Source organism: Marinoscillum sp. HNIBRBA16962 (assembly GCF_057801515.1).
The window spans coordinates 6,077,181-6,192,523 of the sequence record NZ_CM173603.1 but is presented as its reverse complement, the minus strand read 5'-3'; the positions used below and the strand labels follow the sequence as shown (position 1 = coordinate 6,192,523).

Genomic DNA, 115,343 nt, shown 5'->3' with positions numbered 1-115,343 from the left:
TTCCGAGATAATGTCCGAAGACCATTTCTCAGATTTATTGACCTTTTCTACAAGGTCTGTCAATTCCAGTTTATACTCGTTATATTTATTAAGGTCTACACCCGGAGCTGTGGCAAACAGGATTTTGTCAAGCTCAAAGGATGAAAAAGAAGATTGCTCGAATTCAGAATGAAACAGACTACCCTCATTCTGGCTAAATGAGGGGTATAGAGCCAGCAAAAGAGAAAGCAATATGGCCGCAGTTTTTTTCATTCCGTTTAAAATGAGTGAGATACACTTGTGGTCCGCTTGTTAGATTTGCTTTATTCCAATGTTACGCTAAAGTTAGCAAATGGTTCTAGTGTTAACAAATTATTAATTTGAAGGTTCGATGATATGACAGAGGTAATCGATAAGGCTCAGGTTCATGATGTTTTTCAGCGTCAGAGGAATAAGGTACAGGAATTGAGAAAAGAGCCTGTAAGTGCCAGAAAGAGGAGGTTAAGAACCATTAAGCGATGGATCTTTGACCATCAGCACCAGATCAGGGAGGCTGTTTATGAGGACATGAATAAGCCTGCCCGGGAAGTTGACCTATCTGAAGTATATCCTGTACTCACCGAAATACGTCATGCGATCAGTCATTTGAAGGAATGGACAGACAGGCAGCATTACCCTTCCAGCCTTACTTACATGGGGACCTCTGCCTACGTCCGGCCCGAGCCTAAAGGGGTTTGCCTGATCATCTCTCCCTGGAACTACCCCTTTAACCTTGCTATAGGTCCACTGGTATCTGCCTTAGCGGCAGGAAACACTGTGATCATGAAGCCATCGGAGTTTACCCCAGCCATTAATCAGGTAATCGTCCGCATGATTCGGGAGCTGTTTGAGCCTGAGGTCGTTTCTGTTTTTGAGGGAGAAGCGGATGTGGCTTCCATATTACTGGAGCTTCCTTTTGATCATATCTTTTTTACGGGTAGCCCGGCAGTTGGAAAAATAGTAATGGGGGCGGCTGCTAAAAACTTAACCTCAATTACTCTGGAGCTGGGGGGTAAATCACCAACTATAGTAGATGTAACCGCAAGTATCGGGGATGCCGCAGAGAAGATCGCGTGGGGCAAGTGGCTCAATGCCGGCCAAACCTGTGTAGCCCCGGATTACCTGTACTTGCACGAGTCGAGGCTTGAGCCTTTCCTGGAAGCGCTTGAGAAAAATGCGAATAAGCTTTACGGAAAAGAGGAGCATTATACAAGTATCGTTAACAAGGGCCATTTCGAACGACTAACAGGATACATGGATGATGCGCTTAGTAAAGACGGAGTTTTGGTTTTTGGTGGAAAGGTGGATAATACAAGAAACCGGATGAGCCCGACGGTGATCTTAAACCCTAAGGAGGACATGAAGCTGATGCAGGAGGAGATCTTTGGCCCTATCCTTCCGGTCATTACCTATAAAAATCCGGATGAGGTTATAGATTATATCAATGCCCGGCCTAAACCACTTGCTCTATATCTTTTCTCAGGGAATAAGAGTGTACAAAGGCGGATAACCAGGGAAATATCCGCTGGCACTATGGTGATCAATGATAATGTGCTTCAATTTGCCCATGCAAGCCTGCCTTTTGGTGGTGTGAATAACAGCGGGATTGGTAAATCCCATGGTAAAGCCGGATTTCTGGCTTTTTCTAATGAAAAGTCTGTTCTCAAACAACGCCGAGGACTGACCATGGCAAAGACGGTGTACCCTCCTTATACCAGGTTTAAAGAACGGATGATCCGGTTTATGTTGAAGTATTTTTAGGAATTTAAATCTCCAATCAGGGTTTTGGGCCTTTTTTCACTACCAAAGATAAAATCCCGGACTGGGACTTACGATTATAATCCGTTGTACGGTACCATAAAAAGGCATGTGATCTTCATTTCAAAAGGGTAGGAAGTAAGATTAAGGTTCAAGTTTCCTATTTGTCAGGCATTCCTCCTTGAACTCTGGATAAGACCAGTTATTAGAGTAAGTTTTAAGAGGATACCGGCTTCCATTATTCATGATTAAAAGAAAAAAATACCCGAAAATTAAGGTGACAAATACCCTATTTTAGGGATACCAATTGAGGTATATGTTTTTTAAATTGAATCTTCCAGTTTGTTTATGGCCGCCATTTATCGGGGGGCTGATCATTTAAGAATACTTACCGCTATGAAAACCGCTTTGCTAACAAAATTTTTCGATGACGAAATCTCAAAAGAATTGGACCGTCAGATCAATTGGTCCGTTACAGGCTGTCAATTGGTCTTTTTTCTTTATGACATCCAATTGAGGAAGTTTCTTTACCTAAGTGAACGTGTAAAATCTATTTTGGGATATCCCCACCAGAAATTGCTGGAAATGGGGCAATACTCAAGTCTCATTCACCCTTGTGATCTGGAAATGGTAAAAACCACTTACCAAAAACTTTATCATGATGCTACTTTACAAAAGTACAACCTACAATCCACCGTCTCTGAATTTAGAATGAAAAATATAGAAGAAAAATGGATGTGGCTGGAACTGACCGCAATTATCATTTCCAGATCAAAAAGGTTATTTGGTATCATAAAGGACGTCACCCAGAGAAAGAATCGCGAACAGCTTTATTATTATCAGTTGGCCCATTCAGAGAAGCCGTTGAAACAGCACTCAGAGGTTTCGCGAAGAATCTCAGCACGTGAGCAAGAAGTACTTTATTATATAGCGGATGGTTTTTCCGCCAAAATGATTGCCGACAAACTTCATATCAGCACCCATACCGCCATCAATCATCGCAAAAATCTGATCACCAAGTTTGAGGTGAAGAACACTGCCGAACTGATCAAGAAAGCCTCGCGCTATTTTTGGCTTTGACCACCACCAAAATAGCCATAAATGGGGATTGATTTTGCGTCGATCAATTCAGTTCTTTGATATTCTCCAATAAAATCAGGAACATTGATCGATAAGGCACTCATTTTTGTCAGGAACAGTCTGAATACCTACCTAAAAAACACTACAAATAGTGAGGAGGATAAGGTAGTGCTGTCCAATATTTTGACCCAGGAGGGCAGCGCTGATCACCTGCCCGACAGTACGGTGGTCATCACACTGATCAATGTGGAGGAAGAACGGGTCCATAAAGCGCAGGTCCCTTATGTGAAAGAGAGCAACGGATCATTTCTCAAAGTAAACCCGGAGATCAAACTAAACCTCCACTTGCTTTTCACCACCAACTTCACCAGCAAAAATTACGATCAGTCGCTCAAATTTCTTGGCCATGTGTTCAGGTTCTTCCAGGCCCGCAACACCTTCGATCACCGCAACTCCCCAGCATTGGACGAAGAAATTGAAAAGCTGATTTTCGAGCTGTCAACCCTGCCGTTTGAACAACTCAACCATATCTGGGGATACCTTGGGGCAAAGTACACGCCCTCCGCAATCTATAAAATGAGGATGCTAACGGTGCAACAGCGTCAGGTACTGGAGGAGGTCGAAGCCTCACAAACGATCGGATCGGAAGTTTCAAACAACTAGTTATGAGCGGTTTTAAAAATTTACTCACTATCCGGTTCAGGCACGAATACTTCAATAATGGCCTGTGCAAACAACTTCGGATAGCACCTACTCCGGAGACAAAAAAATCACTGAAGGGTCATCATCATCTCTTCAAGGATTCCGAAACAGGAGGCTCGATCGGATACGAACGCTCAGAGGAGGGCGGCCCCTTTATCAAACTCGCCCCCGGCACGGTACTGGTCTTTCAGCTCTGGTTGATTGACCCTTCGTTTCTCAGCATCACCGGCCTGCCGGAGAAATCTGCTAAAGAAATCTATCAATTCCTGAGTACGGGTGCCTCAAAAACCGGGGAATCAGAGGAAGATCTTCAATATGAGGTCCCGGGAGGCTCCGCCACGGTCATTGCCTCGCAGAATAAGTCAAAGCGGCCATTCGGAATGCTTAAGGTGACCATTGACGAATCGATCCACTATACAAAACCAGTCATCCTCGACCTTTCATTTGTGCCAAGAAAGACTGTCTGGAAATACAAGATCATCCTGACGAAAGACTATACCAACTGTCACTTTCACCTGCAGGATCAGGAGAATTACCAAAGTAACAATACCAATACAAAATATGAGCAGATCAGCTTTGCCGAAACAAGCGAGCAAGACTATTCGAAAGGAGCCGTTGTGATCTTTCAAACCGGGAAGCTGGTCGATGAAGTCTTTGAACCACAAGAGGTGCCTTATTACGAACGACCTAAAAAAGATCTTGAATTGACAATTAACGGACCGGAAAAAGTGAAGATCAATCACTTGCCGGTGCCTTCGCCAAATCATCTGAAATCTGAAGTCTATATCAATGTATAACCCTGTAACCAACAATCCTTATGGCAACATCTTATAAAACACCGGGAGTGTATGTGGAAGAGATCACGACTCTGCCGGCTTCCATTGCCCAGGTAGAAACCGCAATCCCGGCTTTTATCGGGTATACGGAAAAAGCAGAAAAACTGAACGGCGACCCGATCACTGAACCGAAACGGATCAGCTCCCTGCTGGAGTATGAAACGTTTTTCGGCAAGGCGAAAAACGAAACAACCATCGAAGTGACCGTTTCGGAAAAAGATAAGGTCCGGACAGTCAAAGCCAAAGAACCGTCTTCCAAATCCATCTTCCTGATGTACTACAGCATGAAGATGTATTTCAAAAACGGTGGTGGGCCGTGCTACATCATTTCCGTAGGTGATTATACAGCACCTTCCATCGATAAGGAAAAACTGGGAGGCGGTCTGAAAGATCTGGAAAAAGAAGACGAACCAACACTGATCGTATTTCCTGACGCTACCAACCTTGATAGTGTGGATAATTTCAACGGACTTTACGCCGACGCATTAGCCCAGTGCCATAAGCTCAAGGACCGGTTTGTGATCGCCGATATCTACAAAACCGAAAAGCCGATTGAAGACTTCCGGTCCCTCTCCTCCGATTACCTGAAATACGGTGCAGCCTACTATCCGTGGTTGAAAACGACATTGAATTATGCTTTTAAGGAAAGTGAAGTGAACGTTTCCTTAGGAACCGCGGAAGTATTCAAACTCACCACCACAATCCTCAATCAGTTTCATCCGGCAACAGGTTCGGGACCAGTGAAACTGACTCAAACTCAATTTGATAACCTGACCGGCTCCGATATACTTGGCACTGAATACTCCACTCAGGCTGAATTTGAAACCGCCGTGAAATCAAAAGCTTCCACTCTGGGTGATGGATCTCAAAACAACAATGATCGACTGGCAGCTCTTTCCAATGCATCAAAAAGCACTTCATCCAGCCCTAATAAGCTTGATAAGATCAAAGAAGACGACAATGAGCTGTACAACCAGATCAAAGCGGAGCTGAATAAACTCACCCTGACACTACCTCCCTCCAGCACCATCGCCGGAGTATATGCCCGGGTAGACAATGACCGGGGAGTCTGGAAAGCCCCTGCCAATGTGACCATAACCGGCGTGATCGAACCGTCAATCAAGATCACCCACGAGGACCAGATGAACCTCAACGTAGACCCAACCAGTGGTAAATCCATCAATGCCATCCGGAGCTTTACCGGCCGGGGCATCCTCGTATGGGGCGCACGCACCCTTGCCGGAAATGACAATGAATGGCGGTATGTGCCCGTACGCAGGCTATTCAACATGGTGGAAGAATCCGTGAAAAAAGCAACCGAATTTGTGGTATTCGAACCCAATGATGCCAACACCTGGGTGCGCGTAAAAGCCATGATCGAAAACTACCTGACCGGACTCTGGCGGGCGGGCGCCCTGGCAGGCGCCAAACCGGACCAGGCCTTTTTTGTCAACGTGGGACTTGGTGTTACCATGACCGCCCAGGACATCCTGAACGGGATTATGAACATCGAGATCGGGATGGCCGCGGTACGACCGGCAGAATTTATCATCCTGAAATTCTCCCACAAACTGCAGGAAGCCTGATCCCTGATAAATTGAACTGAATCCAAAAACATTAAACCTTATAAGTTATGGCAGAATATCCAATTCCCGTGTTTCACTTCCAGGTAGAATGGGGTGGAGCAAAACTGGAGTTTTCGGAAGTATCCGGGCTCAACACCGAAACCCAAGTCATCGAATACCGGCATGGCGTAGCCCCTGAGCACACCATGAAAATGCCCGGCATCCAGAAAGACAGCAACATCACCCTGAAAAGAGGGGTGTACAAAGGCGATGGCGACTACTACAAATGGTGGGACTCCGTGAGCCTCAATACCATCGAACGCCGCGACCTGATCATCAGCCTCCTGAACGAAAGCCACGAGCCGGTGGTCACCTGGAAGATCAAAAACGCCTGGCCTACAAAAATTGAAAATCCAACGCTGAAGGCCGATGGTAATGAAGTGGCCATCGAGTCGATGGAACTGGTCCATGAAGGACTCACGATGGAACATGCATAAAAATGAATGAAAAATGAGTGTACTTCAACCTGCAGTTGGATTTCATTTCATGGCGGTGTTTGACATTTTTCCTCAAACGCCTAACGACATCATGTTCCAGGAGGTTTCCGGGCTGACCGCTACGGTGGAGACGGAATCATTTGCCGAAGGTGGCGAAAACCGTTACGTACACCAACTCCCTAAAAGCGTTAAATTCGGAGACCTCACCTTCAAGCGCGGCAAGATCATGGGGTCCGGGCTGGTACTCTGGTGCAGGCAGGCTGTCAACGAGTTCATATTCCAGCCAGCTAACGTGACCATCACGCTACTCAATGAATTCCATCTGCCGGTGGCTGCCTGGTATGTCGTGAATGCCTACCCGGTTGAGTGGTCCGTCTCAGGGTTTAATGCCAATGAAAACTCAGTAGTCATGGAAACCATCAAGCTGAAGTACAACTATTTCCACGCCCTGTCAATCTAATGTGCGATGCCCATTGAAATCAAAGAGTTGATCATCAGAACGACGGTAACTAACCAGGAAAGCCCTCATAATGGTATCCCTCCTGACCCTAAGGAATGGTCCGGGGAAATAGTGGCCGAATGTGTTGACCAGGTCATGCAACTATTGAAAGATAAAGAAAAACGGTAATGTTGGGATTTAGCGAAGGTAAACTTGAGAAGCTGACTATTTATTCGTACTCGGATCAGAAGTATGAAAAAAAGGAAGGCTCATATGAAGCACTGATCAATCCTGCAGAGTATTCTGAAAAATACAGTGTGAAATATGGAGACACTACTCCTTCCGGCACGAAGATCGGTGAAAAAAAATTCTACCGGGTGGACCCGCAAAAGATGGACCTGCAGTTCGTCTTTGATTCCACCGGTGTAGTCTCCAACAACATCAGCTTCGGTACTAACATCCTTTCACAAAAAAAAGAAGACCCCGTTCCAAAACAGATCGAAGAATTTTTGAAGACCGTCTATCTCTATGACGGCACCATTCACCAACCCCGCTTTGTAAGTATCATTTGGGGTGAAGAAAAAAAGGGAATTGGGATCTTTAAAGGAAGGCTCGAGTCGGTGGAGATCAAGTACACCCTGTTCAAACCGGACGGTACCCCGATCCGGGCGGTAGCCAATGCCACCTTTGCCGCATCCCTCGACAAGGAAACGGAAGCTAAAGAGAAAAACGATAATTCACCTGATCTCAGTCACATCCGGATAGTGGGTGAGGGCGATACCCTCCCTTTGATGGCCTACCGGATATACGGAGATCCTGCTTACTATCTGGAAGTAGCCCGGGTCAATAACCTGCGCAACTTCAGGAACCTGAAAGTCGGAATGAAAATTTATTTTCCACCGGTAACAAAGAAAAGCGCATGAGTACCGACCTGCTCAAGACATCCGGATTAGTTACGCATACTATTTTGATAGATGGCTCAGAGCCTGCTCAGTCAATTAGGATACTTTCTATCCTTGTGAACAAAGAAGTAAACAAAATCCCGTTTGCACGCATTGTGCTGGATGACGGAGACGTGACCAAAGGTGAATTTGAGGTGAGCAGCTCCGATGACTTTGTTCCTGGCAAGGAGCTAACCATTCAGGCCGGCTATGATTCGGAAAATGAAGACATTTTTAAAGGGATTATTATCAAACACGCCCTCAAGATCCGTAACAACGGCCATTCGGTGCTGATCCTGGAATGCCGGGACCCTGCCATCAAAATGACCATCGACCGGAAAAGTGATTACTTCTACGAGTCGAAAGACAGCGACATCATCGAAGAGATCGCCGGTACCTATGGGCTGACTACCGATGTGGAAGCAACGGACGTGGAGCACAAGGAAATGGTCCAGTTTCAATGTACGGACTGGGATTTTATCATGAACCGCGCCGAAGTAAATGGAAAGATCCTGATAGCCAGTGACGGAGAACTGAAAGTACTGAAACCGGATCTTTCAGGCAGTCCGGTGACAACCATCACCTATGGCCAGAGCCTCATCGAATTTGAAGCCGAAATAGATGCAAGCCTGCAGTTGGCGGGAACAAAGGGCATCTCCTGGGATCCGGCAGGTCAGGCCCTATTGGAAGAAGAAGGTGAAGACCCGGGAATCTCCGGTCTGGGAAATCTTTCGCCTTCCACCCTTGCTGAAGTCACTGCGCCTGAATCCCTGGAGCTGCGGCACGGCGGTAAGATCCCCGATACTGAACTCAAAGCCTGGGCGGATGCCCGGTATCTCCGGTCTGGTCTGAGTCAGGCCAGAGGCCGCATCAAAACACACGGTTTGTCAGGTATCAAACAGGGTGATATCATCACGCTGGAAGGATTGGGAGATCGCTTCAACGGAGATGCTTTTGTCTCCTCTGTGCGCCATGAGCTTTCGGGAGGCAACTGGACGATGGACCTGGAGTTGGGGGTCTCCCCGGAGTGGTTTACGGAAATGTACGGGGTGTCCTCACCGCCGGCAGCAGGCATCATCCCTGGTATCACGGGCCTGCAAATCGGCATTGTAAAGCAGGTTGGAGAAGACCCGGATGGCGAACACCGCATCCTTGTAGCCTGCCCGGCCATCTCCGCTGAAAAAGAGGGCATCTGGGCACGGATCGCACTGGCAGATGCCGGGTCAGAGCGGGGTATTTTCTTCCTGCCGGAAATAGACGATGAGGTAGTGGTCGGTTTTCTGAACGAGGACCCACGCCATGCAGTCATCCTTGGGATGCTTCACAGCAGCGCCAAAGCAGCTCCCCTGGAAGCAACCGACGATAACATCGAAAAAGGGATCATCACAAAAAGCGGGATCAAAGTCCTTTTCAACGATGAGGACCCCAGCCTGCTCATCGAGACTCCGGGTGGAAACAAGCTGACGATAAGTGACAAAGATGAAGGTATTGAACTCGCTGATCAGAATGATAACAAGATCCTGATGAATGCAGATGGTATTACTTTGGAATCAGCCGCAGACCTCATTTTCAAAGCCTCCGGAGATATAAAAACCGAAGGGACCAATGTGGAAACAACCGCTTCCGGCGATGCAAAGTTGGAAGGAACGAATATCGAATTTGCCGCTTCGGCGGAATTTAAAGCGGATGGTGGGGCCGGGGCCGAACTGACCACCGGTGCCATCGCTGTAGTGAAAGGGTCAATGGTACAGATAAATTGATGGTTTATGGGAATGGCAGCAGCCAGAGCAGGCGACATGCACGTATGCCCGATGATCACTCCACCGGCTACCCCACACGTAGGTGGGCCGGTCTTGCCTCCGGGCGAACCCACGGTGATGATCGGGGGGATGCCAGCGGCAAGGGCAGGTGACATGGCCACCTGTACCGGTCCGCCGGATACGATCGCCAATGGCTCCGCCACGGTGATGATCGGGGGGATGCCCGCAGCCAGAATGGGAGACCCTACGGCGCACGGTGGCAGCATTGTCGCCGGCTGTCCGACTGTTTTAATCGGTTAATTAAAATTGATCAGAATGGAAGAAGAAAAACTACCCGAAAAATTTGCAACTTCCTTTTTAGGGAAAGGCTGGAGCTTTCCGCCTGCTTTCTCTCCTGGCACGGGGTTGGTGGAAATGAGCAAGGAGGAGCAAGACATCCAGGAGAGTCTGACCATCCTGCTTGGTACACGCCCCGGGGAACGCATCATGCAGCCGAATTTCGGATGCGATCTGACCGACCTCTTTTTTGAGCCGATTTCTACCCGATTGATCACCTATATCAAAGACCGGATCAAAACAGCGATTCTCTACTTTGAACCACGAATCACTGTATTTGATATTCAAATCACAGCAGATGACACATTAGAAGGTAAGGTGAATATCCTGGTCGAGTATACCATCCGGACCACCAATACCCGGAGCAACTTTGTTTACCCGTTTTATACCACTGAAGCAACAGGCAAAATGGCATGAACGACGAGCAACCGAAAAACCCCTTGCAACGAGACGGAAGCACCCGATCCAAACGGATGCCGGATCAACTGCGGCCGGAGACACCCTATGTAGATGACCGTAAGGAAGCCGACCTGAAAGCCTTTGCTGCCGGGTTTTCCAAACTGATCCACTTTTACCCGAAAGACAGACCCTCCTCAGACTGGAGTCGTTTCTTCGATACCGATGGGGTGAGTGAATCCGATCCGCATTATGCCCTTTTTCTCACGTTCCTGAAACTCTTTGGCCATGCTCAGCGCCACATTAATTCTTTAACCAAAAAGCACCTTGATTTCTATTACAAGGAAGTGCTCCGGCTCTATGAGATGCCCGCTAAGGAGGACCGGGTCCATGTCCTCTTTGAACTCGCGAAAAATGTAAACAAATACCCGCTCGAAGCATCGAAAACCTTCTTTAAAGCAGGAAAAGATGGCCTCGAAAAAGAGCTCATCTACCAACTCGAAAAGGACATTGTAGTCAATCGGGGCCGGATCGGACGTATTTGTTCGGTGTATGTGGACCAGGCACATAACCGCAAAGTCTTCGATGCACCCGTGGCCAACTCCGCTGACGGCTTTGGAGCAAAGCTGGAAGGAAGCGAACCCAAGTGGTCCGGTTTCGGAAGCAGCCAATATGAAAATAATCCTTCTCTGGAAGAAGGAAAACCTGCAAAATTGCTCCCCAAAGAACAGCGTACCATGCAGGAATCCGCACTGGGGTTTGCCTTTAGCTCCCCGCTCCTGTTTCTTCGCGAAGGTGTACGCACCATCACGCTGACACTGGAAACGGAGGGAAAAGACGGCCGGGACACCGGTACTCTTTTTAAGGAGGTAGAACTGCTTCAACTCTTCAAGATTCAATTGAGCGGAGCGGAGGCCTGGATCTCTCTTGATCCCTCGGAAGTTCGGATAATCAGCGGCAAATACCTTCAAATCAAAGTTTTGGCTGATGCAATGGTGCCACCCATTGCAGCCTATAATAAAGCGCTTTTACTGGAGGAATTTAATACCCAGTATCCGGTCATGAAAGTACTCGTGCATCCCGGATTTTATGGTCAGCTATTCCAGCTTAACCTCATCAATGCCGTCCTCAAAGTAAATGTGGAGGGAATTTACAACAATCTGCTCCACACCAGCCGTTCAGCTCTGGATCCCGGGAAGGCATTCCTCCCTTTCGGCCCAATGCCGGAAAAGGGGAACGAACTATTTATCGGAAACCAGGAGATCTTTCAGAAACGGCTGGATTCACTCAGCATCGGGATCGATTGGGCTGATGTACCCGATTTTGAAAAGCACTATGCTGTTTACGAAAAGATCACACCAAATGAAGACAACCTGACGGCCGATATTTCCATCCTCAACCGGAAAAGATGGATGGATCAGGGCACAGTAAAGCTGTTTAAGAGTTCAAAACTTGGTGAATCCAGGAAGGTAGAAACAAAGCCGGAAGGAAATCGCTTCGAGCTGTTTACCGGAAAGGGAGAACATCCTTATTTCTTCCGGCTGGTGGATGCCTCAGACCGGATTATGCTGAGAAGCGAAGGTTACAAGCAGGAAAAAGGCCGGCTTCATGGTGTGGGGTCGGTCCGGGAAAATGCATTGTATGACAGTCAGTTTGAACGCAAAGTCGCGTCGGATGGCACCCATTTTTTCACCATTTTCGCCACCAACCGGGAGATCGTTGGGGTGAGTCAGTTCTTCAAGACCCCTGGAGAAATGGAAGCGGTCATCAAAATCATTAAGGAGATCGCACCGGATGCCCCCATTGAAAACATCGAAAGCGGAGAGTCCGTCGGCGATCAGGGAATCATTCGCTTCAGTCTTGGGGCCATCCGTGAATTTGACCGGGACCCGGATTTCCCCTGGTCAGAGACTTATACCCAGGGTGTGCCCAGGGGATTTTTGAAATTGCGCCTCAACTATCCTTTCGGTCATAGTGAATTCCCTACCCTCAATTCGAGAATCGCCATTGAAAATGCCCTCGCTGATTCGGATAATCAACAGGATCCCCCCAACGAACCCTACACGCCCACCATCAACAGCCTTTTTCTGAATTACAGTTCGTCGGAAACACTGGACCTGCACCTGGTGGAAGATCAGGATTCCATTCGTCAGGACTATGAAAAGCGGATTGAGCGATTCTTTCACTTAGGAGCTTTTGGGCTGGCTGAGAAGCATCCTTATACCTCTACGGACCTGAAGAATTTCACTTTACTCCCACAGTACGAAGACCAGGGCTACCTGTACATTGGCCTGGAAGGCCTGGAATTGCCTGCTTCTTTGAGTATACTCTTCCAGGTAGCGGAGGGCACGGCCGATCCGGACCTGGAGACCAGCGGGAAAGGCATACAGTGGAATTACCTGTCCGAAAATCATTGGATCCCGTTTCACGAACTGCAGATCCTGGCTGATGAAACCAACAACTTCCAGACCTCTGGCATCATTAAATTTGACATCCCGAAAGAGGCAACAAAAGACAACACCCTGATGCCCGCGGGGATGTTCTGGCTACGCGGGAGCATTGCCGAACCACCTGAAAGCCTGTGCCAACTTATCAATCTGCATACCCAGGCCGCAGTGGCGGTTTTCAGGGATAATGGCAATGATCCTGATCACCTGAAGGCACCCTTAAAGGAGGGTAAAATCGCCAAAATGAGAGAGAAGCTGGCCGCCATAAAAACAGTCAGTCAGCCTTATGCCTCTTTTGAAGGCGCCCCAAAAGAACAGGACCACACTTTTTATGCACGGGTGAGTGAACGTCTGAGGCATAAAAACCGGGTGGTCACTGTCTGGGATTATGAACGCCTGGTTCTCGATAAGTTTCCCTCCATCTACAAGGTTCGCTGCCTGAACCATACCAGCAAGGGTTCGGAGTTGGACCCCGGCAAGGTTACCCTGATCGTCATTCCCAACCTGAGAAATAAAAATGCGGTGAACCCCTTACAGCCGAAGACCAGCAGGAATCAGTTAATAAGCATCCAGGATTATTTAAAAAAATACTGTTCCCCATTTGTACAACTACAAGTTCAGAACCCGATCTACGAAGAGATCCTGGCTGATTTTTCCGTCGGGTTTAAGCCCGAATATGACCGTGGATTTTATGGACAGGAACTCAATAAAGAAATCAAAAGATTTCTTTCTCCATGGGCTTATGATGAAGGAGAGGATATTCTGCTGACCGGTAAAGTCTACAAATCGGTCCTCCTCAAATTCATTGAAAGTAGGGAATATGTGGATTATGTGAACCAGTTCAGGCTTTACCACATCAAGAAAGGGATCAAGCATATCGGGGCCGGTATCGGATTGATGGCCATCAGTGAAGACCTGGAATTTATTGTCAGTATGGAGGAAACAGAGGAGGTGGTGGAGCCTACCTCCTCCAGGGCCGTACTGGTTTCCGCTGAAAATCACCACATATCGGTAGTGCGCCCCGGAGAGAGCTCCTGCAGAGGTGGCGAACTGGGTATCGGATACATGATGATCGATGTGAATTTTGAAGTCAACTAATTAAAAACACCATAAACTCATGAAAGAGCAAGACCGCAGCAGCCTGAAAAAATACTTCGAGACCGGTGACCGGCCTACCGAAGATCACTTTGTGCAACTGATCGACTCCTTTGTGAATAAAAAGGAAGACCAGGTGACCGTCGGTGAAGCGAACAATATCGGGATCGGAACCACAACACCCAAGAATAAGCTCGATGTAGCCGGAGCCGGTGCCATCGGATCCGCCTATGCCGGCTCGAAGGTCGCTCCGGCCGATAGTCTTATTGTAGAGGGCAGGCTGGGTATAGGCCTGATCTCACCAACGAATAAACTTGATGTACATGGCGCTGCAACTATCGGCAAAGGGTATACGGACAAAAAAGCTCCTGATGATGGCCTGATCGTGCAGGGGCCGGTGGGTCTTGGGCTGGCCACCCCGGAAGCCCCCCTTGATGTAAACGGTGACGTGAAAGCACGCGGAAATCTGAATGTGGACTCAAACCTGACCGTGGGCGGCAACCTAACCGTACAGGGAGAAATGGTGGTGAAACAGGTGGAGTATCACGAAGGAAACGTCCAGTTGGGCGACCAGCCGGAAGATACGATTTCCATTTTCGGTACCCTGCAGGGAAAGAATCCATCCACTGCATTAGTCGTAAACTCACCCATCCAGGCAAACGAAGGGGTCACCACTAACAAAGACCTCAATGTAAAAGGTAAACTGAAAGTAGATGGAAATACCGAGCTGGGATTGGCCGGCGCTTCGGAAACACCACGTGTCGATCTGAATGCCGTGATCCATTCCGGTCTGAATGCTGTCACCCTTCGTTCAAAAGGAAAAGATTCAAACTCCTTCGGCCTCAAAGTGCAAAACAGTGAGGGTGCCGACCAACTGGCTGTAAGAAGTGACGGCAAGGTAGGTATCGGTACCACCACTCCGGCATATACGCTGGATGTAAACGGCAGTCTGAACGCTACCGAATTGCATGGTAATGGGTCAAAACTCACAAATATTAATGCCTCGGCCATTAATACCGGTCAACTTGATACCGATCAAATAAAAGCCGATCAGATTACTGCGAGATCGGAACGTGGTCTGAAGCTCACAAATACTCGTGAAAATGGATTGTTGATCCACGAAACAGGCAGGATCGGAATTGGAACGGAAGACCCTGCAGCAAAACTCCATATATATGATCTCTCTGTGAAAGCCACTGATAAAGTGAATGATATAGCAAGCTATCATCTATTCATTCAGGGAAGCTCTGAGGACAAAAAGGGTTTCGGTATTGCAATGGGTAGTGCCGGGTACGTGGGTTCTTCCATCCTTCACATAGAAAGGGGAACCGCTTCCATGGGTGATCTGGCTCTTTACACGAAACAGAATGAGGAAGGTGATGGCCTTCTGGAAGTGATGAGGCTTAACTATCGAGGGAATGTCGGGATCGGACTTATCGCACCGGAAGAAAAGCTGGAGGTAGACGGAAATATTAAGGCCAAAAATTTTATGGGAAATGGTGCCAGTCTGGATGAATTGGATGGCTCCAAAATCACCTCGGGAACGATCGATCCTAAAAGACTTCCTGATACCTTTTCTGTAAAAACGATTCAGGCGCCGGATAGAAATGGTCTCAAATTAAGCGACCAAAACGAGAAAGGGATCTTTATCAAAGACGGCGGAAACGTTGGCATTGGAGTCACGAATCCAAATGAACTACTCGAAGTCTCCGGTAAAGTACTGGCCAAATCATTTGAAGGTGCAGGGAGCGACCTCAAAAAACTGAATGCGTCGGAATTGCAGTCCGGTACCGTACCGGCAGACCGGTTGCCGGATATAGAGGCCACCAAAATAACCGGTGTGCTACCGCCAAAACTTTTACCGGATTCGATCCAGGCTCAGCAACTGATAGCCAAAGACAGCAATGGGCTGAAAGTATCCGGAGAGGTTGGTGAAGGCATTTTTCTGGATAGTCGTGGGTTGGTCGGCATCCATACGGAAAGTCCCGAAACGCCCCTCCATGTAAAGGGAGAAGTGAAAGCAACAAAATTTTTGCTGGAAGATGGGACAGAGTTAAGGGCCGGAGGTGGAGAAAACGTTTGGGTAAAGGATTCGAATAAGGATATTTCGTATGCTGATGGAAAAGTTAAAATAAATAGTGACTCAAACCTTTACAGACTTGAAGTTGGAGATACAAAGAACGGTATCAGAACACTCCTTTACCCGACTGATGGGAATAATTATGGATATTTTGGGGTAGTTTCAGGTCCGGCAAATTCGAACCGGGCCATTTATGTAAATGCCAATTCTGCAACCACCAATTATGGCGTTCTTGCATCATCAAACAGCACTGAATACAACTATGCCGTTTATGGACAATCGAATGGAGGAAAAGAAAATTATGGGCTCTATGGATACGCATCCGGAAACGAAACCAATTTTGGCGTATATGGAAGGGCTCTGGGTGGCGTAAACAATTACGCCATCTTTGCTGATGGAGATATCTCCTATACTGGCGCCCTAAAAAGCGCCTCCGATAAGCGCCTGAAAAAAGAGATCAAAGCCCTGCAGCCTTCGCTGGAAAAAGTCCTGCAACTACAAGGGAAATCTTATCTGTATAAGGACGGTACCAAACCAAACCGGGAAATCGGGCTGATCGCCCAGGATGTGGAAAAACTTTTCCCCGAGTTGGTTGACACCATTGTAAGCCCGCCGGTAATCGACCCGGAAAACCCGGATAAGGCACTAAAAAAATCGACTGAATACAAGTCCGTCAAGTATATCTCCCTAATCCCGCTTCTGATTGAAAGCATTAAGGAACAAAATCAATTGATCGGAGAACTCTCAAACCGACTTAAAAAACTTGAATCAACCAAATAACAATGCCATGAAAGAAGTAAACCTAAAACTCACCCTTGAAGAAACGAATGTCATCCTGAGCGCCCTGGGGAACCTCCCCTATATCCAGGTACAGAGCCTCATCCCAAAAATCCAGGCACAAGCAGAACAACAACTGAACGGATCGCACCTGGAAACATCTGCTAAAGCTATAACCAAAAAATAGCATGGCCGGTGAATCCATCACCATATCGAAGCAAAAACCAACCCATGCCAGCATGGATTATGCCCGGCTTCATGAAGAAGCCCTGGAGCATATCCGTCAGCTGGCCGGGGATACCTGGACCGATCACAACCTCCATGACCCGGGGATCACCATCCTGGAGGTCCTTTGCTATGCCATCACAGAACTGGGCTATCGCACTAGCTTCAATATTCGCGATATCCTGGCCAGCAGCTCAGAAGACGTGGCCTCCAATTTCTTCACCCCAGCGCAGGTCCTGCCCTCCAACCCGCTGACTGCCGATGACTTTCGGAAACTGGTGATCGACTGTGAAGGTATCCGTAATGCCTGGTTGGAAAAACCCATTAAGCTGGAACAGGACATCTATTTCCATCCGGATCATGGGCTCAATTACGATCAGGGCGAACGGGTAAGGCCGACCGGATTGTACGATGTGCAACTGGAATTTGAGGAAGGTGCAGTGGAAACCGAAACGGATTACTACTGCCAAGACCGGGAGGAAGACTTCAACAGCAACATCATCCGGTGGAGACTTTGCGTTGATGAAAAGGAATATGAACTGCTCGCGGAGTTTCCTTATTGGGATCAATTACCCCCTTTCTGGAACCAAAAGATCTCCCTTGATTCCATTGATGTAATTGATCATACCGTGTATGACCCCGGCGAACGCTATCACTATTTTTTCAGGCTGCGGATCAAAACAACTACCCGGGAAACAACCCTCGACCTAAGAATTAAACTGCTGAATGGTAGCCATTACACTGGAGATCAGTTAGACACATTGAAACCTTTGGTAGAGAAAGAGGTCAGCTCGATCGAATCCGGGTCACTTTTGAATTACTTCAATGAAAAAATTGTCGTCACACAAAAAAGGGTCTCCGGGGCCAGAAGCAGGCTCAATCAATACCGCAACCTTGGAGAAGATTTTCTCAAATTCAAGGCCGTTCGGGTACAGGAGATCGGAATTAAGGCTTCTGTAAACCTGACCCCGGAAGCCAGCCCTAAAGAAGTCTTTAATGCGATCTATGAGGATATTCACAACTTCCTTAACCCATCCATCCGGTTTTACTCGTTGCAGGAACTCCTGGATGACGGCAGGCACACCACCGAGATCTTTGACGGACCCATGTTGGAGAATGGCTTCATTTTGGAGGAGGAGATGTCCGCGCTGAAGCGAAGAAATGTCATCTATGTATCCAGCATCATTGAGATCCTGATGAAAATCGAAGGGGTCAGCTCCGTAAAGCACTGTGAAATCTCCAATTCCATTTATGGGCAGATCATCAATGAAGGGATCACCACCTGCCTGAAACTCACTGCTCCCGAAACCTACCAGCCGAAATTAAGCACCGAAAATTCTGAGATCCGATTATTCCTGGACGAAGTGCCGGTTCAAACTGATATCGAGCTGGAAGATTTCAGCCCTGCCAAGATCGCCGTGCCAAAAGCCACGAAAAATGATCTGGAAATACCTGGAGGTGACGAATTTGACATTACCTCTTACGACTCCATACAAAACCATTTCCCGCTCATCTATGGTATCGGGGAGCAGGGACTTCCAGACCCAACCTCAGAAAGCCAACTCCTGCATTCCCGGCAGTTGAAAGGCTATCTGCTGGTCTTTGAGCAACTGCTGGCCAATTATTTTTCACAACTCGGACACCTTACTGACCTGTTCTCTATCAACGAGTCTGTCGATAAGACCTATTTTAGCCAACCTCTCCGGATGGTGCCCAAAGTGACCGACCTGCTGAAGGAACAATATGAAGAAAGCCTGCAGGAAAACCTGGAAAGACCTGAGCTGTTTCTCAAACGCAGAAATGACCTGCTGGAACATCTCATCGCTCGACATGGCGAAAGCTTTGTGGATTATGCGGCCTATAGTGAACCTGGCAGTGACCAAGAAGAGCAACTGGAAAACCTCCGTGAACTTGTAAAACACCGCATTGCTTTTCTGACGACCTACCCGGATGCCAGCAAGCGCCGATCGCAGGGGGTCAATTACCTAAACCATGCGGATCCTGACAGATCCCTGATGTCTGGCTTTGAAAAACGACTCGCTCACTTATGCGGGTTCGACGAAACCAGTCCGCTGGTCATCGAACACATCCTGTTACGCCCCCGGACCCGGCAGGATAAGCTCCTCGAAATCGTAAAAAACGGGGATAAGATCCTGCTTCATGATCCCTACTCATTCCAGGTAAGCATTTTTATCCCGAACCTGGAGCGATTCCGGGAAGAGCCCGAAGACGCCCAGCTGAACAAGCTGGGCCGGTATGTAGAAAAGATGGTCCGTCAGGAAACACCGGCACACCTCCTGGCTTCCATCACCTGGTTGAAGCCGGAAATCCTGGAAGATCTGAAAAATGTTTATCGCGAATGGCTCCAGGCAGCAGCCACTTCCGATGACCCGGCAGAGATCTCCGCAAAACTGAATTCCCTGATCGAAGAACTCTATTCCCATGCCGATGAGCAATGACCGCTATATCATTAAATCCCAGCGTTGGGAACTCGAAGTTCCGGATGAACACCTTGCGTTAAACATTCGGCAAAATTTCGGAGAGCTGGTCACCCGGAAAATAACCCCAATGCTCGAAGCTATCTGCCGGGAAAGTGTACCTCGAGACCAGGTAATCCGGATCGACCGGTTGGAGTTGGACATCGGGAACATCGCATACGCCAAAATGGAGGATGAACTGGCGAAAATCGTAAAAGATGTCTTCAGGAAAGCGTTGACTCACGAAATTTCCAAAGCAGCGAAAGGTGACGAGAACCCCTATGACCGGGATTCCCCAGATGGTTCTGACCTGGAACTCATCCGGTTTTACCTCTATTACGGATCGCTCCCCTGGTGGGCGAGCCTCCCAGAGAGCTCCCCGGACAAAGCAGTGGACAGGTTATTCCATTCCGGGTCCTTCAAAAAACTCATTCCGGTCATCCAAAAAGGGATCAGTGTCCCTTCATTCCGGAAACGGATCAGTCACCTTTTCACCGATACGCATCACGCCATGGTCCTCGGTGTCCTGCAAAAAGACATCCATGAAGGAATCCGGAAAGAAGTAAATGACTTCTCCCAACTCAATAAAATGCAATGGGCCGAACTCTACCGGATCCTCCATATTCTGAAAGACTCGCCGGAGGAAGACATGAGGTCCTCTATGGAGCAGTTGCGGACCACCCTTGAGTCCAAATCACACGGGGATCTTACAGAGCAGCTCTTCAGAAACCTCAGTGCCCTCCTGGAACCCGGATCAACACTTCCCGAACCGGAGTTCAACATCCGGGAAGCCCTGGAAACCCTGGAGAAAAAGTACCTGGGATTTAGTATTTACCTGCGGCGCAAACTCCAAAATCCGGGGTCTAGGCGGCAGGTTACCACCTATTTTGATGAATCGGCCATACTTATCGTGATCCGGATCATTCTGGAGAAAGCTCAGCAGACCATCGACAAGCTCAGGAAGCAAATCTTTAACAAATGGCAGGAGCCTGATCCGGTACTTCTGGCGTTATGGCTGGAAATGGCCGCGTCCCAAAAAGCCCAGGCATCCGACTTCAAAGCCATTGACGGATGGTTCCGTACCAAGATCGGCAAACAATCCCAAAATACAGCGTTCACAGACCCGTTCACGATTTTTAGAAACTACCTGGAGTATGGATGGTTGCCCTCCCCACTCCATGGCCCTGTTGAAAATATTTTCTCTGCAATTTTCACCGAATTAGTGGATCACCGCCCCGCGGAGTTGCAGGACTACCTGCTTTCCTCCATACAGAACCTGTCCTTTCGGGAAAACCTCATCCGCCTGGTTTCCCGGAAACAGGGGAATGAATTGCTTCAACTGCTCCTTGGAAGTCCGGGCACAGCAAAGCTTTCAAAAACCTTTCAGGTCATTCAAAAAACCCTCCAATCTACTTCAAAGGGGAACCCGGCAATTGAATCCATCCAATTCGACCTGCTACATTATATTTCGATATTTAAGAAAAAAGCCGGGCTCATGGATTGGCTGGCCCGATACACATTCACCCTGTCTTCTGGTTTCCGTGAACCGGAAAAGTACCTGGAAGATCTTGCGGAAAAACTGGTAAAGGCCAAGCTGATCACCAAAAAAGAGGGGGACCGGCTAACCCATTTAGTTCCCAAAAAATTGGCAGATACCCAAAGTCTTCGGGAGGAACTAACCGGTCCGGAAACAACCGCAACAACTTCTCCATCACCAAAAACCATACTCTGGTGGGTCCGGGAACACGCTTATAAATCAAAAACCCAACGGAAGGAAGGGCTTCTTATGCTTCTCCGGGAAGCCGCGTACAGAGCCCGCCTCGACCTGAAAACAACGGTAAAAAACACCCGGAAAGTCCTTGAAGAGTTGCAACGCACCATCCGGCAATTTCCTCCGGCGATTGAAAAATTATTGCGGGAAGTAAAGGAGCAACAGGAGACTCCCCAACCTCCTCCGATCACCCCGGACCAACTGAGTGAGCTGCGCTTGTTACTCGATTCCGAAGATTTTACAGAGGTTCCAACACCAGGTGAACTCAAAACCAGACCGAAAGAATTATCCAAAAAAGAACCCCGGGACGAGCCCGTGGAAGAACTCCCGGACTTCTACATCCGGAACGCGGGCCTGGTCATCCTCTGGCCTTTCCTGGCAAAACTTTTTGAAAGCCTCCAACTCACGGTCAACAACGAGTTCAGGGACTTCCATTCAATTGAGCGGGCTACGCATCTCTTGCAATACCTGGGCTCCGGTGACCCAAATCTGCCTGAATATCATTTTCTGCTCAGCAAAGTGCTTTGCGGGCTTTCTCCAGAAGAATTTGTAGACCCGGAGATCACACTCACTGATGAAGAACGGAAAGCTTGTGAGGAGTTGCTGACTGCAACAATTGCTCATTGGCCACCGCTAAAAAGCACTTCCAACGAAGGATTCCGGGAAGCTTTTTTACAACGTGAAGGCAAACTCATCCGAAAAGATAAAGACTGGTTGCTTCAGGTGGAGCAAAAAGCCTATGATGTGCTTTTCGAAAAACTCCCCTGGGGGATCAGTACGATCAAATTACCCTGGAACGATTACTTAATTCATACGGAATGGTAAACGATCAATTGCACCATAATGCCACCGAACTGGAGCTCGAACTCGACTGGTTTGTCCGCATCCTGCAGGCCCGGCTCGACCAGTATTTTGAGAAAGAGACAGCTATAGCAGATGTTTTTGACATAGAGCCACCTGACCTGTCTTCCGGCCAGTCACTGTATGCGAGTTTCTTACGACACTACCGCCTGGGGCTGTGGGAACGGCTGGCCATATTACTGGCCCTCATTCCGCACATCCGTCCGCAACTGCTGGATGTATTTTTCCTGAGCAACAAGAACTACGACCGGGGATTTACCGAATTCGGCGGGATCACCGGAAGCAGCCATGGCGGCTTCCTGCCTACAGGTGAAACGCTTCGTTTCCTGCTTTCAGGAGGTAAACTGGAAGATGGTTTTACGGCCTACACCATGTTTGACCGGGATCATGTGTTTGCCAAACACGATATTCTGAAACTGGATGTTCCCCGGGAAAATGAACCCCGGATGTGTGGCCAGCTTGTTCTCTCGCAGGAAATCATCGACTACTTTACCACCGGAGAGATCCGGAAGCCTACCCTCAGCTTCGACTTCCCTGCCCAGCACATTTCCACTGAGCTGGATTGGGAGGACCTGGTGCTGGAAGAGTCTACACTCAGCCAGGTGAAGGAGATCCAAATGTGGATCGATCATGGACAGACACTTCTTCAGGAGTGGCAACTGGCCAAAAAACTACGGCCCGGGTACCGCTGCCTGTTTTATGGTCCGCCGGGCACCGGCAAGTCCATGACGGCCTGTCTTTTGGGAAAATACACCAACCGGGATGTGTACAAGATCGACCTGTCATCGGTAGTTTCCAAGTACATCGGTGAAACCGAGAAAAACCTCTCGCGGATCTTTGATCAGGCGGAGTACAAAAACTGGATCCTTTTTTTCGATGAAGCCGATGCCCTGTTTGGGAAAAGGACAAGCGTCAGTGATTCAAGAGACCGGTTTGCCAACCAGGAGGTCTCCTACCTCCTCCAGCGGATTGAAGTTTTTGATGGGGTGATCATCCTGGCCTCCAACATGAAAAATAACCTGGATGATGCGTTTGTACGCAGGTTTGAATCCATCATCAATTTCCCGATGCCGGGTGAATCACAGCGCTTCAAACTCTGGCAAAAAGGCTTCTCACCAAAATGCAAACTGGAGGAAAGCATCAACCTGCGGGACCTGGCCCGCACCTATGAACTCTCCGGGGGAGCTACTATGAACATTGTGCGCTACAGCTCCCTGATGGCGCTCAACCGGGGAAGCAATATCATTCTCCTCCATGACCTAGAGGAAGGGATCAAAAAGGAATTTCAAAAAGAAGGCCGGATCAAGTAATGGTGACCACTGCAACCAAATCGGAAAAGAAATCAACCGCCATCGCACCCCCGAAACAGGTAAAGCGAAGCCAGCCACCAGCTAAAACACCCGACACACCGGAAGTAGCAGGAGAAGCTGAGAAAGAAACGCTGCCCGGTGACCAGGAGATTTCCGTAGGTGCCAGAGGTACCCCATCAGCACCGCCGGTCGTTTCATCCAAGCCTGCCGAACCAGTGAAACCAGTTGCCAAGTCCAGTAAAAATGCTGAAACCAAAGCACCGGAACCGGAGCCTTTGGTGGAAGAGGGAGAAGAGCAGAAGGAACTGGGTCCGGAAGAAAAAAAAGACCAGGCTACAAGTGCGGCACCGCCACCCGAGGAAGGCTCGTCTGAAGAAGGAAAAAAGGCCGAACTCGGGCCACTGGCTAAAAAGAAATTTCCGGATGTAAAAAAAGACCTGGAAAAGACCAGTAAAAATGTCTGTGGAAATGCCGCGGAAAAGACCCAACAACTCGCCGTAAACGAAAAAGACCATGATACCGCGGGCGAAAAAGTTATTCAAACAGAAGAAGCGGTAGAACCACCCGCCAATGAAGGCCAATCCGAGAGCAATTCGGCTCAAATTGATACGCTGGAAGGAAAACAAGAACCTAAACCATCCGAAGATAGCGCACGCAACAGCCTGAATGAAGCCATCGACCGGTCAGTGCCCAAAACGTTGGAGGATCTGGATAACTTCAAGAAAAAAGGGATGGCTAAAGGCATCGGCGATCAGGTGACCGGCGTGGTGACACAGGATGTAAAAGCAGTGGATGCCACGTACAGTGAGATCGAAAGCACACCAGAACCAAAACCTTCTAAGAAAACACCAAAGCCCATTCCGGCGGTAAAAGGTGCCCCGGAAACGCCAAAGCTGGACCTTGGGAAAGAAGCTGTGCCCGGTCTTGAATCCGCCCACACGGATTTTAAAGTCTTTGAAGAAGAATCGGACCACCAGTTGAAGCAGGAAGGGATCTCCGATGAGGAACTGAGCATGGTGGATAGTGGTGACTTGCTGGAGGCCCGGAAGGAGCGAAAAGGCATCAAAAATAGTGTGAATGCCGAGCCTAAAGCAGCCAGGCAGTATGCCCAGAGTGAAAAAAGGTCAGTGGACGTCAGCATGCAGCAGGAAGAGCAGGGAGTGCGCAAGCAGATGACTGACAAACGCAAAAAGCAGCTCAACGACGTAAAGGCCACCCAGCAGGGCACCAAAACCGGGATGGAGAAGAAGCGGGAAGGGGTGGTCAAACACATCAACACGATCTATGAAAATGCCCGGAAAAAGATCAAAACCAAACTGGATAGCCTGGAAAAGGACTCCATGCGGAAATTTGACAAAGCCCAGGAGAAATTTTCCGAACAGTTTGAAGATGAAGTGAATGCCGACATCAACGCGTTCAAGGAAAAACGCTATTCCGGGGCATTTGGGTGGGCTGCAGCGGCTAAAGACTGGCTGATGGGTATTGATGATTTTCCTGAAGTTGAAAAAGCCTTCTCTGATGCAAAGGAACGCTACGTAAATCGGATCGACGGACTCATTGTCACCATCACCAAAGAAAACGAAGCAGTCATCAGGGAATGCAAAACCGAGCTTTCAAATGCCCGGAAGGAGATCAAAAAATATGTTTCCACACTCGGCCCCGACCTGAAAAAGGCCGGTGAGAAAGCGATGCAGGACACGCAGAAAAAGCTGGATGAACTGGATGAGTTCATTGATCAAAAAGAACAGGAGCTACAGAAAAAGCTATGCGATAAAAAAGAAGCGGCCATCAAAAAGATCGATCAGAAGATCGAGAAAATGAAGGAGTCCCTGTCGGGTGCGCTCTCCAAACTGGCGAACCTGCTGCTCAATGCCATGCTGAAGTTCTTCAAGTGGGTGCTCGGAAAGTTTGGGATGGATGAGGGAGCCCTCATGAACGTGATCAACAAAGGGGCACGGATCATCAAAAAAATTGTCCTTCATCCGATTGATTTTATCATGAACCTGGTGCGGGGAGTCGGACAGGGAATTACGAATTTCGGCCTCAACATCAAAAAACACCTGATCTCCGGGGTGGTGGAGTGGCTTACGGGCCCACTCGGCAGCATCGGACTGCAGCTCCCGGAAAAATGGGATCTGAAAGGGATCATGCACCTGGTGCTGCAAATTCTGGGGTTGACCTGGAGCAACATCCGGGCTCGCCTGGTGAAACAATTAGGAGAAGAAACCGTGAGCCGGGTGGAAAAAACAGTGGATATCGTGAAGCGGGTCATCACCGAAGGCCCCATTGCCCTGTGGGAAATGCTCAAGGAAAAAGCCGCCGAGATCAAACAGACGGTCATGGAAGGCATTCGTAACTGGGTGATCACCAACATCGTGAAGCAGGGGATCATCATGCTGGCCAGTTTTCTGAGTCCGGCCGGAGCCATCATTCAGGCCATCAAAACCATCTACAATGTGGTCATGTGGTTGATCGACAATTTTGAGCGGATCGTCACTTTCGTGAAAACGGTCTTTGGGGCCATCGCAGATATTGCTTTCGGCAGATTGGGCAAAGTAGCGGCCGCCGTGGAGCGCGGCCTGGCGATGATCATTCCGATCATCCTCGACTTCATGGCCAAACTCCTCAACCTCGGCGGGATCACCAAAGCCGTTAAAAAGGTGATTGCCAAAGTGCGTAAGCCGATCAACAAGGTCATCGACAAGGTGATCCGGTTTGTGGTAAAAAAAGCCAAAAAACTTTTTAAAGCAGCTAAGAAATTTGTCAAAGCGGGTGTGAAAAAAGGCAAGAAGGTGGCTGGAAAAATTGTGAAGTGGTGGCGCAACCGTAAAAAGTTCAAAGCTGAAGATGGAGAAACCCACCAGGTCTATTTCAAAGGCTCCCAGTCCAAACCTCATCTGATGATCGCCAGCACGGAGCAGAACTACGAAACCTTTATCCGCAATGTGGATGTGAAAGGAGATGGTAAAAAGGCTACAGCCAAAAAACAGGCTCTTGCCATCGCCCGGGAGATCGATGAGGTTTCATCCAACAACAAACTCAAGGATGAACAAAAAGAATCCAAGCTGAATGATCTGTTTGCCCAGCTTGTGGTCCCAACAGGAAAACTCTTTGGCGGGAGTATGACCACCGGGGAGGTAAAGTATGGCGGCTTGCGTAATGGGTTCGGCACTTCCATGAGTGTCATACCACTCGCGAAAGCAGGCCCTTCAGGGTCCTCCCCCACACAAGCACAGCATGGCGAGTATGATAAGCTGAACAAACGAAGGACTAGCTCCGGGGCAAGCTACTACATCCGCGGGCACCTGCTCAATGAAAACCTTCACGGCCCGGGCGAATGGAAAAACATGACGCCCCTGTCGAGAACCGGTAACTCCCAACACGAAAGCCAGGTCGAATCTAAAGTGAAATCAGCGGTAGGAAGTGGTCTAAATGTGTCCTATAAAGTGATACCCGATTACGGCAGCCAGCCCGGTAAAAGCGGTTTGCTAAAAGCGGTGGATAACTCCACAGAAGACAATAAGAACGAAAAACAGGCCAAGCGGGAAATCATTGAGGCTGAAGATAATGTGCCATTGGGCCTGAAGTGCTGGGCAGTTTCCATCAACCAAAGCAAAAAGGAAGAGCCCAAACTCGGGCTTAAAGTGGATAAATGGGTGCAGAACCCGATCGAGCGGAATTACAAAGATTATCACCTCTCAGGTGTGCCAAAACCCCCTCCGGTCAACCTGAATGAAGACAATTCAGTCGAAAAACTTAAAGAACTGCCTGGAATCGGTGATTCCCGGGCAAACAGCATTCGTACAAGTGTGCGGAAACGAAAGCAGGAAAATAAAACATATGTGACCTATACCAACCTGGCAACGGATTCAGAAATACCGATTTCTGTCTTTCAGAAACTAAGAGAAAAAGAATTGATTATCTTAAAGTAGCGTAAAACTGAAGCAATATGTATAAAGTGGCTGAAACGAAAACCAAAACCAGCTCTGTTCGTCCGGTAGCCATTTACCGGCATGGGATCCAACGCAAGATCAAAGTTGGAAAAGCCAATGATAGCTACGAACAGGAAGCAAACCGGGTGGCTGACCGGGTAGTATCTATGCCGGCCGCTGCTGTACAGCGAAAATGTGCCGCCTGCGATGCGGAAGAAAAAGTACAGCAAAAGCCAATCGCTGCGGGCATCACTCCCCTGGTACAGCGGCAAGAGGGTGAAGAGGAGGAAGTCCAAGCCAGTCGTCTCCAACGTCAGGAGGAGGAAAAAGAAGAGGTGCAGCCGATGCGGCTTCAGCGTCAGGAAGAGGAGGAAGAAGAAGTTCAACCCAAATTACAACGCCAGGTCGAAGAAGAGGAGGTACAGCCAAAACTGCAGCGTCAGCCGGAAGAAGAGGAGGAAGTACAGACCAAACGTTTTTCCGGCGCTCCATCAGTCAGCAGATCTGTGGAAAGTACCCTGAAAGGGAGCAAATCGGGCGGGCAGGCTATGGACCCGAACACCCGGAACTTTATGGAAAGCCGGTTCGGGACAGACTTTTCGGGCGTTAAGATCCACACGGATGGGCAGGCCGTGCAGATGAATAAACAGCTCAATGCCCAGGCCTTTACTCATGGCAATCATGTTTACTTCAATGCCGGAAAATACAGCCCGGAGAGCAGCTCGGGCAAGCATCTATTAGCCCACGAACTGACCCATACGGTGCAGCAGGGACCAACAAATATGGTGCAAATGGAAAGATATCGGTATTCCAGAAAATGCGGGGTCATCGACTGGGGTCACGCCAACCCTTCACTAGCCTCAGACTATATAGATGCAATCTCTGTTGCATCAAACTATCTGAAACTGACCGGACATAGATACATAGATATCCCTTTGCGAACCATGGAGTCAGCGGCACTTGGTATTCCAGTCTCATCTGTAAAATTTACCATACGAATCTTAAAACCACTCAGGCGGGATGAAATAGAAGGGATAGCGCTTGCCATTTACGAACTTACTTCTTTGCAATTTGAAAAAGTCCAGGAGTGGACAGATTTCATTAGCGGATCGGCCTGGTCAGAAGAAGACCTGACTTCCAACCTCATCGGTTTTTACCGCGCAGCAAAGGGGTATTCAAAAAGTGATATTGTTACCATTTGCAATGCACTTTCCGAACATGATTCGGAAGAAAAGATGGATGACTATGACTTTGGAAAAAGTCGCGACTTTACCACATCAAACTGGCCTAGCGAACTTAACTCCATCTATTTATATAAGCCGGATGGTGTAATATGGGACCTTGTGTCCATGACCTACCAGGGTGGTGGGATGCCCGTCACTATCAAGTTTAAACGGGATTTTGGAATGTGCATGATCCCTGATAAAGAGCACTACAGCGGTAAAGGCTGGTAGCATCAATATTAACTAATACTAAACCATCGCTCACCTAAAACCACTCCCATGCAAACCTATCACATCGCCTGGTGGAACCTCGAAAACCTCTTTGAGGTAGAAAACTCACTCAACCGCACCGAATGGCTGCACAGTTATCTTTGCGGCGAATTGGAAGGCTGGACCCAGGCCGTACTTGACACGAAGCTGGACCAGCTCGCCCGGGTCATCCTGAGGATGAATGAAGGCTCCGGACCGGAAATCCTGGGTGTATGCGAAGTGGAAAATAAAAATGTGCTACGCCAGCTTATTGGCAAACTCGCCCCGCTCAACCGCACCTATGATATTGCCCTGGATGAAAATGAGGATAAACGGGGCATTGATGTAGCGTTCCTGTATGACACGGCAAAATTCACGAAACACGAACAGTTCTCCTACCGGGTGACCAAACGGACACCCACCCGTGATATCTTCCAGGTGAATTTCAAAACCAAACAGGGACGTGACCTGATCCTGGTGGCCAACCACTGGCCTGCCCGCATGCCCTCCCAACTGGAGACTGAGCCTTACCGCATCATCGCCGCGGAAACGCTCAGCTACTGGATCACCCGCATCCACGAGATCAAGGGGGAAGAGGTACCCATCCTCATCATGGGTGATTTCAATGACGATCCTTTCAACCTGGCATTTACGGATTACCTGCTGAGCTCGCATAACCGTGAAAAGATCATGAACGCCCGCTCGCTGCCCTGGGTATTCAACCTGATGGGCCTGGAATTTGGCAAAGGCATCGGGAGTGTCTATTACAGCGGGCCATACATGTTTGACCAGATGCTGGCCAATAAAGCCCTGATCAAAAAGACCGCCGACATCCAGGTGCTCCCCGAAACCACGCAGGTCAATAATTTTGACATCATGGCCGAAGGCAGCTACCAGTCGCCACGAAGGTTCGGCCGGCCTTCATCCTCCAGCACCTACGATCCGCGAGGCTTTAGCGATCATTTTCCAATCTCTGTAATGATCAAGGAAAAATGACAGCTTAAGCCATTTCCCATTTCCGCACCGTTATTGTAAAACGGCTTATGTGTTGAAGTGAACGGATTTTCACTCAATTTGAGTGTTGCAAGCCTGCTTTTAACCCGCAACCTCGCAACCCAACCTCAATACTCCCAAATATCCGTCAGCTTGTAAGGAGAGCCGTGGGTGGTGAAGACGGTACCATCGAAATAACGGAACTTAGGAAGGACGATTAGCTGGCGAAGGTCTTCACGGTCCAGCTTGAAGTTGATGGCTTCCAGGTTTTCTTTCAGTCGCTCAGGACTGCTTGCTTTGGGCAGGACTGCTGTTTTCCGTGTCAAAGACCAGGCGAGCAATGCCTGGGCAGGAGTACAACCATGTTTTTTGGCAATCTCTACGATAGCAGGCTCATTCAGTAGCGATGGTTCGTTGGAACGCTTTTCATTTGCCGGTCGTCCTGGAGAGCCAAGGGGCGCATATGCGGAGAGCAGCACATCATTCATCCGGCAAAAGTCATAAAGGGTCTGCTGAGGTAAAAAGGGATGCATTTCTACCTGGTTAAGTTCCACCTCCAGGGTGCCTTCAGTCAGCAGTTGACGGATCTTATCGATGTTGAAGTTGCTCACTCCGATGTGGCGTGTTAGCTCCTCGTCCATGCAGTCTTCCATCCCGGTCCATGTATCTATGAGCGGAGCTTCGTTCTGTGTGAGGAAGTCTTCCTGCTTCTCGGGGTAGAGCACTCCGGGCTTCAGGGGTACCGGCCAGTGAACCAGGTAGAGGTCCAGGTAATCCAGTTGCAGGTCCTCTAGTGTCCTTTCCAGAGTGGGTACTACCTCATCCTCTATCATGGACGAACCCCAAAGCTTGGAGGTGACCCACAGGTCTTCTCGCTCCACGTCTCCGTCATCCATAGCATCTGCAAATGCCCGACCGATCTCTTTTTCATTTCCATAGCTTGCCGCACAGTCAAAGTGGCGGTATCCTACTTCTATGGCGGAGCGGATGACATCATAGATTTTGTTGGGATCGATTGCATGGGTGCCTAAACCGATTATCGGCATTTTGTCACCGTTGGAGAACTTCAGATACTTCACAATATGTTTTAGTTGGTGATCATTGTGAAGTTAGCGAAAAGTTCAATTTTTCAATAACGTGCTTCGACCGGTATGCCCAGAAATTCTTTGATTGCTTTTAAAGCTTCGTCAGGTTTTTCTTCCTGCACGAAATGTCCGCTATCGAAGGTCTGAATTGTAGCTTGTGGGAGGCGATCTTTCCACCTATCGAGATACTCGTCATTAAAAAACGGATCTTTTGTGCCCCACAAGATCAGCCAGTTTTTGTCTTCAAGCTTACCCAGCTGTTGCCATTGCGCCTCGTACCAGTCAGAGGAGCCAACGAGGGATTTAGCAATGCGCAAGAGTCCATACCTGGAATCTTTATTCGGAAATGGTTTCAGATAATGCTGATGGACTGCTTTGGTAAGTAGCTTTTTGTTAGAAAAGGCTTTTTTGAGGAGAACTTTAGGTGAAAAGTTGAGATTAAGGTACATAAACTGACCCGGGAAGCTGCGGATGATCTTATCTGCCTTAAGCATTTCTTTGTTGGTATCGGTTGCGCGGAGCCAGGTGTTGAAGAGCACAATGTTTTGGATACGCTCCGGAACTTCCAGTCCGGCACTCAGTCCAATTGGCCCCCCAAAGTCATGCACGACAAGTGTGATGTCCTTCAGATCCAGCTTCTTGATAAACGCCACAAGATTTTTAGCATGAGCCTGTGGAGTACCTTCAAATGCTTTGCTTTTATCCGAAAGGCCAAATCCCAGGTGGTCAATGGCGATACAGCGGTAATCCTTTGAAAGTGCTTTGATAAAATCGCGGTAAAGAAATGACCAGGTGGGTGTACCGTGTATAAACAGGATGACCGGCCCCTGCCCTTCATCCACATAGTGCATGGTACCGCTTTCAAGCTGAATGTATTGGTCTTCGAATGGATAAAGCGATCGGTCGATCCATTGCTGTGCTTTTGATAGATGCTGCATGGCTAAAAGGATTGAGAGTGTAACTATTCGTTTCATTTTTGAGACAAAGGTCTAACAGCCTCAAACCTTAATTTTTGGTATAAACCAAGATTCAGATGGATAGACGGAAAGCTCGCTAAAGGGGTTGAAGGTTTTGGTGTTTACTTTTTTAAAGGAGCCTTTTGTGTCTTTTACACCTTTGCGTGAGAACGTTAGATACGGACGGTACCCATCAGCTTGCTGAAGTTGGTTGCATCGATGCGGAGATAGGAGGCCAGGTCTTTCTGAGAGACCATATGAAGCAGGTGCGGGCTTCTTTTCACAAAGGTTTTAAAGCGGTCTTCAATGGAAAAGGCCATAAGCTCATAATGTCGCTGGATCATTCCGGCCAGGAACTGCTCAGTGGCTTTTCGAAAAAGGGTTTCGATAGGCCGATACTTTTGCATCAGGGATTGGTGCGTTTCATAAGAAATCCTTAAAAATTTGCTGTCTTGCAGGGTTTCCAGAAAATAATGAGAAGGTACCTGGGTGAAGAAGGATTCCGGGATGCCGGAAAAGGAAGGGGAATAGGTAAAAGCGATAATATGGGCTTTACCGTCTTTGAGGTAGTAGGATTTCTGAATGCCCTCGACCACATAATACATGTATCGTTCCACTTTTCCCGGAGCGGTCATGATTGTTTTCCCCGGAAGTTCATAAGGCTTCCAGTGGCTTAGATATTCTTCAAGGATCTCATCAGGTATTGGGTGTATGGTTTTGAAAAAGGTTTTCATTGATCTATTATACACCCTGATGCAATGCCACTCTGTTTCCTTCCGAGTCTTCAAAATGTCCCACAAATCCGTGTTCGCCAATTTGCATTTTGGGGTTAACAATCTTTCCTCCGGCTTTTTCTACCCGGCCCAGCACATCTTTGATCTCATCTACGCCAAAATAAACCATGGTTCCATCGTATGAGGGCACGTAGGTTTCAGCTTTCATCAGTGTGCCGGTGGCACCTTGTGCCTGGTGGTCTATAGGGAACCAGCCCATGACGAAGTTGTCCATTTCGTGGATCGAAATTTCCACTTCAAAAATGGTTTCATAGAATTTTTTGGCCCGGTCCATATCAGTAACCGGTATCTCAAACCAGGTAACAGGTTTCATAATGTTTAGGTTTTTTGGTGACAGACTAAAGGTAACGAAAATGTAGATGAGGTTTGATAAAACAGGTTGAAGGAAAGATAACATTTCGTGAATGTGATCTTGTTAGACGTGGAGTGACTTGGGTTACAACCCATTAAGGGAGGAATAGGAAGAAATTTTCCTTTCCATCCCCTGGCCGGGCCCCTTAATCCCCCGCCAGCGGGGGAAATCTTAGATCAAGATTATCTAAAATAATCTACATCATGCTCCTTTACTATCTTTAATAACAAAAACCAACCTTATGAAAACCTTAGGCTACACTTTCCTTCTTTTCGTGCTTTTTTCCTGTGGAACTTCCACTCAGCAAAACCCCGAGAGGGAGCCACTTTACAGCTATGATGTGGAAGAAAAGCTTGCCACGCTGGGTATTGAGCTGAAGGCCCCTACTCCTCCGGTGGCTAACTATGTGAATGCTGTTCGCACCGGCAACCTGGTGTTTATGGCCGGTAAAGGTCCTGCCAAACCTGAAGGCGGAAATGTGATTGGCAAGATTGGGAAGGATCTTACAGTAGAAGAAGGTTATGAGGCTGCCCGACTATCTGCTATTGCTCAGCTGGCAGCACTGAAAGCTGAGATCATCGATCTGAATAAGGTGAAACGCATTGTGAAAGTGACGGGGATGGTGAATTGTACCCCGGACTTTACTCAGCAGCCGGAAGTGGTGAATGGTTTTTCTGATCTGATGGTGGAGGTGTTTGGCGAGCGGGGAAAGCATGCCCGTGCTGCTGTAGGGACGGGTTCTTTGCCCAGGAATATCGCGGTGGAAATTGAGATGGTGGTGGAAGTCGAGTGAGGGGATAGAGATTTAGCAACATCGAAATTTGATGTTGACCGCCCGGCCTCCGGTCACCCCCCAAGAAAAGAGGGAAGCAGTTTGTATTCAATATGTAGTGCTCTGAAATTTTTCAGGAGGCTTATAAATTTTTGTAGCGAATGCTGCTCCCCTTGCTCAGGGGAGCTGTCCGCAGGACTGAGGGGTTCCAAGGTGGAGCACCTTACTGCACCAGAACAAACTCGTAGCTATTACAGGGATTGTAAAGCTGAAAGGCTGTGAGACCCTGCACTTCAAGGTTGTAGGCGTAAACTTTGCCACCGTAGAAAATTTCATCGGTGATTTCGGTTAATGCCTGTTCTTCTCCGGGGTTTGGGGTAGTGGTGTAGTAAAACTCATCCAGCAAGTCCACAGAAACAGCGTTTCCAATTGAACCAGCAGGATCAAAGGAACGGAGATAAAAGTCCGTGTTACCTGCTTCATCTTCTACCAGAAAGCCAATCGAATAAGCTGGGATGGTATCAGACTCAAAATCATAGGTCATGAGAAATGCAACGGCATTGGGCAGCTTATCGGCAATGCTCCCATTTTCAGAAAGTGAGTTGAAATCTGCGTCAAAGATAAAGGGGATATTGACTGAATAGAGCTCATTGTCCGCTAAAAAAGGATTGCCATTACTATTGAAAAGGCTTTTTGTGATGGTAACAGGCCCCAGACCACTCACCGACCCGGTATACACGGGTGTATTTTCGGCAGTACTGTCACACAATGAAGGGCCGGTTTGTGAAAAGTCAGCAAGCGAAACCTCCGAAATGGTGATCTCCGTGCCATCCACCGAGGTGGTTAATGGGTTTTCCAGTTGTAAAGTTCCATTTCGGAATGCATACCCGGTGAAATGGTCGATGTTGGTTTGTGTGCCATTGCTAGTTATTTCATTCAGGGAGCTGCCCACGCCCGCCTGATTGATCTGAACTGTACGTGTCACCAGGTCAATAGCCCAGAATACTGAGATGTCGCTATTGGAGAAATACAGCTGTTGCGAGGGAGGAACACCACCAAATAGTCGTGGTGACTGACCGGTAAATGCTTCAAAATTTTCTGCGATCTCTCTTGAAAAGGCACTTAAGTCAGCCTGAGTAGCAGGCTCCATCGTGATGATGGTCTTATCGAGAAAGTCTGATTTACTTTCAAAAACCAGATTTCCATCATCTTCACCGACATATACAAACTCAAACTCAGCTCCAAAGCTTGCCTGCTGTAGCTCAAATAAATAGTGGAATACCCCATAGGTTTCAAGAACCAACTCTAACCCCAATGCTGCGTCGATCCGGTACGGGATGGTATGGTCGTAAAACTCACCGTCATTGGCTGCCACATCAGACAGAATGTTGACCGTGCCGTCCTCGTCAAAGTTGAGGATCATGAAAAATGTCCCTGAAGCATCGATAGGGTGATAATTGATCTTCCATCCGTTGGCGGGTTCTGTAAGCCCATCACGCAGGTCTCCAATTGCTTTAGCAGTCCGCTCTTCTACAGAGGGGAGGTTTTCCTCATCTTCGTTGCACCCAAAGCCAATGAAGATCCAAATGAATAAAAGATATGTGAGCTTCTTCCTCATTCGTTCAGTTTCGTTTGGATCACTTCCCGGAGATTCTCCAGATTGATCCCTGTTACTTTTTCATAATGGTCACTTATTGCAGCCAGTTTAGCTGAAATAAGCGCTTTCCCAGCGTTGACATTTTCACAATCGGCATCTGAGCAATCTTCTTCCTGATTGATAAAGTTGTCGAAAAAGTTTTCATCAAAAAGGTAAAAAGCTACCGTTTCAGCAAAATCTTCATTGGGAGAGCTGGTAGCATAAGGCGATACAAAGCCACGCTCCAGCGCTTCTTCATCAGGCAGATTGAACCAGGAGCCCGCACTGGTGTAGCCATTTGGCGAGATCGATTCAAATGCAGCAGGCAATTTGTAGCGCTGATGCACAATGTGTGCAAACTCATGGTAAACCGTTTGCAACTGGAGGGCTCTCCAATCCACGTCTTCTGGGTCAATGGCGTTTACATTGGTAAAGGTGATCTGAGCACCTGCATCCGCTGTCCCCAGGGTTACTGTACCATCCTCGTTGAAGATAAAACCTCCAAGGAACACAATTTCAGCAGGCACATGATCCCGGAAGAATACTTCGCCATTCCCCACTTCCAGGTACGGATCTATCCAGAAATTTTCTATGAAATCCAGCATAGGTCTGACTACCTCCAGCCGTGGAGGTGTAACCCGTTCGCCCGGGTTGACATATCGGTCCACAAACCGGTAGCGAATAGCCATGCCGTATTCTTGTGTGAAGTTATCCTCAATGTACTGGTCCAGAGCGGTGAGCTCCAGGTCAGTGTCTTGCACAGGGACATTGAGTTTTTCTTCAGGGTAGCAGGAGAGCAACCCAATGAGCACCATGAAAAAAGCACCCATAGCTAAAATCTTATTCGATATGGTGTTTATCTGTTTCATAATTAACGATCGTTGGGCTCTAATCCACCTACCTCCTGTGCAGATTGAGGGATTTGTAACACTTTTCTCAAATCATCAGACTCGAGCGTAATGGTAGAGCCGTCCAGAAGCTGGTGGGTTACCGGGATCTCAAATCTTTTGATATCAAACCAACGCATGCCCTGGATAATAAATTCTTTTCTACGCTCAAAAAAAATAATGTAGTTAAGCAAGGCTAACTGATCAGTGAAATTGGGATCATTTGCAGCCCCAAAGAAAGCCTTTAATTTCTCAAAGGTGAGTTCCGTATCCGGCCCTGTGTATCTTCTGTCTGTCAGGATCTGCAGATCAGCAAGTGATTCTTCCGTGTTTCCAAGGAAGGCATTGGCTTCAGCTCTGTTGATCAATACTTCTTCACCACGGAAAGCCAGTGCAATGTGATAAGGGAAGCCTACATTGGAATTGAGGCTGCTTCGCTCAAACAGGTTTTGATATCGTACGGGGAGCAGTCCGTTATCTCCTTTTACAAAGGCCGGGTTTTCCCGCTCATCCGTTGCTCCGGCAAATGGGTGTGAGGCAAACAGGTCACCATAAAAATCCTGGGTGGGCCCATGACCAAAATCGGGACGTTGTACCAGTGATATTTTGCGGATAAGTAAAATATTGCTGGCCAGATCCGGACTTGAATAAAGCTGTGGGTAGCCCTGTATCGAGGACTTGGCATTTTGAAACTCCTGAGAGGTCAGGTCTCTGACATACGCTGCAGGGTCTGATCCCAGGAGCTCATTGCTGTATTGGAGACATCTTAGAAAATCCTGTTTGTATAGATAATACCGTGAAGCAAATGCCAGAGCAGCGTTTCTTGTGAAATGGTATTTTCCGGAATTGTTGAAGAAATTATCGTTGATCAGTTCCAGCCCATCTAGTAAGTCATCTTCGATATCTGCATAAACGCCACGCACTGATTTCCTGGTGTATTCCTGAATGAATTGTGTCTCAGGGACTTTTACATAAGGAATACCAGGCTCGGAATCTTCTATAGTAACGTGCTGGCCAAACATATTAACGAGCATAAAATGCCCGTAAGCCCGCGCTAACAGCGCCTCTCCCTCGATCGCATTTTTTCTCAGCTGATCTTGCTCATCATCCACTTCGATCTCATCAATAATTGCCAATACTTCATTGGCATGGGCAATGGCACCGTAGGTTTCAAACCAGAAAAAGTCCGGTGTGTCCTGCTCTGTTGGGCCGGTAGTGATGTCTTCCCATTCAAAAGCCTGCTGTTGGCTTTGTCGTATGTTCACTCCCCGTGTGTAGCCGACATTGTCCGTCATCCAGTCTGTGAATGCCGGGCTGGCTATGGAATATGCGTTGGTCACCAGCTGGGCAGCTTTATCCAGATCATTCAGAGCTACCCGGTTGTCAGGAACTTCATCCAGAAAGGTGTCGCAGGAGTTGACCCCAATTCCAACTATAAATAGAATGGAAATGGTTAGTACCCTCTTGATTTTGAAAGGAAACGAATTTGAATGACTTAGGCCCCCCTTCACCCCCGGAGTGTCGGACCATCTGTAGAGGGGAGTAAAGGTGTTTTTCTTCAAGATCGATGTGCGATATGGTTGCTTTCTCATCTTCATTTCAGAAACCAACATTTAGTGAAAAAGTGACCATGCGTGGCTGAGGTAAAGAAACCCCGCCACTGCTGAAAAACTCAGGATCCTGACCGTTTAGACGACTGTCAGAATAGAGTAATGCAAGATTCTGGCCCTCTACGCTTACCGAAACATTATTGAGTCCAATGTTGCCAATCAGTGAGGGCGGTAATGAGTAGGACAATCGCACTGTTCTCAGCCTTACATAGCTACCATCTGCTACTCTTGCCGTACTTTTATTATAAAGCTGATATGCCAATACCACATTTCCATTGGTTTGCGCAACGCCACGATCGAGAATGACCGGTATATCAGTCAGGTCTTCATCCCCGGGAACAGCCCACCGGTTGACAAGGTCTGCCGGCAATGCATCAAAGTCTGTGTAGGTAGCAAAGAAGGAATCATTAAGCCTGATCTTATAATCAAACTTGGCTGAGAGCAGGCACATCAGTGAAAAGCCTTTGTAACTGAACGTATTGGTAAAACCTCCCGCTCCTCTCGGTTCTACGGGGCCTTCATACTTCAATGTTGAAGTTAGGTTTTCACGTTCCTGTAGATCATACTGAAAAACCACTTCTCCATTCTCGTCCAGGAAAGTAGGGATGCCCTGGTTATTCAGACCTGCAAATTTGGTAGAGAAAAGCCCCCGTCGTGGTCCGCCTAAAACAGCAGCTCCTCCCTGACCTATAGCATCAGCAATGCGAGGACCAAAATCCAGTCGCGTAATTCGGTCCCTGGTGTACCCCACATTGGCATTGGTACGCCAGGCGAAATTACCAGTGTTAATTATTTCTGCATTGATTGCCACTTCAAACCCATCTGCAGACATATCTGCGAAGTTTCCGACCTTCAGCCCCTGGCCACCTATGCCGCTGGTTTGCACGATCCCTATCAGATCAAATGCATTCCTCCTGTAGTAGTTAAAGGATCCGGAGATCCGGTTATCCCAAACGGTGATGTCCATGCCCGCATTAAACTCCCGGAGCTTTTCCCAGGTCAGTTCAGTATTGGTCAGGTCCTGAATGTACAGGTAAGGTTCTACATCTGTTGGCCGGACGGTGACATCCGCCTGAAGGTTGAGCAATGCACTGGCATTGGGCGGAAGGTTTCCTGAGATCCCGTAAGTTGTTCGCAGTTTCAACTCATTGATAAAAGGAACATTGAAAAAGGATTCGTTGGTAGCATTCCAGGCTCCGCTGACATTCCATGTGGGGAGATACCTGGCAGCTTTGCTTTCGCCGAGCTGATTTGAGCCGTCGTAGCGTACAGTAAAGTTTGCAATGTATTTGGACTTGTAAGCATAGGCACCATTCAGGAAAAGGCCGATGAAGCGGTCTTTAGTAGAGCTTAGGCGGTAATAGTCAATGTTTTGCAGGTTAAAAAACTCAATGATGTTTGGGTCGGTCACCACGATCCCGCCACTCTCATAGATCACTCCCATTCCGGTAGTGCTGGATTCGGTTCGGTTGGTAAAACGGATCTCCTGACCAGCTAATAGATTCACTTCATGATTTTGAGCGAAAACTTTATTCCAGTCAGCGCTGATACGACTGTAGAAGTTGAGGAGATCGCTTTGGTCTAAATAATTAAATCCTCCCTGCGGCAGAACGACCACAGGATTGAGTCCCGGATTATCCGGGTCACGGAAAAGCAGGTTATTGGCATCCTGGATAAATTGTGTTTGGTTTGCGCGATAAGCCTCGGCCTGATTGGACTTTTCGTGGACCGTATGGTCACGGATGGTATTCGCATAGCGTGCCTGCAGTACACCCTTAATGGACACACCTTTATAAGGTTTGATCTCAAAATCCGTTTGCCCGGAAAAGTCAGCTACCTGGATGTTGATGAAGTTGTACCTCAACTCGTCCAGGATGTTGAAAGGAGCATAATTTCTTCTGAAATATTCCAGCTCTCCATTTTCATCATAGGGGCGGATGGATCTTGCGGTATTGAGTGAATAGCTAAAAGGATTTATGTCAAAGCTTCGGCTAAATCGACCTGTGATCGGATCAAATTCACGATTTCTGGTACCCGGCACTGTCTGGTCACGATAGCTGGCGGTTAGTTTCAAACCAAAGGTGAACTTATCTGAGATGAAGTAGGTATTTCTCGCGGATCCGGTAAATCGCTGTACCTGATCGGCAATGGTCTGGCCCTGGTCATTCAGATAGCTGATGGAGTAATAGCTGTTGGATTTTTCGTTTCCGGCCGTAAAGCTCAGAGAGTGCTGTTGCTGGAGTCCGGCATCACGGAAAAGCACATCAAACCAGTCGGTGTTGGCATTTTCGTACTGATTCAGAAATTCTTCATTGAGTCCACCGCCAGTGCCCCAGGCCAGGTCGTGGTCAGCAATTCGGGCAAACATTTTTCCCATGGCTCCATAGTTTTGAGCACGTACCGAGGTGGAAATGTCAATGAGGCCTTTCTCAAACAGCTCCCGGTAGACGGACATTTCCTCGGCAGAGTTCATCAGGTCAAATTGATTGTAAGTAGGGCGTAACTTGAAGGAATAGTTACTGGAATAGTTGACACGGAGGCGGCCGCTTTTTCCACGCTTGGTAGTAATGACGATTACTCCATTGGCTGCCCGTGCTCCATAGATGGCTGTAGCGGAGGCATCTTTGAGGATCTGAAAGGAAGCGATATCACTGGGGTTCAGGTTTGCAACGGAGGAGCTGATCAGTGTATTAGCATCTCCTGAGATAAAATCATCAGTGCTTACCTCCGCCAGGTCTTCCAGGATTACACCATCCACTACAAAAAGCGGCTGGTTATTTCCATTGATGGAGGCATTTCCCCTGATCCGTATTTTGGGAGTGGTTCCGAAAGTTCCGGAGACATTATCCACATTTACCCCTGCTACCTGTCCTTCCAGGGCACGACTTACGTCAGCCAGACCCTTTACCTCTATGTCTTCCATGGAGACGCTTTCGGATGCTCCGGTAAACAGCTTACGGTCTACTTCCTGGAAACCTGTGACGACTACTTCTCCCAGGATGGAGGTGGCTTCTTTTAGCTGAACGGAAACAGGTTCAAAATTCTCGACTAAAATCTCCTGAGATTCCATGCCCACCATGCTGATGACAAGAATATCTCCCTGAGAAGCTGAGATCCGGAAGTTTCCATCCAGGTCTGTGACCGTACCTGTATTTTCTCCCCTTACCTGAACTGTAGCGCCGATGAGAGGTTCGCCAGTGTCGTCTAATACAGTTCCATTTACTGAGCCAGACTGTCCAAAGCTGTAAATGAAGATAAAGAAAGAAAACAAAATACATCCTACCCGCACAAACGTTAATCTTTTCGATTTCAATATTTATTCCACGTCCAGGTCAAAGTCATAGACAATGTCAAAAGTAACTGGAATCAGGACAGCATTGACCAAAGAATCGTATTGATCATCTGATAATCCATTTAGGTAGTCGTCCAATTCTTGCTGGGTATTAAAATTTTCATCGATGTAATCACGCCAATCATTTGAGGTAAGAAAATCACTTTCCTCAAATGAAATGATAAGGTCAGATTCAGTAATGGTTTCTACTAAATAAACATTAGGTAATGGAGGGACCTCTACTCCAAAAGCAGTACTCAAAATAGCCCCTAAACCACTACCGGTTGGGTCAAGTAGTATCTCATTATCTGAGAAGGTATATTCTCCACTTTCATTAAGCGTAGTGTCACCACCTGCTTGTAGCGCAAAACGTGCCCCTCTTGTGTAACCTGATCCTGTAAAGCTGATTGAAAATTTGTTTTCGCCGAAAACGGTGGTAAACTCACTTTCTCCCCAATAGGACACCTCGGCAGGAAGATTTTCATAGATATATGAATCTAAAACCCAATTCTGTCTTAAAAAATCTTCTTCCGTAGGTTCCGGATCATCTCCCCCGCAACTCATCAAGATCATAACAGGGCTCATCAGTGCCAGTAGTAATAGCTTTTTCATATAAAATATTTAAACTGTAAAATTAAGAATCTCTAACTGATTGTTTTATGCTTTTATAAAAAGCAATGGGAAATACTATTTCCCTTACTTTATCTAAAAATAAATACATCTGTTGAGAATATAAGGTTGCGTTGGCAGAAATTCTACGAAACATGGGAATGGTTATATAAAATTTGGCAATGTTTCTCGCTTTGTATCTACTTTATCAGGGTTGATCTTGTATGATTAGTTTTTCAGTTCCGAATTCCATTCAGTTCCGATATGCAAATCTGTGAGTTGGGAGGTGATATAAAAAAACCCCGTCCCACTTCACAGCAGGACGGGGCATTCACCGCCATAATTGATTAACTATTACCGTAAAACTATAACATTTTTCAGACTTTTACGGTGTAGGTCACGTTTATTTTGGGATCTTTCACGGTCTCTAGTATCAATTTATTGACTATCTTTTTCATCCAGCTAACTTTTTATTCTTAATAAAACATCCCAACCAGGAAGTGACCAACCCTGAAAAAGACCTCTCTCCCTCATCCGAAGGAGAAAGACATGCAAAAGGAATCCCGCAGACGGCTCTTCACGAGCGGATAGTTTCCCTGCTTGAGCACCTGGAAAGCAAATCCCGGACAGAAGAAACCGCTACTTTGAAAGAATTATCCCTACTGGTACGTATGCTGATCACTGAAAACTCAGAGCAAAAAGAAACGATCAGAAAGCTGCGCGAGAAGGAAGCTGAAATCTATGAGGTGCTTAGAACCAAGCTTGGTATAAACCTTTGAATTTGCCGGATTACCTATACAAGGGAATCGTGTTCAATGGCATGCAATCGCTGTGCTATCTCCATCCTGTTTCTGTAGCGCAGGTACAGTATGGCATGACGCCTCGTTCCTTTGTTCTCAATCCATCTAAAATCCTTCAGGCTGACTGAGGCTTTTACCCTTTGCTGTTCAGGTAGTTGATGTCTTCCTGCTCGGTTGGGGAGAGGTACTTCCTGGAGGGGACCTTGAGGTTGCAAAAAAGCGGGTGTAGATGATTTAACAAATGCATTAAAAGCATCTAACGCAAAATACATCTAAACACTATGCCTAAATTTGAGAACCAGGGAAGATTTGCTCTATGTTAAAACTCATTACCACAGAAGACGGCTCGCATAGCCTATATCGCGAAGATCTGCATGAAACGTATCATTCCTTTCACGGTGCAAAGGGGGAGTCGATGCATGTATTTATCCATAACGGATTAAAGCATTTGGCAGAAAAGGAGCTGAAATCAATGGCCGTTTTTGAAGTGGGATTGGGGACTGGTCTGAATGCTTTACTGGCAGCCATATTTGCAAAAGAACATCAGATACAAATTGCTTATCACACCATAGAGCCTGTTCCGGTTCCCCGGGAGATTTACACTCAGCTAAATTACGGTACCAATGAGGAGCAAATGCGGTTGCTCCTGCAGATCCATGAGGCTGATTGGAATGAGGAGAGGCCAATTTCTGATTGGTTTTCATTGGCTAAATATGAGCAACGGCTTGAGGATTTAGAACTGCGCGGCCTGCAAAATAAATTTGATGTGATCTTTTTTGATGCATTTGCACCGAGCAAGCAGGCTGAACTGTGGAGGCTGGAAAACCTGAAGAAATGCTGTAAGCTGCTGAAATCCGGGGGGATATTAACGACGTATTGTGCGCAGGGTCAGTTTAAGAGAAACCTTGCTGCCGCAGGATTTGAGGTACAGACTCTAAAGGGCGCCCTGGGAAAGAAAGAGATGGTGAGGGGGGTGAAAAATTGAGAATGAAGAATGGAGAGTTGAGAATTAGAGTGGAAAATTGTGAATGTGGAGGCTAGAATTTGAAGTTTTTCTCAAGTAAAGTGGAACCGATGGTGCCAATCTCTTCGTGAATTTTTTTGTAGGCTTTGTTCTCAAGTGAATAAACCAGTGCCAGTTTAGTCTCCGGATCCACAATCCAATATTCCTCCACATCAAAACGCTCATACAACTCCTTTTTGCGGATCAGGTCATGATCTTTATTGCCTGGAGATAAGACCTCAACGATCAGGCTGGGGACGCCATGGATATGACCTTCTTCCCGGATAATGGATTTCCGGTCATTTAAAACGACTGTGATGTCCGGCTGTACGGCGTTGCTGTTTTCATCCAGGTAAATGTCAAATGGAGCAATTATAACCTCTCCAAGGTTTTTGTCCACAATTTCAGCACTTAAAATTCTAAAAATTGCCTGCAGGGTTTTCTGGTGCTTGTAAACAGGTGATGGTGACATATAAATAATATTATTGACGAGCTCTGCCAATGTGCCTTCAGGCAGGTTTTTGTAAACCTCCATGATCGTACGTGGTGGTGTGTCTGTAAGCTTATCCATAGAGCTAAAATCTTCGCTATCTAAAAATACAGTAAAATGCGGGGAATAGTTTACTCAAATCTGACTTTTCAAAGGCTAAGCCTTGGTAATTCAAACCACAAACTCGCCAATGACGCAATTATTAAGCATGAGATTCAAGCTTTTAACATACGTTATCGGTAGTATGATATCAGTTCCTTAGTGATGCCCGTTCCAGGGCATTGGCTCTTTTGAAATCGAATATCAGTATTTTATCATCAAGGGGAATTTTGATGCGGTAGTAGTTGAAGATCTCTTTTCTGGGGAAGAAAATTTTCCCCTTGTATATTTCTCCGGGTTGGATCCATTCCCTCATAAAGAGCTCGTCAGGAAGATGCTCCAGCTCTTCGTAGGCACTGATCTTTGAAGCATAATTGATATCCGAAGCGATATCTACAGCGGATAGCCCCACAAAGGTTGCTACATCTCTGGAAGCTGATTTATTAGCCTTTTTCCGGTCCCAGTTCTCATCGCTCGCATCATTGGCATCTTTGACGATATCATTGACAACCAAAGCGGTCCCAATCACAAAAAGTAAAGCTCCGGCAATGTTAGCCGACTGTACTTTGCTTTTGAAATGTTTGTTGATCTGGTGGGGAGATAACAGACCGTCTGCATAGATCGATTGGTTCGGAGTGGGGTCCACTAATGAGTGAAAACTCATGAAGTTTTGGATCTGATCCGTTTGGATCCTTATAGGTTCTTTCCCTTCATTGATGACCTCAAGCCCAAAAATTAGGTGACTCCCTGTTATCTCGAGATTTTCAAGGGATACCACCGCGTCTTCCAGGTCCACAAAAGCCTGGTAATTTTTAGCCTCCGGCTGGTAGTCAATCGGGACCAGAAGCTGCTGGCTACAACCGGTGAGAATAAGGATCTGCATGAAAAGTACGTAGGCGGACCATTTCATGATGTAGATAAAGCAATGATCAGGCCAAATGGGCTCATACCACTAAAAAATCCTCTATTGAGGCTGCTCCCTGATCGCCTCCGGAGTGAGCTTTCTTCCGGCTGAAGAGACAGCCGCTACATTGAAGATCCCCGCCACATTGACGGACTCGTCCTGTGCCTGAATGTTGGTCGGGACATTGGCAGGAGGAGTGGCAAATAGCGCTCCAAACCCACCGGGACGGGCAGTCTCCTGGAAGACCCTCATGAGAAAAAACCAGGCCTCATCAGATACTGCGTGCAGTTCCAGGTAGATAGAGTCTGCCTGCTTTGTGATCAGTGAATCACCAAGGAGCGAATAGGGATTGCCATCCAGTGGAATGCTTTCAACTCCGCCCCTCACTTTTTTACCTTTATCCTTCACCTTGAAAACTAACTCACCGTTTTCAACCATACCCTTGCTTTTATAAAGTTCTACTAATAGTTGTTCATCTTTTTGTTCTATCTGAAAAGTATCAGCGGGCCAGTACGGAGGGATCATATTTTCATTAATATCCACATCAAAAGGATTGGCTGAGGTGCGGATTGGAAAAATGAATGGGATGCCATCACCGTTTCCCTCACTGAAGGAGGCGTCGTAGAACAGGTAGATCTCATCCGGTTTGTTGAGAGGCTTTCCATTTTTCCAGGCCTTTAGCCAGTAGGCATCCCCTTGGCCTTCAGGGTCGGTCGCAAAAAATTCCGCATAGTAGAACGGAACAGGATTGAAACTATTTGCCTCTTCATAAGTATAAGTAATGCTGTCAATAGGTGGTACCCGCTTCAGCTCCGAGGAAGCCGTGTAAGTATTTCCATCCCATTGGATCTCCAGAAAATAAGTCCTGCCGATTTGCCCAAAAGCATCGTTTGATGTCCAGGTATAAGTCCCGTTTTCCGTTTCTACAAACTCAAATACTTCCCCGGTATTATCAGTGACCGTAACCTGGGCGTTACTTACACCGGAGGCAAACTCATTTTTAAAGTATGGTTGAGTGGTAGTCAGCCGGATAGTCTGATCACCGGGAGTGTGTGTAAGCCAGGCATCCACGACGAGGTAGGGCTCCACCTGGTTTACCTTTACATCTACGATGGACTCACAACCAATAATAGTGGCAGCAGCGAAGGAAAAAACGAAGGCTAATTTTCTCATCATTTTAAAATTTGAAATTGTAGGAAATACCGGGAATAACGAATGCAAAAATGGATACCTGGACAGCTTCCGTTTTAATGGGTTCACCTGGCTCTGGTCTGCCTTTTTGCTGCCGGAAATAGATCGTGAACGGATTTGCCCTTGCATATACGTTGTAGAGGGTAAACACCCAGTAGTCCCTCAGCTTTTTAGGAGAGCCATCGGATTTGACAGTTCGCATATTCCAGGTAGCCGACACGTCCAGCCGGTGTGTCAATGGGATCCGGCCGGCATTTCGCAGGTCAACTAGCGGAACCACGTACCCCTGCTGCTCAAACCGCCCGTTTGGGGAGGTAAATGGCGTACCACTCACCACCTTGAAATTAGTAGAAAAGGACCAGCGGTCCGAAAGATCATAAAATGCGGATATGTTTAGGTTATGCAACTGATCAAAGCGGGTGGGGTACCAGTCATCGTCTCCTATCCCGTTCACTTTAAGCTCAGACCAGCCCAGTGTGTAGCTGATCCATCCTGTAAAAATTCCCTTGTTTTTCTTCAGGTAAAACTCCAGGCCATAGGCTCTGCCATCCCCGGAGAGCAGCTCACCCTCCAGGGTTTTGTTAAAAAAGAGGTTAGCTCCGTCTATGTAATCTATCTGATTTTCATTTCGCTTATAGTACGCTTCGATAGAGGCCTCATATGCATTGTTTTGAAAGTTTCTAAAATAGCCAAGTGCTACCTGGTTGCCCAGCTGCGGCTCTATATTATTGGTGGTGGGTGTCCAAAGGTCCAGCGGGTTAGAAGCTGTGGTATTGGACAGCAGGTGGATGTACTGCGCCATTCTCGTATAGCTTCCCTTGATAGAGGAGGTAGTCGTAAGTTGATATTTAAATGAAAACCGAGGTTCAAAATTTCCATAAGAAGCCACTACTTCTCCCTGGTTTGATCCTTCTACGCTTACCACAGGCTTTTTATGACCCGGAATGGTATCACCAAAGGTAAAAACCTCCCCTCCGCCCAGGTAGCTAAAGTGAGAGTAGCGCAGCCCGTATTGCAGGGTCAGACGATCTGTCAGCTTTTGCTCCAGCCCCAGGTAAGCGGCTGATTCTACAGCTCTTTTCTCTTCCAGACTGATGTCCACTTCCTCTCCCAAACTCACACCCCTGGCATCTGCCGGCCTGAACCGGTAAAAATTTAGGTCACCGCCAAAAGTCAGCTCGTTTCTTGTGTCTATGAAATAGCTAAACTCCGGTTTGGCCTGGTACGAAATGATGTTGGAGTCCCATTCGAAGAGGTCCTGGTCGTTTTCACCAAAGGCAAGTGAATAATCATAGTCACTAACTAAAAGCGTTAAATTAGAAAACAGCCGGTCATTAAACAGGTGATTCCACCGTAGTGTGGAGGTCTTATTGCCCCAGGTAAAACCCTGCAGGCCATCAAACAGGAAGACATCACGGCCTAAGTAAGCCGAGAGATAGACCCGGTTTTTTTCATTGAAAGTATAGTTGGTCTTCAGGGTAAGGTCATAAAAATTGAGTTTGGCCCCACCTCGTAAATCCTCCACAAAAGGTTTAAAAAGAAGATCGGCATACGATCTCCGGCCTGCGAGTATAAAGGAGGACTTTTCTTTAACAAGTGGGCCCTCCACTGCAAAACGGCTGAAAATAGTCCCGATACCCCCGGTAGCCTGGTAGTGTTTATTGTTTCCTTCTTTCATGCGCACATCCAGCACAGAGGAAAGTCTGCCGCCGTACCTGGCAGGGATCCCTCCCTTGTACAGCTTCACATCCTTGACCGCATCGGGATTAAACACCGAGAAGAAACCCAGCAGGTGTGAGGAGTTATAAACCGGAGCTTCATCCAGGAGGATGAGGTTTTGGCCTACGCCACCGCCACGTACGTTAAAGCCCGATGCCCCTTCTCCTACAGTGGTTACACCCGGAAGTAGCTGCAAGCTTTTGATCACATCCACTTCACCAAGAAATGCAGGGATTTTTTCTATGGTTTTGATGTCGAGCTCGGCAGTGCTCATTTCTACTTCAGAAACGTTAGCATCTTCTGCTTTTGCCGTAACGACGACCTCTTCCAGTTGCTTATCCTCTAGATCAAGCTCCACGTCCTGTCGTACATTTTCCGTAAGCTTTATTTGCTCGATGACTGATTGATAGCCTACATATCTGTATTGTACGGTGTAAGTGCCAGGAGGAACAGTGATGGAGTAAAACCCATACACGTTGGTAATATTTCCACTGGAGATTTCAGTAATGACGACTGTGGCCCCAATGAGTGTCTCACCGTTACTTTTATCCTTTACGTAACCAGATAGCGTAAATTTTTCCTGAGAGGTGGCTGCAAAAAATACACACAAGCCAGCCAATAAGAGTGTTAGTTTTTTCAAGATTCCGAGTTTTTGAGTATGGAAACCATTAGGCGGTTTACCCCTATTGTCCTTACCAAAAAACGAAAATCATGCCAGGAAGTTCTGCTTTGAGGTTAAAAAATCATTAATAAACTTTGAATATACCTGCAGGGCTGTGTGCTGCAAGAATTTATGATGACAACTGGGTCCATTTGATTGTACTCTGTTGCACCTTACATGAGGTGAATTTTAGGTTTCTTTTCCTGGAGATTAAATCATTCCAATTACAAAAGACCAAAGACTCCTTTATCTGTTATGGTATTAAAAAAATATGTACGCAGTATATCGGGAAACCACATACCCTTCCAACCTTGATATCAGAGACCGTGAGCATCTTTTGTGATATCTGTGGTACCCTGTTATTTCTCCAGTGTCAGAAAAATGTCTTCCAGCAGCTGTAGCTCTATCTTGTCATTTGTCAGGTTTTGGATTCGGTAATCCATACCTGGAGTAGCTTCATCATTTGTCAGGATAAGGGAATCATTTTGCACCTTCCAGAAAAGTGTATGGTCCAGGGTATCCACCCCAAATGCACAACCCTCAAAACCATAAGCTCTTATATTGACTTTATCCTCAGTAAATGTGACTTTGCCGTCCATTTCGTAAGAGGTGATGCCATCAATACCCGCAAAAGATGCCGGGTTGGTAGTCCAGGTGGCTTTCCATTCACCTTGCCAGGAAGACCTGTCCTCTTTGCCGGGAGTGCAGGCAGAGATAGAAATAAGTAGCAAACTAATGCAGAATAGCAAACTGGTTTTCATAGCTTCAAAAAGTTTGATCGCTAATATAAGGGAATAGGAGAAATTTTGAGGGTGGAAATTCCCATAGATTATTCGAATCAGACATGTTTTGCCCCATAATCAGGTATTTCAGGAAGTAGTTTTCCTAAAGGGGTAGGGTTATACTTAACCTGAACGTTTCTTTAATGAATCGTTTAAATGTTAAATCCACCCTTGAAATGATCTATATCTGGCACAATACAACTACAGGGAGATATGAGTTTGGTGATGAAAGCTCCTATACTTTAGAAAAAGCCATGCATGATGTGACACTGCTGTATGATTTTACAGAAAAAGAGTCTGCAATGGCTGAAAAGATTTTGATAAACCTGAACAGAGCGGCCCAAAGCTTTGAAAAGGAGTTTGCTTAATTTCATACACTCACTTTTGGTGATTTTTTCTTCAGGTCATTCAACGATCACTTCAGCATGAAACCCTGGAATTCTCTATAAACCATTCTATTACTCATAAGCCTACGGTATACCAACCTGCCTGCAGTTGCCACTTTACGGCAAAGGCAGGCCGGGGATGCCTGCGCGGCCCGGATCAAAATTTGTCTCTCAATGATTGCCAAAAGCTAAAGGGCCAATTTTTAACCACATGACTAAAATGCTCTTTGTTTTATTCGATCATTCATTTCGAAGGTTATTAGCTGGATTTACAGAAGTAGCTTTGTAAAGCTGACCTACTATCGTGAGTGAAAGAGTAAGCAACATGATCAGGATCGCAAAAACAAAAGGCACAGGGCTTGTCGGTTTCGGGTTCTGATAGATGGTTTGAACCAGTGAGTTGATCAATAAAAACCCAAAAGGCGCACCAAGCCCAAAGCCAATGAGAACGATCCACAGGTACTGACGAGAGGCGACCCGAATGATGGTCAACGGACTGGCTCCAAGGATCTTTCTGATGCTAAATTCTTTCAGTTTGCTTTGGATGTTAAATGACAATAATCCAAATAACCCCAGACACGCCAGGATAATGGCGATAATGGATATGGCGGAAATGATTGAAATGTTGGCGTTCAGTTCATTGTATAGCTCGTCATGAGCATTGGCCTGAATGACCCGTTCAAAGGGATCATTAGGGGCTATTTCCTGCCATTTTGCTTCAAGAGATCCATCTAGCTGGTCCATATGACCACTAGTGGACTGGAAAACCGCGTACTGGTAATCTTCTTCAGGGACGGTACGAATAACTGTTGGTAAAAGCTGGATGTAAGCAAACCATTTTTGATATTTAAAATCTTCTAACACTCCGACTACTTTATATTTTTGACCGGACACTGTTAGTTCCTGCCCCAGGGGTTTTTCCCAGTTCATTTTTCGAACCAACTCTTCATTGACGAGGACTTCACGGCTGGTACCAGCGTCGAGTTTTTCATTCAGGTATTCTCCATCTTTTAGCGATATGTTCATTATCTGAGGGTATTCCGGACTCACACTCATGACCACAGACCTGATTTCTGTCTCCAGGTACTGCACAGGCATGATGTCATAGTCCGTGCAGAGGTGACTTTTTGTTCCCGCAAATGCTTTTACCTGCGGATTCTCGTCAGCGTAAGCTTTTAGCGTGGCAAATTGTGACGGGTCTGAAGTTTTCACAGCTATAATATCTTCTCCATCATAGCCGAGCGTTTGATTTTTGAAGTGGATGGCGTGATCTGTGAACAAGAAACATCCTACCACAGTTGTAAAAGCAAATACCAGCTGGAAGACAAGCAGGATTTTGCTGAAAAGATTTCGAGAGCCGAAGCGTGTGTTGCCCTTGAAGATGCTCACCGGCTGAAATTTGGAAACGTACAACGAAGGGTAAAGGCTGGAAATCAGTCCAACAACCAGGAGAATCCCCAGAAAGAATAAAACCATCATCGGAATGGAGGCAAACCGAAAAGGAACGGTAAATGGTAAAAAGGAATTAAACCCGGGCATGAGAAAGAAATATCCAAGGAGCGTACCCAGCAAAAGGGCTAACACCACTTGAATAATGTTTTCAGTCAGAAACTGCCAAACGATATTTCCCCGATTGCCTCCCACTACTTTCCTCAGCGCAATTTCTTTTAGTCTTTTAGTGGAGGCTGCAACTGAGATATTCATGTAGTTGAAGCATGCCAGAATGGTTAATAAAATGGCAACCACGCCCAAAGCAAATTGGCCGGCAGGATGTGACCCCATCGCTACTGCCCCACTGATGCTGTGTCCATGTTGAGCCAGGACCTCTAATGAGATCAACTCAAAATGATCGATTTTCCATTCAGGATCATAGCTGTTTTGAGTAGCAACATAAGGAGTAAGTTGTTCGGTAAATTGTTGAGGCTTGGCATTGGGCTTCAGCACCACAAAAGTAGCATCAGTAAAATAAGACCAATCCGGATCCGCTACCAGTTTGAGGTCCAGAAATGACTGAATAGGTACAATAAAATCGTAACGAAGACTGGTGTTATACGGATACTTATCCAGCACGGCGCCTACCTCAAATGTTTTGATCTGGCCATTGTTAAACTTCAGCGTGAGCAGCTTACCGATCGGCTCCTCAAAATCGAAGTACTTTTCTGCCATATGGTAAGAGATAACTATTTTGTCACGGCTGTCCAGGACCGAGGCGTTTCCATTTAAAAAGGAATAATCAAGGGATCTTAGAAACCCCGGATCGGTGAAAGCCAAGAGTTCGTTGAATACTTTATTGTTGTATTTAACATGGGCATATTGATGCTCTATCCGAAACATCTCCTCAACCTGACTGTGGTCAGAAATCAGGGCCGGACCTAATTTGATAGGGGAATCACCCCATTTTTCTGTTTGTCCTTCACTTTTTACATGATTGATGACCTGGTAAATGTTGGCTGCATTGGAATGATAATTATCCATGTTTAGCTGCATGTCGATAAAAATGAACAGGGTGATAAGGCATCCGAGAGCTAGTGACAAGCCAAAAATGTTGACTGAAGAAGTGACCCAGTGGCGGGCCATATTTCTAAACCCGACTTTAATGTAATTTCTGAACATGGCTATTGAGTTTGACCTTTTATAATTTGAATTCTTTCCAATATTTGACCACCTGCAAAAGCGCAATACGTCCCATATAAATCTCCTTTTTGCGTGCTTCAATCCTTTCTCGTCTACATGCCTGTCAAATAGCTCATAGATATCTCCCTGAATCTCTTCGAGAAGCTCTGGCTTGCAGTACCATTGCAAAAACCTATCGGCCCATTTGGGAGGTTTTTTTTCCATCAGCTGCTGAAATTGAATCTTACATCAGGGATGCTTTGATAAAGCTTCAGTCTGTATTGCATGGAATGATCCAAAATGCTTTTGCCAGCGGGAGTAAGTGAAAAATATCGTTTTCTTCTACCCCCTCTCTCCTGTGTAGCTCCACCCATCCAGGACTTTAAGTATCCTTTTGCTTCCAGTCGTTTCAGTACGGCGTGTACAGCACTGACATTGAGATCCCGGCCGGACGACTTCTTGATTTCGTCCATGATGGAAACCCCATAAGCCTCATTATAAAGAGACCCTACAGTGAGTAGAACCAGTTCTTCAAGTTCTCCGAGATGCTCTCCTTTACTCATTTTCAATGGATATTTGTTATACAAACGTGAATATAATGTATTAGTTGCATTTTTGTATAAGTAATAATTAAAAACCTTTTATCTCGGAGGTCAAATGATAAAAGTTTAATAAATGGAGGTAGGGTTATATTTTACTTTGAACGTTTCTTTAAATGAATCGTTTAAATATTAAATCCACCATTGAAATGATCTATATCTGGCACAATTCCACTACTGGAAGATATGAGCTTGGTGATAGAAGCTCCTACTCTTTAGAAAGGGCCATGCATGATGTGACACTACTGTATGACTTTACAGAAAAGGAGTCCGCAATGGCTGAAAAAATTTTGATAAACCTGAACAGAGCTGCTCAGAGGGTTGAAAGGGAGCATGCTTGATTTTTCATACACTCACTTTTGCTGATTTTTTCTTCAGGTCATTGATGATCATTTCAGCATGCACCCTGGAATTCTCTATAAACCATGCATTGGTTTTCAATCCACCGCAAATCACACCAGCCAAATAGACATTTTCCACATTTGTCTCCATGGTCTCTTCATTGTAGACCGGTGTTTTATACTCATCCGACCCAATTTTTATTCCTATACTTTCCAAAAAGGCGAAATCAGGCTGATAGCCTGTCATAGCCAGTACAAAATCATTTTCAAGCGTTAGGGCTCCTTCGGGTGTTTCAATATCAATGCTTCGCTCTTCTATTTTGGTGATGGATGAATTGAAGTAAGCTTTGATCGATCCTTCTTTGATCCGGTTTTCGATATCCGGGCGGACCCAGTACTTCACTCTTGAGTTAATCTCAGATTCTCTGATGACCATTACCACTTCCTTTGCACCTTTTCTAAAGGTTTCAAGAGCCACATCCACTGAGGAGTTTGCTGCTCCCACTACAGCTACACGCATGTCGTAGTATGGGTGAGGCTCGTCATAATAGTGCTTTACTTTGGGAAGCTCCTCTCCTGGCACGTGTAGAAGATACGGCAGGTCATAAAAGCCCGTAGCAATGACAATAGCACCTGCTTCGTAGTTGTTTTTGGAAGTTTTTACGTGAAAAAGATCAGCTTTCTTTTCCACACTTTCCACACTCTCATAGAGTCGGGTGTTCAGCTCCCAGGAGGAGGCTACCCTTCTGTAATACTCCAGTGCCTCAGGCCGTGTAGGTTTTGGGTTATGTGATATAAAAGGCACGCCACCTATCTCCAACCGGTCAGAAGTGGAGAAAAAGGTCATATTGTTTGGGTAGTTGTAGATGCTATTGACCAGGGTGCCTTTATCAACAATAGTATGACTAAGTCCGGCCTTTTTAGCCTCTATTCCACATGCCAGCCCGATAGGCCCTGCTCCTATGATTAATATATCTGTTTTTTCAGTCATCGGCATTTTATTACTTCATGAGGTGTAATACAGTAATCAAGGGCCATGTCGTGGGGTTCCACAAAGCTAAAATGATCAAACAAAGGATTCAAGGTTACACCCACTTTCAACAATGAAGCAGGCATTTGTGTTAGCAGACGATCATAATACCCCTTCCCATACCCTACCCGGTTTCCTTTTTTGTCCCCTGCGAGCATGGGAATAAAGATCAATTCCAGTTTGTCCAGATCGGCTAATTCACCTCCCTGTGGTGTGGGAATACCAAAGAGATCTTCTTCAAAAATGAGCTCTTCCGTATAGTTGTAATGGGTCATGGTCTGCTTCTCAAAGTCGGTAGCAGAAACAAAAACCTGCCTCCCCTGACTCACGGCGTTTAGTAGTACAGACCAAAGGTCTACTTCTTTATTACGTTTTATGGGAAGAAATATATGAAAACAGCCGATGTTTTGTTCTGCGATAAACTGTTCTGCAAAGCGACAAACAGCTTTGTTTCGATACTGCCAGATGTCATCTGACAGCATCTGCCGGTTAAACAGGGTTCCTTTCCTAACTACGTATTTTGGTTCAAACATTACGCATCATGCAGGACATGAAATCGATAGTCAAACGGATCGAACAGCTCGATAAGTTCCGTTATGAAATTGGGATTGTTTAGATGGAAATTTAAAAAATTATCATGACGTTCCTGCAGACCATTTTCAGGGAAAAGCTTTTCTTTGATCGTATCTATCTGAGACATGGCCGTTTCATTATTTTTCTCTTCGGCTTTTTTGAGTCGTTTGGAGATATTTTCCAGCGACTTAAAAGATTTGGCGCCTTCAGCGCCAATGAATCCGGTGAGTGATCCGTCAATTTCTTCCGCCTGGGCTTTTATCGATTCAAAGACCTTAGCCAGCTCTTTTCGCTGCTCTTCCAGTCCTATTCCATTTTCTCCGTGTTTTTTCAGGTACTCTGCCTTTAGCTTATGGCCACTTTTGAAAAGGTCTCTGCCTTCCAGATTGAGCTTTTGCACCTTTTTCTCGTTGGCCTTGTTTACTATCAGCGCAAAATTTCTGGGCATAAGTGCCGGAAAGGAGATTTGATAATGGTCAAACACACCTTTGAGCTGTAGCCAGTAGGCTATCTCGGCAGGACCGCCAATATAAGCCAGGTTGGGGAGTATGGCCTCCTGGTACAGCGGTCTTGTGATGACATTGGGGCTGAAGTGCTCCGGGTGATCTTTGATCAGCTTTTTCATTTCCTCTGATGAAAAGACTTTCTCTGTATTGACTACCTTAAACGCGTCTCCTTCCCTGATGATCCGCTCACGCATTCCATTTTCGATGTAGAAGAAATTGATCTCCCGGGAGAATGCCTGGTTTTTATAACCGGCCTCATCCAGCTTTTTAGAGGCATTTTCCACAAACTCGTTAGACTTGTTCTCAAATATCTCTTGCTCAATGATCGGTGCAAATTCAGATTTTAGCTGTGCATCGTCAGCGTCTATGACCACCAGCCCCTGGTCCCCGAAGAGTTCATTGACATAGAAGCGAACAGCCTCAGCCAGTGTATCATGGTCAAGGTATGCTTTTTCAAATAGCGGAACCGGTTCTGATAGCTGGTCTATGATCTGGTTTAGCGAATGCGGCTTAAAACGTCCTACACGACCCGTTTGATCAGTTTCCCATTCGTATTTTTTTCCGAAAAGATGAAAATAAGATATCTCAGCGGCATCATGATCTTCACTGGCCATCCAGTATATGGGTACAAAATGATAATCAGGATATGCTTCCCTGAGCCTTTTGCAGGCATTGATGACCGTGATGATCTTATATGTAAAATAAAGGGGACCGGTAAATATGTTAAGCTGATGTCCGGTGGTGATGGTAAAGGTATTGGGATTTTTCAGGCTATGAATATTAAAATCTACAGCCTCCCCGTGTGGGAGGGGACCGTATTGAGAAGCCAAAACGTCCACCAGTGTTGCCCTTTTACTCTCCTCAAATTGGCGCTTAGCCAAGAGAGCCCTAAAGTTTTCTATCGTTGGGAATGTGTCGTAAAAGGGATTTAAGGTCTCTTTCTGAGTGATATAGTCTAAAAAAATCGGAGAGAAACACTCCGTTTCGTCAAGTTCTATTTTTTCTAATTTCATTATCTAAGAATGAATTATCCTGATACCAAAAAATTTCAGGGGTCTTAATTTACCGGTTTACCGTAAAGATCAAATGCTGTAGCCTGCTCTATTTTTACCTGTACAAAGTCACCGATCCGGACATAGTTTTCTTTGGCATCTATAAGCACCTCATTATCTACCTCCGGGGAATCATGCTCTGTCCGCCCTACAAACTTTCCGCCTTCTTTCCGGTCGATAAGCACTTTGAATACCTGGCCTACTTTCTTAGCGTTGATCTCTTCGGAGATTGTTTCCTGCAATTCCATAACGCGCTCGGCACGCTGAAGTTTGATTTTTTCAGGGACACTATCCTCCATGGAGTGGGAATGGGTTTTTTCTTCGTGTGAATAGGGAAATATCCCGAGTCGTTCGAACCGGGATTTTTCCACAAAATCAAGCATTTCTTCAAACTCTTTTTCTGTTTCTCCCGGATGACCTGCTATAAGTGTCGTCCGTATGGCAATTCCGGGTACTTTTTCACGGATGGTATTCAACAGACGTTCTGTTTTTTCACGAGTAGTCCCCCGACGCATAATTTTTAGCATTTCTGTGCTCCCATGCTGTAGCGGGATATCCAGATAGTTGCATATGTTGGAGCGGCGAGCCATTACCTCCAGTATATCTTCCGGAAATCCCGTGGGGAAAGCATAGTGCAGACGGATCCACTCCAGCCCTTCTACATCTGCCAGACGATCCAGCAACTCTGCTAATACTCGCTTCTTATACAGATCCAGTCCATAATAGGTAGAGTCCTGGGCGATTAGCAGTATTTCTTTAGTCCCGTTTCTCACAAGAGATTCGGCTTCTTTGACTACTTCCTCCATGGGCCTGGAGACGTGTCCGCCACGCATCAGCGGGATGGCACAAAAGCTACATGGGCGGTCACAACCTTCAGAGATTTTTAGATAGGCATAATGCCTGTCGGTAGTAGTGATCCGTTCGCCAAGCAGCTCATGCTTATAATCTGCATTGAATTTTTTCAGCAGCATCGGTAGCTCCATGGTACCAAACCAGGCATCTACTTCAGGAATTTCACTCTGAAGATCATCTCTGTAGCGCTGAGAAAGACAGCCGGTCACATACACTTTTTCTACAATGCCCTCCTGTTTGGCGTCTACATACCGCAAAATGGTGTCTATGGATTCCTGTTTGGCATTATCTATGAACCCACACGTGTTGATGATCACAATATTAGAATCATCCTGGCGGGCTTCATGCTGCACATCAATGTCATTACCCTTCAGCTGTGTCATCATCACCTCAGAGTCTACCAGATTTTTAGAGCAGCCCAGGGTGACAATGTTTACTTTATCCTTCTTCAGTCCTTTTGTCTTCACGTCGCTATCAAATAAACTGCAAAGCTAACTCTATATAAGCAATTAAGAATTGCTACACATTTAATTGATTAAAATGCTCGGGTATTATCCATTTAGTCTGCCTAAAAAGCAAATCATTATGAAGCCTTACTGGAACTAATACAAATTGCAGGCTATAATAAGTTCATCCTGAAAGGGTTATTATAACTTTACGGCTTTTGAAAAAGAAATGAGAATTTGGACGGTCATTTTAGTTTGGCTACTGATCAGCTGTAATGAGATCAGGGATTGTGAGTTGGTTTCCAGCACGGATTATGCAGTGCTGGCTTTTTACGAGGCTGATTCTGCAAAGAAATACAGGAAAAGTACCTTTTACATGATAAATGGAGATGGAGAGCTGGATACGATTGCCCCTTCCGGGCAGTTTAATGCGATCTCCGCACTCTTGAATCCGGCCGATTCTGCTGTTAACTATGGATTCAGGGTGGTAGACAGTACGGTAGTTCCAAACTTCTACGCGGATTACAGGCTTACGATGAGCTACAGTAAGCAGCTGGAGATCTATTATGATGAGTGTGAGCCGGTCTTCAAATATGAACTGGATAGCGTTTACAGTCCGGACTTTGATTCCGTGGCATTGATTGCGAACCCATTAGATAAACAAATCGGAGTGAATGTTGAGATCTATTTTTAGCATATTGATTTTGATCTGCGGGTTTGTGACCCTGGCTCAGAAAAACAATCAGGAAGCCAAAGCATCTATGCCTGAGGAAGAAAAGGACTTCAGGCCTTCTATGCTGCGACTCAGTTATGACTTTATTCCACTTGGTGAATCCATAGTGACCTCCACCAGGAGCGGCCATCATGTGCAGGCTTCCATTGACTTTTACAAGTATTATCTTGTAGCGGAATATGGTACTCAGCAATCAAACCGCGGGCAGAAGTATGGTTATAGCTATCAAAATGAAGGGAAATATTTCAGAGTAGGTCCTGAGGTAAATTTACTTAAGAACAGTGTGGAGAACTCCATGACTTTTGGAATTCGCTACGCGCGTTCTACTTTTGATGATGACTTGTCCTTCACAAAAACCAGCCAGGTCTTTGGTGACGAAAATGATGAAATCTTCATTAGTGAATCCAATAGAGGAGTGGTGACGCAGTGGGCAGAGCTTACGACAGGCTTAAATGTAAACGTCTGGAAAGGACTGTACATGGGCTATACCATACGTTACAAGTTTTTTAAGCGGATGAAAGGAGAAGAAACCCTCATCCCCTATGATATCCCGGGGTTTGGGCTCCATGAAAACCGGCTTGGTGTGGGCTTCAATTATTTCATTGGGTGGGCATTTCGGTTGAGAGAAAAACCCCAACCTGAGCAGACTATTACAGAATAGCTAGCCTAAAAACTGACCAAATTAAACTTTGATCAAGCCCTGAAGGGTGCAAATCACAAAAACCTAAGCTCATTTACCACCCCTTCAAAATCCTCATTAATCAGTTCCATTACTTTTCCCCTGTTGTTGACCAGCTCCTGCTTCATGGGGGCAGAGGACAGCTTCACAAACAGCACTTTGTCTTTGATAAAAAGCTTATCGGTTCGCATGGCAATAGGTTTGCCCATGATAGTTGCCCATGATTCTATAAGCAGCTTCTCTCGATACCTGGCATCCAGGTTTTCGTCTTTGAGAAACTGACGAAATGCGCTGGTAAAAGAATGTGAATTATCGTCGCTCATTTGATGATCCCGTCTTCTATCTCGTAAAAGTGAACGTGTTTTTTGTTTTGAAAAAAATGCCTGGACCGCTCAGACCGGGCATCGGTGATAAATATCTGTGTAAACCTTTTCTGATCCGTCAGCAAGTTAACCAATCGCTCGATCCGCTCATCGTCCAGCTTGTCAAATATGTCATCCAGCAGCAGCATTGGGTCAAACCCTTTCAAGGATTTCAGGTAATCATATTCAGAAAGCTTTAAAGCAATCAAAAATGACTTTTGCTGCCCCTGTGAACCAAATTTTTTAATGGCTTTATTGTTTAGCTTAAATATAAAATCATCTTTATGCGAACCTTTGGTGGTACGCAGCATGATAATATCTTTCTGCAACGCCTCCTGGTACTGTGCAGCAAAGTCATCCGAGAGGCTTTCTGTTTTGTAAACGATAGAGGGCTCTTCTACTCCCTCAAAAATGCGCTTGTAATTTTTATGGAAATACGGACTAAATGACTCGATGAAAGCTTTTCTTTTTTTGGCTATGGATTTGAAAATTGGGATCAGCTGATCGTCATATGTTTCCAGCAGCCGCTTATTCAGCTTTCCGTTTAGCCTGCCTTCATTTTCTTTTAGCAGGCTGTTTCGTTGTTTCAGTATTCGCTGCATCAGCAGAAGCTTATTCAGGTAATCCCGATCATGCTGGGAAATGACGCTATCAAAAAGCTTTCGCCGTATTTCACTTCCTTCCTTGATGATCTCCGTATCGTCCGGCGTAATCAATACACTCGGTATCATCCCGATGTGGTTGCTGAACCTGTCTACCTCTTTGCCATTTACCTTGATAACCTTCTTCTTTCCCTGCTCATAGTAGCAGTTGACTTTTACTTTTTTGTCTTCAAAAGCAAACTCGCTGTTGAGCGCAAAAAAGACTTTTCCATGAAAAATATTTTGCTGGTCTACCGAATTCAGAGCGCTCCTGGTCATAGAAAGGTAATACAGAGCATCGAGAAGATTGGTTTTTCCCATGCCATTTTTACCCAGAAAACAGTTAATTCCATCAGAAAAATCGATTTTCTGCTCCTGATAGTTTTTAAAATGGGTGAGTTTGAGCGTATTGAGCTTCATAGATTTTGCCGCAAGCCCTTTTTCGGTTAATTTCGCAGGGCTTAAGGAACACTGAAAGCACAAAACTAATCATAAGACAGTAAGGTTATCGGACATGGCAGCCAAATCGAAATCAACGAAAGCAAAGAAGGAAGAATTTAATAAAGAGACCTATATGAACTGGTATGAATCCATGCAGTTCATGAGAAGGTTTGAGGAAAAAGCCGGCCAGCTGTATGGTCAGCAGAAGATCAGAGGTTTTTGTCACTTATATATAGGACAGGAAGCATGTGCTGCCGGTGCGGTATCAGCCTTAAAAAAAGGTGATAAGTACATCACTGCTTACAGAGACCATGCACACCCGATTGCTCTGGGGAGTGACCCAAAGGCAATCATGGCTGAGCTTTTCGGTAAGGAAACCGGGATCTCAAAAGGCAAGGGTGGCTCCATGCACATGTTTGACAAGGAAAATGGATTCTTTGGCGGGCACGGTATTGTCGGTGGGCAGATTCCCCTGGGAGCAGGGATTGGGTTTGCTGAAAAATACAATGGCACGGATAACCTTTGCGTCTGCTACATGGGAGATGGCGCTGTAAGGCAGGGAGCTTTTCATGAAGCTCTGAACCTGGCGATGACCATGAAGCTACCGGTTATCTTCTGCATTGAGAACAATGGCTATGCCATGGGAACCTCTGTAAAAAGAACTTCAAACGTTACTGACCTTTATGTACTGGGAGAAGCATACGAGATGCCTTCAAAGCCAGTAGATGCCATGTCAGTGGAAGAGGTGCATAGGGCAATTGCAGAAGCTGCAGAAAGAGCGCGTAAAGGAGATGGACCTACATTACTTGAATTGAGAACTTATCGATATAAGGGCCACTCCATGTCAGATCCTGCCAAGTACCGTACCAAAGAGGAAGTAGAGGAATACAAGAGCAAAGATCCGATTGAACAGGTAAAGGCAGCGATCCTTAAGAAGAAGTATGCTACTGAAGAAGAATTAAAAGAAATAGATAATAAGATCAAGGAGCAGGTACAGGAATGTGTCGACTTTGCAGAGGAATCAGACTTCCCTCCTGCATCTGATGCGTACACAGATGTATATGCTGAAGAAAACTATCCATTTATCATGGATTGATGATCTTTTGATAGAAGGGAGCAAAAACAAATGCGATTTGTACCCACTGGTAGATTTCATCAAAAAGTATATCTTTGCGTCCTTAAATTTTAGAAGCAATGGCTAAAACGAAAACCAAGAAGGAAGAGGGGGTCGATTTCATTGAAGATCCGGATGCACTAGCTGGAAAAGCTGAGGAGTTTTTTAGCAATACAAGGAATAAAAATATTGTCTTTGGCGTAGGCGGTCTGATAGCTGCACTCGTACTTGCCTTTTTTGGGTACAAGTATTATATCAGCAATCTGGACTCGGAAGCCCAGCAGGAGATGTTCCAGGCTGTTTATTACTTTGAGGCAGATAGTCTCGGTCGCGCGCTAAATGGAGACGGTATCAACTACGGTTTTCTACGCATCATTGATGACTACTCTGGTACGGAATCAGCTAACCTCTCCAAGTTTTACGCAGGGGCAACTTACCTGAAGCTGGAAGATTACAACAGCGCGATTCGTTATCTGGAGGATTTTAGTAGCGACGACCTGCTGGTTCAGGCACGGGCCTATGCGCTTATCGGTGATGCCAATATGGAGCTTGGAAGCTTTGCTCAAGCAGCTTTAAGCTACCGTAAAGCAGCAGAATACAAACCAAACAAAGATTTTTCTCCGGTTTACCTGCAAAAGTTAGCCGTTGCTGAAGAGGCCAATGGAAACTATTCTGCAGCAGCTGCAGCATATGAGGAAATTGTTGATAAATATTTTGATTCCTCACTTTTTCAGGAAGCGAAGAAACAGAAAGCCAGATTGCAAGGACTGGCTGCCGAATAATATTTAGAACTTTAAAAAGTCTAAAGGGATAAGGCAGCAAGCTTTGTCCCTTTTTTATTTTATGGCTACATCATTAAAAAACTTAAGTGATATTCAGACCAAGGGACTGAAGGACATGTCCGACAAGAAATTTGGAATTGTCGTTTCCGAGTGGAACACGGAGGTCACAGAGGCTCTGTACTCCGGAGCTGTGGGCACCCTTCTGGAGCTTGGTGTGAAGAGAGAGCACATCGAGCGAATGGATGTGCCAGGCAGTTTTGAGCTTAGCCTGGGTGCTCAGTGGATGGCCAAGCGGGATGATGTAGATGCTGTGATCTGCCTGGGCTGTGTCATCCAGGGTGAGACACGGCATTTTGATTTTATCTGCCAGGCATGTGCAAATGGCGTTACCGAAGTGGGCTTAAAGTATGATAAGCCGGTTATCTTCGGTGTACTCACCCCAAACAATCAAAAACAGGCCCTCGAAAGAGCTGGTGGCAAACATGGCAACAAAGGTGATGAAGCAGCAGCAACGGCTGTGAAGATGTTAAGCATTAAATAATCACAAAATTTATGAAGGTATTGAAGTTTGGAGGGACCTCAGTAGGCTCTCCCGGGCGAATGCGTCAGGTCGCTGAGATTATTGAAGGGGTTTCCGGGAAGAAAATCGTTGTACTCTCTGCCGTGTCAGGTACGACAAATACCCTGGTAAGCATTTCAGATCACTGTAACGTCGATGAGAAAACCAAGGCCCGGAAAGTGGCCAAAGATCTTCACGAAAGGTATCATCAATTCATAGCAGAGCTTTTCGAAGAGGCAGACTACAGGAAAGCTGCAACGAAATTTGTAGATCAGGTATTCAAAAACATTGATCAGCTGATTGCGCAGAACTATTCAGAGCAGGTTGCGAAGATGCTTCTTGCTCAGGGAGAGATCATATCCACTCGTTTTTTCACGGATTACCTGACCATGATCGGCAAAAGCTGCTCAATGATGATGGCTCAGGACTACATGACGCTGGATGAATATGCGGAGCCCGACCTGAAAACAACTAAGAAGAAACTGCAGAACCTCCTGAAGTCGCATACGGAGAATACGATCATTACGCAGGGATACATTGCCCGAAACTTTGCTGGTGGCATTGATAACCTGAGACGGGGAGGTAGCGACTACTCAGCCACCATTATAGGAGCGGTACTTGATGCTGAGGAGGTACAGATCTGGACAGATATTGATGGGATGCATAACAATGACCCTCGTGTGGTTCAGCCTACTCATCCCATTGCCAAGCTTAGCTTTGAGGAGGCCAGCGAGTTGGCGTACTTTGGAGCCAAAGTACTGCACCCCCACTGTATAGTGCCTGCTCAGATGCATGAAGTGCCGGTGCGTATCAAAAACACCATGGACCCGGAAGCTCATGGTACCCTCATCTCTACAGAGAAAGAGCCGGATGCTGTGAAAGCCATTGCAGCTAAAGATTCCATCACAGCGATCAAGATCAAGTCAAGCCGCATGGTAATGGCGTACGGTTTCTTGCGCCGGGTTTTTGAGGTGTTTGAAAAATACCGTACACCGATTGACATGATCACCACCTCGGAGATTGCTGTGTCACTGACGATCGATAACCCGGAGCACCTCAAAAAGATCATTTCAGAGATCTCTTTATATGGTACGGTAGAGGTGGATAAGGATCAAACGATCATTTGCATCGTAGGAGATCTCATTGCCGAGCGAAAAGGAGTAGGTACTGAGATATTCAAGGCGTTGGACGAATTGCCTATCAGGATGATTTCTTACGGAGGTAGCCGAAACAATATATCACTGCTCGTGCCTCAGGAGTTTAAGAATGAGGCTTTGAAGCGGCTACATAAAGCGCTTTTCTAAAGCTTACAGAAAGGCAAAGAAAATCAACCACACCACGATCAATAGCGGAATGAGAATAGGGATGGAAAACCGCAGGATGTAGCCAAAGAAAGAAGGCATCTTGATACCCACTTGTTCGGCTATTGATTTTACCATAAAGTTGGGGCCATTACCAATGTAAGTCATGGCGCCAAAAAATACAGCTGCTATGGATATGGCTTTGAGCTCCAGCACAGAGTCCGGAAATCCCCCTCTTGCGTATTCTATGACCTCAGCTACTTTATTGATGCTTGCTCCATCAGCTGCCATTCCTGCTGTCAGGAAGTTAACGTAAGTTGGTGCATTATCCAGAAAGCCGGATAACAAGCCTGTCCCCCAATACAGCGTATTGTGTGTAATGAATGTCACACCTTCCTCTGATTGGGCAAAATTGCTCACAAGCTCAAGAGCTGGCATCATCGTGCCAAAAATGCCCACAAAAATAAAGGCGACCTCTCGAATGGGTTCAAAACTAAAATCATTACCGCTCAACGCCTGTTTGTCTGCAAACCTGAATGAGAGGAAAGCACAGGCCAACATGATGATTTCTCTCAGATACGAAAATTTCTGGCCTTCATACATGATCCCCGGTACCCAGGAAAAAACGTTGGGGTCAAGGAAGACAGCGCCTACAATGAGCGCCAGCCAAACAAAATTTCTGGAGCCTCTTAATGCTAATTTGCCCGTAGGCTTACTATCATCTTCACCAAATGAGTAATCCGACTTATTTTTTCTGTCAAAAAGAAAAAACACTGCCAGCATTACTATGATCGCAAATAGCCAGGGAAAGAAATTATGTGTTAGCGTCCAGAAAAAAGGAATCCCTTTAAGGAATCCCAAAAACAGTGGAGGATCTCCAATAGGTGTTAGCGAACCGCCGATATTACTGACTATAAAAATGAAAAAGATGATATGGTAGGCCTTGATCCTGTTCTTATTGAGTCGAATGAAAGGTCGGATCAGCAGCATAGATGCACCTGTGGTCCCGATGATGTTGGCAATCACAGCCCCCACTGCCAGGATAATGACATTGGTCACTGGTTTAGCTTCCTTGTCCACGATGATCATGATTCCCCCTGAAGCAACAAACAGGCCTGTAAGCAGGGCAATGAACTGCACATATTCAAAAAGTGCATGGACAGGTCCATGTTGATTGTGTAGAAAAAAGAGATAATAAGTTACCACTATCACTGCCAGCGCTACAGCAATGATGGGATAGTTTTTATGCCAGAAGTGCTCGTAGAAAAGTGGCCCCGTAGCAATCATAAGCAGCAAAACCACGAAGGGGATTACACTCCATCCTGCCGGGCCATGATGTCCGTCGTTTTCACTCTCATGTTCACCATTTACCTGATCGGTGTTGCTTTCAGTATGCTGAACAACCGACTCGGCGGTTGTCGCAGTTACCGGATGATCAGAAACGGAGTCCGCCCCAAATCCAACATAGCTTCCAAAGACAAATAGAGTGTACAGGAAGAATTTTTTTAGTGGATTCATTGAGGCGATTTGAGTGAAATAATGGGTACTAAAATTATCATTTGCTGCCGTAAAACCAAATGCGAATTTAAATAAGTTGAGACAATGCGATTTTAAAAGCGGCACTGGCCAGCCTGGTTTTCTCAGGATTTTCTTCGAGAACTTTTATCAAGGCGTTTTCAATCGTTTGTGATATATCTTTAAAAATATCATCGTCCGTTATTTTCCTGTCGTTCTTCGGGTCCATCAGGTAGGCAAAAGTACGAGCCATACCACAATTGGAAATGAAATCAGTGATCAATGCTACTTTACTATCTACATATTCTGCAATAGGCCCGTAGAAAATAGCATCATCCTTAAAAGGGACATTGGCACCACAAGCTACTACTTCCAGGTTGTTATTGATCATAGCTTCAGCCTGTTCTCTTGATACCAGCCTGGATGCTGCGGCAGGGATGAAGATTTCACCACCAATATCCCAGATACGCTTATTGCATTCATCAAATGGGATCATTCCCTCTGAGGCCAGCTTATTACCCTGTCTGTCATAGAAAAGCTTTTTTATCTCTTCCAGTCCGAGACCCTTTTCACTAATAATGCCTCCTTCGCGATCTATGATCCCTACGATCTTTACACCATACTTTGCCAGGTAAAGGGCAGCTGTAGACCCTACATTGCCCCAGCCCTGAATAATGGCCCTCCTTTCTTTGATATCTCCACCCCACAGCTTGTAGTAGTGCCTCACTGACTCGGCTACACCGAAGCCTGTGATCATATCAGATACGGTATATTTTTTGTCTGATGTGGGCACGTATTCCTGATCTTCCAGGATTTTTGATACCCCTTGCCTCAGGCGCCCTATCATGTGGATTTTTTGGGGTTTAGGCGGATCAAAGTGACCGTTTACCACGCCTTCCTGTGGGTGCCAGAGACCAAAACCTTCGGTGATAGGAATTACTTCGTGGATCTCATCCACATTTAAGTCCCCACCTGTGCCATAGTAATTTTTCAATAAAGGATATACGGCCTGATACCAGCGTTTTAAAACTTCTCCTTTTCTCGGATCATTGGGGTCAAAATTAATTCCGGATTTGGCACCCCCGATCTGAGGTCCAGAGACGGTAAATTTGATCTCCATGGTTTTAGCGAGAGATTCGACCTCACGCTTATCCAGCCCTACCCGCATCCTGGTACCACCTCCGGCAGCCCCGCCTCTGAGTGAGTTGATCACGACCCATCCTTCTGCCTCTGTTTCGGGATCAGACCATTCAAAAATAATTTCAGGTGTTTTGTCCTCAAATTTCTTTAATAATTCTTTCATTAATGTTGCTTTAATGTTGAGTGTTTACGGATCACCTTATTAGGTAAGGCCATGTTTTGGCATTAGGGGTTCCTGATCAGGCGACCAAAATGGGGCTCAAATTTAACAAAATAAAGCAGCCGAAAAAGACAATTATGGATTGTGAACTGTTCCGGCCACAGAATCGGATTCTGCACCGGTGACACTTTTAAAAATATTTGTTTTACCAAGTGTTTTTAAAAGGCCTAAAAACCCAAAGATTAAGGCTTCTTTAAAGGAGACGATCGTGGGGGACGGGATTTTTATTTGGAAATGATCTCCTGCTTTTTCTTTTATTCGCTGCATTAAGAAATTGTTAAATGTTCCTCCGCCAGTAAAGAGGATAGCTTCACCGGGGGTTAAATACCCTTTGAATGACTTAGCCAGTTCCCCTGCTAAAAATTCCGTATAAGTATGGAGAGCTGATTTAGGTTCCGGACAATCACCATTAAGGACCGTCTGTGTCCATTGATTGCTGAGCGATTTTGGAGGATCCTGCTTAAAATAGTGTATTGCGGATAGCTGATCAAACCAGCTTTGTACGAAAGCACCCGATTGAGCAAGTGCACCATTTTCATCGTAAGGCTTCTCAAGCATATTGGCAAAATGATTGAGCACCTGGTTGCAGGGGGCTACATCCCAAGCCAGGATCTTTTTCTGATGGATGGCAACATTGGCGATCCCTCCCAGGTTAACAAAGGCCTGATAATCCGGAAAAAGATAATGCTCTCCCGCAGGTACCAGGGGAGCTCCCTGGCCTCCTTTCAGCACGTCAGGTGTCCTGAAGTTGTCAATTACGGGGATTCCGGTAATTGCGGCTATAGCCTGCCCGTTTCCAATTTGCAAGCTTATTTTGTCTGGGGGGCTGTGAAAAACAGTGTGCCCGTGAATCCCAATGATTTCCGGATGAGGGGTGCAGCTTGCTAACCATTGTGACAGGGTTTCTCCAATCCATTTACCATAATCCATATCCAGCCTTAAGAGCTCAAAGCTGCTTAACTCATCCGCACCACGGAGCCTTTTTACAAGATCTGTCGGAATTGGAAGCGTTTCTGTTTCCAGGATTTGGAAAGTCCAGCTCTGATTTTCACCGGTGAATTGGCTAAAACAAAGATCCAGGCCATCCAGTGAAGACCCGGACATAACTCCAAGTACAAGGTATTGATCCAAGTTGCTACTTTTGTTGTTTAATGAGTAAAATGTCTGATAAGGGAAATATAGCAGTAGATGTCGGCAATTCCTTCATAAAGAGTGGATTGTTTGTGGGAGAAGAGCTGATGGAGCGAAAGGTGTCTTACTCGCTGCGGGAGTTGTCAGAGCACTACGCTGACCCCGCCAGCTATTCCTGGGTGTTTTCTTCAGTGGGTAGTAGTCGCGAAGATATTGAGTCAGTGTTTCAGTCTGTACACCCGTTGATTCTGGACCGACAGACACCACTCCCATTAAAAATCGATTATGAGACTCCTGAAACGTTGGGCGTTGATCGGTTGGCGGCTGCCGTTGGAGCGTTTTCAAAATATGAAAATCAGAATGTGCTGGTGATTGATGCCGGAAGCTGTATCACGTATGATATTGTGGATAAGAATGGGGTTTTTAAGGGTGGGGTCATTTCGCCCGGCCTGAAAATGAGGATGAGAGCTATGAATCATTTTACCCATCGCCTTCCGGACATTAGCTCAGAATGGGAAAGCCTGAAAAGACGAAGTACCGGGAAGTCTACGAAAGAGTGTCTGCTAAATGGCTCATTTACAGGTGTCATCCACGAGATGGAAGGCTTTTTAACATCTTTTATGAAAGAATATGCCGATTTAGTCGTTGTGCTAACCGGCGGAGATGCGGTCCACTTTGAATCCAACCTAAAACAACCCATCTTTGCAGACCAAAATTTAGTGCTGACTGGCTTAAATAGAATATTGAATTACAATAGATGACGTTCCGTAAAATTTTGTTGGTAGCGCTGGTGTGCATTACTGCCAGTGGAGTAAAGGGTCAGGCAATCAGTTCACCCTATTCTATAAATGGTATAGGGGAGATTTTTTTCGATGGACTCCCCAACAACTATGGCATGGGAGAAGTGGGTATTGGGGCACCCACCATTTGGCACATCAGTTTGCAAAACCCTTCTAATTTAATCTACAATACCTTCAGTTCATTTCAGGTAGGAGTTAACGGAGATTTCAGGTCTTATACATCAAATACTGACACCCACTCCGAATCGACAGCCAGTCTACGATTTCTTGCCATGAGCTTCCCACTGAAAAAAGGACGGTGGACGACAAGCCTTTCACTTACTCCACTCAGCACGGTTAACTACAACACCTTCTCTCGGGACTCCCTGGGTTCAACCGCCAGGCTCACACAAAATCAGGGTGAAGGAGGATTGACGCAGCTGTCATGGGGTCACGGTATCCGGGTGTTCAAGTCTCTGGCCGTGGGCTTCAAAGGGTCCTACGTTTTCGGGGAGATCACCCGCGATTCTAGGGACCAGCTAGCAGGGGATGATGTAGCTTCCGCTTACGCACTTTCATATAAAGAAATCACCAGTTATTCGGATTTTGTATTTGCTACATCACTCTCCTACCGCTGGAGCCTTGGTGAGAAAAACTTCCTGAACTTTGGAGCTACTTATGATCTGTCACGAAAACTGGAAGGTTCCAGAGACACCTACTTTGAGCGGCTCAATTTGAACGGTGGTGTGGTTCAGCAAAATACACTAGCAGAAGATGAATCCACTACTTTTTCCCTTCCCAAAGCCTATGGTTTTGGCCTTTCCTATGAAAAGTTGAATATAGTTCGTGTAGGTGCGGACCTGAAGCTGAAAGAGTGGGTTTCTACTAATTCTGAAACCAATGAAGAAAGCCTCAGAAACACCCTGGATGCCGCCGCCGGGGTCAGTTGGACTCCGGACTATCAAAGCGTAAACAGGTATCTGGAAAGGGCTACTTACAGGCTGGGTTTCAACGTCAAACAACTACCTTATCTGGTAAATAATACTGAAATTAATGAATTTGGTATTAATTTTGGAGCTTCTTTTCCAGTAAGTGGTTATTCCAGTTTGGATGCTGCTTTTAAATACGGGTTAAGAGGGACGACTCAAAATAACTTAATCAGAGAAAATCATTTTCAGATTGTTATAGGGGCGACCATCAACGATAACCAGTGGTTTATTAAAAGAAGGTATGATTAAAATTTAGGTTTATGAAGGCTATAACCAGAAACTTTTTAGTCCTTGCATTCATCACCTGCACATCTTCCGTAGCGCTGGCTCAGCCAGGGTGGAACTGGGGTGATTCTGTGGACAAAGCAAAAGAAAAGAACGCCCTTTACACAGACTATCTAAGAGCGGACAACTACAAAGCGGCCCTGAAGCCATTGAGCTGGCTGTTGGAAAATACTCCGGACCTCAATGCTTCCATCTATATCAACGGAGCCAAGATCTATGAGGGTCTTGCTGAATCATCTTCAGATGAAGCTGAGACACTGGAGTATCAGGAGAAAGCTCTGGAAATGTATGATAAGCGTATAAAGTATTTCAATTCTGAGGCAGAAGTGCTAAACAGAAAAGCTCTGACTGCTTATAAATACTTTAGAGACAACCAACCCAAGTATCCTGAACTGTTTAAGCTGTTTAACAAGGCATTTGAGCTGAACGGGAATGACTTTTTCAGCAGTAACCTTACCGCTTACATGGATGTGATAAGGAGGTATAAGCTTACTGGTGGAGCCATCACTGATGAGGAAGTTTTCGAAGTATATACCAAAGTGACTGATGTCATTGAGCATCAGATGAAAAATGGAGGAAATCAGGCCCGTCTTGAAAAAGTAGCGGATTATGTAGATAAGCTATTGACTGCTACAGTAGATGTGGATTGTGACTTCATTATTGAGAAACTCGGACCGAAGTTTCAGCAAACAAAAGATATTAATCTGGCTAAAAAGATCTTCGGCCTGATGCTCCAGCAAAAGTGTACGGATAGCCCACTGGCAATGGAGGTAGCAATCGCTGTAAATGAAGATGGTCCAAATTACGGTATTGCCAAGTTTATTGCAACAAAAGCGGCTTCTGAGGGAGACAAAGCAAAAGCAAAAGAGTATTACGAGAAGGCGGCTGATCTTACAGAGGATAACACCAAAAAATCAGAGGTTTACCTTAGCCTGGCCAAAACTCAGGCATCAGAAAGCAAGTCAGCAGCGAGAAATTTCGCAAGACGAGCCCTGGCTTTTGATCCATCCAATGCGGAAGCTTATACCTTCATCGGAGACCTGTACATGGGAAGCTATGAAGATTGTAAGGGAGGAGAAAGTAAAGTGAAAGACCGTGCAGTGTTTATTGCCGCATATGAGATGTATCAGAAGAGTGGTGATCGTGAAAAAATGGCCTCTGCAAAAGCTCAGTTCCCATCGATCGAGGAGATTTTTAGCGAAGGAAAAGAAGAAGGACAGACTATCAATGTGGACTGCTGGATCAACGAATCAGTACAAATTGAAAGAAGACCGGCCAATTAATAACAGGACAGAAAATATTAAAACGGTCATGGCAGCTGTCTGTGACCGTTTTTTTGTTTGGGGAGGCCTCTGTTTGGCTATTCTGATAGTAGTTTCCTCATGCCGAAACCGAAAGGAGCTTATCGATGAGCCGCTGTACGAAGGGCCCATGCTCACCATGGATAGTATCTATACCAAGATGAGCGATTCTGCTGATGTGGTGTTGATCCTCAAGGCTCCAAAACAGTATAATTTTGAAGGCGGTGATAAAGAGTGGCCTGAGGGACTCTACCTGGAAAACATTGGCAAAGATGGCCAGATGGTATCCACTTTTCAGGCAGATTATGTTTATTACACGGCTAAAGACAATCTCTATAGGTCTGAAGGCAATGTAGTGGTGCGCAGTGCGGAAAACGGCGATGAGCTAAATACCGAGGAGCTTTACTGGGCTCCGGGAGATAAAAAGTTTTATACAGATCGATTTGTTACCATTCAGTCGGAAGGAGAAGTGCACACCGGAGAGGGTCTCACAGCCAATCAGGATTTTAGTTCTTACAAAATATTAAAGCCACAGGGAACGCTCGTTCTTGACGAAGAATGAAACTACTCGATTATTTATTATTTTTCTCCGCTTTTGCCTTTTTCGTAATCGGTATTTACGAGGCAATGGTGCTGGGGATTGGCCAGGCTTATGGTATATTTATGGTGAGTCTGGGACTACTATTTTGGTTTAGTTATCGCAAAAGTATAAGAGGACGCAAGAAATAAGTATTTTTAGCCTGATGGACGACCCCTCCCTTTATATTGGAATTTTAATCTGCTTACTTTTTTCTGCTTTTTTCTCGGGTATTGAGATTGCCTTTATCTCCTCGGATAAGCTTCATATTGAGGTGATGAAAAAGAAGGGGACCCTGGCCGGAAGGATACTTTCCATCTTTGTTTCTAAAAAATCCCGTTTCCTTGCCACTACGCTCGTAGGAAACAATCTTTCGATCGTTCTCTACGGTATCCTGATGACAAAGCTTCTGGAGCCATGGTTGTACCAACATCTACCAGAGGCGCTTAGTGAGGATATTGTCGTTTTGGTGATCCAGTCTTTGCTCTCTACGCTGATCGTATTGATTACTGCTGAGTTTTTACCAAAGAGTCTTTTTATGCTGAATCCGGATATCATGATGCGGGTTTTTGCATTGCCGATGCTGCTCATCTACTACATTTTATTTCCGGTTGTGTATCTCATTGCACATATTTCACGGTTTATTATTGTTTACATCTTGCGTTTTGACTACTCAGAAGACAAACCGGTTTTCGGTCTTACTGATCTGAATAATTATATAAAAAAGAATATTCTCAACATCGAAAAGGAAGAGGATGCGGAAATCGATGCGAAGATCTTCAATAATGCGATCGAATTTAAGACCATACGAGTAAGGGAGTGCATGATTCCTCGAACCGAGATCATAGCAGTAGATGTAGAGGATGAAATCGAAGAGCTAAAAACAGCCTTTATTCAGAGTGGGCACTCGAAGATCATCGTGTACAAAGAGTCAATAGATGATGTGATCGGTTATTGCCATTCGCTGGAAATGTTTAAAAAGCCTACGGAAGTAAAAAATATCCTTACAACGATATTAATAGTACCCGAGACGATGCTTGCCAACGAGTTGCTGATCCAGTTTATCACAGAGCGTAAGAGCATAGCTCTGGTGGTGGATGAATATGGAGGTACTTCGGGTATTGTAACCATGGAGGATGTGATCGAGGAGATCTTTGGAGAGATCAGAGATGAGCATGACGATGAGTATCTCACCGAAGAACAGATCGATGAGAAAAACTTCATCCTCAGCGCCCGGCATGAAATAGATTACCTGAATGATAAGTACGGGTGGGAATTACCAACCGGCGAATACGATACTTTAGGCGGGCTCATTCTGGCATATCATGAGGATATTCCGCAGGTAAATGAGGTGATACGTATCCTTTCTTTCAGTTTTAACATTTTTACAATGGAAGAAAACCGTATTGATAAGGTTAAACTCACCATTTTAGACCCGGAAGAAGCCTTGTAAATCAAAGGTTTAGATTCATTTTTTAATTACTGCCTATATCTTTATTTTTGCCGTCTTTAAAAAACTACGCATAAAAAATTATGGCGCTGATTAATACACTTAGAAGGAGAATGGGTAAGATCGTGGTGGGGGTAGTGGCTCTCGCAATGTTTGCCTTTATACTGACAGATCTCTTACAGTCAAACTCCGCCTTGCTTGGAGGGAATGACCGGACTGTTGCTGAGATAGCCGGAGAAGAGATCTCCTATGAAAAGTTTACGGCCAAGGTAGATGAACTATCCTATATATTTTCTGTAAACAACGGCAGAAATCCGGTAGCAGATGAAATGGAGACAATCCGTGATCAGGCATGGAACGCTTTGATCCTTGAGTATGCGTATGGAGAGCAGTTCGAAGAGCTGGGAATCACCGTGACAGATGCTGAGGTAGTGGATATGGTGCAGGGAAACAATATCAATCCGCAGCTGAAGCAATTTTTTACCGACCCGAACACCGGTCAGTTTAACAAAGATCAGATCGTAAATTTTCTTCAAAGCCTAAACAGCCCTCAGGCTCAACCGGCACAGAAAGCATCATGGTTGACTCTGGAGTCCACGCTAGCGCCAAATAGAAAAGTAGCTAAATACGAAAACCTTCTCGAGATGACAAATTATGTCACTTCTGAGGAGGCCAAAAAAGAATATGAAGCGCAAAACAGCAACATGTCAGTAGACTATGTGTATGTGCCGTTCTTCTCCGTTGCGGACTCACTTTTTGACGTTAGCACCTCTGAGATGGAAAGCTACCTTTCTGAAAACTCCGAGAAATATCAACGAGAAGAGTCAAGAAGTCTTAAGTACGTTTACTTCCCTATAGAGCCATCCGCCGAGGACAGCGCTTACATCCGGGAGGATATAATGGCCCTGAAAGAAGGGCTGGCCAATGCAACCAATGATTCCACCTATGCCTCATTTAACTCCGATGGGCTAAACCCATACCGGTCTATAACTGACCCCAGCCTTGTGCCTGAAGGATTAGTAGGTGCTGAAGAAGGCACAGTGACTGAGCCTGCCATCGTAGGAAACAAATATGTGGTAAGTAAACTGTCAGAGGTTACCGATGGTGATGAAGCTTTTGTAAAAGCACGGCATATACTGATCGAAAGTGATGGTACTTCACCATCAGCTAAAGCAGAAGCTAAGCAAAAAGCTCAGAATATTATTAACCAGCTGCAAAGAGGAGCGGACTTTACTCAGCTGGCAGCAATGAACAGTGCTGATCAGAGCAATGCCAGAAATGGTGGTGATCTGGGATGGATCGGTGAAGAAGGAAGTTTTGTTCAATCTTTTAAAGATGCGCTTTTTGCACATCAGGGCGCAGGTCTGATCCCACGTCCGGTTGAGACGAGTTATGGGTACCATGTGATCCGCATCGATGAGCCAAAGACTACCACGCTTTATAAAGTAGCTACTGTTGAGAAGGAGTTTTTTGCCAGTGATGAGACGCTGAATGAGACTTATAGAAAAGCTGATTTGCTGGCGGCCAATGCTGACTCTGAGGCATCTTTTGATGAATATGCATCCAATGAAGGATATCAGGTTCGCTCAGCTACCGGGATCAAGAAAAATGACACGCGTGTTGGAGTAATTACTGATGGTCGGAGACTCGTGATGTGGCTGTATAATGATGCCTCCTTAGACAAAGTATCCGAGGTAATGGAGCCAGAAAATGGCTATGTGGTAGCTGTAATGACTGGTAAGCAGGCAGAAGGTACCGCAAAACTAAGTCAGGTGGAAAACGAAATTCGTACCAAAGTGCTTAATGAGAAGAAAGCAGCTTATATAAAGGATAGGCTCGCCGAAGCAGGTTCAGCAGACCTGCCTGCGTTGAAGGAAGCTTATGGAGAAGAGGCCAGAGAGGGACAGGCAGACCTTTCTTTGAACAGCAATTCATTCCCAAGCGTAGGGTTTGCCCCTGAAGCGGTAGGAGTTGCTTTTTCACTGAATGAAGGTGAAAGAACGGCCCCTTTTGAGATTGCTAATGGAGTGATTGTGATCCAGGCAACTACTAAAAGTACTCCCGAGCCTTTGGATGATTACTCTACGTATGTCTCACAGGTTGAGAGCAATCGCCGAGCCAGAAAGACCGTGATAGCGAACTTCCCACTTTCTTTTTATCCGGTTTTCATATCCCAGTCTGTGGACAATGCAGTGAAGGAAAATGCTGAAATAGAAGACAAACGCTACAGATTCTTCTAAAAAATTAAAGACTTAAAGCCGCTCACTGGAAATCGAGCGGCTTTTTTTGTACCTTTTTGTTTATGAGTTGGGACGTAGAATCATTTCGTGAAAAGGTGGAGCTGGAACATTCCTTTCCCGGGGTCTATACTTTTAAGTTTATCGTACCGATCGCTAAGAAGGAGGACATTCTGGGTTTGCTTCCTGATGGGGATGTTTCTTTTCGGGAAAGCTCTAATAAAAATTACATAAGCATTACCGCTAAGTCATCTCTCGAAACAAGTCAGGGGGTGTTGGATGTTTACATAGCAGCCAATAAAGTAGAAGGCTGTATAGCACTTTAAAAAACCCAAAATGACTTATGTGGAAAGAAGAAAATAATACCCTTACCAGAACCATTGAGTTTAAAAACTTTGTAGAAGCATTTGGCTTTATGTCGCGCGTGGCGATCATCGCGGAGAAGATGAATCACCACCCAAACTGGAGCAATGTGTATAACAAAGTGAGTTTTGAGCTGACCACCCATGATGCAGGGGATACGATCACAGATAAAGATCGTAAATTAGCGGCAGCTATCGATGACCTCTTAAAGTAAGCCAATGGAAAACAGTACGTTGTTATACCTTATTCCTACACCAATCGGGAATTTGGGGGACATTACCTATCGTGCTGTAGAGGTCTTAAAACAAGTCGATAAAATCTTAGCCGAGGATACCCGGACTTCCGGGGTCCTCTTAAAACATTACGGGATCACCACACCCACAGAGAGCTTCCATGCATTTAACGAGCACAAGAGAGTAGATGCTATCATTACCCGGTTAAAAGCTGGAGAGCAGATGGCTCTGATCACGGATGCCGGGACGCCGGGTATATCTGATCCTGGTTTCTTGTTGGCCCGGGCAGCCGTGGAGGCCGGAATTCGCATAGAGTGCTTACCGGGAGCTACCGCCTTTGTGCCAGCGCTGGTAAAGTCAGGCTTTCCATCGGATAAGTTTGTGTTTGAAGGTTTTTTGCCGCACAAAAAAGGGCGTAAAACCCGACTTGAAATCCTGGCTGAGGAACAGCGCACTATTGTACTTTACGAAAGCCCTCACAGGTTGCTGAAGACACTTGGCCAGTTTGCTGAGCTGGCAGGAGTAGATCGGAGATGCTCCGTGTCCAGGGAGTTGACTAAGAAATTTGAAGAGACAGTTACCGGATCACTAACAGAAGTGATCAATCATTTTGAAACGAACCCGATAAAAGGAGAGTTTGTCGTTATATTGGAAGGGAAATCTAAATGATCAATCTGGAAAACATAACCAAGCAAGTGGCAGATCTGGCCAGAGAATGTGGAAAGTTTATTGCCATAGAAGCAAGTAGCTTCTCCCTGAAAGATGTAGAACTTAAAGGGAAAAGCGATCTGGTCTCTTATGTGGATAAAGAGACGGAGAAAAAGCTGGTAACCGGCCTGAATCAGATCCTGCCAGAAGCCGGTTTTATTACCGAAGAAAATACAACCGAACAAAGCCAAAAAGATTATACCTGGGTAATTGATCCCCTTGATGGCACCACCAATTTTGTGCATGGCCTTCCTACTTATGCCGTGAGTGTGGGGTTGATGAAGGGGAGCGAAGTAGTCTCAGGAGTGATCTATGAGGTCAATCGAGAAGAAAATTTCTATGCCTGGAAAGGAGGAGGAGCGTATCTGAATAACAAACCCATCTCTGTAACCAATGCTACAAAGATTGACGACAGCTTGTTTGCTACAGGCTTCCCCATTCACAATTTTGAGAAGCTTGATCAATACCTGGCCATCTTAAATGCATTGATGAAGAACTCTCATGGGTTGCGAAGGGTTGGTAGTGCTGCTACGGATCTCGCCTGGGTAGCCTGTGGTCGGTACGAAGGTTTTTTTGAGTACAACCTGAATCCGTGGGACGTTGCTGCAGGGATCATTATCGTACGGGAGGCAGGAGGAATTGTCTCAGACTTTAAGGGTGGAAGTAATCATCTTTTTGGACGGGAGATCGTGGCGGCAGGCCCCGTGCATCCGGAACTTTTAGATGTGATCAAAAAGCACTGGTTTTAATGCGCTCTCCTGATTCAGACTGACTACTTCTAAAATCTTTACTGAATCAAGAAGTTTTCTATGATTGGGATTGATCAGATAGTTTGATTGAGTTTCATCATAGATAGAAGGAACTCTAAGTGCTGGGCTTTCCCCGATTTCTACAAAAGAATCTCCAACCAGTTTGGTTCCATCAATGGGTGGAACCCTATCCCAATCTTCTGGAATGTTATTTGGATAACTAATCTCATCATCAGGGATTAGAATTTTTACTAAAACCAAATCCGCCACCATAGTCAGGTTGATGTGACCGCCCAATTCCGCCCTGGCCAGTGCTTCGGATTCCGCGGTATATACTATTTCGGTGCCTTCACTATTCCATCTATTGATATGAGATTTAGCTGCTCCTTTTCCATCCAATTTCCGTGCATATTTGGAACGGGTTATCCGGTAGACGATCATAAGCTGCTATGCAAAAATCCCGTGACGGATATTTCTGATTTCGTCTATTAAATATTTTACACCAGAGACGCTTTTCATAAGGTCAAATGGTTTTTGGTGACCTAAAGCTTCCCAGGAGGAATGAAGCCATGTAAGGAAATGCTCTTCGCTTGCAAAGGTTTTGTGACCTTCGGATATCAACTCTAAAAGGGATAAGGCGAGGTCCGTTTCATGTACTTTGAGCAGGTCAGATTTCTTAAGCCGCGTGCGTAAAGTTTTCTCTGATACCTCAAAGAGTTCTGCTAACTGAAAGTTGGTGAGATTAAGCCTTTTGGAGATCGATTTCAGGGTGCTTGCCGGTAACCCTTTCCTGGAAAGAAACGCCTGCTCATAAAGGCTGAAAGTGGGCAATGCATATCCTGCTACTGGCTCCTGCAGCTGATTGACTTTCTGGTCGATCTCAGGATGTTCATATCTCTTTCTTTTCCCCATAGGTAAATATACGATTACATACCGGTAAAGTTACCGTCAAGCCCACACTTTTGTTCCTTCCGTACAGTTTTTGCACATTTCAATTTGCGATCGGAAAGTAAGTAAGGTTTCTCTGAACTGATTGTAAGCCTCTGATTGCCAAATATTAAGAAAAGACTGTTCCGAAGTATTTCCCAGGACATGGTGGGCATCTTTATCAAAGCAGCATGGCACAACTCTCCCATCCCAGGTCATCACACAGGAGTGCCACATTTTCCAGCATTCGTCCAGCATTTTATTTTTAATGGAGTAAGTGCCGTCCTTTTGTTTTTCATACCGTGAGTATTTATCAATAGTGGGGATCAGCTCATTTCCGTTTTTGTAATCATAGATCTGTGCGGTCTTAAAGGCTACCTGATCCACATGGTAAGATTTAGCCAATTTTTTGATCTCAGGGATTTCATGTTCATTGGGTTGCACAACCAAAAACTGCCACAGGATGTGTGGTGTTCTGGATTTAAGCTGTTTCTTCAAGCGGACCATATTTTCGGTTCCTTCCAGCACTTTTTCCAGCTTTCCGGTTTTCCGGTAGCTTTCATAAGTTTCCTGCGTAGCCCCGTCAATGGAAATGATCATTCGGTCCAGTCCGGATTTGATGGTTTTTTCAGCGATCTCCTCCGTAAGAAAATGAGCATTTGTAGAGGTGGCCGTATAGATCCCCCGCTCTGAGGCATACCGGATCATTTCCAGGAGGTCCGGGTGAAGGTACGGTTCCCCCTGAAAGTAAAAGATCAGGTAAGCTAATGTTTCCTGAAGCTCATCGATAACGCTTTGAAAAAGTGTTGGGTCGAGCTTCCCGGTGGGTCTGGTGAATGAGCGCAAGCCGCTGGGGCATTCCGGGCAGCGGAGGTTACATGCCGTAGTAGGCTCAATAGACAGGCTGACAGGCAGCCCTTTTATCCTGGGGATTTTTGTTTTTCTGGCCGTTTGAAAGGAGCTGTATATCTGATAGGCATTTTTTATCCGTTTTAAGGTTAGCTTTGAGGCCAGTTGGAGGGTATCGCTCAGACTGATATACATACGATAAACTTATAAATCATTACCCGGATATGTACTGGAGAATCGTCCTTTTTTCATTCATCAGTTTTGTAATTTCACAAATTGCTGTAGCTCAGTACAGCGCGAAGCTGTCGGACCAGGCAGAGATCAGCATCGTAACATTGGGTCCGTTTCAGGACGAGCTGTATTCTGCTTTTGGGCATAGCGCCATTCATGTAAAAGATCCTGAAAATGACATAAACTGGGTATTTGATTACGGAAGGTTTGATTTTGATCAGGAAAACTTCTACTGGAATTTTGCCAGGGGCTATATGCTGTACAGCATTGGAATGGCAGATTATGATCGCTTTGTCTATTTCTACAAGCGGGATAACCGTTATATAGTTGAAAGATATCTGAACCTTACAACTGCTGAAAAGCAGAAGATGCTGGACTATCTCATGGAGAATTACCGGCCTCAAAACCGGGAGTACCATTACAACTATGTATACGACAACTGCTCCACAAAGCTTCCGGATCTTATGGACGAAGTTTTTCCCGGTCAGATCGACTTTTACACGGGATATACTGAAAAGGGCAAATCTGTCAGAGACCTGATGGATGACTACCTGGCTTACCAGCCCTGGGGAGACTGGATCATTGATATCGGGCTGGGTTCGGAGATTGATAAAGAAGCCCCGGCGCGTATTTACATGTTTCTTCCTGAGTATGTAGATACTGCCTTTGCAAAGGGAAATATCAAACGGGATTCATTGGTCCTTCCACTGGTTTCGAGAACAGACAATGTGTTTACACCTAAACCTGAGGAGCATAGCAACGGCTTTTTCACACCTTTTAATGTATTTGTGGTGTTCTTTTTCATCGTAGGGTTTATAACCAACCGTGATTTCAAAAAAGAAAGACGCACTAAATGGATAGACCCGCTCGTGTTTACTTTACCGGGCATCCTGGGCTGGTGGCTGGTGTTCTTATGGTTTGGGACGATACACATCTCAGAGAACAACTACAATCTGCTCTGGGCCATTCCTTTTCATATACCATTCGTGTATTTACTGGGAAAGAGAAAGCTCTGGCCATTCCTAAGCAAGTACTTTTTGATTGTTTCCGGCCTGTATGTAGTATTGATCCTCGTGTGGGCTATTCTGCCACAGCCGCTTCATATGGCACTTATACCACTGGTGATCACCATGATCCTCAGAGGCTTTTACATACATTTTGACTTGCAGAAAAAGATGCGTCTTGCGAAGCTGGGTAGTAATGGGAAGGCTTAAAAGGTGGCCTTTCCGGTTTTAACTAAAACCTTTTCAGGCAGGACTAATCACAAATACCAGTCAACTAAATTGTATACCCCCAATCCAATAAAGATCAGGCCCGGGACCTTGTGGACCAGGAACTGATTATCAGCAATGCTCGTAAACCGGCCGCCAAGCCTCCGTACAGTGAGTAAAAGCGCGAAAGTGCCTGTAGAAATACCGATCAGATACATCCAGAATTGCATACCGGATAGCTCGATCAGCCGGTGATTTTGCAAGTAGGCCGTTACTGCGAGCCAGAACGGGATGGTTAGCGGATTCAGGACACCCAGCACCACGCCTCTTTTAAAGCCACTTCGTCCTCTCATATTTTGTTTTGTGAGAAATGATTTGGAGCTGGTTTTCGAAAACATGTTGACAATACCCAGCGCGATCATTGCCACAGCAGTGATGATCTGAAAATTTTCGGTGAAAGCGGGCCGCTCACTCAAAAAGATCTGAAAGCGGACCGTTATGCCTGCATAAACAAACTCTGTAGCCGAAGCTGCAAGAGCAAAAAAGAAAGCCGCTCGCAGGTGGTTTTGGACACTGAGCTGCATGGTGGTCATGTTGATCGTTCCGGGAGGGATGGAGCCCAGATAGCTTACTACAAATGCTATGATCAGTACCTGATAGGTCATAGGCTGTTTTTGATCAGTCGGTTATGCGTGCGGATCATTTTCAGCTTTTTTAGGCCGGCTGAAAAAGACCAGTAAACATGCCCAAGTTTTTTATTGGCTCTGCTAATTTGAGCCAAAACCTTTAAATGCCAAAAAATTGCCTGATATCCTTTCCACAAAGAGTAACCCGGCTGGTAGATATGACCGGGTTCTGCCCCGGCTCCATTGAGTTCGAGGATCTTAAAATTTTTAAGCTGTTTCAGGTCATCCCAGGACTCACATCGCAGATCAAAACGCCCAAAATGAAATCCTGTGATCTGGTCGGCAATTTGATCAAATGCTTTGGTTAGAGTTTCGTCTGCCTTTGGCGTTTGGTTCAGGAAGGTAGTACCCCTGCAGTGATTGCCGATTCCTTCTACAAGGATCTTTTCACCTTTTCCGGGCCTCTCCTCCATTATTGCCTTAAACCGGCAGTGCTCAAAATCCAGCTGGAGTGCTGCTCTTGGGTTTTTTAGTAGTAGATCCCGAACGTTTTGCTTTCCGTCCCCTATCACGTGGAGAAAATCCTTCTGAACGATAGAGGTAATCTGCCCTGATTTTTCACCGGGGAATCGAACGTAAAACAACCCCAGCTCGATCGGGTAGTCTACAAATTCCTGCATGAGAAAAGCCACGGGACATTTTTTCACATAGTTAAGCAGAGCTTCTCCATTGCTGATCTTTTCCACCAGGTTGCCGCGTTCACCCACATCAGGTTTGACGATCAGCGGATAACCGGTTTTTTCAGCAAACTTCAGAGCCTGTGTCGCTTCATTTGGCTGGATCAGCTTGTACTTCGGGATGTATTTGTCCGGAAGGAGCTTAAAAATGTCTGATTTACTCTCTCCGAGCATGCCACCAAAATCTATGGTCGGGTTAGACGCTGTGAAAAAGAAAAAGGACCGACACCTGATGGACAGCCAGGTGTAATAGAAGTAAACAGGAAAATAAAGGACATTAAAAGGCCAAAATTCCCAGTTTGTCAGCCTCATCCAAAATTTTCTAAAGGCAGAGACCTTTTTGGTCATCAGGCGCCTTTTTGTTTTTGGTACCTTACTGTAGAGCTTGCTACACCAAAGTGATCAGCCAGCTGCACTTCAGGAAATGTGGTGCTCACACCGATTTTAATTAGTGCCATGTGGTGAATGGCATGCTCGATGTTGTAAGCCAGCTCACGATAGAAAGTAGAAGGAATTTGCACAACCTCTTCTTTGTCAATCTCATAATTGGCTTCCAGTGTGAGGGGCAGGTCCATATTTTCTACATCGTGGGCTAAAAAATCCGTTATTGAAGCGATGATGCTTCTGGCCAGGCCGGTTTCCTGCTCGATGAACTGATCATGCTTTCGGTTGTCATAATTAAGCTTTTGATCGTTGCGAGCATCGATCAGACAAATAAAAAATTCGAGCGTATGGCGCACGTGCTGACCAATGCTGGCGCGGCTCAAGGTACTGATCGGTTGTTGATATTGAGCGTCTGTGAGTTGCGACACGACCTCATCGAGCTGATCTAGTAGGTTAGTGGCTGACTTCTGTAATGACATAATCCTTAAAAATAATACTTCTATTTGTCTGTCGACCAAATTTTTTCCCAGTTTTTATCAGCCTGTTGTTTGAGTTGTGTTTCGTTTTTGTTCCAGGACACCAGCGTGTTATTGATCCACGAATTGTAAAAAAGATATAATCTGCCGTCTATCAGCTTAAATGTTTCAGGATCTACTTCCACCTTTTCCCCGGAATCTCCCATGGCGTAGGCACAGTATCCACCGTATTCCGGGATATACTTTTCCGGGTTTGACCTAAAGGTGCTCAGGTTTTTTTCCGATGAGAAATAGAAGGTGGCTCCCTGGTAGCGGAAGGCATTTTCTTTATCCCCCTCTTTTGGCTCTCCCTGAAAATAACTTACAGGGTCATACCCCTCTATTGCTACTCCCTTACTGTCAATGTTCCAGTTTCCATCCTGCCAGGACAGAAACGATGAAATGAGAAAAACGATAAACATGATACTAATTACGCAATTCCGGGGCTATGAGATAAAAATCTGGCTGGAAAACAAGCTTTTAGTGTTGTGCAGCAGACACTTGGTTTATTGTTTCCCAGACAAGGTCTGTCTCAAAGCCTTTCCTGATCAGGTATGCGGCGATCTTGTTTTTTCTTTTCCATAGATCTTCCTCTTTTTCCAGGGATTCCCATTTTTTGGAAGCCAATTTCCGAAGGGTTTCTTCATAAGAAGCTGGATCAATGTAATTGAGCCCTTTATTTACTACATGATCAGGTATCCCGTATTTGTTAAGCTCCATGCGGATCCTGTTTTTTCCCCACTGGTTGAAAGAGAACTTATCATGACAAAATGCCCGGCAAAACCTGGCTTCATCTATGAATTTTTCTTCAATCAACTCAGCTAAAACGGCCTGTGCTTTTTCTTCGCTCAGATCCCACGAGAGCAGCTTATCTAAAACCTGCTTTGGAGCCCGCTCCCTGTAAGAGCAGTATTTGGCAGCTTTGGCTTTTGCTTGCTTTAAAAAACCATCGCTCATCCCAGACTTACTTGATGTATCCCTTGCGCTTTAGCACGGTTTCTACAAATCGGATCTCATTGTCATTGTTGAAGATCTTGAATGGAAAATAAAGCAGCTGTGCTTTACTGGCGAAAAGAATAAAATGATCTTTTCCTTTTTTCGCTCTTTTGATCTGATCCCACTTCATAGGCATGCCCTGCTTGGGGTTTAGCTTTAGCAGGATCTGCTGGCTGCTGATCTCATAAGACATCTTCTGAAACATAAACTTGCCCTGCTCCAGCTGTGTGACTCCAGCGAACTGGATCAGCCAAAACAACAGGTATAAAGCCAACCCTATGGATGCGCCAATGATCCACCACGCATTAGGGATCCATAAATACCCGCCACAAATGGCCAGGTAAATCACAAAAACCCACCATTGCTGTTTGAGCACTGCGGCGAATGCATTTTTGATGTAGATTTTAGTTGGCAGTTGATATTTTTTAGTACGTACAATCATTTAAATCGCTTTTAAGCTAATGTCCAAACTTTTATATGAGTGAGTAAGCGCTCCTACCGAAATAAAATCTACTCCGGTTTCAGCGATTTCCCCGATATTTTTTTCATTAATTCCTCCTGAGGCTTCGGTTTCCATCCTTCCGCCTATCCTTCTGATAGCTTCCCTGATGTCAGAGGGAAGCATGTTATCCAGCATGACCCGGTGAACTCCTCCTACCTGCAGTACCTCATCCAGCTCTGTAAGGTTCCGGACTTCAATCTCAATTTTCAGGTCCAGGTTATTTTTTTTCAGATATTTCTGAGTGGAAGTAACAGCTTCCGTAATGCCACCGGCATAATCCACATGGTTGTCTTTTAGCATGACCATGTCATAGAGACCGAAGCGATGATTGGCTCCTCCACCTATCAATACAGCCCATTTTTCCGGCAGTCTGAAATTGGGCGTAGTTTTCCGGGTATCAAGCAGGCGGGATCGATATCCTTTTATAAGCTGACCCAGGCGATTGGCATAAGTGGCAATACCACTCATGCGTTGCAGACAGTTGAGTACCAGTCGTTCAGCACTCAGTATAGACTGTGCATTTCCTGACACATAAAACCCGATCTCACCATTAGAGACATAGTCTCCGTCTTTTTTGTGAAACTCAAGTTCTATGGTTTTATCTACATAATGAAAAATGCGTTCAGCCAATGTAAGCCCCGCGATAATGCCATCATCTTTAATCAGGAGCTTTGCATTACTACGTTGGTCATCAGGGATGGAGCCAAGAGAACTATGGTCTCCATCACCAATATCTTCTGCCAGCGCAGTCTTAATAAAGTACCTGATGTTTCGCTCTGTTAGATAAGGGGCCTGCATAAGAGCGCAAAATTAGGAAAGCCAGCCATTTTTGGCCGCTATTTGCTGACAATTATTCTCGGCTGAAGTTGATCGTATCGATTTTCAGGTTGCCGTTTACCTTTTTGATGACCATAACTACCCGGTAGCTCCCCTCATCCAGCTTATAGGTACCTATTGTATACTTCAGCCCTTCAGGTGATGATCCCTGGTGTATGTAGTCAAAACCTTTGGGAGGATTTTTTAAAAAGAAATCACGAAGCACTACTTCCGCCTGCGAAATGCTGTAATTAGAGCTTTTTCCGTCCAGCTTGATCTCAATGTTATTGTTGCAGTATTTGATCAACTCTTTAGAACTACCCGCTCGCATGGCTGTACTGATATTTTCTAAAATGGAGGGCTGACCCTGCAATGTAAAAGCCAGTGTAAGTGTGCTAATGAGAATAGTCAGATTCTTCATACTTTAAAGCTATCGAAAATTATGCCACAAATCTAAAATCATGGATTATTAACGTGAAAATCAATTACACCCTTTGGATATCGCTGCTATATTTGCCATATGAATAAGAAAGTAATACTAATGATACTGGACGGCTGGGGAATTGCTACAGATAAAAACGTCTCAGCTATAGATAAAGCGAATACACCTTTTGTAGATAGTCTCTACCCTAAATATCCTAATAGCACGCTGGAGGCTTCGGGAATGGCCGTAGGTCTGCCTGACGGTCAGATGGGTAACTCTGAGGTAGGTCACATGAATATCGGGGCAGGCAGAGTGGTTTATCAGGACCTGGTAAAGATTAATAATGCAGCAGAAGATGGCAGCCTGGCAAAAGAGCAAGAGCTGGTAGCGGCTTTTGAGTATGCGAAAAAGAACAACAAAAACATTCATTTCATTGGGCTGGTGTCAGATGGAGGAGTGCATTCCCATATCAAACATCTGAAGGGGCTTATCTCAGCTGCTAAAGCCAACGATTGCTCCAATGTTTTTGTCCATGCGTTTACCGATGGTCGGGATTGTGATCCGAAAAGCGGGAAAAGCTTCATCGATGAGTTACAGAAGCATATGGATGAAACCACCGGCAAGATTGCATCAATTACCGGTCGGTACTATGCGATGGACCGGGACAAGCGGTGGGAACGTGTAAAGCTGGCTTATGATGCTCTGGTGAAAGGAGAAGGCAAAAAAGCAGACGACCTGTCTGCAGCCATGCAGGAGTCGTATGACGCAGATGTGACGGACGAATTTATAAAACCGATCATCCATACGGAAAATGATGCGCCGGTTGCTACGGTTCAGGAAGGTGATGTGGTCATGTGCTTCAATTTCCGCACTGACCGGGGGCGTGAGATCACCCAGGTATTGACCCAGGAGGATTTTCCGGATCATGGAATGAAGAAACTGGATCTGTACTATCTCACCATGACCAACTATGATGATACATTCAAAGGTGTCAAAGTAGTTTTTGATAAAGAAAACCTGAAGCAGACACTGGGAGAAGTGCTGGAAGCCAATAATAAGAGACAGATCAGAATCGCGGAAACAGAGAAATATCCACATGTAACTTTTTTCTTCTCCGGCGGCCGTGAGACTGAATTTAAGGGAGAAAAAAGGATACTTTGTCCTTCACCGAAAGTGGCTACTTATGATCTGCAACCGGAGATGAGCGCTAATGATATCAAGGATGCGATCATTCCTGAGCTGGAAAAAGGAGAAGTAGATTTTGTATGCCTCAATTTTGCCAATCCGGATATGGTAGGTCACACCGGGGTTTTTGAGGCGGCAGTTAAAGCCTGCGAAACAGTAGATACATGTGCCAGAGAAGTTGTAGAAACCGCATTGGAGCATGGCTACACCAGTATCATCATTGCTGATCACGGTAACTCCGATATGATGATTAACCCTGACGGAACTCCAAACACAGCGCATACCACTAATCTTGTGCCATTTATCGTAGTGGATAAGGAGTGGCAAGGTGGGCTGAAACCAGGAAAACTCGGCGATCTGGCTCCAACCATTTTGAAATTGATGGGCATCCAAAAGCCAGCAGAAATGACCGGTGAGGAACTACTCTGAGATGAATAGACTAGTTAGTTGCTTAATTATAAGTGTACTGTTGTGGTCCTGTGAGAAAAACAGGGGGGCCGCTGAAGAGCTCAATGTTTATTTTGACCTGGATTCCATCCTGGATGCCCAGGTCATCATTTTGAGTGAACGTGGTGTACCTGTCACGAAAACGGTAATTATGGATGGGGAGGTAGAGACTCAAACCCAACCATTGGATAGTTTGGGTTGGGAAGATGAGTTTGCTATCATTCGGGATTTTGACCTGAATCAACCTTATAATGTTGGGGCTTATAAAACGTCTGAAACGGAAGGTGGTACCTATTATGAGCTTTCTGACAAAACCCTGGATGCTCCGGTGAGGTATTTCACTGTGGAAAGAGCCGATAATGTGCTGGAGATTGTTAGTGAATATTTTGAAGACAGAACCATTTATCAGCACCGAAGAAAGCTGCAGCTGATATTAGAGAATGGTCTTTTGAAATCATATGAAATTAGCGGGTTTCAAAAAATGGTGCTTAAAGATACGATCCGTTACCGGATCAAAGGTGAAGTGAGAATTGATGAGTAAATCCAACCAGAAAAAGCTCAACCGGGAAAATATCAGGAACCTGTGGGGCATTTTCAGCTATGTCTGGCCGTATAAAGCTTCATTTATTACCGGCCTTATTTTGCTGTTTATATCCAGTAGCATATTTATGGTTTTTCCGTATGTTTCGGGAAAGTTGATAGACATTGCCTCCGGTAAAGAAGACTGGTTTATTGACAATATCGGAAAAGCGGCCTTGCTGCTATTGGGTGTTTTGTTTTTTCAGAGCATTGTTTCTTTTTTCAGAGTAGTGCTGTTTGCTCGAGTCACCGAAAATGCCATGGCCAATATCCGGACGGAACTGTACCAACGGATGATCACATTGCCCCTGACATTTTTTGATAAAAACCGGGCCGGAGAGCTGATCAGCCGGATAAGCAATGATGTGTCTATCCTGCAAAATGCTTTATCCGTAACTCTGGCTGAGCTTATCCGTCAGACCATTATTCTTATTGTTGGGGTTTCATTGATCTTTATCACAGCTCCTTCCCTGAGTGTGTTTATGCTGGCTACCTTCCCTGTCATTATTGTATTAGCAATGTTTTTTGGGAAGTTTATCAGAAGGCTCTCACGGAAAACCCAGGACCAGCTGGCTTCTGCAAATATCATTGTGGAGGAAACCATCCAGAGTATCCATTCTGTTAAGTCATTTACTTCAGAGCTATTTGAGATCGCCAGGTACAAGGGTTCTATGAGAAAAGTGGTAAAAACAGCATTGAGTGTGGCAAACTACCGCGCTGCTTTTATCTCATTTATCATTTTTATGCTTTTTGGTGGGCTGGTAGCCATCATGTGGTATGGAGCCCGGTTGGTACAGGCCGGCGATATGACAGTGGGAGATCTTATCACTTTCATTTTGTATACCACTTTTATCGGAGCATCCATTGCCGGTTTGGGCGATCTCTTTGGTCAGATTCAGAAAGCGGTAGGCGCTTCTGAGCGTATCCTGGAAATTCAGCGAGAAGCACCGGAGTGGGATTCGGAAAGTCCGGTTAATACCCATAAGCGACTCGACGGAGATATAATATTCTCAGATGTCCATTTCTCATACCCCACCAGGAAGGAGTTAGCTGTGCTCAATGGGATCAGCTTTCATGTCAATCAGGGAGAGAAAATCGCGTTGGTAGGTCACAGTGGAGCGGGCAAGTCTACCATAGTGCAGCTTCTGATGCATTTTTACCCGGTTGCAAGCGGGGAGGTTACAGTTGGCGGAAAATCTGTGGACGAGATTGCGTTGCAGGATCTGCGATCCAACATCGGGATTGTGCCGCAGGAAGTGATCCTGTTTGGTGGATCTATCGCCGAAAACATTCGATATGGTCGTCCGGATGCTTCTGATGATGAAGTGAAGGAAGCCGCAAAGCAAGCCAATGCCCTGGAGTTTATAGAGTCTTTTCCTGAAGGGTTTGATACACTGGTGGGTGAGCGAGGTGTGAAACTTTCAGGAGGTCAGCGTCAGCGTATTGCCATAGCTCGTGCAGTGCTGAAAGACCCTACCATCCTTGTGCTGGATGAAGCGACCAGCTCCCTGGATGCAGAATCAGAAAATTTAGTACAGCAAGCGCTGAATAAACTAATGAAGGGACGAACTACCATTATCATAGCTCACCGGCTGGCTACAATACGCTCAGTGGACAGGATTTACGTTTTGGAGCAGGGCCAGATTGCTGAGTCAGGTTCGCATCAGGAGCTATTGGATCATGGAGGGGCTTACAAGAATTTCATCGAGCTTCAGCTTGAATCCAGCTAGTTACGAATCATCACACTAGAGCCATCTTTTTGTTTTCATGTAAATGACCATGATAACTGTAACTATGCCTATGAGTGTGTAAAAGCCCGTTGGGTAGCTTATTTGCCAGCCGAGCTCAGGCATATGCTCGAAATTCATCCCGTAAATTCCGGCTATGAATGTTAATGGGATGAAAATGGTAGCCATCATTGTAAGAACCTTCATTACTTCATTCATCTTCATGCTTAGCTGGGAGAGATAAAGGTCCATGACACTGGTGAGGATTTCCCGGTATGTATCCAGGTTTTCTACCACCTGTACGGCGTGATCGTGCGAATCACGGAGAAACATCAGGGTACTTTCCTGAAAAAAGTCTGAATATTGATTGGCGAGATTATTTACAACATCACGTACGGGGTACATATACCTGCGAAGCTGGATCAGGTCTCTTCGGACTACCTGAATGTTTTTCAATTCGATACGTTCCGGTTTCCTGACAACCACTTCTTCCAGCCGCTCAATTTTCTTCCACATTTCATCGAGTGTTTCATAATAGAAGTCAATGATAATGTCCAGAAGCATGTAGCCCAGGTAATCAGCACCTCTTTTTCGTGCTCTTCCTTTACCGTTCTTTAAGCGATTACGGATGTCATTGAAAACGTCTCCGGGTTTTTCCTGGAAACATATCACGAAGTTTTTATGGAGGATCAGGCTCACCTGCTCTATATCAATCATGTTTACCTTTTCTATATGATTGATCATTTTCAATGACAGGTACAGATGCTCATCAAACTCCTCGATTTTGGGTCTTTGATGGGTATCCAGGATGTCTTCAAGTGTGAGGGGATGCAATCCCATTAGTTCACCGATCCTGGCTATGGCATCTACGTCGTGGAGTCCCTGGATATTGATCCAGGAAACGGAGTTGGAGTGATTGTATTTCTCGAGCTCATTTACGTCTGTTATTTCTACTTCATTGATGGATTCATCTGTGTAGTCTATTACTTCGATCTTTACCTTGTCAGCATAAACTTTACCCGTGTAAATGAGGCTCCCCGGCGCCAGACCTGTTTTTGGGCGCTTCCTGCTAAAGGAAATCGGGCTGTACTTAATGGGATTGTATTTTCGGAGGTCTACTTTTTTCAGATCTATTTTAGGGGTCATGCAAATACTTCTTCAGGCTCTTTATTTTTCACACGGGGATCGTCAGGAAGACAAACCCCTGGCGGCAAATCTATATCAGGTGGATTCAAAATGGGCAGCCCTCCTTCATCATCTCCATCAGAGTCTCTTTTTCGGCGCTTTTTGGTCTCCCGGATAAAAATAATCGCCAGGAGGATACCATAAATAAAACCACAAAGAAGTAAATCTATGACAATGTTTTGCATAATTCGCTATAAACCTCTCACTTAAGATAAGCAAAAATTCCCGGAATTTGTTCATATACCCTGAATCGATTGCCGCACAGGCATCCAAAATTTTATTATTATGCAATATTTACTTATTTTGTCCCCTTGTCAGCTACTTCAGCTGCCAGGATAAACCGCCGATTGATCAATTCTATATGCTATTAAGTCTGTTAACTGGTGAAAATGAGGGCTTGCTCTTTGGAGTTTTTGGAGTAGTTATCATTGCCTTTCTTCTTGTGGATCTGGGAGTTTTTCATAAAGCTCACCATAAAGTTTCCCAAAGAGAAGCACTAATTCAAAGTTTATTTTGGGTTGGCGTTTCTATGATTTATGCCAGTCTTATTTATTTTTTTGGCGAAGGGGAGCAGGCTACTTTTGAATTTCTATCTGCATATGTTACAGAGAAAGCGCTTTCTATGGATAACATTTTTGTTATCCTGCTTATCCTAAAGTACTTTAATGTAAAGGAGGAATATTACCATAACATCCTTTTCTGGGGTATACTTGGTGCGATCGTTTTCCGGGCGATCTTCATTTTTGTGGGTGCCTTTCTGATCTCACAGTTTCACTGGATCCTGTATATCTTCGGCGCCTTTCTCATTTATTCAGGAATAAAGATCTTCAATGAGGATGAAGATATGGAGATTGAACCGGAGAAAAACCCGATTGTAAAGTGGTCACGAAAGATCTTTCCAATGACTGCTAATGATCGTGGCGGCAAATTCTGGATTAAGGAAAATGGCAAGAGGCTCTTTACACCCCTTTTTCTGGTCATTATTTTAATTGAATCTACTGACCTCATCTTTGCAGTAGACTCCATTCCTGCTGCTTTTGCAATCACCCAGAATGAGTTTGTGATTTATACTTCTAACATTTTTGCTGTAATGGGTCTCAGAGCGATGTTCTTCCTTTTAGCCAATGTGCTGGATAAGTTTTACCTATTGCAAAAGGGTCTGTCCCTGGTGCTGATCTTTATTGGGGTGAAGATGATGCTGGAAATGGAGATCATTCAGAAAGGTTTCGGTTATGTTTTTGGCGTAGAGCATGTACATATACCTATATTCCTCTCGTTTGGGGTGATCATTTTCGTGCTGGCTGCATCAATCTTTCTTTCTTTACTTTTCCCAAAAAAGCCGGAGTTGGTCAAAAGTGCGAAGTAGGCTTATCTGATATCTATGAGTACGGAGCTATAAATTACGCTTCAAGAAGTCAATTCTTAAATCCAATTTTAGTTCCCTTCCAACCTCTGTCCTCAAGCTCTTTTGCTGAGTCAAGTACTTTATTCTTGAGGGATTCCTTATAGCTGGCGATATTCTCATGAATTTTTTTATCAAAAGCGCCAATTATTTCTGCGGCAAGTATCCCGGCATTTTTGGCGCCATCCAGAGCCACCGTAGCTACTGGTATGCCTCCCGGCATTTGCAGAATGGAAAGTACAGAATCCCACCCATCTATAGAGTTTCGGGATTTTACGGGCACACCGATGACCGGAAGAGTGGTCAGTGAGGCTACCATGCCTGGCAGGTGAGCTGCACCCCCGGCTCCAGCAATGATCACTTTCAATCCCCTTTCAGCAGCTTTTTCAGCGTACTCAACCATCCGATGAGGAGTGCGGTGTGCAGAAACAACCGTGACTTCTATGGAAACGCCAAGTTCTTCTAAAATTTCGGCAGCCTCAGACATGACCGAAAGATCAGACTGGCTACCCATGATAATGCCTACTTGTGGTTTGCTCATGCGATTACTTTTAAGATCTCTTTTACCTTCAGGGCCTTTTCTTTTAGGGCAGATGTGCTTTCATCCGTTACGGTGATGTGCCCCATTTTTCGAAAAGGCTTAGTCAATTTTTTGCCGTATAAGTGTAAATGTACACCAGGAATGGAGAGCAACTCTTTCATTCCTTCATATTTTGCATGTCCGGTGTATCCGTCTTCTCCTAATACATTTACCATTGCTGCTGGTTTGATAAGATCAGTAGCTCCTAGTGGAAGGTTTAATATGGCTCTTAAGTGCTGCTCAAACTGCGAAGTAATGTTCGCTTCAATGGAGTGATGCCCGCTGTTATGTGTGCGGGGCGCTATTTCATTAACCAGCAGCTCGTCATCCCTGGTAAGGAACATTTCTACAGCCAACAGGCCAACCATATCCAGCTTTTTGATTACATCCTCCGCGAGATTGTAAGCTTTCTTTTCCACATCTTCAGAGACTTCTGCCGGGGCAAAGAGAAACTCTACGAGGTTTGCTTCCGGATGAAAAACCAGCTCTACAAGGGGAAAACAGGTTACTTCGCCGGATTCATTACGTGCTACAATTACGCTCAGTTCTTTTTTAAAATCCACCAGCTCCTCGAGGAGAGAGGGGGCTTCAAAGGCTTTGCCAAGGTCTGCTTCGGTACGGATAACCTGGACCCCTCTCCCGTCATATCCCTCCTTCCCCAGCTTATTTACTGCAGGCAAAAAGCTCTTATGCCGGGCAACTTCTTCCCTGCTTTCCGTAAGGATGAAATCTGCTGTGGGAATTCTGTTTGCCTTGTAAAATGTCTTTTGTTTGCGTTTATCCTGAATTAACTCAATGATTTCGGGTTGTGGAAACACCCGTTTACCCTGAGCTTTGAGGTCTTTCAGAGCTTGTGTGTTTACCGCCTCGATCTCGATGGTGAGCACATCCATGTCCTTCCCAAAATCCATTACCTCCTCATAATCCTTGATGTTTCCGGCACGAAACGTATCGGCTAATCGGGCACAGGGTGCGTTAGGGTCCGGATCCATCATATTGATCTCCAGGTTGAGGTCTATGGCTGACTGGATCATCATCCTGCCAAGCTGCCCGCCACCAAGCACTCCAATCTTCAGATCGGTTATGTCTTTCTCCATAGGCGCAAAAATAGAGGAAAGCAAGAAAACGCTTTTCTTCAGGGATCGTTTATCTCACTGTATGGATAAGAAAAAACTGGAAGAAGCCAATAAGAAGTTTGAAAAGCTTAAGAAGGCGAAAAAAGATAAAAAAAGTGAAGAGAAAACAGCAAGAGAAGGGATGGCAGGTAAAGACCTGAGAAAGAATCTGGGGTGTGGTTAGGTAAGCAGAAAGGTGAAAAAGTAGTGCCTCATTTATAAATGCATTCACTCACTCACAAAAACCCTTTTCACCCGCTGGCTTACATTGGTAAGGATCTCGTAGGGTATGGTGTTGGCCCATGTAGCCATGTCTACAATGGATGGGTCATCTCCAAAAACAACTACTTCATCTCCCTCCTTTACATGTAATCCGGTCACATCCACCATGGTCATATCCATACACACACTACCGATGGTTTTGGCTCGCTGGCCATTGATTATCACATAGGCGTTTCCATTGCTAAAGATTCGGGAGTAGCCGTCAGCATACCCAATGGCCAAGGTAGCGATAGACCCGTCTTTTTTGGCGATACCTTTTCTCGCGTACCCGATGGTATCTCCCTTTTTTACCTTTTTTACCTGCGAAATGTGTGTTTTCAACGTACTGATTGCTCTCAGTCCTTTGAGTGTTTCAGAGCTATCATATCCATATAAACCGATACCAAGCCTTACCATGTCAAACTGATACTGCGGCCACCGGGCAATCCCTGCGGAGTTGAGGGCATGAAGGATAGGCTGGTGGTCAAGAACTTCGAGCAGTCTATTGGCGATACGCTGAAACCTATCGGCCTGCTGCCTGGTATAGTGATCTTCCTTTTGATTATCTGAGCTGGAAAAATGGGTAAAGATCCCGTTGATTTTTAGCTGTGGGTTGGCCTGCAAAAGGGATAACAGCTCCGGCAGGTCTTCTTCTTCAAAACCCAGCCGATGCATTCCCGTTTCGATCTTGAGGTGGATCCCCGGCGGGCTTTGAGTATCGTCCAGGAGCTGCTTTAGCATAGCGATGCTATATATTTCCGGCTCCAGCTCAAAAGTCTCCAGTAAGGAAAAACTTCCGGGTTCCGGATTCATGATCATGATTGGAAGTGTGATCCCTTTTTTCCGTAATTCAATCGCTTCATCCAGATAAGCCACACCCAGATAGTCTGCCTTGTGGTATTGCAGGAGGTGAGCTATCTCATTTACACCTACTCCGTAAGCAAAGGCCTTGACCATCACCATAAGCTTTGTGGAAGGTTTCAGGAGGTTTCTGTAAGTATTCAGATTATGAGTAATTGCCTCAAAGTTTACTTCCAGTACGGTACCGTGGTTTTTTTCTTCCAGCAGGGTTACAACCTTTTCCAGACTGTAATCACGTGCACCTTTTACTAAAATGATTTCGTCATGAAACCCCGGATCGTTTTTCAAAAAGGCTTCGGTAGTGGGAAAGAAAAATGTCTCCATATCAAATAAAGAAGCCATGGATGAAATTTCCGGCCCGATACCAATTAGTCGTGTGATATCATGTTTTTTCAGCAGGTCGTTTACTTCTGTGTAAAGCGCCTTTTTGCTTTTTCCGGATTGGAGAATATCTGATAAGATGACCGACTTTTTTGCTTTTCGGGGCTGCTGCAGGAGGTAGTCGAGTGCAATATTTAAGCCCAGCAGGTCATTGTTGTAAGAATCATCCAGGATGTAGGTGTCGTTCACACCTCTTTTCAGCTCCAGCCGCATCGGGACGGGCTTGATTTTATCCAGGGCTTCCTGAATTTTCTCAGGGGCTTCTCCCAGCAGCAAGGCGGTGGTGATTGCATGGAAGATGTTTTCTATATCATATTGATTGGTGAAATGAAGATGGAAGAAGTGGGTTTCTTTTGCAAAATGAACCTCGTATGCGTTATTCGTTGGACAAAAGTTTACAGTAGCATCAGGATCGTTTATCTCCCAGGTTACTACTGCCGCGTCCGTTTCTTTTGTCAATGCTTCTACAATCGGCTTATGGGTTTTCCTGCAGACTACCTGATTGCAAGTGGTAAAGAGCCTTGCCTTTTCGATCACTTTTTCCTCAAGACTCGAAAACCCTTCAGCATGAGCTTCACCTATGTTTGTGAAAATGCCGATTGTTGGATTGATGATCTTTCGGAGGGCTTCCATTTCGCCTTTTCTTGAGATACCAGCCTCAAACACTCCAATTTCGTGGAGCTCATCCATTTGCCAGACGGAAACAGGTACGCCGATTTGTGAGTTATAGCTTTTAGGGCTTTTGAGGGTTTTCCATTGGTGTTCCAAAAGGGTAGAAAGCCATTCCTTTATGATGGTTTTTCCATTGCTGCCGGTTATGGCTACCACCGGTATTTTAAATCGCTCCCTGTGTTTTGCTGCCAGAAGCTGAAGGGCTTTCAGCGTGTCATTTACCAGGAGAATGGCGCTGTCCGGAAATTTTTGTGGGTTTACTTCCCGAGAAACGAGAAAATTGCGAATACCTTGCTGATGGAGGCTCTCTAAAAAGCGATGTCCGTCATTTTTTACTCCTTTTAAGGCAATGAAAAGCTCCGATTTGCTGCCTGTGGATTTCCTGGAGTCAAAATTGATCCTGGTGATCTCATTGTTTTCACCTTTGGCAAGGATAGAAGCGTTGATCAGACCGGCAATTTCCTGAATGCGCATGTGCTAAATTACCAATTCCATTTCGTACTGAGTCACTTCATTTTTGAATCCTATCTTTTCAAGTTTCTCCAGTGTATCTATCTCATCTTCGGGAATGTTCATCAGTGTGATGTTTTTCTTTCTGGATAAAGCTTGTGCAGCCTGAAGCAGGGTGATGCCGATCCCTTTTCCACGGATGTTTTTATCTACTGCGAGCTGACTGATCCGGCCTACTGCCGGCTGGAACACAATGTATCCGACAAGCTTATCGTCCAGTTGAGCTTCCAGAATGATCTCATTGTTCATGTTATGAATGAGCTGGGCGCTGTTGTCCAGAAAAGAGGGAGTGAAGTCCCACAGCTTTTCGTACTCATCCTTTAGCTGAAACGACCGGGTAATCTTTAGCCCGTCTATTGATCTTGACTCATAGGTTTCATACATTTTGAAGCACTTAAAAACCCGGGTGAATTCAAAACCCAATGATTTGTAAAAGGAGACTGCAGGTTTATTATCTGTAATTACTTCCAGTAAAATTTTCTGTGCACCAAATTCTCTTAGCTTCGGCATCAACATCTCGTACAGGCCGGTCATGACATGGTTTTTGCGCTTTTGAGGGATAATGCCTGTGCCCCCATTGTAAGCCACTCGCTGACCATTGTAATCATTGATGGTATGCAAAATGAAACCGATCACTTCATCATCTTCACTCACAAGCCCTGAAAGATCGTTGGAGGCGTTTAGCTTATGGAAGATCCTGTGATAAAACTGAGAGATATTGGGCTGAAAGTTGACGTAATAATCCGAAAAAGACACTACGAATGCATTGTATAGTTGACCAATATCTTCTGAGGAAAAAAACTTATACTCAAGACTCATACTACTCGCGGAAACTCAGAAGGGGTATTTTAATATCGATGGCTATATTTTTGGTGACGGATTTTTTAAATAACCTCTCAAAGAAAGAATGTTTTCTTGGAATCATGGCCAGCATATCCAGCTTGTGTGATCTGGTAAATTCTACAATGGCCCGGATCACTGATTCTGATTGAACAGTCCTGGCAGAGCACTTGTTTTTCCCAAATTTTTTAGAGAGTTCAGCAATAAGCTTTTGATCATTTACAGTAAGCTTGTCAGGGTCATCCACTACTGAAAATACCATTATTTCTGACTCAAAATGACTGGCAAGTTCATTGATGATCTCCAGTTTCTTTATGTTTTTGATTTCCGAAAGGTCAGAGGCAAAACCTATTCTCCGTGGATGAAAAGACTTTACATCTTCAGGTATGACTATGACTGGTACTGAGGAGGAATCGATGATGTCTGTGGCGCGGGTCCCGATCAGATGCTCAATTTTATCATGTTTGGCCCGAGTACCCATAACTATCAGGTCAATGTTTTTGGTTTCGGCCTCTGTATATATTGCATCAGTCAGGTAAGATATAAACCGGTCGGCTTCATGTGGAACCTCATTGAGTTCTATGATCTCTGTTTCCAGCTCCTCAAAAGATTTTTTTACCTGGTTTTCATAATCCATCGTGATCGACTCAATGAGACTGCCTCCTACCAGGTCAGGGTGTGGTGTGTGGATATGTACGGCGTTGACCATGTGAATTTTAGCTCCAAAATCCTTTGCCAGACCAATAGCGATCCGCAATGCATTTTTGGAGCAGTTACTAAAGTCAACAGGGACAAGTATATTTTTAATCTTCATCGGCTCATGTCTTTTTTAAAACTGACGGTTTCTTATTACGTATTTTAAACTTACAACAGCTTTCAGTTCTCCAGGTTTCATATTAGTGATTTTTGCCCGTGCTGTTTTTTGTCTTAACTAAAAATAGTTCTATTTGGTCAATAATCCCAATAGCAATAGTTGTCATTTGGCAGAGCGACCAAAGCCCCGTAAATTATCCAATTATTAGGACGAATCATGAACTCAGGCTATTTAAATGCTGAAATAATTAAAGCTGAGAAAAAGCGTCTTGAGGTATTTATTGGCGTATTATCCGTAGCTATAGGCCTGTCACTTATTATCCAACTGATATTCCCCGGGATTATCAAAGACACTTTTACTAATCCGGTCTCTTATCCGCTGGTTATAGTAGTGGGGGTATTTATGATCTTCATGTTTTTTGTGGGCAAGTTATGGGTCAAAAGAGTCAGCCGTGAACAATTACGATTGCCCAGGCGATACTTTTGGTATACGGTGGTTCTGGAGGTACTCATCCCGTCAATGTGGCTGGTAGTGACTTCAGTGATTGAGCAAACATCAGCATTACTGGACTCCCCTATTATATTTATCTACTTTATACTGATCATAGTATCTTCTCTTCACCTGGATTTTTGGGTGAGTACGGCTATGGGCTTTCTTGTGGCGGTGTTTATCGCCGGGTTTACATACTGGGTGACCAACAAATACCCTATCGATTTTAACCTGCCTGTACTTATCTACTATATAAGAGCGGTGCTGTATTTCATGAGCGGCCTATGTGCCGGTTTTGTTGCTCAGGAGCTGAAACGAAGGCTTTCGGTAACCTATCAGCACATCAGGGAGAAGGAGGAAATAGAAGGATTATTCAATCAGCAGGTCTCCAGAGAGGTAGTGGAGGCATTGAAAGAAAAGAGGGATTATAGCGCCAGGCTGGATGTGACCATTCTTTTCCTGGATATTCGGGATTTTACGAAGCGGGTACAACACCTGACCCCGGAGGAAGTTAACCGTTTCCAAAATGATTTTTTCTCACCTGTGATAGAAATAGTTAACACGTACAAAGGGATCGTCAATCAAATCATGGGTGATGGCCTGATGGCTACCTTTGGAGCTCCTGTATCCAATGAAAAGCATCATGAGTCGGCCTGGCACTCGGTGCTGGAGATCCAGGAGTTTTTAGAGTATTTCAGAAAAAGAAACCCTGGGCATAGCTCTATTAATGTGGGAATGGGCATGCATTGCGGGGAGGTGCTTGTGGGCAACATAGGTACAGACTCGAGAAAACAGTTTTCTATTTCCGGGACCCCGGTCATTATTGCTTCGCGCCTTGAGCAGTTGAATAAGGAATATCAAAGTACTATCCTGATGTCAAGAGCCATGTTTGACAGGCTTAAAGACAAAATAGAAAACTTTGAGGTTATTGGGTTGATAAAAATCAAAGGGCTGGATTATGAATTGGAAATTATAAAGATATTATGAACAAAGAGCCCTTTTATGATCGTGACCTCAGCTGGCTTTCATTTAACCATCGCGTATTACTTGAAGCCAAAAAGGATCATGTGCCGTTGCTGGAGCGCCTCCGCTTTATAGCCATTTATTCGTCTAACCTGGACGAGTTTTTCCGGGTGCGTGTGGCCGGCCTGAGGCGACTTGTGGCAGTGGGCAAGAAAAAGATCAATAAGCGGCTAAACATGGACCCTGAAGAGGTATTGAGGAGTATTCATGAAGAGGTTGATAACCAGCTCGAAGACTATGGAGAAGCACTTTTCGAAATATTGGCGCAGCTGAGGGAAAAGGGTATAGACATCCACCGGGATTCGGACTTACCTCCGGACCATAAAGATGAATTGTCAGATTATTTCAAAATCAGGTTACTGGCCTTTTTACAGCCTCACTGGCTATCACATGAGCAAGTCCCTTTCCTGAAAAACAGGGCATTGTACTTTGTCTTGCGTTTGCGAGGCAGTGCAAACACAAAGTATGCTATTCTAAATATCCCGTCGGACAAAGTTCCGCGCTTTTATACCATAAGGTCTGCTGAAAAAACTCACGTTTATTTTATTGATGACATCATTCGCAATGGCCTGGGCTGGGTGTTTCCGGGATATGAAGTGCTGGAGTGCCGCAGCTTTAAGCTAAATAAGGATGCCGATCTTCAGATAGATGATGAATTTAGCGGTGACCTGGTGGCAAAAATAGAAAAGCAGGTAAAGAAAAGAGACCTGGGTGAGCCCACCAGGTTTCTCTATGACAGGGAGATTTCCACGGATCTTCTTTCAGTCTTTCGGGAGCTGTATAAGCTGGATGCGGAAGACCTGGTAGCCGGTGGCCGATATCATAATCTCAATGACTTTTTTCAGGTCCGGAATACCACGAATGAAAAGCTGGAATATGATCCGCTGGCTCCTGTAAGGAACCGCAATCTGGATCGTTATGGCAGTCTTTTTGAAGCCATCGATCAAAAGGATCAGGTTTTGCACTTCCCTTACCAGTCTTATGATTATGTGTTGCGGTTTTTTAATGAGGCCGCAATCGATCCTTTGGTTAAAGAAATCAATGTGACGTTTTACCGTATGGCAGAAAACAGTGTCATTGGAGATGCACTTATCAGCGCGTCTAAAAACGGCAAGCGGGTCAACGTCTTTATGGAGGTAAAAGCCCGTTTTGATGAAGAAAATAATCTGAAGTGGGCACAGCTTATGCGTGAGGCCGGGATAAATATCCAATACAGCATGCCGGGCCTCAAAGTGCATGCAAAAGTGGCGCTGGTAAGAAAAGAGCAGCAGGGTCAGACAAGCTATTATGGTTTTTTCGGGACAGGAAACTTAAATGAAAGTACGGCAAAGATCTACTGTGATCACGGTATACTTACCTCCCATCCTCAGATGACCCGGGAGCTGGAGCAGGTATTTACCTTTTTAAACCAGAAGACCCAGCCAAAGGAGTTTGACATGTTGATTGTAAGTCAGTTTGGAGCACTGGAACGCTTTACTGATCTTATTGACCGTGAGATCCAAAATGCTAAGTCGGGAAGGCCCGCCAAAATATGGATCAAACTTAACAATCTGGAGGAGCCCAACCTGATAAGAAAACTATATGAGGCGGCGGGAGAAGGAGTGGAGGTCAAAGTGCTGGCGAGAAGCATTTGCTGTCTGGTACCCGGAACGAATGGCATTGAAGTTTCCCGCATAGTAGATCGCTATTTAGAGCATGCCCGGATTTTTTATTTTTTTAATTCCGGGAAGGAAGATATTTACATGGGGTCTTCTGATTGGATGAACAGAAACCTGCACAGACGAGTGGAGGTCACTTTCCCAGTGCTGGATACAGATATTAAGGCTCAGATTTTACATATTCTGGAATTGCAGTTTTTAGATAACACATGTAGGGTCTTACTGGATGAAAAGATTGAGAATCAACCCATACAGCTGACTGGAGAACCTGTCAATGCTCAGACCGCCATTTATAGCTACCTGAAAAGTCTTCAGCTATCAAAGTAGGATTCCCATGCGAGATTCTGGTATAACTACCAAATGGAAGTACAACTCCCTTGCTGAAAGCTCTGCGTGCTCAAAGCTTTGATTGGCTGCTTTAAGCTCAATCCGGCGTTACCACTCTTCACCCTGTAATGGCGAAATAGCTCAAATGACCTGTTTATTATTTCTTCCCTGGTCACCGGCCAAAGGTTTAGTAGGGTGAAGGCGCTTTAAAAAAGACTTCTGCTATCATAAATGAAAGCACAGCAATTACAAACCCGAACATGAATATGGTATATGACACCCGTAACAACTTATATTTTTTACCAAGAACCACCCCTAAAAAATAAATATCTCTAATGAGGCTTGTATACAGGTAATCAGCATCTTTCATCATCTCTTTCATACCCCATTCGTATTTTTCCATCTCCATCCTGTGGAAATTTCCAAAAAACAGGAGGTTGGTCCGCTTGCTTAAAATGTCCTCCTGGGTGAATGTTCCCTTGGATACGTTAGGCCGGGTAGCAAGGATCGCAAAGACAATGGTACAGAGACATACGATCGTCATGATGAAAGCAGGAATGATCAGGTGGGGATATTCTTCCAGTTTTCGAAAAAGCACCGATACCAGAACCGAGAGGATAATGGAGTTTACGGAGATCATGATATTGGCCTTCGTGTCGGCCATGGCGCTGAGGTCCAGGTGATTTTTGGATGTGAGACGAAACATGGTCTCAATTCCACGAGTAGGGGTTATTTCCCTGGCTTTTTTTACTTTCTCCTTTAGCTTTTCTACCTGAGCTTCCAGGTTAGCCATTTCTTTTTCCTGCTTTTTCATTTTTTTTAACTTCTTTTTGACCTGTTTAAGGTTTTCTTTTTCCTTGTCGGCATATTGCTTTCTGGCGTACTCTGTGAAAAACTGATGCTCCTTTATGAATTCTTTGTTGCCCTCAAGCCAGGATCTCTCCGGGATATTCTCTCCTTTTACCTCCTGTATCTCCCGGTGTAGTAATTCAGCTTTATTGAAGTAATCCTCATTACCCAGGTGAAGAAGATCCGCATCACAAAGCACAGCTTCCAGCAGATTTTTTGGGCTTTGAGGCATTTTGGTAGCCATTATGCAGCCTGCTACCTGGGCTGCTTTTATATCATCGTAGGTTCTGGCGGAAAGAAAATCAAGGGCGATTGTAGCGCTCACCTCCTCATGGTTTTCGATCACTTCGCGGTAACCCAGGTCATGAAACCATCCGGCCAGCTCCACGATCTCAAGTTCAGATTCCTTGAGCCCGCTTTGCCGGCCTATTTCTAATGCAGCATTTACCACATCCCGTGTATGCTCAATGGAGTGATATTTAATGTGTGAGGATAGCTCATTGGCCAAAATATCCTCAGCAAATTGCCTAGCCTCAATCAGTAAATCCGACTTTTTTTCGGCCATTTCCAGTTGTTTTATGTGTGATTAAAATACCACATTTTCATATCATTCGTAAATAAAGGTAATTTTAAGATATGTATCTGCGGAACCAAAGGGCTCAGACCTCCTTTTACACTTTTATGTGGTTGATTTTTCTTGTCCTGACCTTTTTACAGTTAGGCTGTTCCACTGTTCCCTTTCGTCAGCGAGCAGACAGCCTGTTTTTGATTACGGATCATGTGAAGGTGTACTATGACCTGAAAAACCCCGTGGAAAAGCATTTTTTGCCCTATGTCCTGTCTGAAGTATCCGGGTTGACATATTTACCTGAGGACCGGGTCTTATGTGTAGAGGATGAGAGCGGGCGTGCGTATGAGTATAGTTTGAAGGAGCATAGGATTTTGAATGCTATCACCTTTAGTGATCCGGGTGATTTTGAAGGAATAGAGTATGTTAATGGAATGATCTATGTCCTGGAGAGTGATGGAGACATTTATCGGTTTCCATATACTGGTGATGATCAGGCAAAAGCTGAAAAGTTTGAAAATAAGCTCGATAGAAAAAATGATACCGAAGGCCTGGGGTACAACCCATACTCCGGAAGACTGCTTATAGCCTGTAAGGAAGAAGAAGATATCAAGGGTATCAATGCCAAAGGCAAGACCGTGTATGAGTTTGAGCTCTCAAAAGGTGAGCTCATCGAAAAACCATTTTTTGAAATCACAGCCGGGAAAATGAAAGAATTCTTTGAAACACATAGAGACTTTGAGTATGAAAAGGAGCGGATCAGGTTTAAGCCTTCGGCGATTGCCCACAACCCTCTTGACGGATACTTTTACCTGCTGGCTTCCGTGGGGAAAATGCTAATAGTACTGGATAAGGATGGAGAGGTAAAAGCTTCCTACCCCATAGCTCCGAGGATATTGAGTCAGCCGGAAGGTATATTCTTTGCTCCTGATGGCGACCTCTATATCAGCTCAGAAGGTGAAGGGGATAAGGGTTATATTGTCAAATTTACCCCGATTGAGAAGGAATGAATAGAAGAAAACTACTCTTCTTTACCGGATTTGTAATCTGCCTTTTTGCTCAAGCCCAGGAAGTGTCTGTTTATCTGATAGGGGATGCCGGTAAGCCTCTGTTCCCTTCGAATCCCACGCTTTCTTATCTGAAGGAGCTATCATCAGATGCCAGTGAGAATGACGTGATGATCTTTTTGGGAGATAATTTGTATCCAAATGGTTTGCCGGGTAAAGAGCACACGGATCGCGCTGAAATGGAGCGCAGACTGGATGAGTCACTGGAAGTCATGAAGGCCTTTGGAGGGAGATCATTTATCATTCCTGGTAATCATGACTGGGCTAACGGGAGTAAAGCAGGTTGGGATCAGCTACTCAACATGCAGAAGTATGTAGATGAGTATATGGGCAGGGAGACCGTATTTTTGCCACGAAATGGGTGTCCCGGCCCTGTCGAACTGTCCCTTACCCCGGAGATCACACTGATCATTATCGATACCCAGTATTTGTTACATCCCTGGGACAAGCCGGGTGAGGAGGATGGCTGTGATGCCAAATCAAGCACGGATGCATTACTGCTTCTGGATGATATATTGAGTCGAAATAAGGATAAACATGTTATAGTGGCTGGCCATCACCCGATGTATTCTTATGGCCCACATGGCAGCAAGTATACATTCAAGCAGCACATATTTCCCCTGACTGATGCCAATCGAAAACTCTGGGTACCCCTTCCTGTTGTTGGAAGTATATATCCGCTGTTCCGGATTTTGTTTGGGAGCAGGCAGGACATTGGTAATCCGAGATACAAACTGATCCGGAATACCCTGACAGGCTCTTTTGGTCAGGTAAAAGACCTTGTGTATGTAAACGGGCACGAGCATTCCCTGCAGTATATCCGGAGAGACTCGGTACACTACATCACAAGTGGATCGGGCTCAAAGTCTTCTTACGTTTCTACTGGTCCGGGGACGGAATTTTATCACGAAGGTCATGGGTTTGCCAGATTAACCTATGGAACCTCAGGAGCCGTCCGCCTCAGTTTTTATGACGGAGATCTTCAAGAAGAGCTCTATAACCATACAATCCTCACCAAAAAGGTAGAAGCAGTAGATCCGCAATCGTTTAATGAAGATTTCAGGGATAGCATAGTGGTAGCACCAATCAGTGATCAATACAGCGGAACAAATAAGGTCAGAAAGTACTGGCTGGGACCTAACTACCGGCAGGTCTGGGCCACACCGGTAGAGATGCCTGTCTTCAATATTGGTCAGGAGCACGGAGGGCTGGAAATTGTAAAGCTGGGGGGAGGCAACCAGACCAGATCTCTTCGGCTGGAGGCAAAAAATGGGCGTCAGTACGTTTTGAGGTCTCTTGATAAATATACCGAAAAGCTTTTGCCTACACCGCTCTACGAAACCCTTGTGGCGGATATCATTCAGGATCAAATCTCTGCAGCTAATCCTTATGGAGCTTTTGTCATACCGCCTTTAGCTGAAGCTGCGGGCATATACCATACCAACCCCCGCCTGGTTTATATTCCGGATGATCCGCGTTTTGGTAAGTATCAAGGCATTTTCGCCAACCTGCCTGTACTTTATGAAGAGCGCCCTAATGACGAAGCAGCACATGAATCATTTTTTGGTGGCGGAGAAGACATAGATGGCACACCTGACCTGATAGAGGAGCTCCATGATGATAATGATGAGGATGTGGATCAGCCTTTTGCGCTTCGCAACAGGCTTTTTGATATGATCATAGGGGACTGGGACCGGCATGAAGATCAGTGGAGGTGGGTACGGTTTGACAAAGAGCCAAAAGGCCATTTGTGGAGACCGATTCCACGAGACAGGGATCAGGTTTTTTTTGTGAACGAGGGTCTTTTTGGCTGGGCAGCTTCCCGAAAATTTGCTTTGCCAAATACGGAGGGTTTTGATGAACGAATGGATTATCCTCCAGGCTTCAATGCCAGCGCCCGCTTTTTCGACAGGACCTTCCTGAACGAACTGGACTGGAATGCCTGGAAAGAGCAGATTGAGCAGCTTGAGACCAATCTTACCGATGCGGCGATCGAACGGGCATTTGAGGTTTGGCCGGATACTATTCAAAAGCAGGCTGCTGATAGAACTATCCGGGTGTTGAAAGCCCGGCGGGATGACATGCGGAGATTTGCCCGTATACATTATTTGTTTCTTTCAGAGGAGGTAGAAGTGGTGGGCTCAAATAAGCACGAGTATTTTTTGGTAGAGCGTCTGCCACATGGAGAAACCAGGGTGACGGTGCGTAAGCGAAAGAAAGATGGCGAACTGGAACAGCTGATCTACAGCAGGACCTTTTTATCTGAAGAGACTAAAGAAATCAGGCTGTATGGTCTGGAGGGAGAGGATATTTTTGAACTCAAGGGAGAAGCAAAAGATGGCATAAAGGTGAGAATAATCGGAGGCGAGGATGAAGATAAAATTACGGATGCTTCAAAAGTGGCCGGGCCCGGAAAGAAGACGATCGTTTATGACCTGAAAAGCAATACGGAACTATATCCAGCTAAAGAAACCCGGTCTAAGCTGAGCAATAACGTCAATGTGAATGCTTATAACCGGACTGCATTTGAATACAATAAGTTATTCCCGCTAGTCAGTGTTCAGTTCAACCCTGACGATGGGTTGTTTCTCGGAGCGGGTTTTATTTTCACCAGGGAAGGTTGGAGAAAAGATCCGTTTGCATCGCGTCATGAGCTGAAAGCCAATGGTGCTTTTGAGACCGGAGCGGTAAATCTTTATTATAATGGTACATTTAGTGATGTAATCGGGAAGTGGGATCTGAATGCTGATATATCAGTCCAGCGGCCTTTTGCTGTTGCGAATTTCTTTGGTTTCGGGAATGAATCACAGTTTGATTATGATGGTGAGGGTATAGCCAGTGGGTATGAGGATGAGATCGATTTTTACCGTATTCGATATGAGCGTTCACAAAGTTTTCTGAACCTCACCTATAATCTGGGAAATAAAGGGACTTTCCGTATCGGACCGGAGCACCTGGCTTTTGAGCTTGAAGAGAAAGTTACAGATAGGTATATCAATGCCGCTGCCAGCACGGGTCAGGTAGACTCAGAGTCATTGTTTAGCAGCCACCAGTACGTGGGAGTGCGAACAGAAATACAAACGGACACCCGGGATCATGCGGCTCTTCCTTCGAGAGGAGTTTTTGCCAACTTTACATACACAAAATACTATGGGTCAAACAGGGTGTCTGAAGGCTTTTCCACTATCAGCGGTGAGTTTGGTTTTCTTATCTCTACTAAAATCCCTTCCCGGGTAACACTCGCAAACCGGCTTGGAGCACAATACAATTTTGGCGGGCTGGAGTATTTCAATGGGGCTTTTCTGGGTAAAGAAACCCTCAGAGGATATAGAAGGACCCGGTTTATCGGGAATGCTTCTTTCTATCACAATGTGGATCTGCGGATCCAGCTGTTTACATTCAGAAACTACCTGCTGCCGATGGGTGTGGGTGTCCTCGGGTTTCATGATGTGGGCAGGGTATGGCTGGAGGGAGAAAGCTCTTCAAAATGGCACACAGGCAGGGGCTTTGGTGTTTGGCTGGCTCCGCTAAATCAGGTCGTGATTACGGGCAATTTGGCATTTACAAGGGAGGAGACCTTACCTACTGTTACTTTTGGTTTTCAGTTTTAGCTTCGATTTTGTGACCGCTATGGTCTGAAAAGGGTTATTCTTAAAACCTTTGCTATCTTCACATCCTGAAACCTAAACGATCAATCTTTATGGCATTAGAAATCGGTAGTTTTGAGGAATTTGAAAAATATATCGGAAAGGACCTGGGACAGTCAGCACCACATAAAGTAACCCAGGAGCAGATCAATAAATTTGCAGATGCTACATTGGATCACCAGTGGATCCATGTGGACGAGCAAAAAGCAAAAGAAGGTCCGTTTGGCCAAACTATTGCTCATGGCTACCTGACCCTTTCATTGGTCCCACACATGTGGGAGCAGATCCTGAAGGCCAATAATCTGAAAATGATGGTAAACTACGGCCTGAATAATCTAAAGTTTAATCAACCGGTGCCAGTAGGCAGTGAGCTCATACTAAAAGCGCACCTGGAAAATGTCACCAATCTCAGAGGTATCACCAAAGCAGAAGTAGGGGCTCGTATGGAGATAGTGGGTAACAAAAAGCCTGCATATACAGCTACTATGATCCTGCTTTATCACTTCGAGTCCTGAGCGGGTAGCAGGTCTTTAATCATTTCTCCGGCTAACAACCATCATGTTTTTTGTGTAAGGGGCTGACTATCTTCATCTCATAAAATGTCAGAAATAAAATTCAGATGAGTCTATCATGGCTTTTTAGAGATAAACCTTACACGCATGAAATGAGCATGATGCCGGGACGCGTAGTCTCAACCCAAAACATTGAGAAACACCAACCTGCCTGCAGTAGCCACTTTCGGCAAAGGCAGGCCGGGTATGATCAAAGTTGGGCAGCAAACCGCTTATTTTGGAAACTTTAAACACATGAAACGTATTTTAGACCTTAACGACTTGATGGTGGAGCAGCTTCGTGAACTGTATGATGCCGAGGTTCAACTGGTTCCTTTTCTGGAGCGACTCAGATGGGAAGCCAGTGATTTTCAGCTGACACAGTTACTCACTAAGTATCAAAAAATCTCCGATGATAACCACTGGGTGCTCAAGCAGGTATTCAATGACTTGTTTACGCAAAAACGTGGGGAGAAAAATGAGTCAATACGACTGATGGAAGATCAGACGGATACCATTCTGAAGCGGTGTGCAACCAATGAAGTGAAGGATGCAGCGATCATTATCAGCCTTCAGCACATCATCCATTTTAAAATTGCTTCTTATGGAGCGGTATCCACCTATGCCAATATCATGGGGTTGTACAATGATGCGGCTAAGCTGCACGAGTTGGTAGACCTTGAGAAAAAAATTGACCGTAGGCTCGCAATGTTGGCTGATAGTGAAATAGACCGCAAGGCATTTAATTATCAGGCGAGTTAAATAAAAAAGCAGCTTTTCACTCAACCTATGAAGGACAGAATTTGCCTCCTGAAGGTGGCTGATTTTTTCAAGTTACTGGCAGGGATTCTTCCGAAGGAATGCCCCGCCTGACTAAGTCTGGTACGGTGGACAGGCATTCGGCAGAATCTGGTGCCTAATTGTGGGATATACTGGATTCGATCGTAGCGGCGAACCGCCCAGTGACCTCTGCCCTGTCTACGCGACCCTGTCTACGCGACCCGGTCAAAGGCAGCGCTCTAAACCATGCTTGTCAAATGTGGAGTGTATTGGATTCGAACCAACGACCCCCGCCCTGTCAAGGCGATGCTCTAAACCAGCTGAGCTAACACTCCATTTTTATCCTTGTGCTCTAAACCCCCCGATAGCTATTGGGGAGCTCCCCAAGTCAGGGCAAAAATACCTGAAGTGATGGTATAAAAAAATAATTCAACCACCTCACCTGAAAAGTATATAAATGCTTCGCAAAACTGTCGCACACTCCTTTGACCGCATCAGAGCGAGAAATTTTTTGCCCGAAGTAATCCGGCGGGATTGAAGCAGGATTTTTTTGTTTCGGAGGAATCTGACCGGATTGGAGCAAGAAGATTTTTTCTTTGAATAAACCTGGCGGGATTGACGCAGGATAATTTTTTCCGGGATTCCTATGAATGTGAGTTGAACAAAAAATATTTTTTATGGAGTTCTACACCCGTTGGGGTGCAAAATCTGGCACGGAAGTAACTTCCACGCCAGTGGAAAAAATAAAGGGAGCCGACACTCTGCCGACTCCCGATCATTTTGTGATAATAGATACGGTGTTATTCAACTACCTCACCTGAAAAGTAGAGATGGGTTGGTTCTTCTGACGCTGAGGTAGTGATCTTGATGCTCTTTTTGAATACGCCAGCTTTTTTCGAGCTAAACTTTGCGGTGATCTCTGCAGATTCGCCGGGAGCTATTGCGGCTTTTGGATAAGCGACCTCAGTGCATCCACATGAACCTTTAGCTTCTACGATAGTAATTGGTTCATCACTATTATTTGTAAATTCAAATGAGAGCGGTTTAGATTCTCCCATACTGATTTGGCCAAGGTCCAGTGAGGTGGTTTTCCAGGTAAGAGGACTTACTGCCGCTACAGCTGCTACAGCAATACCGACCATTAAAATAAGAGTTACTTTTTTCATAATTGATAAATTTTGGTTTCGTCAAAGATGAGAGCATGGATTCTCAAGACCTGTTAATGGATTCCAAAAGAATGTTAATGCCTTGTTAATGATTTCCTAAATCGGTTGTAAACCGTTTAATTAGAAGGATCAAGTAGTAAATAAGATGAAAAATCTACCCATACGGCTCTTAGTAGTGATTGGTGGTTTGACCATGGCAGCTATAGTAGCCATCCAGGTTTATTGGGTTTCGCAGGCCATAGATCGCCAGGAAGAGCAATTCAAGCTTTCTGTGCAGATGGCTCTTCGGAATGTTGTAGAGTCTCTATGCCAGATTAATGGAAATGATATCCCCTCCAACGATCCGATTGATCAGTTGTCAAATAATTATTTTATCGCGCGGACAAACTATAAGATCGATATCAGCTCCCTGGACTACCTTCTGAAAGCCGAACTGCAAAAACGTAATATCAAGCAGGATTATGAGTTTGGGGTGTATGACTGCCAGACAGACCGAATGGTCTATGGGGATTTTGTTTCTCTGAAAGACCAGGAAAAACAAAAAACCGAACCCAAAGGCTCTTTACCCAAACTTATCAATGATGAATATTATTTTGGAGTGTATTTTCCGGGAAAAAGCGGCGGTATCGTCAATAGTCTGGGGGTCTGGAAGGTAACAACAGTCCTGACTGTGGTGGTGCTGATCTTTTTCACGTACGCCCTTTTCGTCATCCTTCGGCAGAAAAGACTTGGTGAGATCCAGCGTGATTTTATCAACAATATGACTCACGAGTTTAAAACACCCCTGGCCACACTCAAAGTCTCCTCAGAAGTCTTGTTAAATGAATCTGCCTCCGAAAGACAGAAACGCTATGCGGGCATCGTTTTATCTGAGACCGACCGACTACAAAAGCACGTACAGCAGCTTTTAGAAACATCGCTCCTGGACCATAAAAACCAGAAAAGGATTGAGCTTATTGAGCCGGAGGAGGTTATAAAAATGCTGATTGATCGTTTTCGCATGACCCCCGGAATCCCGATTACAGACCATATTCGGCTTTCAGGTAAAAAGATAAAAGGAGACCCCATGCTCTTTGAAAATATCGTATTCAATCTGCTGGATAATGCCACAAAGTACGGAGAGTCAAAAGTGGAGGTGAAAGTAGTAGAGGCAGGCGATAAACTGAAAGTTATGGTACTTAATGATGGACCCATCATATCTTCAAAAGACCAAAAGAGGATTTTCAGAAAGTTTTATAGAATACAAAAGGGCGACAGGCATGATGTAAAAGGTTTTGGGCTGGGCTTGTATTTTGTGAAAAGTGCAGTGAGGACTTTCCATGGGAGCATCCACGTACACTCAACCGGCGATGAAACGACATTTACACTAACCATTCCTTTTGTATGAAACCAAAGATCTTACTGGCAGAAGATGATGAGAATCTGGGGTTTGTAGTGGAAGACCACTTTCAGCTAGAGGGCTTTGATGTGGTACATGCCAAAGATGGCGAATCAGCGCTCCGGGCCTTTAAAGATCACCAGTTTGACTGCTGTGTGATAGATGTGATGATGCCAAAAATGGATGGATTTTCCCTGGCGACCCGGATCCGTACCTATGATGAGTTTATCCCGATTCTTTTTCTGACGGCTAAGTCCATGGAGGAAGATCGTCTCAGAGGTTTTGAGATTGGTGGAGATGATTATATCACCAAGCCGTTTTCGATCAGCGAGCTTACTTACAGGGTCAGGGTTTTTTTAAGGAGAAAAGTGGATGTATCTGCAGGTGAAAACTTCCTCACCTTAGGGAAGCTTAAATTTGATGATAAGAACCTGCGGATCATGGGACCCGATACCCAGGTGAGCCTTACCCAAATGGAGGCAGACCTTTTAACGATGCTTATTGAGAGCCGAAATAAACTCCTTAAGCGGGAAGATATTTTGGTAAAGATCTGGGGAGAGAACGATTATTTTAAAGGAAGAAGCCTGGATGTATTTATATCCAGGCTCCGTAAATACCTGAAAGCTGACCCGGACCTGGAGATCCGCAATCACCACGGCGTGGGGTTTACATTAGTTGATCACAATTTTTCTGGTTAGTCGCTTACCTTCTTGTTGCACTTCCAGGAGGTAGGTGCCCTCCTCTTGTCGGGAAAGATCTACTGTCTCAGAGTAAAGCCCGCTAAAGCGCTCGAAATACCGGTTAAATACTTCTTTTCCATCCAGGTTGTAGACTTTGATCGAAAGCGCTCCTTCTCCGGGAGTTTTAAAGCGTAGTTTAAACCGCCCATTTGGTGATGGGTTCGGGTAATAGCTGAGATCCTCAAGGTTTAGCTTGTTGCTTTCTTTGACCGTTCCCTTTTTGCCAAATTCTTCCCCAACATCTTCCGTTATTTTGATGATCTTTTTTACGGAGATCTCTATGGCTCGCTGCATCCCTTCGTCCATCTCTTGCAGTTCCTTGCTGACACGAATTTCCATCTCCTTGGCAAGAGAGTCGGACCAGCTGAAATCAAAAGCATCATCATCAAATCCAAAGACCTTGAAGTGGCCATAATTGAGTTTTTCCAGCTTCTTACGCATCTCTTCGTCCATCTCACTCATATGTTTATGGAGCTCTTCCATCCTGATCTCAAACTCCTTCATCATTGAGTCGTTTGGGTGGATCATCCTAAAGTGTTCGGCAAATGTGTCTTTACCATCTTCATTCCCAAATCGGAAGGAGTAATGATTATCACCTTCGTCTTCATCACCCTCAAACACACCATATTGGTTTGGGTGCCTGAAAAAGAAATTGACCTGGTCGTCTTCACCCATGAATTCTTTCAGGTTTTCATCCGCCCGCATTTGTTCCTCAGACTCGTAGGAACCTTCATACGTTTTTTGCTCACCATCGATCTCTCTGGTGATCTTTACTCTGATCTGGCTGTCTTTGTCCTGTGCCTGGGTAGCTAACCCAAACAGAATCATTACCAGAAAGCCGATCATTGGTTTAGTGAAAGTTCTTTTCATCATATTCACTTGCTTTTTTTAAAGTCGGTGTACTTTGGGTTACCCAAAGTGTCATTCGAATGTACGCGGATCTTAAATGCGCAGCTGTTAAATGCCGGTTAATGAATGTTAAAAATGGTTAATTGAGCATCTTGAGGGCATTTTCGCCGTATTTTTGTAGGGATGAAACAGGCTATGCCTGGAATAATTATTGAGACACAGGAGCACAATTAAGCCGTGTGCCAAATCTCAGGGGTTGTCACAATTTTAAACAGATGAAGCGCACAACTATACGATGGATCATTGGGATGATGAGTGTGGCGCTGCTGGGCCTGATCGGCTTTCAGTGGTACTGGATAGATTCTGTCATTCGGTCAAACGAGGAGCGCTTTAAGCGAGATGTTTTGGAGGCCCTGCACTCAGTATCAGAAAAACTTGAAAAGCAAGAGGCATTATTCACTTATCATCAACGAATGGCTTATGCTTCTGCCAATCCGTTTCAGACACCTCCTGCCACCTGGAACTACAGAACCAATAACCAGAACCAGAGTGATTCTCCCAGACCGGTCACCACTACCAGGGATTCTGTCGTAGAAGGCGAGTTTGGGTTTAATATTTATTTTGACTTTCAGACCGGAGCCATCACAAGGTCTGAAGTGCAGATACAGGAAATGCCCGATCAGGAAAAAGCCCGACTAAGAAAACTTCAGGAACAGAATGAACGTGAGATGCGTGCCTTTCGGGAGCAAATGGAGCGTGTCACGCGGAAGTCAGAGATGGTATTTCAGGTGCTGGAAAATGTACTGCTCCCTGAGCGTTCGGTGCTTTCCCGTTTCAACCCCGGCCAGCTGGATTCATTGCTTGAGTTTGAATTGGCAGATCGGGGAATAGATATTGGATTTGACTATGCGGTGATATCCCCTGTGCAAAATCGATTTGTTTTATTAAAAAACCAGAAGGCTAAGGAAGAGCTTCAGGAAAGTGAACTAAGAGCAAATCTTTTTCCCAATGACCTGATGGGAGACCCAAACTGGCTGGTCGTCAATTTCCCGGATAAGCAGCAGTTTTTATTAAAGAAGATCTGGTTGACCATGGCCAGCTCAGGATTTCTGGTGTTGATCATTATCTTTTCTTTCGGGTATTCCATACACACCATCATTCGTCAGAAAAAACTTTCTGAGATGAAGAATGACTTCATCAATAACATGACCCATGAGCTAAAAACGCCGATCGCCACCATTTCCCTGGCCAGCGAAGCTCTGAGTGATAAAGAAATTAACGAATCTCCCGGACTGAAAGATCGCTACCTTAAGGTCATATCTGATGAAAATAAGCGGT

105 protein-coding genes and 1 tRNA gene (2 of these 106 cut by a window edge) are annotated in these 115,343 nt (G+C 45.4%); 57 read left to right on the top strand and 49 right to left on the bottom strand.

Translation table 11 applies throughout. The features are described 5' to 3' along the window. A protein-coding gene (locus tag AC3E9V_RS25885; protein ID WP_488751077.1) for a hypothetical protein crosses the window boundary here: on the bottom strand, nucleotides 1–252 show its beginning. The gene continues 546 nt to the left of window position 1, outside the view; only the first 252 of its 798 coding nucleotides appear in the window; the start codon lies at nucleotides 250–252; its stop codon lies off the left edge, out of view. A 123-nt stretch (nucleotides 253–375) separates the two neighbouring features. Here AC3E9V_RS25885 and AC3E9V_RS25880 point away from each other — a divergent pair, with 123 nt between their 5' ends. The 21 genes from AC3E9V_RS25880 to AC3E9V_RS25780 all read left to right on the top strand — a co-directional run bounded on the left by AC3E9V_RS25880 (nucleotide 376) and on the right by AC3E9V_RS25780 (nucleotide 29,771). Beyond that, entirely contained in the window at nucleotides 376–1,779 is a 1,404-nt protein-coding gene (locus AC3E9V_RS25880) for an aldehyde dehydrogenase family protein (RefSeq protein WP_488751076.1), read from the top strand. A gap of 393 nt (nucleotides 1,780–2,172) precedes the next feature. Further along, entirely contained in the window at nucleotides 2,173–2,856 is a 684-nt protein-coding gene (locus AC3E9V_RS25875) for a LuxR C-terminal-related transcriptional regulator (protein WP_488751075.1), read from the top strand. A gap of 84 nt (nucleotides 2,857–2,940) precedes the next feature. Next, entirely contained in the window at nucleotides 2,941–3,519 is a 579-nt protein-coding gene (locus tag AC3E9V_RS25870) for a Pvc16 family protein (RefSeq protein WP_488751074.1), read from the top strand. Nucleotides 3,520–3,521: 2 nt separating this feature from the next. Further along, nucleotides 3,522–4,355 (top strand): hypothetical protein, encoded by an 834-nt coding sequence (locus AC3E9V_RS25865; RefSeq protein ID WP_488751073.1) that lies wholly within the window; start codon nucleotides 3,522–3,524, stop codon nucleotides 4,353–4,355. Between the two features lie 20 nt (nucleotides 4,356–4,375). Beyond that, nucleotides 4,376–5,980 carry a phage tail sheath family protein gene (locus AC3E9V_RS25860; protein WP_488751072.1) on the top strand — a complete coding sequence of 535 codons (1,605 nt, stop codon included), beginning with the start codon at nucleotides 4,376–4,378 and terminating at the stop codon, nucleotides 5,978–5,980. A 47-nt stretch (nucleotides 5,981–6,027) separates the two neighbouring features. Further along, complete coding sequence (locus tag AC3E9V_RS25855) at nucleotides 6,028–6,456, top strand: phage tail protein (RefSeq protein ID WP_488751071.1); 429 nt, start codon at nucleotides 6,028–6,030, stop codon at nucleotides 6,454–6,456. Nucleotides 6,457–6,469: 13 nt separating this feature from the next. Beyond that, nucleotides 6,470–6,916, top strand: a complete 447-nt coding sequence (locus AC3E9V_RS25850) for a phage tail protein (protein WP_488751070.1) — start codon at nucleotides 6,470–6,472, stop codon at nucleotides 6,914–6,916. A gap of 6 nt (nucleotides 6,917–6,922) precedes the next feature. After that, on the top strand, nucleotides 6,923–7,084 hold the full coding sequence (locus AC3E9V_RS25845) for a DUF5908 family protein (protein ID WP_488751069.1): 162 nt from the start codon (nucleotides 6,923–6,925) through the stop codon (nucleotides 7,082–7,084). Continuing rightward, the gene (locus AC3E9V_RS25840; RefSeq protein ID WP_488751068.1) at nucleotides 7,084–7,818 is read left to right on the top strand and encodes a CIS tube protein; all 735 of its coding nucleotides are present in this window, start codon (nucleotides 7,084–7,086) and stop codon (nucleotides 7,816–7,818) included. Before AC3E9V_RS25845 ends, AC3E9V_RS25840 begins: the two co-directional genes overlap by 1 nt. After that, the gene (vgrG, locus tag AC3E9V_RS25835) at nucleotides 7,815–9,596 is read left to right on the top strand and encodes a type VI secretion system tip protein VgrG (RefSeq protein WP_488751067.1); all 1,782 of its coding nucleotides are present in this window, start codon (nucleotides 7,815–7,817) and stop codon (nucleotides 9,594–9,596) included. Before AC3E9V_RS25840 ends, vgrG begins: the two co-directional genes overlap by 4 nt. Nucleotides 9,597–9,602: 6 nt before the next feature. Beyond that, entirely contained in the window at nucleotides 9,603–9,896 is a 294-nt protein-coding gene (locus tag AC3E9V_RS25830) for a PAAR domain-containing protein (protein WP_488751066.1), read from the top strand. A 15-nt stretch (nucleotides 9,897–9,911) separates the two neighbouring features. Beyond that, entirely contained in the window at nucleotides 9,912–10,349 is a 438-nt protein-coding gene (locus AC3E9V_RS25825; RefSeq protein ID WP_488751065.1) for a GPW/gp25 family protein, read from the top strand. Then, nucleotides 10,346–13,873 carry a YegP family protein gene (locus AC3E9V_RS25820; RefSeq protein WP_488751064.1) on the top strand — a complete coding sequence of 1,176 codons (3,528 nt, stop codon included), beginning with the start codon at nucleotides 10,346–10,348 and terminating at the stop codon, nucleotides 13,871–13,873. Before AC3E9V_RS25825 ends, AC3E9V_RS25820 begins: the two co-directional genes overlap by 4 nt. A gap of 19 nt (nucleotides 13,874–13,892) precedes the next feature. Next, the gene (locus tag AC3E9V_RS25815; protein WP_488751063.1) at nucleotides 13,893–16,730 is read left to right on the top strand and encodes a tail fiber domain-containing protein; all 2,838 of its coding nucleotides are present in this window, start codon (nucleotides 13,893–13,895) and stop codon (nucleotides 16,728–16,730) included. Between the two features lie 7 nt (nucleotides 16,731–16,737). Continuing rightward, a complete protein-coding gene (locus AC3E9V_RS25810; protein WP_488751062.1) occupies nucleotides 16,738–16,914 on the top strand; it encodes a hypothetical protein in 177 nt (58 codons plus the stop codon). Nucleotide 16,915: 1 nt separating this feature from the next. Continuing rightward, nucleotides 16,916–19,411, top strand: coding sequence for a hypothetical protein (locus tag AC3E9V_RS25805; RefSeq protein WP_488751061.1), 2,496 nt, complete (start codon nucleotides 16,916–16,918; stop codon nucleotides 19,409–19,411). Continuing rightward, nucleotides 19,401–22,025 carry a contractile injection system tape measure protein gene (locus AC3E9V_RS25800; protein WP_488751060.1) on the top strand — a complete coding sequence of 875 codons (2,625 nt, stop codon included), beginning with the start codon at nucleotides 19,401–19,403 and terminating at the stop codon, nucleotides 22,023–22,025. Before AC3E9V_RS25805 ends, AC3E9V_RS25800 begins: the two co-directional genes overlap by 11 nt. Next, the gene (locus AC3E9V_RS25795) at nucleotides 22,019–23,371 is read left to right on the top strand and encodes an ATP-binding protein (RefSeq protein ID WP_488751059.1); all 1,353 of its coding nucleotides are present in this window, start codon (nucleotides 22,019–22,021) and stop codon (nucleotides 23,369–23,371) included. Before AC3E9V_RS25800 ends, AC3E9V_RS25795 begins: the two co-directional genes overlap by 7 nt. Beyond that, nucleotides 23,371–27,303, top strand: coding sequence for a phage tail protein (locus AC3E9V_RS25790; protein WP_488751058.1), 3,933 nt, complete (start codon nucleotides 23,371–23,373; stop codon nucleotides 27,301–27,303). The genes AC3E9V_RS25795 and AC3E9V_RS25790 overlap by 1 nt, the downstream gene beginning before the upstream one ends. Nucleotides 27,304–27,320: 17 nt before the next feature. Further along, nucleotides 27,321–28,757, top strand: coding sequence for an eCIS core domain-containing protein (locus AC3E9V_RS25785; protein WP_488751057.1), 1,437 nt, complete (start codon nucleotides 27,321–27,323; stop codon nucleotides 28,755–28,757). A gap of 48 nt (nucleotides 28,758–28,805) precedes the next feature. Beyond that, nucleotides 28,806–29,771, top strand: coding sequence for an endonuclease/exonuclease/phosphatase family protein (locus AC3E9V_RS25780; protein ID WP_488751056.1), 966 nt, complete (start codon nucleotides 28,806–28,808; stop codon nucleotides 29,769–29,771). Nucleotides 29,772–29,896: 125 nt separating this feature from the next. On the opposite strand, the gene AC3E9V_RS25775 is transcribed toward AC3E9V_RS25780, so the two are convergent. The 4 genes from AC3E9V_RS25775 to AC3E9V_RS25760 all read right to left on the bottom strand — a co-directional run bounded on the left by AC3E9V_RS25775 (nucleotide 29,897) and on the right by AC3E9V_RS25760 (nucleotide 32,916). Further along, nucleotides 29,897–30,847, bottom strand: a complete 951-nt coding sequence (locus AC3E9V_RS25775) for an aldo/keto reductase (protein ID WP_488751055.1) — start codon at nucleotides 30,845–30,847, stop codon at nucleotides 29,897–29,899. 50 nt (nucleotides 30,848–30,897) lie between these two features. Further along, the gene (locus tag AC3E9V_RS25770; RefSeq protein WP_488751054.1) at nucleotides 30,898–31,827 is read right to left on the bottom strand and encodes an alpha/beta fold hydrolase; all 930 of its coding nucleotides are present in this window, start codon (nucleotides 31,825–31,827) and stop codon (nucleotides 30,898–30,900) included. A 155-nt stretch (nucleotides 31,828–31,982) separates the two neighbouring features. After that, nucleotides 31,983–32,543, bottom strand: a complete 561-nt coding sequence (locus tag AC3E9V_RS25765) for a Crp/Fnr family transcriptional regulator (RefSeq protein ID WP_488751053.1) — start codon at nucleotides 32,541–32,543, stop codon at nucleotides 31,983–31,985. Nucleotides 32,544–32,550: 7 nt separating this feature from the next. Then, nucleotides 32,551–32,916 (bottom strand): VOC family protein, encoded by a 366-nt coding sequence (locus AC3E9V_RS25760; protein ID WP_488751052.1) that lies wholly within the window; start codon nucleotides 32,914–32,916, stop codon nucleotides 32,551–32,553. Between the two features lie 280 nt (nucleotides 32,917–33,196). On the opposite strand from AC3E9V_RS25760, the gene AC3E9V_RS25755 reads away from it, so the two are divergent. Continuing rightward, a complete protein-coding gene (locus AC3E9V_RS25755; RefSeq protein WP_488751051.1) occupies nucleotides 33,197–33,748 on the top strand; it encodes a RidA family protein in 552 nt (183 codons plus the stop codon). Between the two features lie 202 nt (nucleotides 33,749–33,950). Here the strand turns inward: AC3E9V_RS25755 and AC3E9V_RS25750 are convergent, their stop codons facing one another. From AC3E9V_RS25750 to AC3E9V_RS25730, 5 genes are read right to left on the bottom strand one after another with little or no spacing between them, the layout of a single operon-like run. Continuing rightward, a complete protein-coding gene (locus AC3E9V_RS25750; RefSeq protein ID WP_488751050.1) occupies nucleotides 33,951–35,345 on the bottom strand; it encodes a DUF4302 domain-containing protein in 1,395 nt (464 codons plus the stop codon). After that, nucleotides 35,342–36,232, bottom strand: coding sequence for a putative zinc-binding metallopeptidase (locus AC3E9V_RS25745; RefSeq protein ID WP_488751049.1), 891 nt, complete (start codon nucleotides 36,230–36,232; stop codon nucleotides 35,342–35,344). Before AC3E9V_RS25745 ends, AC3E9V_RS25750 begins: the two co-directional genes overlap by 4 nt. A 2-nt stretch (nucleotides 36,233–36,234) precedes the next feature. After that, nucleotides 36,235–37,842: a RagB/SusD family nutrient uptake outer membrane protein gene (locus AC3E9V_RS25740; protein WP_488751048.1), complete on the bottom strand. Its 1,608-nt coding sequence runs from the start codon at nucleotides 37,840–37,842 to the stop codon at nucleotides 36,235–36,237. Nucleotides 37,843–37,849: 7 nt separating this feature from the next. Then, entirely contained in the window at nucleotides 37,850–41,173 is a 3,324-nt protein-coding gene (locus tag AC3E9V_RS25735) for a SusC/RagA family TonB-linked outer membrane protein (protein ID WP_488751047.1), read from the bottom strand. A 3-nt stretch (nucleotides 41,174–41,176) separates the two neighbouring features. Next, nucleotides 41,177–41,803, bottom strand: a complete 627-nt coding sequence (locus tag AC3E9V_RS25730; RefSeq protein ID WP_488751046.1) for a hypothetical protein — start codon at nucleotides 41,801–41,803, stop codon at nucleotides 41,177–41,179. Between the two features lie 497 nt (nucleotides 41,804–42,300). Here AC3E9V_RS25730 and AC3E9V_RS25725 point away from each other — a divergent pair, with 497 nt between their 5' ends. Next, a complete protein-coding gene (locus AC3E9V_RS25725; RefSeq protein WP_488751045.1) occupies nucleotides 42,301–42,579 on the top strand; it encodes a hypothetical protein in 279 nt (92 codons plus the stop codon). Nucleotides 42,580–42,593: 14 nt separating this feature from the next. On the opposite strand, the gene AC3E9V_RS25720 is transcribed toward AC3E9V_RS25725, so the two are convergent. Next, entirely contained in the window at nucleotides 42,594–42,872 is a 279-nt protein-coding gene (locus AC3E9V_RS25720) for a hypothetical protein (protein WP_488751044.1), read from the bottom strand. 44 nt (nucleotides 42,873–42,916) lie between these two features. Here AC3E9V_RS25720 and mnmC2 point away from each other — a divergent pair, with 44 nt between their 5' ends. Continuing rightward, nucleotides 42,917–43,585: a tRNA (5-methylaminomethyl-2-thiouridine)(34)-methyltransferase MnmC2 gene (gene mnmC2 / locus AC3E9V_RS25715; protein ID WP_488751043.1), complete on the top strand. Its 669-nt coding sequence runs from the start codon at nucleotides 42,917–42,919 to the stop codon at nucleotides 43,583–43,585. 52 nt (nucleotides 43,586–43,637) lie between these two features. Here mnmC2 and AC3E9V_RS25710 read toward each other — a convergent pair whose 3' ends face one another. The 5 genes from AC3E9V_RS25710 to AC3E9V_RS25690 all read right to left on the bottom strand — a co-directional run bounded on the left by AC3E9V_RS25710 (nucleotide 43,638) and on the right by AC3E9V_RS25690 (nucleotide 49,428). Next, entirely contained in the window at nucleotides 43,638–44,174 is a 537-nt protein-coding gene (locus AC3E9V_RS25710; protein ID WP_488751042.1) for a Uma2 family endonuclease, read from the bottom strand. A gap of 169 nt (nucleotides 44,175–44,343) precedes the next feature. After that, a complete protein-coding gene (locus tag AC3E9V_RS25705; RefSeq protein ID WP_488751041.1) occupies nucleotides 44,344–45,102 on the bottom strand; it encodes a hypothetical protein in 759 nt (252 codons plus the stop codon). A 54-nt stretch (nucleotides 45,103–45,156) separates the two neighbouring features. Continuing rightward, nucleotides 45,157–46,272 (bottom strand): DUF4249 domain-containing protein, encoded by a 1,116-nt coding sequence (locus tag AC3E9V_RS25700; protein ID WP_488751040.1) that lies wholly within the window; start codon nucleotides 46,270–46,272, stop codon nucleotides 45,157–45,159. A 1-nt stretch (nucleotide 46,273) separates the two neighbouring features. Then, a complete protein-coding gene (locus AC3E9V_RS25695) occupies nucleotides 46,274–48,646 on the bottom strand; it encodes a TonB-dependent receptor (RefSeq protein ID WP_488751039.1) in 2,373 nt (790 codons plus the stop codon). A gap of 380 nt (nucleotides 48,647–49,026) precedes the next feature. Beyond that, complete coding sequence (locus AC3E9V_RS25690) at nucleotides 49,027–49,428, bottom strand: hypothetical protein (protein WP_488751038.1); 402 nt, start codon at nucleotides 49,426–49,428, stop codon at nucleotides 49,027–49,029. A gap of 164 nt (nucleotides 49,429–49,592) precedes the next feature. On the opposite strand from AC3E9V_RS25690, the gene AC3E9V_RS25685 reads away from it, so the two are divergent. Further along, entirely contained in the window at nucleotides 49,593–49,817 is a 225-nt protein-coding gene (locus AC3E9V_RS25685; protein WP_488751037.1) for a hypothetical protein, read from the top strand. Between the two features lie 258 nt (nucleotides 49,818–50,075). On the opposite strand, the gene AC3E9V_RS25680 is transcribed toward AC3E9V_RS25685, so the two are convergent. Further along, nucleotides 50,076–52,673, bottom strand: a complete 2,598-nt coding sequence (locus AC3E9V_RS25680) for an ABC transporter permease (protein WP_488751036.1) — start codon at nucleotides 52,671–52,673, stop codon at nucleotides 50,076–50,078. Continuing rightward, nucleotides 52,673–53,011: a PadR family transcriptional regulator gene (locus AC3E9V_RS25675; protein WP_488751035.1), complete on the bottom strand. Its 339-nt coding sequence runs from the start codon at nucleotides 53,009–53,011 to the stop codon at nucleotides 52,673–52,675. Before AC3E9V_RS25675 ends, AC3E9V_RS25680 begins: the two co-directional genes overlap by 1 nt. A 152-nt stretch (nucleotides 53,012–53,163) precedes the next feature. On the opposite strand from AC3E9V_RS25675, the gene AC3E9V_RS25670 reads away from it, so the two are divergent. Then, entirely contained in the window at nucleotides 53,164–53,388 is a 225-nt protein-coding gene (locus tag AC3E9V_RS25670) for a hypothetical protein (RefSeq protein WP_488751034.1), read from the top strand. Nucleotides 53,389–53,392: 4 nt separating this feature from the next. Here the strand turns inward: AC3E9V_RS25670 and AC3E9V_RS25665 are convergent, their stop codons facing one another. The 4 genes from AC3E9V_RS25665 to rimO are packed head-to-tail and all read right to left on the bottom strand — an operon-like array spanning nucleotide 53,393 to nucleotide 57,868. After that, nucleotides 53,393–54,385: a YpdA family putative bacillithiol disulfide reductase gene (locus AC3E9V_RS25665; protein ID WP_488751033.1), complete on the bottom strand. Its 993-nt coding sequence runs from the start codon at nucleotides 54,383–54,385 to the stop codon at nucleotides 53,393–53,395. Continuing rightward, nucleotides 54,376–54,951 carry a 5-formyltetrahydrofolate cyclo-ligase gene (locus AC3E9V_RS25660; RefSeq protein WP_488751032.1) on the bottom strand — a complete coding sequence of 192 codons (576 nt, stop codon included), beginning with the start codon at nucleotides 54,949–54,951 and terminating at the stop codon, nucleotides 54,376–54,378. The genes AC3E9V_RS25665 and AC3E9V_RS25660 overlap by 10 nt, the downstream gene beginning before the upstream one ends. Then, complete coding sequence (gene bshC / locus AC3E9V_RS25655) at nucleotides 54,951–56,510, bottom strand: bacillithiol biosynthesis cysteine-adding enzyme BshC (protein WP_488751031.1); 1,560 nt, start codon at nucleotides 56,508–56,510, stop codon at nucleotides 54,951–54,953. Before bshC ends, AC3E9V_RS25660 begins: the two co-directional genes overlap by 1 nt. Nucleotides 56,511–56,554: 44 nt before the next feature. After that, complete coding sequence (gene rimO / locus AC3E9V_RS25650) at nucleotides 56,555–57,868, bottom strand: 30S ribosomal protein S12 methylthiotransferase RimO (protein WP_488751030.1); 1,314 nt, start codon at nucleotides 57,866–57,868, stop codon at nucleotides 56,555–56,557. 208 nt (nucleotides 57,869–58,076) lie between these two features. Here rimO and AC3E9V_RS25645 point away from each other — a divergent pair, with 208 nt between their 5' ends. Together AC3E9V_RS25645 and AC3E9V_RS25640 are read left to right on the top strand one after the other, a co-directional pair. Then, on the top strand, nucleotides 58,077–58,541 hold the full coding sequence (locus AC3E9V_RS25645; RefSeq protein WP_488751029.1) for a hypothetical protein: 465 nt from the start codon (nucleotides 58,077–58,079) through the stop codon (nucleotides 58,539–58,541). Continuing rightward, complete coding sequence (locus AC3E9V_RS25640; protein WP_488751028.1) at nucleotides 58,522–59,241, top strand: DUF6048 family protein; 720 nt, start codon at nucleotides 58,522–58,524, stop codon at nucleotides 59,239–59,241. Before AC3E9V_RS25645 ends, AC3E9V_RS25640 begins: the two co-directional genes overlap by 20 nt. Nucleotides 59,242–59,294: 53 nt before the next feature. Here the strand turns inward: AC3E9V_RS25640 and AC3E9V_RS25635 are convergent, their stop codons facing one another. Together AC3E9V_RS25635 and recF are read right to left on the bottom strand one after the other, a co-directional pair. Continuing rightward, nucleotides 59,295–59,582, bottom strand: coding sequence for a DciA family protein (locus AC3E9V_RS25635; RefSeq protein WP_488751027.1), 288 nt, complete (start codon nucleotides 59,580–59,582; stop codon nucleotides 59,295–59,297). Continuing rightward, the gene (gene recF / locus AC3E9V_RS25630; protein ID WP_488751026.1) at nucleotides 59,579–60,682 is read right to left on the bottom strand and encodes a DNA replication/repair protein RecF; all 1,104 of its coding nucleotides are present in this window, start codon (nucleotides 60,680–60,682) and stop codon (nucleotides 59,579–59,581) included. Before recF ends, AC3E9V_RS25635 begins: the two co-directional genes overlap by 4 nt. Before the next feature lie 94 nt (nucleotides 60,683–60,776). Here recF and pdhA point away from each other — a divergent pair, with 94 nt between their 5' ends. The 4 genes from pdhA (at nucleotide 60,777) to AC3E9V_RS25610 (ending at nucleotide 64,462) form a co-directional block, all read left to right on the top strand. Beyond that, a complete protein-coding gene (gene pdhA, locus AC3E9V_RS25625) occupies nucleotides 60,777–61,799 on the top strand; it encodes a pyruvate dehydrogenase (acetyl-transferring) E1 component subunit alpha (protein ID WP_488751025.1) in 1,023 nt (340 codons plus the stop codon). 98 nt (nucleotides 61,800–61,897) lie between these two features. Then, nucleotides 61,898–62,599: a tetratricopeptide repeat protein gene (locus tag AC3E9V_RS25620; RefSeq protein ID WP_488751024.1), complete on the top strand. Its 702-nt coding sequence runs from the start codon at nucleotides 61,898–61,900 to the stop codon at nucleotides 62,597–62,599. A 61-nt stretch (nucleotides 62,600–62,660) separates the two neighbouring features. Continuing rightward, nucleotides 62,661–63,140 carry a 6,7-dimethyl-8-ribityllumazine synthase gene (gene ribH, locus AC3E9V_RS25615; protein ID WP_488751023.1) on the top strand — a complete coding sequence of 160 codons (480 nt, stop codon included), beginning with the start codon at nucleotides 62,661–62,663 and terminating at the stop codon, nucleotides 63,138–63,140. Between the two features lie 11 nt (nucleotides 63,141–63,151). After that, the gene (locus AC3E9V_RS25610) at nucleotides 63,152–64,462 is read left to right on the top strand and encodes an aspartate kinase (protein WP_488751022.1); all 1,311 of its coding nucleotides are present in this window, start codon (nucleotides 63,152–63,154) and stop codon (nucleotides 64,460–64,462) included. A gap of 3 nt (nucleotides 64,463–64,465) precedes the next feature. On the opposite strand, the gene AC3E9V_RS25605 is transcribed toward AC3E9V_RS25610, so the two are convergent. The 3 genes from AC3E9V_RS25605 to AC3E9V_RS25595 form a co-directional block, all read right to left on the bottom strand. After that, a complete protein-coding gene (locus AC3E9V_RS25605) occupies nucleotides 64,466–65,977 on the bottom strand; it encodes a sodium:proton antiporter (RefSeq protein ID WP_488751021.1) in 1,512 nt (503 codons plus the stop codon). Between the two features lie 67 nt (nucleotides 65,978–66,044). Continuing rightward, complete coding sequence (locus tag AC3E9V_RS25600; RefSeq protein WP_488751020.1) at nucleotides 66,045–67,277, bottom strand: Glu/Leu/Phe/Val dehydrogenase dimerization domain-containing protein; 1,233 nt, start codon at nucleotides 67,275–67,277, stop codon at nucleotides 66,045–66,047. 132 nt (nucleotides 67,278–67,409) lie between these two features. Continuing rightward, entirely contained in the window at nucleotides 67,410–68,465 is a 1,056-nt protein-coding gene (locus tag AC3E9V_RS25595; RefSeq protein ID WP_488751019.1) for an anhydro-N-acetylmuramic acid kinase, read from the bottom strand. A gap of 29 nt (nucleotides 68,466–68,494) precedes the next feature. Here AC3E9V_RS25595 and AC3E9V_RS25590 point away from each other — a divergent pair, with 29 nt between their 5' ends. The 10 genes from AC3E9V_RS25590 (at nucleotide 68,495) to AC3E9V_RS25545 (ending at nucleotide 78,136) form a co-directional block, all read left to right on the top strand. Then, complete coding sequence (locus AC3E9V_RS25590; RefSeq protein ID WP_488751018.1) at nucleotides 68,495–69,226, top strand: type III pantothenate kinase; 732 nt, start codon at nucleotides 68,495–68,497, stop codon at nucleotides 69,224–69,226. Continuing rightward, entirely contained in the window at nucleotides 69,223–70,482 is a 1,260-nt protein-coding gene (bamG, locus tag AC3E9V_RS25585) for a BamG family beta-barrel-assembly machinery protein (protein ID WP_488751017.1), read from the top strand. Before AC3E9V_RS25590 ends, bamG begins: the two co-directional genes overlap by 4 nt. Nucleotides 70,483–70,493: 11 nt before the next feature. Further along, entirely contained in the window at nucleotides 70,494–71,801 is a 1,308-nt protein-coding gene (locus AC3E9V_RS25580; RefSeq protein ID WP_488751016.1) for a hypothetical protein, read from the top strand. A gap of 28 nt (nucleotides 71,802–71,829) precedes the next feature. Beyond that, complete coding sequence (gene lptC / locus AC3E9V_RS25575) at nucleotides 71,830–72,381, top strand: LPS export ABC transporter periplasmic protein LptC (RefSeq protein ID WP_488751015.1); 552 nt, start codon at nucleotides 71,830–71,832, stop codon at nucleotides 72,379–72,381. 181 nt (nucleotides 72,382–72,562) lie between these two features. Next, nucleotides 72,563–73,849 (top strand): hemolysin family protein, encoded by a 1,287-nt coding sequence (locus AC3E9V_RS25570; RefSeq protein WP_488751014.1) that lies wholly within the window; start codon nucleotides 72,563–72,565, stop codon nucleotides 73,847–73,849. 80 nt (nucleotides 73,850–73,929) lie between these two features. Further along, entirely contained in the window at nucleotides 73,930–76,086 is a 2,157-nt protein-coding gene (locus AC3E9V_RS25565; protein WP_488751013.1) for a peptidylprolyl isomerase, read from the top strand. Nucleotides 76,087–76,148: 62 nt separating this feature from the next. Then, nucleotides 76,149–76,409, top strand: coding sequence for a DUF493 domain-containing protein (locus AC3E9V_RS25560; protein ID WP_488751012.1), 261 nt, complete (start codon nucleotides 76,149–76,151; stop codon nucleotides 76,407–76,409). A gap of 17 nt (nucleotides 76,410–76,426) precedes the next feature. Beyond that, complete coding sequence (locus tag AC3E9V_RS25555) at nucleotides 76,427–76,660, top strand: 4a-hydroxytetrahydrobiopterin dehydratase (RefSeq protein ID WP_488751011.1); 234 nt, start codon at nucleotides 76,427–76,429, stop codon at nucleotides 76,658–76,660. Between the two features lie 4 nt (nucleotides 76,661–76,664). Continuing rightward, on the top strand, nucleotides 76,665–77,348 hold the full coding sequence (rsmI, locus tag AC3E9V_RS25550; RefSeq protein ID WP_488751010.1) for a 16S rRNA (cytidine(1402)-2'-O)-methyltransferase: 684 nt from the start codon (nucleotides 76,665–76,667) through the stop codon (nucleotides 77,346–77,348). Then, nucleotides 77,345–78,136: an inositol monophosphatase family protein gene (locus AC3E9V_RS25545; protein ID WP_488751009.1), complete on the top strand. Its 792-nt coding sequence runs from the start codon at nucleotides 77,345–77,347 to the stop codon at nucleotides 78,134–78,136. The genes rsmI and AC3E9V_RS25545 overlap by 4 nt, the downstream gene beginning before the upstream one ends. Here the strand turns inward: AC3E9V_RS25545 and AC3E9V_RS25540 are convergent. From AC3E9V_RS25540 to AC3E9V_RS25530, 3 genes are read right to left on the bottom strand one after another with little or no spacing between them, the layout of a single operon-like run. Further along, entirely contained in the window at nucleotides 78,107–78,577 is a 471-nt protein-coding gene (locus AC3E9V_RS25540; RefSeq protein ID WP_488751008.1) for an RES family NAD+ phosphorylase, read from the bottom strand. The two genes, AC3E9V_RS25545 and AC3E9V_RS25540, sit on opposite strands and share 30 nt — an antisense overlap. A gap of 6 nt (nucleotides 78,578–78,583) precedes the next feature. Next, nucleotides 78,584–79,048, bottom strand: coding sequence for an Xre family toxin-antitoxin system antitoxin (locus AC3E9V_RS25535; RefSeq protein ID WP_488751007.1), 465 nt, complete (start codon nucleotides 79,046–79,048; stop codon nucleotides 78,584–78,586). Nucleotides 79,049–79,084: 36 nt separating this feature from the next. Then, the gene (locus AC3E9V_RS25530; RefSeq protein WP_488751006.1) at nucleotides 79,085–80,107 is read right to left on the bottom strand and encodes a radical SAM/SPASM domain-containing protein; all 1,023 of its coding nucleotides are present in this window, start codon (nucleotides 80,105–80,107) and stop codon (nucleotides 79,085–79,087) included. Nucleotides 80,108–80,136: 29 nt separating this feature from the next. On the opposite strand from AC3E9V_RS25530, the gene AC3E9V_RS25525 reads away from it, so the two are divergent. Beyond that, the gene (locus AC3E9V_RS25525) at nucleotides 80,137–81,357 is read left to right on the top strand and encodes a lipoprotein N-acyltransferase Lnb domain-containing protein (RefSeq protein WP_488751005.1); all 1,221 of its coding nucleotides are present in this window, start codon (nucleotides 80,137–80,139) and stop codon (nucleotides 81,355–81,357) included. Between the two features lie 47 nt (nucleotides 81,358–81,404). On the opposite strand, the gene AC3E9V_RS25520 is transcribed toward AC3E9V_RS25525, so the two are convergent. Genes AC3E9V_RS25520 through AC3E9V_RS25485 form a run of 8 tightly spaced genes read right to left on the bottom strand, consistent with a single transcriptional unit; the run spans nucleotide 81,405 to nucleotide 86,351 of the window. Beyond that, the gene (locus AC3E9V_RS25520; RefSeq protein WP_488751004.1) at nucleotides 81,405–82,019 is read right to left on the bottom strand and encodes a LysE family translocator; all 615 of its coding nucleotides are present in this window, start codon (nucleotides 82,017–82,019) and stop codon (nucleotides 81,405–81,407) included. Then, the gene (locus AC3E9V_RS25515; protein WP_488751003.1) at nucleotides 82,016–83,065 is read right to left on the bottom strand and encodes an ATP-grasp domain-containing protein; all 1,050 of its coding nucleotides are present in this window, start codon (nucleotides 83,063–83,065) and stop codon (nucleotides 82,016–82,018) included. Before AC3E9V_RS25515 ends, AC3E9V_RS25520 begins: the two co-directional genes overlap by 4 nt. Next, the gene (locus AC3E9V_RS25510) at nucleotides 83,065–83,580 is read right to left on the bottom strand and encodes a DinB family protein (RefSeq protein ID WP_488751002.1); all 516 of its coding nucleotides are present in this window, start codon (nucleotides 83,578–83,580) and stop codon (nucleotides 83,065–83,067) included. The genes AC3E9V_RS25515 and AC3E9V_RS25510 overlap by 1 nt, the downstream gene beginning before the upstream one ends. 20 nt (nucleotides 83,581–83,600) lie before the next feature. Then, nucleotides 83,601–84,038 (bottom strand): YHS domain-containing (seleno)protein, encoded by a 438-nt coding sequence (locus AC3E9V_RS25505; protein ID WP_488751001.1) that lies wholly within the window; start codon nucleotides 84,036–84,038, stop codon nucleotides 83,601–83,603. A gap of 58 nt (nucleotides 84,039–84,096) precedes the next feature. Then, on the bottom strand, nucleotides 84,097–84,573 hold the full coding sequence (locus AC3E9V_RS25500) for a regulatory protein RecX (protein ID WP_488751000.1): 477 nt from the start codon (nucleotides 84,571–84,573) through the stop codon (nucleotides 84,097–84,099). A 7-nt stretch (nucleotides 84,574–84,580) separates the two neighbouring features. Further along, nucleotides 84,581–85,054, bottom strand: a complete 474-nt coding sequence (locus AC3E9V_RS25495; protein WP_488750999.1) for a YcxB family protein — start codon at nucleotides 85,052–85,054, stop codon at nucleotides 84,581–84,583. Next, a complete protein-coding gene (gene nadC / locus AC3E9V_RS25490) occupies nucleotides 85,055–85,912 on the bottom strand; it encodes a carboxylating nicotinate-nucleotide diphosphorylase (protein ID WP_488750998.1) in 858 nt (285 codons plus the stop codon). Nucleotides 85,913–85,964: 52 nt separating this feature from the next. Beyond that, a complete protein-coding gene (locus tag AC3E9V_RS25485; protein WP_488750997.1) occupies nucleotides 85,965–86,351 on the bottom strand; it encodes a DUF4783 domain-containing protein in 387 nt (128 codons plus the stop codon). A 99-nt stretch (nucleotides 86,352–86,450) separates the two neighbouring features. Here AC3E9V_RS25485 and gpmI point away from each other — a divergent pair, with 99 nt between their 5' ends. Genes gpmI through AC3E9V_RS25470 form a run of 3 tightly spaced genes read left to right on the top strand, consistent with a single transcriptional unit; the run spans nucleotide 86,451 to nucleotide 90,295 of the window. Then, a complete protein-coding gene (gene gpmI, locus AC3E9V_RS25480; RefSeq protein ID WP_488750996.1) occupies nucleotides 86,451–87,968 on the top strand; it encodes a 2,3-bisphosphoglycerate-independent phosphoglycerate mutase in 1,518 nt (505 codons plus the stop codon). A 1-nt stretch (nucleotide 87,969) separates the two neighbouring features. After that, nucleotides 87,970–88,527 (top strand): hypothetical protein, encoded by a 558-nt coding sequence (locus AC3E9V_RS25475; protein WP_488750995.1) that lies wholly within the window; start codon nucleotides 87,970–87,972, stop codon nucleotides 88,525–88,527. Beyond that, nucleotides 88,520–90,295, top strand: a complete 1,776-nt coding sequence (locus AC3E9V_RS25470; protein ID WP_488750994.1) for an ABC transporter ATP-binding protein — start codon at nucleotides 88,520–88,522, stop codon at nucleotides 90,293–90,295. Before AC3E9V_RS25475 ends, AC3E9V_RS25470 begins: the two co-directional genes overlap by 8 nt. 15 nt (nucleotides 90,296–90,310) lie before the next feature. Here the strand turns inward: AC3E9V_RS25470 and corA are convergent, their stop codons facing one another. Together corA and AC3E9V_RS25460 are read right to left on the bottom strand one after the other, a co-directional pair. Beyond that, on the bottom strand, nucleotides 90,311–91,438 hold the full coding sequence (corA, locus tag AC3E9V_RS25465; protein ID WP_488750993.1) for a magnesium/cobalt transporter CorA: 1,128 nt from the start codon (nucleotides 91,436–91,438) through the stop codon (nucleotides 90,311–90,313). Then, nucleotides 91,435–91,662, bottom strand: coding sequence for a hypothetical protein (locus tag AC3E9V_RS25460; RefSeq protein ID WP_488750992.1), 228 nt, complete (start codon nucleotides 91,660–91,662; stop codon nucleotides 91,435–91,437). The genes corA and AC3E9V_RS25460 overlap by 4 nt, the downstream gene beginning before the upstream one ends. A 176-nt stretch (nucleotides 91,663–91,838) precedes the next feature. Between AC3E9V_RS25460 and AC3E9V_RS25455 the strand changes: the two genes are divergently transcribed. Then, nucleotides 91,839–92,843, top strand: a complete 1,005-nt coding sequence (locus AC3E9V_RS25455; protein WP_488750991.1) for a TerC family protein — start codon at nucleotides 91,839–91,841, stop codon at nucleotides 92,841–92,843. A 49-nt stretch (nucleotides 92,844–92,892) separates the two neighbouring features. Here AC3E9V_RS25455 and purE read toward each other — a convergent pair whose 3' ends face one another. Together purE and AC3E9V_RS25445 are read right to left on the bottom strand one after the other, a co-directional pair. Then, nucleotides 92,893–93,420, bottom strand: a complete 528-nt coding sequence (gene purE, locus AC3E9V_RS25450; protein WP_488750990.1) for a 5-(carboxyamino)imidazole ribonucleotide mutase — start codon at nucleotides 93,418–93,420, stop codon at nucleotides 92,893–92,895. Then, a complete protein-coding gene (locus AC3E9V_RS25445; RefSeq protein ID WP_488750989.1) occupies nucleotides 93,417–94,556 on the bottom strand; it encodes a 5-(carboxyamino)imidazole ribonucleotide synthase in 1,140 nt (379 codons plus the stop codon). Before AC3E9V_RS25445 ends, purE begins: the two co-directional genes overlap by 4 nt. Here AC3E9V_RS25445 and AC3E9V_RS25440 point away from each other — a divergent pair. Continuing rightward, nucleotides 94,543–94,758: a hypothetical protein gene (locus tag AC3E9V_RS25440; RefSeq protein ID WP_488750988.1), complete on the top strand. Its 216-nt coding sequence runs from the start codon at nucleotides 94,543–94,545 to the stop codon at nucleotides 94,756–94,758. The two genes, AC3E9V_RS25445 and AC3E9V_RS25440, sit on opposite strands and share 14 nt — an antisense overlap. 44 nt (nucleotides 94,759–94,802) lie before the next feature. Here AC3E9V_RS25440 and AC3E9V_RS25435 read toward each other — a convergent pair whose 3' ends face one another. The 3 genes from AC3E9V_RS25435 to AC3E9V_RS25425 are packed head-to-tail and all read right to left on the bottom strand — an operon-like array spanning nucleotide 94,803 to nucleotide 98,913. Continuing rightward, nucleotides 94,803–97,223: a bifunctional UDP-N-acetylmuramoyl-tripeptide:D-alanyl-D-alanine ligase/alanine racemase gene (locus AC3E9V_RS25435; protein ID WP_488750987.1), complete on the bottom strand. Its 2,421-nt coding sequence runs from the start codon at nucleotides 97,221–97,223 to the stop codon at nucleotides 94,803–94,805. A 3-nt stretch (nucleotides 97,224–97,226) separates the two neighbouring features. After that, the gene (locus AC3E9V_RS25430; RefSeq protein WP_488750986.1) at nucleotides 97,227–98,078 is read right to left on the bottom strand and encodes a GNAT family N-acetyltransferase; all 852 of its coding nucleotides are present in this window, start codon (nucleotides 98,076–98,078) and stop codon (nucleotides 97,227–97,229) included. A gap of 1 nt (nucleotide 98,079) precedes the next feature. Further along, entirely contained in the window at nucleotides 98,080–98,913 is an 834-nt protein-coding gene (locus AC3E9V_RS25425) for a universal stress protein (protein WP_488750985.1), read from the bottom strand. Between the two features lie 216 nt (nucleotides 98,914–99,129). Between AC3E9V_RS25425 and AC3E9V_RS25420 the strand changes: the two genes are divergently transcribed. Further along, a complete protein-coding gene (locus AC3E9V_RS25420; RefSeq protein ID WP_488750984.1) occupies nucleotides 99,130–100,389 on the top strand; it encodes an adenylate/guanylate cyclase domain-containing protein in 1,260 nt (419 codons plus the stop codon). Then, nucleotides 100,386–102,410 carry a polyphosphate kinase 1 gene (gene ppk1, locus AC3E9V_RS25415; protein WP_488750983.1) on the top strand — a complete coding sequence of 675 codons (2,025 nt, stop codon included), beginning with the start codon at nucleotides 100,386–100,388 and terminating at the stop codon, nucleotides 102,408–102,410. Before AC3E9V_RS25420 ends, ppk1 begins: the two co-directional genes overlap by 4 nt. Nucleotides 102,411–102,597: 187 nt before the next feature. On the opposite strand, the gene AC3E9V_RS25410 is transcribed toward ppk1, so the two are convergent. Next, the gene (locus AC3E9V_RS25410) at nucleotides 102,598–103,824 is read right to left on the bottom strand and encodes a Pycsar system effector family protein (RefSeq protein WP_488750982.1); all 1,227 of its coding nucleotides are present in this window, start codon (nucleotides 103,822–103,824) and stop codon (nucleotides 102,598–102,600) included. A 71-nt stretch (nucleotides 103,825–103,895) separates the two neighbouring features. Here AC3E9V_RS25410 and AC3E9V_RS25405 point away from each other — a divergent pair, with 71 nt between their 5' ends. The 4 genes from AC3E9V_RS25405 to AC3E9V_RS25390 all read left to right on the top strand — a co-directional run bounded on the left by AC3E9V_RS25405 (nucleotide 103,896) and on the right by AC3E9V_RS25390 (nucleotide 109,854). Then, complete coding sequence (locus AC3E9V_RS25405) at nucleotides 103,896–104,837, top strand: SdiA-regulated domain-containing protein (RefSeq protein WP_488750981.1); 942 nt, start codon at nucleotides 103,896–103,898, stop codon at nucleotides 104,835–104,837. Next, nucleotides 104,834–108,505 carry a metallophosphoesterase gene (locus AC3E9V_RS25400; RefSeq protein ID WP_488750980.1) on the top strand — a complete coding sequence of 1,224 codons (3,672 nt, stop codon included), beginning with the start codon at nucleotides 104,834–104,836 and terminating at the stop codon, nucleotides 108,503–108,505. Before AC3E9V_RS25405 ends, AC3E9V_RS25400 begins: the two co-directional genes overlap by 4 nt. An 89-nt stretch (nucleotides 108,506–108,594) precedes the next feature. After that, nucleotides 108,595–109,056: a MaoC family dehydratase gene (locus tag AC3E9V_RS25395; protein WP_488750979.1), complete on the top strand. Its 462-nt coding sequence runs from the start codon at nucleotides 108,595–108,597 to the stop codon at nucleotides 109,054–109,056. Nucleotides 109,057–109,245: 189 nt separating this feature from the next. After that, a complete protein-coding gene (locus AC3E9V_RS25390; protein ID WP_488750978.1) occupies nucleotides 109,246–109,854 on the top strand; it encodes a YciE/YciF ferroxidase family protein in 609 nt (202 codons plus the stop codon). A gap of 278 nt (nucleotides 109,855–110,132) precedes the next feature. Here the strand turns inward: AC3E9V_RS25390 and AC3E9V_RS25385 are convergent. Both AC3E9V_RS25385 and AC3E9V_RS25380 read right to left on the bottom strand, forming a co-directional pair. Further along, nucleotides 110,133–110,207 (bottom strand) — tRNA-Val (locus AC3E9V_RS25385). Between the two features lie 465 nt (nucleotides 110,208–110,672). Then, nucleotides 110,673–111,038, bottom strand: coding sequence for a DUF1573 domain-containing protein (locus tag AC3E9V_RS25380; RefSeq protein ID WP_488750977.1), 366 nt, complete (start codon nucleotides 111,036–111,038; stop codon nucleotides 110,673–110,675). A gap of 145 nt (nucleotides 111,039–111,183) precedes the next feature. On the opposite strand from AC3E9V_RS25380, the gene AC3E9V_RS25375 reads away from it, so the two are divergent. Together AC3E9V_RS25375 and AC3E9V_RS25370 are read left to right on the top strand one after the other, a co-directional pair. Then, nucleotides 111,184–112,425 carry a sensor histidine kinase gene (locus AC3E9V_RS25375; protein WP_488750976.1) on the top strand — a complete coding sequence of 414 codons (1,242 nt, stop codon included), beginning with the start codon at nucleotides 111,184–111,186 and terminating at the stop codon, nucleotides 112,423–112,425. Beyond that, on the top strand, nucleotides 112,422–113,114 hold the full coding sequence (locus AC3E9V_RS25370; RefSeq protein WP_488750975.1) for a response regulator transcription factor: 693 nt from the start codon (nucleotides 112,422–112,424) through the stop codon (nucleotides 113,112–113,114). Before AC3E9V_RS25375 ends, AC3E9V_RS25370 begins: the two co-directional genes overlap by 4 nt. Here the strand turns inward: AC3E9V_RS25370 and AC3E9V_RS25365 are convergent. Next, nucleotides 113,088–114,029, bottom strand: coding sequence for a T9SS type A sorting domain-containing protein (locus tag AC3E9V_RS25365; RefSeq protein WP_488750974.1), 942 nt, complete (start codon nucleotides 114,027–114,029; stop codon nucleotides 113,088–113,090). The two genes, AC3E9V_RS25370 and AC3E9V_RS25365, sit on opposite strands and share 27 nt — an antisense overlap. Before the next feature lie 251 nt (nucleotides 114,030–114,280). Here AC3E9V_RS25365 and AC3E9V_RS25360 point away from each other — a divergent pair, with 251 nt between their 5' ends. Further along, nucleotides 114,281–115,343: the 5' portion of a sensor histidine kinase gene (locus tag AC3E9V_RS25360; protein ID WP_488750973.1), read on the top strand. Its footprint extends 536 nt past the window's final position; 1,063 of the gene's 1,599 nt are visible here — the first part of the coding sequence; the start codon lies at nucleotides 114,281–114,283; its stop codon lies off the right edge, out of view.

Bases quoted from the DNA above. Each gene is read 5' to 3' on its own strand.
- AC3E9V_RS25610 (WP_488751022.1), top strand. From the start codon at position 63,152: ATGAAGGTATTGAAGTTTGGAGGGACCTCAGTAGGCTCTCCCGGGCGA.
- AC3E9V_RS25720 (WP_488751044.1), bottom strand. From the start codon at position 42,872: ATGTATTTTGCGTTAGATGCTTTTAATGCATTTGTTAAATCATCTACA.
- AC3E9V_RS25875 (WP_488751075.1), top strand. From the start codon at position 2,173: ATGAAAACCGCTTTGCTAACAAAATTTTTCGATGACGAAATCTCAAAA.
- AC3E9V_RS25420 (WP_488750984.1), top strand. From the start codon at position 99,130: ATGAACTCAGGCTATTTAAATGCTGAAATAATTAAAGCTGAGAAAAAG.
- AC3E9V_RS25400 (WP_488750980.1), top strand. From the start codon at position 104,834: ATGAATAGAAGAAAACTACTCTTCTTTACCGGATTTGTAATCTGCCTT.
- AC3E9V_RS25560 (WP_488751012.1), top strand. From the start codon at position 76,149: ATGAGTTGGGACGTAGAATCATTTCGTGAAAAGGTGGAGCTGGAACAT.
- AC3E9V_RS25470 (WP_488750994.1), top strand. From the start codon at position 88,520: ATGAGTAAATCCAACCAGAAAAAGCTCAACCGGGAAAATATCAGGAAC.
- AC3E9V_RS25565 (WP_488751013.1), top strand. From the start codon at position 73,930: ATGGCGCTGATTAATACACTTAGAAGGAGAATGGGTAAGATCGTGGTG.
- AC3E9V_RS25805 (WP_488751061.1), top strand. From the start codon at position 16,916: ATGGCCGGTGAATCCATCACCATATCGAAGCAAAAACCAACCCATGCC.
- AC3E9V_RS25785 (WP_488751057.1), top strand. From the start codon at position 27,321: ATGTATAAAGTGGCTGAAACGAAAACCAAAACCAGCTCTGTTCGTCCG.
- ribH (WP_488751023.1), top strand. From the start codon at position 62,661: ATGGCTACATCATTAAAAAACTTAAGTGATATTCAGACCAAGGGACTG.
- vgrG (WP_488751067.1), top strand. From the start codon at position 7,815: ATGAGTACCGACCTGCTCAAGACATCCGGATTAGTTACGCATACTATT.
- lptC (WP_488751015.1), top strand. From the start codon at position 71,830: ATGGCAGCTGTCTGTGACCGTTTTTTTGTTTGGGGAGGCCTCTGTTTG.
- AC3E9V_RS25380 (WP_488750977.1), bottom strand. From the start codon at position 111,038: ATGAAAAAAGTAACTCTTATTTTAATGGTCGGTATTGCTGTAGCAGCT.
- AC3E9V_RS25485 (WP_488750997.1), bottom strand. From the start codon at position 86,351: ATGAAGAATCTGACTATTCTCATTAGCACACTTACACTGGCTTTTACA.
- AC3E9V_RS25700 (WP_488751040.1), bottom strand. From the start codon at position 46,272: ATGATGAGAAAATTAGCCTTCGTTTTTTCCTTCGCTGCTGCCACTATT.
- AC3E9V_RS25600 (WP_488751020.1), bottom strand. From the start codon at position 67,277: ATGAAAGAATTATTAAAGAAATTTGAGGACAAAACACCTGAAATTATT.
- AC3E9V_RS25745 (WP_488751049.1), bottom strand. From the start codon at position 36,232: ATGAAACAGATAAACACCATATCGAATAAGATTTTAGCTATGGGTGCT.
- AC3E9V_RS25770 (WP_488751054.1), bottom strand. From the start codon at position 31,827: ATGAAACGAATAGTTACACTCTCAATCCTTTTAGCCATGCAGCATCTA.
- AC3E9V_RS25855 (WP_488751071.1), top strand. From the start codon at position 6,028: ATGGCAGAATATCCAATTCCCGTGTTTCACTTCCAGGTAGAATGGGGT.
- AC3E9V_RS25475 (WP_488750995.1), top strand. From the start codon at position 87,970: ATGAATAGACTAGTTAGTTGCTTAATTATAAGTGTACTGTTGTGGTCC.
- AC3E9V_RS25445 (WP_488750989.1), bottom strand. From the start codon at position 94,556: ATGGAGAAAGACATAACCGATCTGAAGATTGGAGTGCTTGGTGGCGGG.
- gpmI (WP_488750996.1), top strand. From the start codon at position 86,451: ATGAATAAGAAAGTAATACTAATGATACTGGACGGCTGGGGAATTGCT.
- AC3E9V_RS25845 (WP_488751069.1), top strand. From the start codon at position 6,923: ATGCCCATTGAAATCAAAGAGTTGATCATCAGAACGACGGTAACTAAC.
- AC3E9V_RS25395 (WP_488750979.1), top strand. From the start codon at position 108,595: ATGGCATTAGAAATCGGTAGTTTTGAGGAATTTGAAAAATATATCGGA.
- AC3E9V_RS25730 (WP_488751046.1), bottom strand. From the start codon at position 41,803: ATGAAAAAGCTATTACTACTGGCACTGATGAGCCCTGTTATGATCTTG.
- AC3E9V_RS25820 (WP_488751064.1), top strand. From the start codon at position 10,346: ATGAACGACGAGCAACCGAAAAACCCCTTGCAACGAGACGGAAGCACC.
- corA (WP_488750993.1), bottom strand. From the start codon at position 91,438: ATGACCCCTAAAATAGATCTGAAAAAAGTAGACCTCCGAAAATACAAT.
- AC3E9V_RS25815 (WP_488751063.1), top strand. From the start codon at position 13,893: ATGAAAGAGCAAGACCGCAGCAGCCTGAAAAAATACTTCGAGACCGGT.
- AC3E9V_RS25740 (WP_488751048.1), bottom strand. From the start codon at position 37,842: ATGAGAAAGCAACCATATCGCACATCGATCTTGAAGAAAAACACCTTT.
- AC3E9V_RS25455 (WP_488750991.1), top strand. From the start codon at position 91,839: ATGCTATTAAGTCTGTTAACTGGTGAAAATGAGGGCTTGCTCTTTGGA.
- AC3E9V_RS25675 (WP_488751035.1), bottom strand. From the start codon at position 53,011: ATGAGTAAAGGAGAGCATCTCGGAGAACTTGAAGAACTGGTTCTACTC.
- AC3E9V_RS25370 (WP_488750975.1), top strand. From the start codon at position 112,422: ATGAAACCAAAGATCTTACTGGCAGAAGATGATGAGAATCTGGGGTTT.
- AC3E9V_RS25670 (WP_488751034.1), top strand. From the start codon at position 53,164: ATGAATCGTTTAAATATTAAATCCACCATTGAAATGATCTATATCTGG.
- AC3E9V_RS25880 (WP_488751076.1), top strand. From the start codon at position 376: ATGACAGAGGTAATCGATAAGGCTCAGGTTCATGATGTTTTTCAGCGT.
- AC3E9V_RS25510 (WP_488751002.1), bottom strand. From the start codon at position 83,580: ATGTCATTACAGAAGTCAGCCACTAACCTACTAGATCAGCTCGATGAG.
- AC3E9V_RS25535 (WP_488751007.1), bottom strand. From the start codon at position 79,048: ATGGGGAAAAGAAAGAGATATGAACATCCTGAGATCGACCAGAAAGTC.
- AC3E9V_RS25665 (WP_488751033.1), bottom strand. From the start codon at position 54,385: ATGCCGATGACTGAAAAAACAGATATATTAATCATAGGAGCAGGGCCT.
- AC3E9V_RS25840 (WP_488751068.1), top strand. From the start codon at position 7,084: ATGTTGGGATTTAGCGAAGGTAAACTTGAGAAGCTGACTATTTATTCG.
- AC3E9V_RS25750 (WP_488751050.1), bottom strand. From the start codon at position 35,345: ATGAGGAAGAAGCTCACATATCTTTTATTCATTTGGATCTTCATTGGC.
- AC3E9V_RS25685 (WP_488751037.1), top strand. From the start codon at position 49,593: ATGAATCGTTTAAATGTTAAATCCACCCTTGAAATGATCTATATCTGG.
- AC3E9V_RS25410 (WP_488750982.1), bottom strand. From the start codon at position 103,824: ATGGCCGAAAAAAAGTCGGATTTACTGATTGAGGCTAGGCAATTTGCT.
- AC3E9V_RS25540 (WP_488751008.1), bottom strand. From the start codon at position 78,577: ATGATCGTCTACCGGATAACCCGTTCCAAATATGCACGGAAATTGGAT.
- AC3E9V_RS25460 (WP_488750992.1), bottom strand. From the start codon at position 91,662: ATGCAAAACATTGTCATAGATTTACTTCTTTGTGGTTTTATTTATGGT.
- AC3E9V_RS25850 (WP_488751070.1), top strand. From the start codon at position 6,470: ATGAGTGTACTTCAACCTGCAGTTGGATTTCATTTCATGGCGGTGTTT.
- AC3E9V_RS25505 (WP_488751001.1), bottom strand. From the start codon at position 84,038: ATGTTTATCGTTTTTCTCATTTCATCGTTTCTGTCCTGGCAGGATGGA.
- AC3E9V_RS25800 (WP_488751060.1), top strand. From the start codon at position 19,401: ATGAGCAATGACCGCTATATCATTAAATCCCAGCGTTGGGAACTCGAA.
- AC3E9V_RS25375 (WP_488750976.1), top strand. From the start codon at position 111,184: ATGAAAAATCTACCCATACGGCTCTTAGTAGTGATTGGTGGTTTGACC.
- pdhA (WP_488751025.1), top strand. From the start codon at position 60,777: ATGGCAGCCAAATCGAAATCAACGAAAGCAAAGAAGGAAGAATTTAAT.
- AC3E9V_RS25795 (WP_488751059.1), top strand. From the start codon at position 22,019: ATGGTAAACGATCAATTGCACCATAATGCCACCGAACTGGAGCTCGAA.
- AC3E9V_RS25435 (WP_488750987.1), bottom strand. From the start codon at position 97,223: ATGCGCATTCAGGAAATTGCCGGTCTGATCAACGCTTCTATCCTTGCC.
- AC3E9V_RS25525 (WP_488751005.1), top strand. From the start codon at position 80,137: ATGTACTGGAGAATCGTCCTTTTTTCATTCATCAGTTTTGTAATTTCA.
- AC3E9V_RS25765 (WP_488751053.1), bottom strand. From the start codon at position 32,543: ATGAAAACCTTTTTCAAAACCATACACCCAATACCTGATGAGATCCTT.
- AC3E9V_RS25755 (WP_488751051.1), top strand. From the start codon at position 33,197: ATGAAAACCTTAGGCTACACTTTCCTTCTTTTCGTGCTTTTTTCCTGT.
- AC3E9V_RS25705 (WP_488751041.1), bottom strand. From the start codon at position 45,102: ATGAAATGGTCCGCCTACGTACTTTTCATGCAGATCCTTATTCTCACC.
- bamG (WP_488751017.1), top strand. From the start codon at position 69,223: ATGACGTTCCGTAAAATTTTGTTGGTAGCGCTGGTGTGCATTACTGCC.
- nadC (WP_488750998.1), bottom strand. From the start codon at position 85,912: ATGCAGGCCCCTTATCTAACAGAGCGAAACATCAGGTACTTTATTAAG.
- AC3E9V_RS25860 (WP_488751072.1), top strand. From the start codon at position 4,376: ATGGCAACATCTTATAAAACACCGGGAGTGTATGTGGAAGAGATCACG.
- AC3E9V_RS25645 (WP_488751029.1), top strand. From the start codon at position 58,077: ATGAGAATTTGGACGGTCATTTTAGTTTGGCTACTGATCAGCTGTAAT.
- AC3E9V_RS25790 (WP_488751058.1), top strand. From the start codon at position 23,371: ATGGTGACCACTGCAACCAAATCGGAAAAGAAATCAACCGCCATCGCA.
- AC3E9V_RS25580 (WP_488751016.1), top strand. From the start codon at position 70,494: ATGAAGGCTATAACCAGAAACTTTTTAGTCCTTGCATTCATCACCTGC.
- AC3E9V_RS25710 (WP_488751042.1), bottom strand. From the start codon at position 44,174: ATGGATAAGCTTACAGACACACCACCACGTACGATCATGGAGGTTTAC.
- AC3E9V_RS25590 (WP_488751018.1), top strand. From the start codon at position 68,495: ATGTCTGATAAGGGAAATATAGCAGTAGATGTCGGCAATTCCTTCATA.
- ppk1 (WP_488750983.1), top strand. From the start codon at position 100,386: ATGAACAAAGAGCCCTTTTATGATCGTGACCTCAGCTGGCTTTCATTT.
- purE (WP_488750990.1), bottom strand. From the start codon at position 93,420: ATGAGCAAACCACAAGTAGGCATTATCATGGGTAGCCAGTCTGATCTT.
- mnmC2 (WP_488751043.1), top strand. From the start codon at position 42,917: ATGTTAAAACTCATTACCACAGAAGACGGCTCGCATAGCCTATATCGC.
- AC3E9V_RS25440 (WP_488750988.1), top strand. From the start codon at position 94,543: ATGTCTTTCTCCATAGGCGCAAAAATAGAGGAAAGCAAGAAAACGCTT.
- AC3E9V_RS25640 (WP_488751028.1), top strand. From the start codon at position 58,522: ATGTTGAGATCTATTTTTAGCATATTGATTTTGATCTGCGGGTTTGTG.
- AC3E9V_RS25545 (WP_488751009.1), top strand. From the start codon at position 77,345: ATGATCAATCTGGAAAACATAACCAAGCAAGTGGCAGATCTGGCCAGA.
- recF (WP_488751026.1), bottom strand. From the start codon at position 60,682: ATGAAGCTCAATACGCTCAAACTCACCCATTTTAAAAACTATCAGGAG.
- rsmI (WP_488751010.1), top strand. From the start codon at position 76,665: ATGGAAAACAGTACGTTGTTATACCTTATTCCTACACCAATCGGGAAT.
- AC3E9V_RS25760 (WP_488751052.1), bottom strand. From the start codon at position 32,916: ATGAAACCTGTTACCTGGTTTGAGATACCGGTTACTGATATGGACCGG.
- AC3E9V_RS25620 (WP_488751024.1), top strand. From the start codon at position 61,898: ATGGCTAAAACGAAAACCAAGAAGGAAGAGGGGGTCGATTTCATTGAA.
- AC3E9V_RS25495 (WP_488750999.1), bottom strand. From the start codon at position 85,054: ATGATTGTACGTACTAAAAAATATCAACTGCCAACTAAAATCTACATC.
- bshC (WP_488751031.1), bottom strand. From the start codon at position 56,510: ATGAAATTAGAAAAAATAGAACTTGACGAAACGGAGTGTTTCTCTCCG.
- AC3E9V_RS25500 (WP_488751000.1), bottom strand. From the start codon at position 84,573: ATGAGCGATGGTTTTTTAAAGCAAGCAAAAGCCAAAGCTGCCAAATAC.
- AC3E9V_RS25530 (WP_488751006.1), bottom strand. From the start codon at position 80,107: ATGTATATCAGTCTGAGCGATACCCTCCAACTGGCCTCAAAGCTAACC.
- AC3E9V_RS25635 (WP_488751027.1), bottom strand. From the start codon at position 59,582: ATGAGCGACGATAATTCACATTCTTTTACCAGCGCATTTCGTCAGTTT.
- AC3E9V_RS25605 (WP_488751021.1), bottom strand. From the start codon at position 65,977: ATGAATCCACTAAAAAAATTCTTCCTGTACACTCTATTTGTCTTTGGA.
- AC3E9V_RS25570 (WP_488751014.1), top strand. From the start codon at position 72,563: ATGGACGACCCCTCCCTTTATATTGGAATTTTAATCTGCTTACTTTTT.
- AC3E9V_RS25825 (WP_488751065.1), top strand. From the start codon at position 9,912: ATGGAAGAAGAAAAACTACCCGAAAAATTTGCAACTTCCTTTTTAGGG.
- AC3E9V_RS25430 (WP_488750986.1), bottom strand. From the start codon at position 98,078: ATGAGTCTTGAGTATAAGTTTTTTTCCTCAGAAGATATTGGTCAACTA.
- AC3E9V_RS25515 (WP_488751003.1), bottom strand. From the start codon at position 83,065: ATGACCAAAAAGGTCTCTGCCTTTAGAAAATTTTGGATGAGGCTGACA.
- AC3E9V_RS25865 (WP_488751073.1), top strand. From the start codon at position 3,522: ATGAGCGGTTTTAAAAATTTACTCACTATCCGGTTCAGGCACGAATAC.
- AC3E9V_RS25405 (WP_488750981.1), top strand. From the start codon at position 103,896: ATGTATCTGCGGAACCAAAGGGCTCAGACCTCCTTTTACACTTTTATG.
- AC3E9V_RS25690 (WP_488751038.1), bottom strand. From the start codon at position 49,428: ATGAAAACCAGTTTGCTATTCTGCATTAGTTTGCTACTTATTTCTATC.
- AC3E9V_RS25660 (WP_488751032.1), bottom strand. From the start codon at position 54,951: ATGTTTGAACCAAAATACGTAGTTAGGAAAGGAACCCTGTTTAACCGG.
- AC3E9V_RS25425 (WP_488750985.1), bottom strand. From the start codon at position 98,913: ATGAAGATTAAAAATATACTTGTCCCTGTTGACTTTAGTAACTGCTCC.
- AC3E9V_RS25780 (WP_488751056.1), top strand. From the start codon at position 28,806: ATGCAAACCTATCACATCGCCTGGTGGAACCTCGAAAACCTCTTTGAG.
- AC3E9V_RS25810 (WP_488751062.1), top strand. From the start codon at position 16,738: ATGAAAGAAGTAAACCTAAAACTCACCCTTGAAGAAACGAATGTCATC.
- AC3E9V_RS25680 (WP_488751036.1), bottom strand. From the start codon at position 52,673: ATGGAAAAAAAACCTCCCAAATGGGCCGATAGGTTTTTGCAATGGTAC.
- AC3E9V_RS25830 (WP_488751066.1), top strand. From the start codon at position 9,603: ATGGGAATGGCAGCAGCCAGAGCAGGCGACATGCACGTATGCCCGATG.
- AC3E9V_RS25520 (WP_488751004.1), bottom strand. From the start codon at position 82,019: ATGACCTATCAGGTACTGATCATAGCATTTGTAGTAAGCTATCTGGGC.
- AC3E9V_RS25555 (WP_488751011.1), top strand. From the start codon at position 76,427: ATGTGGAAAGAAGAAAATAATACCCTTACCAGAACCATTGAGTTTAAA.
- AC3E9V_RS25365 (WP_488750974.1), bottom strand. From the start codon at position 114,029: ATGATGAAAAGAACTTTCACTAAACCAATGATCGGCTTTCTGGTAATG.